At 32.7% G+C, this 115,343-nt stretch carries 108 protein-coding genes and 1 other RNA gene (2 of these 109 cut by a window edge); 79 read left to right on the top strand and 30 right to left on the bottom strand.

Annotated elements, in window-relative coordinates; all coding sequences use genetic code 11:
* The 28 genes from QGM60_RS08460 to QGM60_RS08325 form a co-directional block, all read left to right on the top strand.
* Positions 1-599, top strand: partial view of an AAA domain-containing protein gene (locus tag QGM60_RS08460; RefSeq protein WP_281139803.1) — the 3' portion only. Its footprint begins 3,652 nt before the window's first position; the window shows 599 of its 4,251 coding nt (coding positions 3,653-4,251); the start codon falls outside the window, past its left edge; its stop codon occupies positions 597-599.
* A complete protein-coding gene (locus QGM60_RS08455; RefSeq protein WP_281139802.1) occupies positions 586-1,917 on the top strand; it encodes a hypothetical protein in 1,332 nt (443 codons plus the stop codon). Before QGM60_RS08460 ends, QGM60_RS08455 begins: the two co-directional genes overlap by 14 nt.
* Positions 1,910-3,349, top strand: coding sequence for a phospholipase D-like domain-containing protein (locus tag QGM60_RS08450; RefSeq protein WP_281139801.1), 1,440 nt, complete (start codon positions 1,910-1,912; stop codon positions 3,347-3,349). Before QGM60_RS08455 ends, QGM60_RS08450 begins: the two co-directional genes overlap by 8 nt.
* Position 3,350: 1 nt before the next feature.
* Positions 3,351-3,929, top strand: a complete 579-nt coding sequence (locus QGM60_RS08445; protein ID WP_281139800.1) for a hypothetical protein — start codon at positions 3,351-3,353, stop codon at positions 3,927-3,929.
* On the top strand, positions 3,929-5,023 hold the full coding sequence (locus QGM60_RS08440) for a DUF1887 family CARF protein (RefSeq protein WP_281139799.1): 1,095 nt from the start codon (positions 3,929-3,931) through the stop codon (positions 5,021-5,023). Before QGM60_RS08445 ends, QGM60_RS08440 begins: the two co-directional genes overlap by 1 nt.
* 18 nt (positions 5,024-5,041) lie before the next feature.
* Complete coding sequence (locus QGM60_RS08435; protein WP_281139798.1) at positions 5,042-5,365, top strand: hypothetical protein; 324 nt, start codon at positions 5,042-5,044, stop codon at positions 5,363-5,365.
* 1,328 nt (positions 5,366-6,693) lie between these two features.
* Complete coding sequence (locus QGM60_RS08430) at positions 6,694-7,122, top strand: hypothetical protein (RefSeq protein ID WP_103052476.1); 429 nt, start codon at positions 6,694-6,696, stop codon at positions 7,120-7,122.
* 6 nt (positions 7,123-7,128) lie between these two features.
* A complete protein-coding gene (locus QGM60_RS08425; protein WP_281139797.1) occupies positions 7,129-8,187 on the top strand; it encodes a hypothetical protein in 1,059 nt (352 codons plus the stop codon).
* A 379-nt stretch (positions 8,188-8,566) separates the two neighbouring features.
* Complete coding sequence (locus tag QGM60_RS08420) at positions 8,567-9,208, top strand: DUF6266 family protein (RefSeq protein WP_103052474.1); 642 nt, start codon at positions 8,567-8,569, stop codon at positions 9,206-9,208.
* Positions 9,209-9,447: 239 nt separating this feature from the next.
* Positions 9,448-10,425 (top strand): AraC family transcriptional regulator ligand-binding domain-containing protein, encoded by a 978-nt coding sequence (locus QGM60_RS08415; RefSeq protein WP_281139796.1) that lies wholly within the window; start codon positions 9,448-9,450, stop codon positions 10,423-10,425.
* Between the two features lie 149 nt (positions 10,426-10,574).
* Positions 10,575-11,708 carry a type 1 glutamine amidotransferase domain-containing protein gene (locus QGM60_RS08410; protein WP_281139795.1) on the top strand — a complete coding sequence of 378 codons (1,134 nt, stop codon included), beginning with the start codon at positions 10,575-10,577 and terminating at the stop codon, positions 11,706-11,708.
* 88 nt (positions 11,709-11,796) lie between these two features.
* Complete coding sequence (locus QGM60_RS08405) at positions 11,797-12,522, top strand: DUF4386 domain-containing protein (RefSeq protein WP_281139794.1); 726 nt, start codon at positions 11,797-11,799, stop codon at positions 12,520-12,522.
* Complete coding sequence (locus QGM60_RS08400; RefSeq protein ID WP_281139793.1) at positions 12,519-13,742, top strand: alpha/beta hydrolase-fold protein; 1,224 nt, start codon at positions 12,519-12,521, stop codon at positions 13,740-13,742. The genes QGM60_RS08405 and QGM60_RS08400 overlap by 4 nt, the downstream gene beginning before the upstream one ends.
* Before the next feature lie 10 nt (positions 13,743-13,752).
* Positions 13,753-14,097, top strand: a complete 345-nt coding sequence (locus QGM60_RS08395; RefSeq protein ID WP_281139792.1) for a 5-carboxymethyl-2-hydroxymuconate Delta-isomerase — start codon at positions 13,753-13,755, stop codon at positions 14,095-14,097.
* Positions 14,098-14,126: 29 nt separating this feature from the next.
* Entirely contained in the window at positions 14,127-15,005 is an 879-nt protein-coding gene (locus tag QGM60_RS08390; protein ID WP_281139791.1) for an ABC transporter ATP-binding protein, read from the top strand.
* Complete coding sequence (locus QGM60_RS08385) at positions 15,002-18,169, top strand: M1 family aminopeptidase (protein ID WP_281139790.1); 3,168 nt, start codon at positions 15,002-15,004, stop codon at positions 18,167-18,169. Before QGM60_RS08390 ends, QGM60_RS08385 begins: the two co-directional genes overlap by 4 nt.
* 20 nt (positions 18,170-18,189) lie before the next feature.
* Positions 18,190-19,278, top strand: a complete 1,089-nt coding sequence (locus QGM60_RS08380) for an alpha/beta hydrolase (protein ID WP_281139789.1) — start codon at positions 18,190-18,192, stop codon at positions 19,276-19,278.
* Positions 19,279-19,417: 139 nt separating this feature from the next.
* Complete coding sequence (locus tag QGM60_RS08375) at positions 19,418-20,005, top strand: Crp/Fnr family transcriptional regulator (protein WP_281139788.1); 588 nt, start codon at positions 19,418-19,420, stop codon at positions 20,003-20,005.
* 53 nt (positions 20,006-20,058) lie between these two features.
* The gene (locus tag QGM60_RS08370) at positions 20,059-20,703 is read left to right on the top strand and encodes a hypothetical protein (RefSeq protein ID WP_281139787.1); all 645 of its coding nucleotides are present in this window, start codon (positions 20,059-20,061) and stop codon (positions 20,701-20,703) included.
* A 21-nt stretch (positions 20,704-20,724) separates the two neighbouring features.
* Positions 20,725-21,096, top strand: a complete 372-nt coding sequence (locus tag QGM60_RS08365; RefSeq protein WP_281139786.1) for a DoxX family protein — start codon at positions 20,725-20,727, stop codon at positions 21,094-21,096.
* A 177-nt stretch (positions 21,097-21,273) separates the two neighbouring features.
* Positions 21,274-21,807, top strand: a complete 534-nt coding sequence (locus QGM60_RS08360) for an NAD(P)H-dependent oxidoreductase (protein WP_281139785.1) — start codon at positions 21,274-21,276, stop codon at positions 21,805-21,807.
* Positions 21,808-22,006: 199 nt separating this feature from the next.
* Complete coding sequence (locus QGM60_RS08355; protein WP_281139784.1) at positions 22,007-22,804, top strand: sulfite exporter TauE/SafE family protein; 798 nt, start codon at positions 22,007-22,009, stop codon at positions 22,802-22,804.
* A gap of 64 nt (positions 22,805-22,868) precedes the next feature.
* A complete protein-coding gene (locus QGM60_RS08350) occupies positions 22,869-24,284 on the top strand; it encodes an MBL fold metallo-hydrolase (RefSeq protein ID WP_281139783.1) in 1,416 nt (471 codons plus the stop codon).
* A gap of 135 nt (positions 24,285-24,419) precedes the next feature.
* Positions 24,420-24,761: a rhodanese-like domain-containing protein gene (locus QGM60_RS08345; RefSeq protein WP_281139782.1), complete on the top strand. Its 342-nt coding sequence runs from the start codon at positions 24,420-24,422 to the stop codon at positions 24,759-24,761.
* A 6-nt stretch (positions 24,762-24,767) separates the two neighbouring features.
* Entirely contained in the window at positions 24,768-25,037 is a 270-nt protein-coding gene (locus QGM60_RS08340) for a heavy-metal-associated domain-containing protein (RefSeq protein ID WP_281139781.1), read from the top strand.
* Positions 25,037-26,065 (top strand): DUF3365 domain-containing protein, encoded by a 1,029-nt coding sequence (locus QGM60_RS08335; protein ID WP_281139780.1) that lies wholly within the window; start codon positions 25,037-25,039, stop codon positions 26,063-26,065. Before QGM60_RS08340 ends, QGM60_RS08335 begins: the two co-directional genes overlap by 1 nt.
* 7 nt (positions 26,066-26,072) lie before the next feature.
* Positions 26,073-26,369, top strand: a complete 297-nt coding sequence (trxA, locus tag QGM60_RS08330) for a thioredoxin (protein WP_281139779.1) — start codon at positions 26,073-26,075, stop codon at positions 26,367-26,369.
* 247 nt (positions 26,370-26,616) lie between these two features.
* The gene (locus QGM60_RS08325) at positions 26,617-26,760 is read left to right on the top strand and encodes a hypothetical protein (RefSeq protein ID WP_281139778.1); all 144 of its coding nucleotides are present in this window, start codon (positions 26,617-26,619) and stop codon (positions 26,758-26,760) included.
* A 66-nt stretch (positions 26,761-26,826) separates the two neighbouring features.
* Here the strand turns inward: QGM60_RS08325 and QGM60_RS08320 are convergent, their stop codons facing one another.
* Entirely contained in the window at positions 26,827-28,923 is a 2,097-nt protein-coding gene (locus tag QGM60_RS08320) for a TonB-dependent receptor (protein ID WP_281139777.1), read from the bottom strand.
* Between the two features lie 64 nt (positions 28,924-28,987).
* Complete coding sequence (locus QGM60_RS08315; RefSeq protein ID WP_281139776.1) at positions 28,988-29,365, bottom strand: hypothetical protein; 378 nt, start codon at positions 29,363-29,365, stop codon at positions 28,988-28,990.
* 167 nt (positions 29,366-29,532) lie between these two features.
* Between QGM60_RS08315 and QGM60_RS08310 the strand changes: the two genes are divergently transcribed.
* The 20 genes from QGM60_RS08310 to QGM60_RS08215 all read left to right on the top strand — a co-directional run bounded on the left by QGM60_RS08310 (position 29,533) and on the right by QGM60_RS08215 (position 55,420).
* A complete protein-coding gene (locus QGM60_RS08310) occupies positions 29,533-30,192 on the top strand; it encodes a peroxiredoxin (protein ID WP_281139775.1) in 660 nt (219 codons plus the stop codon).
* An 80-nt stretch (positions 30,193-30,272) separates the two neighbouring features.
* Complete coding sequence (locus tag QGM60_RS08305; RefSeq protein WP_281139774.1) at positions 30,273-31,613, top strand: rhodanese-like domain-containing protein; 1,341 nt, start codon at positions 30,273-30,275, stop codon at positions 31,611-31,613.
* An 80-nt stretch (positions 31,614-31,693) separates the two neighbouring features.
* Complete coding sequence (locus tag QGM60_RS08300; RefSeq protein WP_281139773.1) at positions 31,694-33,049, top strand: cytochrome ubiquinol oxidase subunit I; 1,356 nt, start codon at positions 31,694-31,696, stop codon at positions 33,047-33,049.
* Between the two features lie 10 nt (positions 33,050-33,059).
* Positions 33,060-34,097 (top strand): cytochrome d ubiquinol oxidase subunit II, encoded by a 1,038-nt coding sequence (gene cydB / locus QGM60_RS08295; protein ID WP_281139772.1) that lies wholly within the window; start codon positions 33,060-33,062, stop codon positions 34,095-34,097.
* 101 nt (positions 34,098-34,198) lie between these two features.
* Positions 34,199-35,674, top strand: coding sequence for an FAD-dependent oxidoreductase (locus QGM60_RS08290; protein WP_281139771.1), 1,476 nt, complete (start codon positions 34,199-34,201; stop codon positions 35,672-35,674).
* 45 nt (positions 35,675-35,719) lie between these two features.
* Complete coding sequence (locus tag QGM60_RS08285) at positions 35,720-35,857, top strand: hypothetical protein (protein WP_162835789.1); 138 nt, start codon at positions 35,720-35,722, stop codon at positions 35,855-35,857.
* 160 nt (positions 35,858-36,017) lie between these two features.
* The gene (locus QGM60_RS08280; protein WP_281139770.1) at positions 36,018-36,650 is read left to right on the top strand and encodes a DUF2202 domain-containing protein; all 633 of its coding nucleotides are present in this window, start codon (positions 36,018-36,020) and stop codon (positions 36,648-36,650) included.
* A gap of 122 nt (positions 36,651-36,772) precedes the next feature.
* A complete protein-coding gene (locus tag QGM60_RS08275; protein ID WP_281139769.1) occupies positions 36,773-38,074 on the top strand; it encodes a TolC family protein in 1,302 nt (433 codons plus the stop codon).
* A gap of 4 nt (positions 38,075-38,078) precedes the next feature.
* The gene (locus tag QGM60_RS08270) at positions 38,079-39,209 is read left to right on the top strand and encodes an efflux RND transporter periplasmic adaptor subunit (protein ID WP_281139768.1); all 1,131 of its coding nucleotides are present in this window, start codon (positions 38,079-38,081) and stop codon (positions 39,207-39,209) included.
* Positions 39,210-39,273: 64 nt separating this feature from the next.
* The gene (locus tag QGM60_RS08265; RefSeq protein ID WP_281139767.1) at positions 39,274-42,474 is read left to right on the top strand and encodes an efflux RND transporter permease subunit; all 3,201 of its coding nucleotides are present in this window, start codon (positions 39,274-39,276) and stop codon (positions 42,472-42,474) included.
* 12 nt (positions 42,475-42,486) lie between these two features.
* Positions 42,487-42,792, top strand: a complete 306-nt coding sequence (locus tag QGM60_RS08260; protein WP_281139766.1) for a hypothetical protein — start codon at positions 42,487-42,489, stop codon at positions 42,790-42,792.
* A gap of 12 nt (positions 42,793-42,804) precedes the next feature.
* Positions 42,805-43,008, top strand: a complete 204-nt coding sequence (locus QGM60_RS08255; RefSeq protein WP_281139765.1) for a DUF2892 domain-containing protein — start codon at positions 42,805-42,807, stop codon at positions 43,006-43,008.
* Positions 43,009-43,178: 170 nt separating this feature from the next.
* Positions 43,179-45,911 carry a pyruvate, phosphate dikinase gene (ppdK, locus tag QGM60_RS08250; protein ID WP_281139764.1) on the top strand — a complete coding sequence of 911 codons (2,733 nt, stop codon included), beginning with the start codon at positions 43,179-43,181 and terminating at the stop codon, positions 45,909-45,911.
* A gap of 114 nt (positions 45,912-46,025) precedes the next feature.
* Entirely contained in the window at positions 46,026-46,388 is a 363-nt protein-coding gene (locus QGM60_RS08245; protein ID WP_281139763.1) for a DUF4870 domain-containing protein, read from the top strand.
* A gap of 237 nt (positions 46,389-46,625) precedes the next feature.
* Positions 46,626-49,457 carry a histidine kinase gene (locus QGM60_RS08240; protein WP_281139762.1) on the top strand — a complete coding sequence of 944 codons (2,832 nt, stop codon included), beginning with the start codon at positions 46,626-46,628 and terminating at the stop codon, positions 49,455-49,457.
* Positions 49,458-49,460: 3 nt separating this feature from the next.
* Positions 49,461-50,213 carry a LytTR family DNA-binding domain-containing protein gene (locus QGM60_RS08235; RefSeq protein ID WP_281139761.1) on the top strand — a complete coding sequence of 251 codons (753 nt, stop codon included), beginning with the start codon at positions 49,461-49,463 and terminating at the stop codon, positions 50,211-50,213.
* Between the two features lie 140 nt (positions 50,214-50,353).
* On the top strand, positions 50,354-51,586 hold the full coding sequence (locus QGM60_RS08230) for a hypothetical protein (protein WP_281139760.1): 1,233 nt from the start codon (positions 50,354-50,356) through the stop codon (positions 51,584-51,586).
* Positions 51,587-51,619: 33 nt separating this feature from the next.
* Positions 51,620-52,126, top strand: a complete 507-nt coding sequence (locus QGM60_RS08225; RefSeq protein WP_281139759.1) for a hypothetical protein — start codon at positions 51,620-51,622, stop codon at positions 52,124-52,126.
* 163 nt (positions 52,127-52,289) lie between these two features.
* The gene (locus QGM60_RS08220; RefSeq protein WP_281139758.1) at positions 52,290-54,824 is read left to right on the top strand and encodes a T9SS type A sorting domain-containing protein; all 2,535 of its coding nucleotides are present in this window, start codon (positions 52,290-52,292) and stop codon (positions 54,822-54,824) included.
* Positions 54,825-54,880: 56 nt separating this feature from the next.
* The gene (locus tag QGM60_RS08215) at positions 54,881-55,420 is read left to right on the top strand and encodes a hypothetical protein (RefSeq protein WP_281139757.1); all 540 of its coding nucleotides are present in this window, start codon (positions 54,881-54,883) and stop codon (positions 55,418-55,420) included.
* 92 nt (positions 55,421-55,512) lie between these two features.
* Here the strand turns inward: QGM60_RS08215 and dnaN are convergent, their stop codons facing one another.
* The 6 genes from dnaN to QGM60_RS08185 all read right to left on the bottom strand — a co-directional run bounded on the left by dnaN (position 55,513) and on the right by QGM60_RS08185 (position 60,905).
* Positions 55,513-56,631 carry a DNA polymerase III subunit beta gene (gene dnaN, locus QGM60_RS08210; RefSeq protein WP_281139756.1) on the bottom strand — a complete coding sequence of 373 codons (1,119 nt, stop codon included), beginning with the start codon at positions 56,629-56,631 and terminating at the stop codon, positions 55,513-55,515.
* Positions 56,632-56,720: 89 nt separating this feature from the next.
* The gene (gldG, locus tag QGM60_RS08205; protein ID WP_281139755.1) at positions 56,721-58,388 is read right to left on the bottom strand and encodes a gliding motility-associated ABC transporter substrate-binding protein GldG; all 1,668 of its coding nucleotides are present in this window, start codon (positions 58,386-58,388) and stop codon (positions 56,721-56,723) included.
* Positions 58,375-58,875 carry a hypothetical protein gene (locus QGM60_RS08200; protein WP_281139754.1) on the bottom strand — a complete coding sequence of 167 codons (501 nt, stop codon included), beginning with the start codon at positions 58,873-58,875 and terminating at the stop codon, positions 58,375-58,377. Before QGM60_RS08200 ends, gldG begins: the two co-directional genes overlap by 14 nt.
* Positions 58,876-58,877: 2 nt before the next feature.
* Positions 58,878-59,600 (bottom strand): gliding motility-associated ABC transporter permease subunit GldF, encoded by a 723-nt coding sequence (gene gldF, locus QGM60_RS08195; RefSeq protein WP_281139753.1) that lies wholly within the window; start codon positions 59,598-59,600, stop codon positions 58,878-58,880.
* A gap of 122 nt (positions 59,601-59,722) precedes the next feature.
* Positions 59,723-60,019, bottom strand: coding sequence for an antibiotic biosynthesis monooxygenase family protein (locus QGM60_RS08190; RefSeq protein WP_281139752.1), 297 nt, complete (start codon positions 60,017-60,019; stop codon positions 59,723-59,725).
* Between the two features lie 19 nt (positions 60,020-60,038).
* Positions 60,039-60,905 carry an SAM-dependent chlorinase/fluorinase gene (locus QGM60_RS08185; RefSeq protein ID WP_281139751.1) on the bottom strand — a complete coding sequence of 289 codons (867 nt, stop codon included), beginning with the start codon at positions 60,903-60,905 and terminating at the stop codon, positions 60,039-60,041.
* 110 nt (positions 60,906-61,015) lie between these two features.
* Here QGM60_RS08185 and QGM60_RS08180 point away from each other — a divergent pair, with 110 nt between their 5' ends.
* Both QGM60_RS08180 and QGM60_RS08175 read left to right on the top strand, forming a co-directional pair.
* Complete coding sequence (locus tag QGM60_RS08180) at positions 61,016-61,969, top strand: PhoH family protein (RefSeq protein ID WP_281139750.1); 954 nt, start codon at positions 61,016-61,018, stop codon at positions 61,967-61,969.
* Between the two features lie 93 nt (positions 61,970-62,062).
* On the top strand, positions 62,063-63,016 hold the full coding sequence (locus QGM60_RS08175) for a phosphoribosylaminoimidazolesuccinocarboxamide synthase (protein ID WP_281139749.1): 954 nt from the start codon (positions 62,063-62,065) through the stop codon (positions 63,014-63,016).
* Here QGM60_RS08175 and QGM60_RS08170 read toward each other — a convergent pair whose 3' ends face one another.
* From QGM60_RS08170 to rlmD, 4 genes are all read right to left on the bottom strand, one after another.
* On the bottom strand, positions 63,017-63,844 hold the full coding sequence (locus QGM60_RS08170) for a hypothetical protein (RefSeq protein ID WP_281139748.1): 828 nt from the start codon (positions 63,842-63,844) through the stop codon (positions 63,017-63,019).
* A 210-nt stretch (positions 63,845-64,054) separates the two neighbouring features.
* The gene (locus tag QGM60_RS08165; RefSeq protein ID WP_281139747.1) at positions 64,055-64,816 is read right to left on the bottom strand and encodes a DUF6048 family protein; all 762 of its coding nucleotides are present in this window, start codon (positions 64,814-64,816) and stop codon (positions 64,055-64,057) included.
* Positions 64,782-65,327: a DUF6452 family protein gene (locus QGM60_RS08160; protein WP_281139746.1), complete on the bottom strand. Its 546-nt coding sequence runs from the start codon at positions 65,325-65,327 to the stop codon at positions 64,782-64,784. Before QGM60_RS08160 ends, QGM60_RS08165 begins: the two co-directional genes overlap by 35 nt.
* A gap of 3 nt (positions 65,328-65,330) precedes the next feature.
* Positions 65,331-66,782: a 23S rRNA (uracil(1939)-C(5))-methyltransferase RlmD gene (rlmD, locus tag QGM60_RS08155; RefSeq protein WP_281139745.1), complete on the bottom strand. Its 1,452-nt coding sequence runs from the start codon at positions 66,780-66,782 to the stop codon at positions 65,331-65,333.
* Positions 66,783-67,019: 237 nt separating this feature from the next.
* Between rlmD and rocD the strand changes: the two genes are divergently transcribed.
* A complete protein-coding gene (rocD, locus tag QGM60_RS08150; RefSeq protein WP_281139744.1) occupies positions 67,020-68,264 on the top strand; it encodes an ornithine--oxo-acid transaminase in 1,245 nt (414 codons plus the stop codon).
* Between the two features lie 70 nt (positions 68,265-68,334).
* On the opposite strand, the gene QGM60_RS08145 is transcribed toward rocD, so the two are convergent.
* Positions 68,335-68,667, bottom strand: a complete 333-nt coding sequence (locus QGM60_RS08145) for a CCC motif membrane protein (RefSeq protein ID WP_281139743.1) — start codon at positions 68,665-68,667, stop codon at positions 68,335-68,337.
* A gap of 16 nt (positions 68,668-68,683) precedes the next feature.
* Positions 68,684-68,932, bottom strand: a complete 249-nt coding sequence (locus QGM60_RS08140) for a DUF2752 domain-containing protein (RefSeq protein WP_348634901.1) — start codon at positions 68,930-68,932, stop codon at positions 68,684-68,686.
* Positions 68,933-69,077: 145 nt separating this feature from the next.
* On the opposite strand from QGM60_RS08140, the gene QGM60_RS08135 reads away from it, so the two are divergent.
* Together QGM60_RS08135 and QGM60_RS08130 are read left to right on the top strand one after the other, a co-directional pair.
* Positions 69,078-69,290: a hypothetical protein gene (locus tag QGM60_RS08135; protein WP_281139742.1), complete on the top strand. Its 213-nt coding sequence runs from the start codon at positions 69,078-69,080 to the stop codon at positions 69,288-69,290.
* Complete coding sequence (locus QGM60_RS08130; protein WP_281139741.1) at positions 69,280-69,837, top strand: Smr/MutS family protein; 558 nt, start codon at positions 69,280-69,282, stop codon at positions 69,835-69,837. Before QGM60_RS08135 ends, QGM60_RS08130 begins: the two co-directional genes overlap by 11 nt.
* Here QGM60_RS08130 and QGM60_RS08125 read toward each other — a convergent pair.
* The gene (locus QGM60_RS08125; RefSeq protein WP_281139740.1) at positions 69,834-70,841 is read right to left on the bottom strand and encodes a hypothetical protein; all 1,008 of its coding nucleotides are present in this window, start codon (positions 70,839-70,841) and stop codon (positions 69,834-69,836) included. The two genes, QGM60_RS08130 and QGM60_RS08125, sit on opposite strands and share 4 nt — an antisense overlap.
* A gap of 35 nt (positions 70,842-70,876) precedes the next feature.
* Here QGM60_RS08125 and QGM60_RS08120 point away from each other — a divergent pair, with 35 nt between their 5' ends.
* Positions 70,877-72,022, top strand: a complete 1,146-nt coding sequence (locus QGM60_RS08120; RefSeq protein ID WP_281139739.1) for a cysteine desulfurase family protein — start codon at positions 70,877-70,879, stop codon at positions 72,020-72,022.
* Here the strand turns inward: QGM60_RS08120 and QGM60_RS08115 are convergent.
* Positions 72,012-73,853 carry a T9SS type A sorting domain-containing protein gene (locus QGM60_RS08115; RefSeq protein WP_281139738.1) on the bottom strand — a complete coding sequence of 614 codons (1,842 nt, stop codon included), beginning with the start codon at positions 73,851-73,853 and terminating at the stop codon, positions 72,012-72,014. The two genes, QGM60_RS08120 and QGM60_RS08115, sit on opposite strands and share 11 nt — an antisense overlap.
* 228 nt (positions 73,854-74,081) lie before the next feature.
* Here QGM60_RS08115 and QGM60_RS08110 point away from each other — a divergent pair, with 228 nt between their 5' ends.
* On the top strand, positions 74,082-74,714 hold the full coding sequence (locus tag QGM60_RS08110) for a hypothetical protein (RefSeq protein WP_281139737.1): 633 nt from the start codon (positions 74,082-74,084) through the stop codon (positions 74,712-74,714).
* 10 nt (positions 74,715-74,724) lie between these two features.
* Here QGM60_RS08110 and QGM60_RS08105 read toward each other — a convergent pair whose 3' ends face one another.
* Entirely contained in the window at positions 74,725-77,190 is a 2,466-nt protein-coding gene (locus tag QGM60_RS08105) for a carboxypeptidase-like regulatory domain-containing protein (protein WP_281139736.1), read from the bottom strand.
* Positions 77,191-77,201: 11 nt separating this feature from the next.
* Positions 77,202-78,890, bottom strand: a complete 1,689-nt coding sequence (locus QGM60_RS08100; protein WP_281139735.1) for a M23 family metallopeptidase — start codon at positions 78,888-78,890, stop codon at positions 77,202-77,204.
* 180 nt (positions 78,891-79,070) lie between these two features.
* On the opposite strand from QGM60_RS08100, the gene QGM60_RS08095 reads away from it, so the two are divergent.
* The 4 genes from QGM60_RS08095 (at position 79,071) to rny (ending at position 81,478) form a co-directional block, all read left to right on the top strand.
* Positions 79,071-79,361 carry a hypothetical protein gene (locus QGM60_RS08095; protein WP_281139734.1) on the top strand — a complete coding sequence of 97 codons (291 nt, stop codon included), beginning with the start codon at positions 79,071-79,073 and terminating at the stop codon, positions 79,359-79,361.
* A gap of 24 nt (positions 79,362-79,385) precedes the next feature.
* Positions 79,386-79,673 carry a cell division protein ZapA gene (locus QGM60_RS08090; RefSeq protein ID WP_281139733.1) on the top strand — a complete coding sequence of 96 codons (288 nt, stop codon included), beginning with the start codon at positions 79,386-79,388 and terminating at the stop codon, positions 79,671-79,673.
* A 62-nt stretch (positions 79,674-79,735) separates the two neighbouring features.
* A non-coding RNA gene (gene ssrS, locus QGM60_RS08085) (6S RNA) lies at positions 79,736-79,843 on the top strand.
* A 57-nt stretch (positions 79,844-79,900) separates the two neighbouring features.
* On the top strand, positions 79,901-81,478 hold the full coding sequence (gene rny, locus QGM60_RS08080) for a ribonuclease Y (RefSeq protein ID WP_281139859.1): 1,578 nt from the start codon (positions 79,901-79,903) through the stop codon (positions 81,476-81,478).
* A 55-nt stretch (positions 81,479-81,533) separates the two neighbouring features.
* On the opposite strand, the gene xerA is transcribed toward rny, so the two are convergent.
* Positions 81,534-82,442: a site-specific tyrosine recombinase/integron integrase gene (xerA, locus tag QGM60_RS08075; protein WP_281139732.1), complete on the bottom strand. Its 909-nt coding sequence runs from the start codon at positions 82,440-82,442 to the stop codon at positions 81,534-81,536.
* Between the two features lie 71 nt (positions 82,443-82,513).
* Positions 82,514-82,861, bottom strand: coding sequence for a TM2 domain-containing protein (locus QGM60_RS08070; RefSeq protein WP_281139731.1), 348 nt, complete (start codon positions 82,859-82,861; stop codon positions 82,514-82,516).
* Between the two features lie 223 nt (positions 82,862-83,084).
* On the opposite strand from QGM60_RS08070, the gene QGM60_RS08065 reads away from it, so the two are divergent.
* The 4 genes from QGM60_RS08065 (at position 83,085) to QGM60_RS08050 (ending at position 86,013) form a co-directional block, all read left to right on the top strand.
* Complete coding sequence (locus QGM60_RS08065) at positions 83,085-83,855, top strand: hypothetical protein (RefSeq protein ID WP_281139730.1); 771 nt, start codon at positions 83,085-83,087, stop codon at positions 83,853-83,855.
* Between the two features lie 239 nt (positions 83,856-84,094).
* Positions 84,095-84,691 carry an outer membrane beta-barrel protein gene (locus QGM60_RS08060; RefSeq protein WP_281139729.1) on the top strand — a complete coding sequence of 199 codons (597 nt, stop codon included), beginning with the start codon at positions 84,095-84,097 and terminating at the stop codon, positions 84,689-84,691.
* A gap of 83 nt (positions 84,692-84,774) precedes the next feature.
* Positions 84,775-85,191: a type II 3-dehydroquinate dehydratase gene (aroQ, locus tag QGM60_RS08055; RefSeq protein WP_281139728.1), complete on the top strand. Its 417-nt coding sequence runs from the start codon at positions 84,775-84,777 to the stop codon at positions 85,189-85,191.
* A 183-nt stretch (positions 85,192-85,374) separates the two neighbouring features.
* Complete coding sequence (locus tag QGM60_RS08050; protein WP_281139727.1) at positions 85,375-86,013, top strand: porin family protein; 639 nt, start codon at positions 85,375-85,377, stop codon at positions 86,011-86,013.
* A gap of 77 nt (positions 86,014-86,090) precedes the next feature.
* Here the strand turns inward: QGM60_RS08050 and lpdA are convergent, their stop codons facing one another.
* The 3 genes from lpdA to msrB form a co-directional block, all read right to left on the bottom strand.
* Positions 86,091-87,467: a dihydrolipoyl dehydrogenase gene (gene lpdA / locus QGM60_RS08045; RefSeq protein WP_281139726.1), complete on the bottom strand. Its 1,377-nt coding sequence runs from the start codon at positions 87,465-87,467 to the stop codon at positions 86,091-86,093.
* Between the two features lie 126 nt (positions 87,468-87,593).
* Positions 87,594-88,145 carry a DUF1572 family protein gene (locus tag QGM60_RS08040; protein ID WP_281139725.1) on the bottom strand — a complete coding sequence of 184 codons (552 nt, stop codon included), beginning with the start codon at positions 88,143-88,145 and terminating at the stop codon, positions 87,594-87,596.
* The gene (gene msrB, locus QGM60_RS08035) at positions 88,142-88,627 is read right to left on the bottom strand and encodes a peptide-methionine (R)-S-oxide reductase MsrB (protein ID WP_281139724.1); all 486 of its coding nucleotides are present in this window, start codon (positions 88,625-88,627) and stop codon (positions 88,142-88,144) included. Before msrB ends, QGM60_RS08040 begins: the two co-directional genes overlap by 4 nt.
* A gap of 153 nt (positions 88,628-88,780) precedes the next feature.
* Here msrB and QGM60_RS08030 point away from each other — a divergent pair, with 153 nt between their 5' ends.
* From QGM60_RS08030 to speD, 8 genes are all read left to right on the top strand, one after another.
* Positions 88,781-90,187: a glycogen/starch synthase gene (locus tag QGM60_RS08030; protein ID WP_281139723.1), complete on the top strand. Its 1,407-nt coding sequence runs from the start codon at positions 88,781-88,783 to the stop codon at positions 90,185-90,187.
* An 8-nt stretch (positions 90,188-90,195) separates the two neighbouring features.
* Entirely contained in the window at positions 90,196-91,461 is a 1,266-nt protein-coding gene (locus QGM60_RS08025) for a glucose-1-phosphate adenylyltransferase (protein WP_281139722.1), read from the top strand.
* 3 nt (positions 91,462-91,464) lie between these two features.
* A complete protein-coding gene (gene glgB / locus QGM60_RS08020) occupies positions 91,465-93,375 on the top strand; it encodes a 1,4-alpha-glucan branching protein GlgB (RefSeq protein WP_281139721.1) in 1,911 nt (636 codons plus the stop codon).
* Positions 93,376-93,535: 160 nt separating this feature from the next.
* Positions 93,536-95,953, top strand: a complete 2,418-nt coding sequence (locus QGM60_RS08015) for a glycoside hydrolase family 31 protein (RefSeq protein ID WP_281139720.1) — start codon at positions 93,536-93,538, stop codon at positions 95,951-95,953.
* Between the two features lie 78 nt (positions 95,954-96,031).
* The gene (locus QGM60_RS08010) at positions 96,032-96,859 is read left to right on the top strand and encodes a M48 family metallopeptidase (RefSeq protein ID WP_281139719.1); all 828 of its coding nucleotides are present in this window, start codon (positions 96,032-96,034) and stop codon (positions 96,857-96,859) included.
* A gap of 70 nt (positions 96,860-96,929) precedes the next feature.
* Positions 96,930-98,225 (top strand): MFS transporter, encoded by a 1,296-nt coding sequence (locus QGM60_RS08005; protein WP_281139718.1) that lies wholly within the window; start codon positions 96,930-96,932, stop codon positions 98,223-98,225.
* Positions 98,226-98,294: 69 nt separating this feature from the next.
* Entirely contained in the window at positions 98,295-98,849 is a 555-nt protein-coding gene (locus tag QGM60_RS08000) for a hypothetical protein (protein ID WP_281139717.1), read from the top strand.
* An 18-nt stretch (positions 98,850-98,867) separates the two neighbouring features.
* Positions 98,868-99,242, top strand: a complete 375-nt coding sequence (gene speD, locus QGM60_RS07995) for an adenosylmethionine decarboxylase (RefSeq protein ID WP_281139716.1) — start codon at positions 98,868-98,870, stop codon at positions 99,240-99,242.
* On the opposite strand, the gene QGM60_RS07990 is transcribed toward speD, so the two are convergent.
* Both QGM60_RS07990 and QGM60_RS07985 read right to left on the bottom strand, forming a co-directional pair.
* Positions 99,235-100,416 carry a glutathionylspermidine synthase family protein gene (locus QGM60_RS07990; protein ID WP_281139715.1) on the bottom strand — a complete coding sequence of 394 codons (1,182 nt, stop codon included), beginning with the start codon at positions 100,414-100,416 and terminating at the stop codon, positions 99,235-99,237. The two genes, speD and QGM60_RS07990, sit on opposite strands and share 8 nt — an antisense overlap.
* Positions 100,379-100,939: a hypothetical protein gene (locus QGM60_RS07985; protein ID WP_281139714.1), complete on the bottom strand. Its 561-nt coding sequence runs from the start codon at positions 100,937-100,939 to the stop codon at positions 100,379-100,381. The genes QGM60_RS07990 and QGM60_RS07985 overlap by 38 nt, the downstream gene beginning before the upstream one ends.
* A 40-nt stretch (positions 100,940-100,979) precedes the next feature.
* Here QGM60_RS07985 and QGM60_RS07980 point away from each other — a divergent pair, with 40 nt between their 5' ends.
* Both QGM60_RS07980 and QGM60_RS07975 read left to right on the top strand, forming a co-directional pair.
* Positions 100,980-102,506 (top strand): polyamine aminopropyltransferase, encoded by a 1,527-nt coding sequence (locus tag QGM60_RS07980; protein WP_281139713.1) that lies wholly within the window; start codon positions 100,980-100,982, stop codon positions 102,504-102,506.
* A 91-nt stretch (positions 102,507-102,597) separates the two neighbouring features.
* The gene (locus QGM60_RS07975; protein ID WP_281139712.1) at positions 102,598-103,614 is read left to right on the top strand and encodes a hypothetical protein; all 1,017 of its coding nucleotides are present in this window, start codon (positions 102,598-102,600) and stop codon (positions 103,612-103,614) included.
* A gap of 76 nt (positions 103,615-103,690) precedes the next feature.
* Here the strand turns inward: QGM60_RS07975 and QGM60_RS07970 are convergent, their stop codons facing one another.
* From QGM60_RS07970 to QGM60_RS07955, 4 genes are all read right to left on the bottom strand, one after another.
* A complete protein-coding gene (locus tag QGM60_RS07970) occupies positions 103,691-104,416 on the bottom strand; it encodes a head GIN domain-containing protein (protein ID WP_281139711.1) in 726 nt (241 codons plus the stop codon).
* 67 nt (positions 104,417-104,483) lie between these two features.
* Positions 104,484-105,569, bottom strand: a complete 1,086-nt coding sequence (locus QGM60_RS07965; protein WP_281139710.1) for a hypothetical protein — start codon at positions 105,567-105,569, stop codon at positions 104,484-104,486.
* Entirely contained in the window at positions 105,547-106,107 is a 561-nt protein-coding gene (locus QGM60_RS07960) for a hypothetical protein (protein WP_281139709.1), read from the bottom strand. The genes QGM60_RS07965 and QGM60_RS07960 overlap by 23 nt, the downstream gene beginning before the upstream one ends.
* Positions 106,108-106,118: 11 nt before the next feature.
* Positions 106,119-106,670 (bottom strand): RNA polymerase sigma factor, encoded by a 552-nt coding sequence (locus tag QGM60_RS07955; RefSeq protein WP_281139708.1) that lies wholly within the window; start codon positions 106,668-106,670, stop codon positions 106,119-106,121.
* Between the two features lie 228 nt (positions 106,671-106,898).
* Here QGM60_RS07955 and lon point away from each other — a divergent pair, with 228 nt between their 5' ends.
* From lon to cmk, 4 genes are all read left to right on the top strand, one after another.
* A complete protein-coding gene (gene lon / locus QGM60_RS07950; RefSeq protein WP_281139707.1) occupies positions 106,899-109,352 on the top strand; it encodes an endopeptidase La in 2,454 nt (817 codons plus the stop codon).
* A complete protein-coding gene (locus tag QGM60_RS07945; protein WP_281139706.1) occupies positions 109,336-110,112 on the top strand; it encodes a LysM peptidoglycan-binding domain-containing protein in 777 nt (258 codons plus the stop codon). The genes lon and QGM60_RS07945 overlap by 17 nt, the downstream gene beginning before the upstream one ends.
* Positions 110,113-110,175: 63 nt before the next feature.
* Positions 110,176-111,195, top strand: coding sequence for a type IX secretion system protein PorQ (gene porQ, locus QGM60_RS07940; protein ID WP_281139705.1), 1,020 nt, complete (start codon positions 110,176-110,178; stop codon positions 111,193-111,195).
* Positions 111,196-111,885: a (d)CMP kinase gene (gene cmk / locus QGM60_RS07935; RefSeq protein ID WP_281139704.1), complete on the top strand. Its 690-nt coding sequence runs from the start codon at positions 111,196-111,198 to the stop codon at positions 111,883-111,885.
* Between the two features lie 52 nt (positions 111,886-111,937).
* Here cmk and QGM60_RS07930 read toward each other — a convergent pair whose 3' ends face one another.
* Positions 111,938-112,315, bottom strand: coding sequence for a LysM peptidoglycan-binding domain-containing protein (locus QGM60_RS07930; RefSeq protein ID WP_281139703.1), 378 nt, complete (start codon positions 112,313-112,315; stop codon positions 111,938-111,940).
* Between the two features lie 289 nt (positions 112,316-112,604).
* Between QGM60_RS07930 and rpsA the strand changes: the two genes are divergently transcribed.
* Both rpsA and QGM60_RS07920 read left to right on the top strand, forming a co-directional pair.
* A complete protein-coding gene (gene rpsA, locus QGM60_RS07925) occupies positions 112,605-114,437 on the top strand; it encodes a 30S ribosomal protein S1 (RefSeq protein ID WP_281139702.1) in 1,833 nt (610 codons plus the stop codon).
* A 353-nt stretch (positions 114,438-114,790) separates the two neighbouring features.
* A protein-coding gene (locus QGM60_RS07920) for a T9SS type A sorting domain-containing protein (RefSeq protein WP_281139701.1) crosses the window boundary here: on the top strand, positions 114,791-115,343 show its 5' portion. Its footprint extends 191 nt past the window's final position; 553 of the gene's 744 nt are visible here — the first part of the coding sequence; its start codon is at positions 114,791-114,793; its stop codon lies off the right edge, out of view.

Raw genomic sequence — 115,343 nt, 5'->3', positions numbered from 1 at the left:
ATGATAGTATTGGCAATTTTGTCAATCTCACAGACTTTAAAGACTTAAAATCTAATTTTCAATTGTTGGAATCAAAATTAAAAGTTGGAGTTCCTTATAATTGTAAGTTAAAGCTGTCTTTTGATAAGTTCAATTATACTGGACATATTTTTTATATAAATGAAGGATTAGAAGGGATGTTTAGAGATGATAACAAAAGTTTTGTATTTGATAAAGAAACTGAATATCCAATGTATATTTCAGCTATTGATCGTCAAAAAGAGCATATTTATCTTTCACCAAACAAACCATTATTTTCAAAGAAGAACAATTCTGATGATTCAAAAAGAGATGGTCAATACGAATTAAAGCTTAAAAAATTACAGTTTTTCAAATCTATAAGCTTGGGTGATATTATTGATGTAAAGTATAAAACAAAAATTGACATAGGTCATTTTTTTGAAATCGAAAAGGGGTTTGATGGTTTCTTATATGATCCAAAAATGAACTATAAAAAGTTTATAAAAGGACGTAATTATAAAATGATGATTTCCAAAATTCAGGTATCAAAAGGAAGAGTAAATTTATCAATTCCAAATAGAAAAAATGGCATTATTTAATTTAGATATAGAAAGGTATTATCAAGCCAAAAATGAAGAAGGATTTGAATTAAAATCAATTGCTTACTTACAATATCCAATCTATTGTATTCATGCAACAATACTGGATAGCACACCAGATCCATTAGAAAAATTAGATAAGGCTATTATTAAATGTATTCTTTTAAATAATGAAATGTCCATTCTTGATATAGCCCAATTTTTAAGTGTTCAAAAAAGAGGTGTTGAGTTGAGGGTTGAGCAAATGAAATCTGAAGGTTTGATTAAAGGTGAGAATCGTTTAAATGTTACAGAGCTTGGAAGGGATATATTAATTTTTTCCAAAGAAAAACGGCTTCAAAAGCGTCAACATAATTTTTACTTGGATGGGGTTGACTTTAAGCCATTAAGTAGCGAGCTATATTCTGCAAAATATCTTAAATCCTTTTTTAATGAAAATGAGTTTACATATTATACAAATTCAAGAGGGGTAACGAAATCATATAAACCGTTTAAACCAAATATTGTTCACGAACCTTTGATAAAAGAAAAAGTTCTTGAGAATATATTTAATATTCCCATAAATGAAAGAGAGTCTTGGGCAATACCATTAGGACTTGAAGAGATAGAAACGATTGACTTTACTAAAATGTCAATGCCTGTTTTAGTAGGGTTATTAAAGAAAGAGAATAAGCTATTTAGAGAGCTTTTGGATCCATTAAATGTTACCGGCGATTCCACTAAAATTAATTCAATTGAATCAAAAATCTATGACAAGATCCAGAAAATTGAATTGAGAATTAATACATGGATTTATGATGAAAAGGAAAACTTCTCATTTGCATCCAATTGGACTGAAATTGATAAAGAGATAGAAGGTGAGAGGCTGCAATTTGTTACAAATGAAGATTTAAAAAAAGCTTTAAAAGAAATTTATTTTATTGAAACATTATCAGATGTCAATATAATTAATACAGATTTTGAAATAGGATTAAATGTGACAGAAGAACTCATTCATAATATAAAATCTAATAGGAGAGAATTTCTTGGAAATTTATTGAGAACTAGGGATGCGTTTATTGATTTCTCAACTAGTCAAGGAATTTGGGTTGTTTTTATAAAATTCATTACTGAATCTGAATTTGTTAAAGCTTTAATGGAAATATTTTATGTATTAAAAACAGCAAAAACTAAAGGGTTGAAAGATGATGATGTTATTCAGAAATTATTGGGATATGACATTTACCGTAAAGCGCTTATTTTTTTAGAAGAGTTTGAACTACTTGAAAAAATCGATATCAAACAACACATGCACATAGAAGAATTGGTCAATGAATAATATAAATACGATAAATGATAAAGGGCACTTCAAAGGAGGTTACTTTGTTCTCAATGAAAACAGAAATAATAACCCTTGGTTAGAGCGAGATGATTTTTTTATCACCTTGCCTAATCAAAATTCAATAAAAAGGCAAGTCATTGAGTTAATAAGAAACTCAAAGTCTTCTATAAAACTATGTTCATTTATCATTACTGATAATGAAATTTATACAGAACTAGAAAATGTTTTAAAAAGAACTAATGTCGCTGTTTTTATTTTAACTCAATTAGATGAATCAAAGTTTTCTACATCATTACTATCAGAAGAGGAAATGATAGAAAATTTCAATCAAGTCCATCTTGACATAGTCAAAAAATTATACTCAAATGGTGCTCATGTAAGAGCTACAAGAACAGCTCATGCCAAGTTTTTGATTTCAGATAGGGAAAAAGGGTTGCTAACAAGTGCCAACATGACTACACCTTCCTTAACTAATAATCCAGAAACAGGAGTTTTCATTGAGAATACAAGTGCTTTAAGTCATTTAGATAACCTTTTTGATGAAATTTTTCAAAATGGTACTGAATACACAAGATTCATCACAGCTAATTCTAATAAACAATTTATTGTTTCCCGTAATCAAAATATTTCAGAAAAGGCAAAAGCATTAAAATCCGAAACAAAATTAAAATTTACCTTCGAAGACCATCAACAATCTTTATATGAGGAAATAGTCAAAATTATAGAAAATAGTTCTGGGGATGTTTATTTATCTACTTATAGTATTGTTGGACTCAATGTATTACCAGAATTCATAAATGCCGTTAAATCGATAATAAAAAAGGGAAATGTAGTTTATATTTTTTCAAGGGGAATGAATTATAGGTCAGATCATATAGAAGGATGTACATTGTTAGCGAATTTAGGCTGTAAAATTTATGGAGATGTGTATAACCATTCCAAAGGGATTCTTACACCAGAAAAGAGTATGATTTTTACAGCAAATATAGATGGTAAGCATGGTCTTAAAAATGGATTTGAAGTCGGTTTAGTTTTAGAGAAAAATCAAAAGGTAAATGTCCAGGCATTTATTGAATGGCAAATAGCTACTGCGCCTTATGTTTTCAATATATCGCCTCTTAAAAGTATGTACTTTGATTATTACGCATACCATTGTGAATTAAAAGAAATTAAGCCTAAACAATTACCAGAAGATATAACAATTAAGATACATAAATCAAATAGTGAACTAATAAATTTACTTAATGAATTACCTGCTTATTATAAGATAAAAAACAATAAGATTTCTCAAATTCAAGTTAGTAAATATTTTTATGAAGCTGATTTTGAGGGTAGTATTTTAACTATTGGTAATCAACTTAATAAGATGGAATATAATTTGGAATCATATCTTCTTAAATTTCGAAGCGCTAAAATAATATTAGAATAAAATGGAATCTAATTTAAAATATACAGATGAGTGGTTAGCTTTAGCTAAACATGGAAACTTTCAATTAGCTGAAAAGCTTTATTTTGATAAATTATTTCCAGAAATAATTAAGAATTTTCAAAATAAATATGAAGACCTATTCAATGAAGAAGAGGTTTTAATTTCTATGTTAGGCTTCTCACCAGAACCTATAATTCTTACAGCCAATACAATTCGGCCAATTAAACATTATGTTATTACAACAGAACACAAAGAAGAAGTAATTAATCGTGTTGAAGAGTTTGTAGAAAATGAATTTAATTTGATTACTATTTCGGATACAAGTTTTAATACGATATACAAATCCTTGAAAGAAATATTGTATGAAATTGAATCACAAAAAATTACAATTGATATTACAGGTGGAAAAAAATCAATGGTGGCAGCTGCATCTATTTTTGGTAAAGATTATAGATGTAAAATTACTTATGTTGATTTTGAGGGTTATATAAAGGAATTAAGAAAACCATTGCCTGGGACTGAAGTTTTAAATATTGTTTATAATCCAGATATTAACCAACCAGAATTATTTATAAAATAATGACACATCAAATAACGCTTTTAGGTGGTCAGATTTTACCTGTATACATAGGCGTATTGGAAAGAAATCCAGATACAGTCCATATTCTATATACAAAGGAATCGGTAAGATTAAAAAATAGATTAGAAAAAAACCTTTCCAGCTATAAATCCATTAGCTATCAAGTAGATCCATATAATTATAAATCAATTGAGGAAACTGTAACAAATATTATTTGCGACAATGAAGGTGCAACATTTGAGTTAAATTTAACAAGTGGTACAAAACTTATGGCTTTAGCTAGTCAAGAGGTTTTTAAAACTTTGGAGTGTTTTAGTTTTTATATTGATCAAAACCAAAACTTAATAGATATATCTAGTGGTACACAAACTAAATTACAAAAGAATATATCAACAAAAAATTTCCTTCAACTTTCAAATCATAATACATTTTCATCCATATCTTTAAAGGATTTCTCAAATGAAGATTTAAAATTAGCAAATCAAATATTAGAGTTAAGGAAAAGTAAGTCTGGTATTTCAGAATTATTTAAGCTATTGAGGGCACTAGATGTTAAAAGTGAGCGTAAAAGCTTTACTCATAAAAACAAAAAGTTTAGTATTGATTGGAACGGTATTCATCTAAAGGTTTCTGCACCTAAATTTAATATAGAATCGAAAGGTGCAAATGCCTTTAAAATATTATTATCAGGTCTTTGGTGGGAGCTAATTGTGGCATCTGCGATATCTTCATGGAAATCGGCAAGAGAGGTTCACATGAGTTTAGCAATTAAATCCAATGCTGATAGCAAGTTAGACAAGAATGAAATAGATATATTAATTAATACAGGTCAAAAAATCTTATTTATCGAATGTAAATCTGGTAAGGTCACACAATCTGATATTAATAAAATGAGAGCAATTGGTAAGTTTTATGGAGGAATAAGCTCTAAATCAATACTTGTATCATATTACAAACCTCAAGCGCATTTAATTGAGAAATGTCAAGACTTTGGAATTGAAGTTTTTTATTTAGAAGAATTCAATAAGAAACACGTTAAACTTAATTCAATTTCAAAAAAGTTAGATTACATGTTATCAAAATTGGAGATATAATAAACTAATTTAAACGTGTTGTATTCTAAAATAGTAATAAAAAGCTTAACGGTAGCTGTACTTCAAAACAAACCAAAAATCTTCCTATATCATTTATTAGCCAATAACATAGAGACAACCTTTCCTAATAAATTAAATTTTTATAAGTTCTTTACCCATATGCTTAAATGTGCTTATAAAACATCTAAAGGGAAGTTGCATTTAAAAATTGAAAATCCAGCATGGGAAGACGAGGGTTACAAGCATTACTGTTTCTACGATAATTATCATAAGTATAGCCGAATCTATATAAAAATAAAGGAATCAAATGGAAAGCTCTATTTTGATATGTTACCATTTTAATATTAGATAGATACAGTGAAAAGCAAAAGGAACTGGTAAGCCCACACTTCAAGCACTTGCACTCTCGTTTGTTCCGTTGCACTACACGCCCTCAAATACAAGAGCTTTACGTTCCCCGCAGTACAAGCTAAAATTTATCAATTTCAGCCTGTACTTTTTTGCCTTTGCGCTCAATCTCGTTAGAGCAGGTAATAAGGTGTTCGTCAGTTGTTCCATTTTGTTCCATAAAGCATAATCACAAATGCGTTGCATTGGTGTTTACCATACATAGTACTACTGCGGTGACACATCCTCGTTAGCACTATGTATTTGCTTTACTTCACACACTACACAACTTCCTCACCCGCAGCTACTCTTGCACCCTTACCAGCGAAAGCAGGTACCCAATATGGAGCCTGCATAAGCAGGCGAAATATTAAAAGGGTACAACCGCTGCTTCATAATTTGGCTCGCCTGCTGTTCGCTTCGGGCAAAACCCACAGGTGGTATGAGAGCGTCGTAATGAGCAATGTAAAACACAAAAAAATAAATCATATTGAAGTTTGAGCATAAAAAGACCGTATGTGATGACTTCAATATGAAGCGTAGCGTTTTATTTTGAAGTGGTTTCATTTCGGAATAGATGGGCTTATGCCACCTGTGGGTTCACGGGTGTCACAGTTTTTGAAGGCAGCCATTTTGCATATACAATAACCGCTTCAAGAAATTTGAAATTTCCAAATACTTATAAAACTGCTTTAATAACTGATTAAATAGTCTTTTAAATCCAAAAGCGGATTATTCTATATTGCAAACGCACAGCAAGAGTAACGCATTCAGTCAGCTATTTCAGCCAATACACAACCCATTTTTAAATTGGCAATTGCTCGTTAGAAAAAATCAAAATCCTCAATTTCCTTAATCTACTTAAGTCCTTATAAATTAAATATTGATAATCACTCACAATTGCTAAAATTTAAAAACGGTAGCCATCCTTCAATAGCTTCATTCAATTGTTACACTTGCTTTCCCACGCTACACCCAAGCTAAATCCAACGGCATCAAAAACCTGCGCCACCCTTGCGTTTTCAACGTAGGCGTGGTAGCCCTATCGGGCTATTTTCCCACACCACCCTTGCTCAACTCGCTGGCGGCTCGCTATTATGGCTATCGCCATACGCTGCGCGATTACCTGCTTATAAAAACCTGTAAATCAAAAACCTCTTAAGGAATTTATTTTTAAAATCCTTTACATTATTTAAAAAAAACGTTTTGATATAAATCAAGTTTTTTCTTAAAAAAGTTTGTTATACATTTAATTCAATCCGTTAAAAATCAATTCACTAATAATGAAAGTAAATAATCCTTCAAAGGCTTTTTTAGGCCATATTTTTGTTGAGTATACAGGAAATAATATTGTGCTTTTAAACTCTAATAATGACAAGTTTTTTCAAAATGTAAACATTTTTGATTACCTGACTGATAGAAGAGGAGGGCATATCAATAAGTGTTTTAAAGTAGAGGTGTTGGGAGCTAAATATATTGTAGAATTTGAGAATATGTCAGTCTATAAGTTTGATGAACAAGCAAATAATTACGCTATAGATGATTTGTCTTGTTTAATGGAATATACAACGTTTACCAACAGAAACGTATTTATGGTTTCAGGAAAATTACTCTTATACAATGAAATTAACGAGAATGATGGTAGAAATGAAACCTTTAGTTTCAACATCATATTAGATAACAAAGAAGAAATTACTAATCTATTTAAATGATATTTTATGATTTTAAGAAAAACTAATCCTGCCATGAACGAAAATGAATATTTAAATAGAATTTCAGATTCTAACGCTAACTTTTTAAATACCCTAATTGAAAACAATTTTGTTTTACCTAATGAAACCCCAGTTGAAATACATCCCTATAAAAATGATCTTCCTTTAGAAAATTTTGATAATTATATCATAGGAACATTTCCGCCAATTAGTTACTTGAATGATAATATCTTATTAAATAATGAAGGCCTAAACACATTACACTATCCCAATGGAAGACTATTGTCAGCACCAGGTATTCCATTTTATCATGGCAATACAAGAGATATAAGTCTTTGGCAATATATCCTGGATGAAAACTTGTTTAATCATGTCTTTGAAGAACTCAATAGGTTAGCTGCAAAAGATTTTCTAATAAACTATCTACAGGATAACCGTATAAACTATTCAGACATTATTTATTCAACCAAAAGAAAAAAATACTCACCAAGTGATTCATGTCTAGGAGATATTGTTATAAACGACGATTTGTTGAAGCACATTTTAACAAATAATAATGTTACTAGGCTATTGTTTAATACCGCAAGCGCATTTAGTAAATCCGGGATTAAAATACATCAGAATAATGGAGAGAGAAGTATTGTTGGAAGGGTAAACGTAAACAATACAGCCAACTCATTTGACCTATTTTTTAGAGCCTTACAGGATAGGAATTGTACAATTGAATTTAGAGTTGAAAATGATAATTGGATAGAGGTTAATGTTAATAATAGAGCTGAATTATCAAACACATTCTCATCTAAAATTATATTTAAAGCTAAAATAGTTATACCTGCACGTAATGATTTCTTTAATAATGAACAAGAAATCACAAAAGAGATTTATGTTGTAACCCCCTTTAGTCCAGCTGCTAGGGGAAGGGTGAATTCTAATCCAGTTATACAAAATTGGCGTCAACAAAATAATAATCAAGATAGAAGTGTACTTCTTAAATTAATTTACCAATCCTTTTTAAGGTTTAATCAAGAAGATCTAACATTCTTACATGGTTTAAATGTCGAATAAAAAAGATTGCAAAGATAGATGGCTTCCTTCATCCAACGCTTATCATACTATAAAGTTCAAGCCCTTCGGGTTTTGAAAAAAATCTTGCCCCTTTGGTCAGGCGCAAATTTCAAAACCCTTTCCATCAGCAATATTTTTTCCAAAAAACTTGACAGTATGTCAACGCCATCAAAGAAACGGCTTTCTTTTTTCTCTTTTTCTTTGTAAAAAAAATATTCATTTTTTTATTTCTGATGCAAAGGGAAGCAATCTAAAGCAACAAAATCCATATCTAATGAATAGCATAAAAGTTGCCATATATTTCAACGGAAGGTACAACTTCGTGTCAAGTCCGTACCAAGTCCGAAGAAAAGTAAGTTTCATTTAAATTATTTATGTTATGGGTAAAATTGCTCAAGGAATTTTAGGAGGGCTTTCCGGTAAGGTTGGAAACATTATCGGTGGAAGCTGGAAAGGAATTGACTACATCAGAATTAAACCTTCAAGTGTAGCCAATCCAAGAACTGTAGGTCAGGTAAACCAAAGAAACAAGTTTACTGTGACTTTAGAATTTATTCAAGCTGTTAAACCATTTATCCAAAAAGGGTATAAGTTTTTAGCAGTGAAGAAAACAGCATTTAATGCTGCGATGTCTTATGTGTTGAATAATGCCATCACAGGGGTCGAACCAGACTTTGAGGTGGATTATGCAACCGCATTAGTAAGTAGGGGAGGTTTATCAGCTGCTTTGAACCCTTCTACAGATCTTGCAACAGCTGGTGAGGTAACTTTTAACTGGGATGATAACTCTGCTGAAGGTAATGCCAACGCTACCGATAAAGCAATGTTATTGGTTTACAATCCATCAAAGAAAGAATCTATTTCTTTAACAGATGGAGCAGACAGAACAGTAGGGACCCAAATTGTTGCAATTCCAACAACCTACGCAGGAGATACTGTAGAGCTATTTATGGCATTTATAACTGCCGATGGTAGCCAAGTATCAAACAGTACTTATTTAGGCTCTGGGATAGCCAATTAATAGCTTGGTGCTTTTATTTGAAAACCGCTCAAATCGAGCGGTTTTTTTATGCTATATTCGTAAATAAATTTATTAATGACTGCTCTTGTTTTACTCTTTTTATGCATTTTTTGTATCCTATTTGTTGCCCAAATGCTGTAACTATAGTAAAATCAAGGATAATTACATATTGTATCGGAAAATAGATTTTAGGATATGACTGTATTAGTTTTTAATTTTAAAAAATTAATAAAAGAGTTATGCCATTTGTTTCTTCATCAATTTATATAAAAGCAATTGAATTAGCATTAAAGGAAGGATTGCCGTCAAAATTACTTGGACGTCATTATCCTTTAAATAAAGGTAATACATATGTGCCAATGGCTTCGCTTTTAGAAGTATATGAAATTGCTGAAGAACACTTATCACCAAATTTTGGGTTACGACAAGGAAAACAACTAAACTCTAATGATTATGGTACATTGGGTTTGTCTTGGAAAACCTGCTTAGAAGCTTCAGATGTATTACGAAATGTTAAACGTTATATGGTTTTAGTAACTAATGATGGAACTATTGATATACATGAGAATGCATCAACAATAACACTAACTTTAGACCGTGATATTTATAGAAAAGGCATTAAAACAACTATTGAAGCTCCTTTTGTAATGCTTCTTGAAGTTATTAAGGAAGTAACAGGAAGACAAGTAAAACCTATTAAGGTTTGTTTTAAACATAGCATTTCTGTCTTAGAAGATTTTACAGACTATTTTAGATGTCCTGTATATTCAAATGCTGAAGAAAATTCCATAACGTTTGATGCAGAAACACTTAAAATGACAACACTTAAAGCAGACCGATTTATCCATGATTTCTTAACTCAGCGAATGGATGAAGAAAAGAAAGAGTTGTCTCAAAAAGAAGATGAACTTACAGAAGAGATTAATAAAATTCTTAAGGAATCTATGGCTAGTGGTATTCCAAGTTTAACTCAAATAGGCGATTACTTAGGAATTAGTGGTCGAACACTAAGAAGAAGGCTTTCTGATCGGGATTTAACTTTTAGAGATTTAGTTCAAAAGAATCGAAAGGAAACAGCAATAAGTCTGTTGTCTAATTCCTCACAGTCCATTGGGGAAATAGCGTTTTTAACTGGTTTTTCTGAACAAAGTGCTTTCAATAGAGCGTTTAAAAAATGGACTGGTCAAACTCCCAATGACTACAGAAAATCCTTGTAGTAATCTACTGTCCTTATATGTCAAATCTATGGCGCAATAGGTCAAAATATCAAGAATATTACTTCTGATATTTGCCATAGATTAAAAACACTCACTGTAACAATAAGCTGTTTGATTCGTGTTTTTTATCTAAACATAAAACATCAATCATGAAAAACACAGTATTATTAATTTCACTATTATTCCCAGTTTTAATATTTGCACAAACAAGCAGTCAACAGAAAAAAGTCTTGATGGTAGTTAGTAGCTACGGAAAAGATAAGGGAGCTGAAAGACCAGGCTATGAATTTGACGAATTTTCACAAGCCTATTTAGTATTTAAAAACAATAATTTATTAGTAGATGTGGCTAGTCCTAAAGGCGGAAAAGTTGAGCCTGATCAATACAATAAAGAAAAACTTTACAACCAAAATCTTTTAGAAAATCAAGAAGCATTAGACCTATTGGATAACACAAGACCTACGGCTAGTATTAATGCAAATGAATACGATGCTATTTACATTGTAGGAGGAAAAGGTGCCATGTTTGATTTACCTTTTGACCCATCACTTCAAGATATTATATTAAATCTCTATAAAAGAGAAAACACAGTAATAGCTTCAGTTTGTCATGGACCAGCTGTATTTGCTAATGTTAAAAATAATGATGAGTACATTATTAACGGTATAGAGTTAACAGGTTTTAGTAATGTAGAAGAAGAACTTTTTGGTAAAAAGTGGGTTAAAGAGTTTCCATTTAGTTTAGAGACTAAATTAAAATCTAGAGGTGCTCAATTTCTTCAGACAGACTTTATGCTATCTAAAGTGGTTGTTTCTAAAAATTTTGTTACCGGACAAAATCCTTTTTCAACCGCAAAATCTGCAGAAGCAGTAGTACAATCTTTGGGCTTAAAACCTGTAGAGAGAGAATTGTATACCGATGAAAACAGTGTTCTTCTAATACAGGAAATTCTAGATGAAACTATCACTATTCAAAAAGCCGAAGACTTATTGGCTAAGGATACAAGTATTTACGACATGCCGCTAATGGCAGTATACGGATACTATAAAATTTTAGCGTCTAAGGATAATATGGATAGTTTGATAAAAGGTACAAAACTTATTGAGTTAACTTCACCTTACTTTTTTAATGAAAACCTTCAACTTTTACTGGCGAAGACTTACCTCTCTTTAGATGAAAAAGGAAAGGCAAGAGGTATTGCAAAGGATTTAATATCAAAAAAATTGCTTGTAGAACAATCTGAAGCTCTACTGAAAGAATTGAATTCTGGTATAGAAGATTAATGTCCTCAATTGTCAATTGTTTGGGATTTACAGTCAACAATTAGTACTCCCTGTTATAGAAATTTGTCTTATTAAAAAACCAAAAGTTATGGAAAGCAATCGTTCGTTTGCCAGTTTAAAGTTAATACGTATTATTGGTTTGTTTTACTTGTTTGTAATTATATGTGCAGGCTTTAGTCAAGGTTATGTTAGGGGCACTTTAGTTGTGCCGGGAGACGCCGTTGCAACTGCAGATAATATTTTGCAAAACAAAGCTCTATTTCAACTTGGCTTAACTACAGATCTTATTGCATTTCTTTTTGATTTAGTTATCTCTATATTATTATATAAAATTTTTAAACCTTTTCATAAAGGTCTGGCATTACTTAGTGCTGGTTTTAGACTGATAGCTCATCCAGCAATAGCAAGCATCAATCTGCTAAATCACTATATGGCAATGAAGGTATTAGATACTAATGCCTTTGCAGGTTCTTTTAGTATCGAGCAGGTTCAGGAAATGAGTAGTCTGTTAATGGAAGCTCATCATTATGGATACCTCATAGCAGGAGGTTTTTTTGGTGTCCACTGTATATTATTTGGTGTGCTTATTTATAAATCTAACGTTTTTCCAAAATTGTTTGGAGGTCTATTGTTAGGTTCAGGTGCAGGATATCTTATAGAAACATTCGGAAACTTTAATTTTCCCGGATACGAAAACCAAACAGCTCTAATTGTTGGTATAGCCGCAGCCATTGGCGAAATTGGAATTACAATTTATATGCTAACAAAAGGCGCAACTAGTTCTTATAAACGTTTAAAAGAGTTAACGCGATGAAGAAACTTATTTTAACAGTAGCGATCTTTTTGGTTTTAGGATTCTTGCAAGGTAGGTTATATGGACAGGTAGCTAATAAGATTGATTTAACTGAAGATGGTCAACTTTTGGGTTTGGGCACTCAGCATATTCTCAAATCAATCATTTTAGAAGAAGAACGACCAATTATTGTTTCATTACCAATTGGGTATAACAATTCTAAAGCTAATTACCCTGTGCTTTATGTATTAGATGGACTACAGAATATAAAACATACGGTTGGAACTGTAGAACTTTTAACGGAATCAGGACTAATTCCACCTTTAATTGTAGTAGGTATCGAAAGTTTAGATAGAACAAGGGATTTAACACCATCTAATGCTGGACAGAATGTTCATGGTGGTACAGGCAATTCTGGAATACCACAAAGTGGAGGAGCATCAAAATTTCTTGATTTTCTTAGAAATGAGCTGATTCCTTTTGTTGAGACCAATTATAGAACACATCCTTATCGAATATTGGAAGGACATTCACTAGGAGGTCTATTTGGTGTTTATGCACTTATGGAAAGCAAAGATCTTTTTGATGCGTTTATAGTTGAAGCACCAGCACTTTGGTGGAATAAGGAAGAAATGACGGAAAAAGCAAAAACCTTTTTTAAATCTCATGATACCCTAAATAAAACAGTCTACTTTGGAATTGGTGGAGGAGATGGTTGGGGAATGCGACAGGAGCTAAAGCGGTATGTTGATGTTGTAAAGCAACACAATCCAAAACAATTTAAATGTCTACATGAAGAGGTTGGAGATGAAGGTCACATGGCATCTCGACTGTTATTGAACTACAATGGTTTAAGGTTTTTATTCTCAGACATAAAAATAAATGAAGACTTGACTAATGATTTTAGTATCTCATCATTTTTAGAATCAGAGCAACGGTTAAAAAACAAATATGGAGAATTGGCACGACGACCAGCTGAAGAGTATTTCAATCTTGTTTCAATCTTGGTTGAAAAAGGCAACGAATTAGGTGCCATTTCGGTACTCAAAAGTGCTTCAGAAGCATATCCTATGTACATTGGGTTATTAACCTATTTGGCAAAGTTATATGAAAAGACAGATCAAAAGGATAAAGCAATTGATACCTATCTACTTGGAGTTGAAGTTTCAAAACAATATAAGCTTGGACAAGAAGATGATTTACTCAAAGCAGTAGACAATTTAAGAAAAACAAATAACTAAATATTAAGTAATGCCACATTTTATAATTGACTGTTCTGAGGGAATCTTAAAACAAAAGTCGCCAGAATATATTATGCAAGTAGTGTACGATACAGCAAAATTAACTAAGCTTTTTGCGCCTGAAGAAATTAAGGTGCGAATCAACCCTTTTCAGCATTACAATACAGGTAATAAGGATGAAGATTTTATCCACATTTTTGCCAATATCATGGAAGGAAGAAATACCAATCAAAAAGCGAATTTATCAAGACAAATTATAAAAGAACTAAAAACAATTTTTCCAGATGTTCTTGTAATTTCTATGAACATAAGGGATTTTGAGAAGGCTACATACTGCAATAAAGCTATGGTATAATTAACTGTCATCAATCAAAAACGAACGTTATGAATCATTTAAAAATTACAAACCTTAACCTTACATACAAGAATGGTTACAACGCTATTAATGGTATTTCATTAAACATTAAAAATGGGATGTTTGGTTTATTAGGACCAAATGGTGCTGGGAAATCATCATTAATGAAAACCATTGTAGGGTTACAAAAGCCATCTTCTGGAACTATAGAATTTAATGATATAGATATCGTTGCGCAAACGGATTATATTAAAAAGAATCTAGGGTTTTTGCCACAAGATTTTGGAGTGTATCCAAAAGTAAATGCTTATGATTTATTAAATCATATCGCCATTTTAAAAGGTATTAACAATAAAACAGAACGTCAAAACCAGATTCAATACTTATTGGAAAAGGTGAATCTATGGCATTTTAAAGATAAAGAGGTGCACACGTTTTCGGGTGGAATGAAACAGCGTTTTGGTGTGGCACAAGCTCTATTAGGTAATCCTAAAATTATCATCGTAGACGAACCAACGGCTGGATTAGACCCTGAAGAGCGTAACCGTTTCAACACACTGCTAAGCGATATCAGTAAAGAAGTTGTTGTGATTTTATCTACTCATTTGGTTGAAGATGTGAAAAACTTGTGTTCTGAAATGACTATAATGAATAGAGGTCGAATTCTTAAAACAGGAAAACCTAAAGAATTAATCAAAGAATTAGAAGGTAAAGTTTGGTCAAAATTTATTGAAAATGATGAATTAGAATGTTACCAAGCAAACCTGAAGGTTATTAGTCAACAACTTATAGAGCGTCAACTTCAAATTACAGTTTTTGCAGGTACTCAGCCTGAAGGGTTTTCAAAAGTTAATCCAATACTGGAGCATGTTTACTTTAACGTGCTTTCTCAAAACAGCTCATTATGAACGCCGTATTTCAGTTTCAACTAAAACATGGTAGTAACCGTTGGGTTTTAGGATTCACAGGTCTAATACTTTTGTTCATAGGATGGTTTTCAGGATACAAATTCAACTTAACTGCTGGCGAAGGAATTTATCTTAATTCACCTTATACCATAGGCTTTATGGTTGCGTTACTGAGCCTTTCAGTCATATTTTTAGCGACATTATTCGCACTAGAAATTCTGTACAAGGAATGGGATGCAAAATTTGATATCATATTGTTCTCTTACCCAATTTCCCTCAAGACGTATTTAATAGGAAAGTTTTCATTTTTTGCTACTAAAACACTATTGTGCTTTTTCCTATTGATGGTTGGTTTTGTAATTGGTCAAAATTTACGTACAGGCAGTGAAATACAACCAGGTTTCAACCTGTGGTCCTATGCGTATCCTTTCTTGATTTTTGGGGCATTGAATTGTTTTTTTGTATGTAGCTTCCTGTTTATGGTTGCCTATACTACGCGAAAAAAATTATTGGTCGTTATCGGTGGGTTATTGCTTTACGTACTATATATGGTGCTTTTAGTGTTTTCTAATTCCCCATTCATGGCTGGTAGCATGCCACAATCTATTGGGGTGCAACAATTATCATCAATTATAGACCCTTTTGGTGTATCTGCTTACTTTTTTGAAGCCAGACATTTTAGTGTATCAGATAAGAATCAGTTCGTTACGCCATTATTAGGATTTTTAGCTTTAAATAGAGCAGTTTATGTGTTGTTATCACTAGTCTTTTTGTGGATTTCTTATCGTTATTATGCGTTTACAAAAACAATAGGCAAAAAGGAATTTAAGCGGAAAAAAATAAAAACACCTGATAAAACTAACATACTACAGAACGTTAAAACACCATTCAATTTTAATAATGCATCAGAAGTCAAAGCCATTCTTTCCTTTGCAAAAGTAGATTTAATATACCTCTTTAAAAGTGTAACGATTGTAGCAGTCTCAATTTTGCTGGTGTTTTTTGTAGGAATGGAAATGTATGCAGAAATTGACAAAGGCATTCGTTTGCCTGAATACTATGCAAGTTCAGGACGTTTAGCCACGTCCATTTCTCAAAGTTTTCATTTGTTGGGAGCTTTAATACTAGTCTATTTTGTTAATGATTTGTACTGGAGAAGCTATGCTGCTAATTTTTACTTAATCGAACAGAGCACATTTTTTTCAAAGGTAAAATTAAAAGGACACCTGATTTCGGTAAGTGTATTAATCCTATTCCTTACAGTATTACTCGTATTATTGGCTTTGATATTTCAAGTAAGTTACGGCTATTTTCATATAGATTGGTTGGCTTATTTAGGTGTTGTTGTTTTCAACGCGATTCCTCTTATGTTATTGACTGCTTTTTTAATAATCATCAACAGCCTTCTAAAACATAAATATGCTGCGCTTGGAATCTCTATTTTGGCTGTAATCGTTCTTACTACACCATTAATAAAAATGGTGTTACCTTATCCTTTACTGCATATCTTTTCTGGATTTAAGGGAGTTTATAGTGATTTAAATGGTTATGGAGTTTACCTTTCAGCGTTTACCTACCGTTTATTTTTTGGAATAGGTTTATTGGGTCTTTTGTGGATGTTGCATTTCTATTTTAAAACAAGAACATGGACAAAATTAAAATTGGGTCTTGTGATTGTCTTTATTGGATTGGGAATTTTTAGTGGTTCTAAATTTATGAAAGGATATATTCCCAACGATGAAGAAACCATAACTACGGAAGCTGCTAGTTATGAAAAAAACTATCGCCATTATCAGAATATAGAGCAGCCAACCATTACTGATGTTGACACTAAAATAGATTTGTATCCCTATGAAAACGCCTATCAAATTGAAGGAACCTATATTCTGGAAAATTTAGCTGATGAACCCATAGAGAAAATATTGCTCAACTTTCATTCAGATTTAAGGATAGATGAAGCGACATTAAGTGTTCGCGGTGAAAAAATTTCAATTGATCAGTTAGTGTCAGAGATTAAGCTGAATAAGCCTTTAATGCCAGGTGAAACAGCGACTCTAGAGTTTAACTTATCGTATAAATGGTATGCTGTTAATGGACATGAATCTTTTAATGCCATCGTTGATAATGGTTCATTTATGAGGATTAGCAATTACTATCCAACTCTAGGTTATCAGTCTGATAAAGAGTTAGAAGACGCACAAAAACGCAAGGAATATGGTTTAGGAGATCCAACAGCATTAAAACCATTAGAGATGCCAGAAGTATTTAAACATGACTTTATTAATCTAAACTTGGTTGTGTCTACGGAAGTTGGACAAATGCCAATTGGTATAGGAAATCTAAAAAAGTCTTGGACAGAAAACGATAGGGCATACAGTCATTATAAAACTAATACCCTTCCATTCCGGTTTGCTGTAGCATCTTCAAAATATCAAAAGAAATCTATAACTCATAGAGGCATCAATATTGAAGTTTTATATGATGAAAAGCATCCAGAGAATGTAGATCGATTATTAAACAATGTGATGTTGAGTTTAGATTATTGTGTCGATAATTTTGGTGCTTACCCATTCGAAAAAATGAGCTTTGTTGAAGTTTCAGCTTTTACAAGTGGATTTGCGGCTACAGCGTATCCAGCCACCATTTTTATGACCGAAAACATGATCTTCCATACTAATATAGATAGTGACCCAAGCAAAGATGTTATAAATGAACTGGCAGGTCATGAACTGTCTCATATTTGGTGGGGAAATAGTTTAATTAATCCTGATGAAAGAGAAGGTGCGTCCATGCTTACGGAATCTTTGGCCATGTATACCGAAATGATGATTTATAAAAAGATGTATGGAACGGAACGTATGATGGAACGCGTTAAAATACACGAGCAGATTTATGATAATGAAAAAGGCCTTTATGGAAATTCACCGTTGTATAAAGTACCATATGGTGCAACACATATAGCTTACTCAAAAGGAGCTATTGCAATGGTAAAACTATCCGAATTAATAGGTGAAGACAAAGTAAATCAAGCACTAAGAGGTTTTTTAACCAATAACAAATACCCAAAAAAACCAACCTCTTTAGACTTACTTGAAGAATTTTACAATGTCGCACCAGATGAGGATACTAAGTCTGAAATCGTCAAACTGTTTAAGGCAATATGACAAAAACTTGATAATTAAAAATGAAAAAATTAGTAACTCTAGCAATAATTGGTTTACTGTGGAATCATAACATAATAGCTCAAAATATTGGTGATAATCATAAAGATTTAAAAGAGGTTGACTTAATATTACAAGCAGATAAAATTAAAATTGGCGGTACTCTGACTTTGCCCGCAACTTTTAATACATCATCTTTAGTCATTTTGAGTTCAGGTAGTGGGCCGCAAGATAGGGGCGAAACATTAGACGGATTCAAAATATTTAAAGTTATAGCAGACCATTTAGCTACAAAAGGAATAGCCTCTTTTCGTTATGATGACAGAGGTGTTGGAAGTAGTACTGGAGACTTTGTGAATAGCACAATCGAAGACCATTCGAAGGACTTGGAGCATATTATAAATTATTTTAAATTCTCTGAAGCACACCCATTCAATGAGTTTATACTATTTGGACATAGCCAAGGCGGTATACTTTCCGCTAAGGTTGCAGCCCAAAATGAATCCGTAAAAAAGCTGGTTTTAATGGCTGCACCAGCAGTACCTTTGATTGAAATTGTTACCTACCAAATTAGACAAGAATATAGTCAGACTAATATTTCCAAATCATTAATCGAAGCAGATGTATCGGCACACAATCGATTAATGAGAGCTATTGCAGATGATAAGACGATTGAAGAGGCGTATAAACTATTTCGTCAAACAACCGAAACTATTTTATATGAAATGAACTCAAAAAGCAAAACAGATTCGACAAAAATTAAGCAAAAAGCTATTACTAAAGCAGACGAATTTAAAATCATATATAAACTACCTTCGTTAACTTCATTTCTTTATTACGATCCTTTCGAAGATTTAGAAAATTTATCTATTCCTGTATTAAGTCTTTTTGGGGGATTAGATTTTCAAGTTCCTATTGAACTAAATAAGGACAGAATGGAAAATGCGCTTCTTAAATCGCGAACAAAATATGATTTTGTAACCTTTGATAAGGCTAATCATTATTTTCAAGAGGCTAAAACAGGTGAGCGAGAGGAATATGCTGCACTTGAAAAGAATTTTGTCCCTAATTTTTTAAATCAAATTTCAGAATGGATTCTTAAATCTAAATAGTTTCCAATCGTTTTACCCATGTTTTGATATATACTTCTTGAGATTAGACAAGCTTTTACATTTTAAGCGTTTAAGAAAACGCACAAAGCTTTTTCTAGGTAACGCACAAATGCTTAATTTTAAGAAAAGTATATAAGCATTGGAATATTTTCATCAACTCATTATTGATAATGTCAGCCGGTTTATTGATTTGACCGAGATTGAAAAACAGAAATACATTTCTCTTCTTACAAAAGTTAGCATTAAACGGAAAGCATTTTTGATGCAAGCTGGTGATATTGCCAAATACGAATACTTTATAACCAAGGGTTGTCTTAAAGTATACACCTTGGATGAAAATGGTGCACCTCATATATCTATGTTTGCTGTTGAGGATTATTGGACAGGAGATATGGCTAGTTTTATAACCAAAGAACCTTCAAGTTACTTCATTAAAGCTACCGAGGATTCAGAATTACTTGGAATATCTAGAACAAATTATGAATTGCTTTTCCAGGAGATACCCAAATTCGAAAGATTTTATCGTATTCTTTACCAAAGATCTCTTATAAGTTATATAAGACGCTCTAACCAGAGCATATCTTTAACTGCAGAAGAGCGTTACATAAAATTTAAAAAGAAATATCCTCACATTGTCAATAGAATAACCCAAAAAGATTTAGCTGCTTATATTGGTATTACGCCAGAGTTTATGAGCAAAATTGTTACTAAGGTCAACAGAATGTAAAAGTCTTAAACTAGTTCATTTTTTTTCATGTCTTCAAAAGGGAACTTTGAAACATGAAAAAATTAAGAATCATATCTCTCTTATTTACAATTGGTTTTACCAACTTAATGCAGGCGCAATTCACACAAATTGAATTGTTTTCAGGCTTTGAAAAAACTGATTTTACAGCATATTCAAGTTACTTTATTAATGATAGAAAATCACTAAGCATTAATACTTTGGCTTTCTTCCAAAAATATAACGAAGAAGAAAACCAAGGTTTCGATGAGGTAGGTGTTCAACCTACCTTATTCTGGAATATTACCAAACATATCTCAATTGGGTCATCTTTATACTACAATAGTATTGCTGGTTATTCACATCGTTTATCAGGAAAGTTCACACTAAAAAATTCACGAGTATTATTGGTCGTCATTCCTTCAATTGCACATTCTAAAAAAATGGATGCTGGCTATGCAGAGGCATTTGCACAATTTCAGTTCAATATACCATTGAATAATAAGATATCACTTTGGTTCAATGGACAGTTTTTAACCGTATGGGACAAATTCGATATGCATTCAAGAAGTTTTCAGCAATTACGTATGGGATTATCTATAAAAGTACACCAATTTGGAGTTGGTGCAGACTTTGACCAGTATGGACCCAACCCAATAGAAAAAACATCTTTCGGTGTGTATTACCGAAAAACTTTATAAACAATTTAAAAATTAAATATTATGAAAAATTTAGTACGAGTTTCACATTGGTTAGCATATGGATATTTAATCTATGCCTTTGGTTATGCAAGTCTTTTTAAAGTGTTCCAAAAACAAAGTATGGTGGAAAATATGAGCAATTTTGGTTTTGGAAAAATATGGACATTAGGTATTGGTTATGGCGAATTGCTGGGAGTAATTGGTTTGGTTGTTGGGTTTTGGATACATCAAGTTAAAAATCTGTCAACTTTATGGTTATTGCCATTCGCAATTGGCGCATTGATAACTCATTTTGCACATAATGACTATGAATACTTTTACACAGCTTTATACTGTTGTATTGCTGGCATGGTTCTACTTCTTACTGATAAAAATTTCAAAATTACAGTATAGGGTTCAATCTCCGAAGTTTTAAGAGAAGGTACGGTTATTAAGAGAGTTTCTTCAGGAACTAAGTGCATGAAGGTTTTAAATTTTTCCTTTTGGTAACTGGCCTTCCCTTAAACATAGAAGTAAATAGCGCAGAAAAATATTAAATAGATAATTAAATCTCTTAAAAAAACATAAATCATGAAAAAAATAATCACAATAGCAGCGAGTAACAGTCAAAAATCCATAAACAAAAGTCTAATCAATTATACGTCGAGTTTATTGGAAAATCTAGATATCATTTCAGTTGACTTAAACGATTATATATTGCCGATTTACGGTGTTGATTTTGAGACTGAAAATGGTATTCCAACAGCTGTTAAAAGATTATGTGAACTCTTTAATACAGCTGATGGATTTATTGTATCCTTGGCAGAGCATAACGGATCTTATTCTGCAGTGTTTAAAAACACGGTAGATTGGTTATCTCGAATGGAAATGAAAATTTGGAAGGAAAAACCAATGCTACTAATGGCAACATCACCAGGTGGTAGAGGCGGTACTACTGTATTGCAAGCTGCTAATTCGTATTTTCCATTTATGGGTGCCCATATTACAGATACGTTTTCCTTACCGTCATTCTATGATAATTTCAATAATGGAGAAATTAATAATGAAAACTTAAAAGATGATTTATATTTGAAGGTTAATAAATTTCAAACCATAATTGAATAAGATTGCTACAATGTTTTTGATATAGTTAGATTTTAGTTGTACCGATTTTGTACTGTGTATCAGTTATGATAATGAATAGAAGTAATGGTACTTTCTGCATCGCTAAATAATAATTCAGTTATTCATTAATCACTTATGTAACATTAGTTACTTACTTTGCATGATAAAGATTTTAGCTTTGAAATGTAAAAACTAATACATGACTACTGAAATTTTCGGTTATTTAGGAGCTCTAATTATAGGAATTGTTTTAGGGCTCATAGGTGGAGGCGGCTCCATTTTAACCGTTCCTATTTTGGTTTATTTACTTTTTGTCAATCCTGTCACAGCAACTGCATATTCTCTTTTTGTGGTTGGTGTCTCTTCATTAGTTGGTGCTATACGTAATATTCAGAAAGGGTTGGTGGACTTTAGAACAGCTATTGTTTTTGCCATTCCGGCTTTTATTGCGGTTTATGCAACACGACGCTATTTAGTACCTGCAATACCAGATGAGCTGTTTAGTATTAGTGACTTTCTAGTAACAAAGAATATTGGTATCATGATATTTTTTGCCATTATCATGTTAGTGGCTTCTATATCAATGATTAAAGAAAGAAAGGCTAAAGCCGTTGCAGATGCTGTTGTAGTTTTTAACTACCCGTTAATTGTTACTGAAGGTTTAATTGTTGGAGTGATAACAGGAATTGTTGGAGCCGGAGGCGGATTTTTAATTATCCCAGCACTAGTATTATTAGCAAAGCTGCCCATGAAAAAAGCTGTTGCAACATCGCTGCTCATCATCGCAATAAAATCATTGATTGGTTTTATAGGTGATGTTGAAAACCTTGATATTGATTGGACTTTCCTTTTAACATTTACTGGAATTTCGGTCGTTGGTATTTTTCTAGGTATTTATCTATCCAACTTCATAGAAGGTAAGAAGTTAAAAAAAGGTTTCGGTTGGTTTGTTCTAATTATGGCGGTTTACATCATTTATAAAGAACTAACAATGTAACTAAAGTTACGGCCATTAAATAAAATTGAATTATTTTAGAAGGCATTTTACTAAAGAATTAATTATGAAAGTAGAACAAATTTATACTGGTTGTTTAGCACACGCAGCCTATTATATTGAAAGTAAGGGTGAAGCAGCGATAATAGATCCACTACGTGAGGTACAACCTTATATTAAACGAGCAAAATTAGACGACGCAAAAATTAAATATATTTTCGAAACGCATTTTCACGCTGATTTTGTTTCAGGTCATTTAGACTTAAAAGAAAAAACAGGTGCAAAAATTGTGTTCGGTCCTACGGCAAAACCAAATTATGATGCAATTACAGCAGAAGATGGTCAGGTTTTTGAAGTTGGTGACTATAAAATAAAGGTCATTCACACACCAGGTCACACTATGGAAAGTACAACGTATTTGCTTATAGATGAGAATGGCAAAGAGCATGGTATTGTAACGGGTGACACGTTGTTTATTGGTGATGTTGGAAGACCAGATTTGGCGCAAAAAGTGGCTGCCGATTTAACACAAGAGAAGCTAGCAGGTTATTTATATGATTCTTTACGTAATAAGATTATGCCTTTAAGTGATGATCTTATTGTGTATCCTAACCATGGTGCTGGTTCTGCCTGTGGTAAAAATATGAGTAAAGAAACTACCGATACTTTAGGCAATCAGAAAAAGACAAATTATGCGCTTAGAGCAGACATGACTAAAGAGGAATTTATTGAAGAAGTGCTTGATGGTTTATCAGAACCACCTGGATATTTCCCACAAAATGTCATGATGAATATTAAAGGTTACGAGAGTTTTGATAAAGTAATGACAAAATCTCAAAAACCATTATCTCCAAAAGCTTTTGAAACAGCTGCAAATGAAACCGAAGCTATTGTTTTAGATGTGCGTCATCAATCAGATTTTGTAAAAGGTCATGTGCCACGTTCTATCTTTATTGGTATTGATGGAAGTTTTGCACCATGGGTAGGAGCTTTAATTGTAGATGTGAGTCAGCCAATTTTATTAGTTGCTCCAAAAGGAAGAGAAGAAGAAGTCATTACAAGACTATCTCGTGTTGGTTTTGATAATGTTATTGGTTATTTAGATGGAAGTTTTGATGCCTGGAAAGATGCCGGAATGGAGTTTGATACCATTACTTCAATTTCAGCTGAAGAGTTTGCAAAACATTACGATGAAGAGAAAGATAATATTTTTGATGTAAGAAAAGATGGAGAGTTTACTGCCGAGCATGTTGATGGTGCAAAACATACACCTTTAGATTATATCAATAATTATTTAAGTGAATTTCCAGAAGATAAAACATTCTATGTGCATTGTGCTGGTGGTTATCGTTCTGTAATAGCAGCTTCAATTTTAAAGAGTAGAGGTATACACAATTTGGTGGATGTTGCTGGTGGTTATGGAGCAATAAAAAATACTGATATTCCTAGGACAGATTTCGTTTGTCCTTCAACATTAAAGTAGATAAAAAAAGAATTTTTTTTGGTTAGTAAAAGCACGTCATGTCAATTGTGGTATGGCGTGCTTTTTTGTGTAACAAAGGTTACTAATTAAAATTGTAGAATGGCATATTTTTATTGTTAATAAACAAAATAAAATATGTCATTTTTTTCAGCATTATTCGGGTCTAAAACTTCACAAAGTAACGCGGTTACTAGGCTTAATCCAGAAGACTTTAAAAAACAAGTAGAAGGTAAAAAAGTTCAGCTTGTAGATGTAAGAACACCAAGTGAATTTAAATCTGGTCATATCAAAGGTGCTAAGAATATCGATTTTTTCTCGGGGAAATTTAATGTAGAACTTGATAAACTAGATAAGGAAAAACCTGTTTACGTTTATTGTAGAAGTGGTAATCGAAGCAGACAAAGTGCTAAGAAAATGGAAGCTATGGGCTTTGTGGTAATTTATGACCTCAAAGGTGGAATATTTAATTTAAGATAAAACATTATGAGAACTTCAGTAATAGTACAAAACTTAAAATGTGGTGGCTGCTCCAATACTATAAAAACTAAATTATCAGATATTGAGAATATCTCTGATGTTGCCGTTGAAGTAGAAGAAAATAAAGTATCATTTAATTTTCAAAATAAAAGCGATGCTATTATAGTTAAAGATAAACTTAGAACCTTAGGTTATCCTTCCATTGAAGAAGAAAATAGTTTGGGCTCAAAAGCTAAATCTTTTGTGAGTTGTGCAACTGGTAAATTTTCAAGCTGATGAAACCACTAATTTTAATTTTCACATTATCTGTTCTTATGTTTAGTTGTAAAGATGCTAAGGGTAAAGAACTTTCTGCTTTTGAAAAAAATATGCAGGCCAATAATCATCCAGGCAAAAAATTAATGGAAACCAATTGCTATGTATGTCATAGTCCAACAGCAAGTCATGAAGATAGAATTGGACCACCAATGGTTGCTATTAAGAAACATTACATAGATGAGAACACCACAAAGGAAGAGTTTATTGATGCTATGCAAGCGTGGATAAAAAATCCTAATAAGGAAGATGCCAAAATGTTTGGTGCTGTTAAGCGTTTTGGAGTAATGCCTAAGCAAGCCTTTTCAGAGGAAACTATAGAGCAGATTGCTGATTATATGTACGATTTTGATATTGACCAACCCGAATGGTTTGAAGAACATTTTAATGAGGAAAAAGGAAAGCATAAAGGTATGGGTAAAGGCAATGGAAATGGAAACGGAAACGGAATGAAAGGTAAAGGGGTGCACCAACAACAAGCGCAAACAAATTTTGAAGAATTACCCTATGGTGAACGAGGCTTAAAATATGCATTATCAACAAAAGCTATTTTAGGTAAAAACCTTATGGGAACTATCCAAAAAGAAGGAACTCTTGAGGCTCTTGAATTCTGTAATACAAAAGCTTATCCATTAACCGATAGCATGGCTACAGTTTATAATGCAAAAATTAAAAGAGTTAGTGATAAGCCTAGAAATAAAAAGAATACAGCAAACACAGAGGAAGTTGAATATATAAAAGCTTTTAAAACGCAATTAGCTAATAATGTAGAAATTGAGCCTTTGGTGAAAGAAGAGGGAGAGGAAGTTCATGTATATTCCCCAATTGTAACAAATACAATGTGTTTGCAATGTCACGGTAAACCAAATGAAAATATAAAGCCAGAAATTTTAAAAACACTAACTTTGTTATATCCAGATGATAAGGCTATTGGTTATTCCGAAAATCAAGTAAGAGGCATCTGGAATGTTTCTTTCAGTAAAAACTAGGTTAGGTATGAGCAAATTTTCAGATATCATAAATCAAGATAAACCAGTTTTGGTTGACTTTTATGCAGATTGGTGTGGCCCATGCAAAATGATGGCTCCAATTCTAAAACAAGTAAAAGATAATCTTGGTGACCGAGTTTCTATTATTAAAATTGATGTAGATAAAAATCAGGCTTTAGCTGCAAAATATCAGATTAGAGGAGTGCCTACATTGATTTTATTTAAAAACGGAACACAACTTTGGAGACAATCAGGTGTACTTCAAAAGAATGAGCTCATTAACGTTATTACTTCTAATGATTAATTTAATTGTAGGTTTAAAATTTTTAAGAAAATACAGATGATTGTTGATGCTCAAAAAAGTATAAATTATCATAACTATAGAGGAAAATAATAATGAAATTTAAAGAGGTGTAAAATCCTTAATTCTTGATTGATAGCTAAGCATCTTAAATATTTAAGATGCTTTTTTTCATTAACTGATAAATGTCATCTTTATTAAAGTTTTTACGTAGTATTTTAGCTTACATAAACGATAATATACTAATCAGATGAAGAATACTTTACTAATATATGACCATAGTAATGGTGTTGTAATGATAGCTGTATTCGCTCTTGTATGCCTAATTTTGGTAGGTGTGCTTATAAATTTTATGGCAGGAGGAAAAAAGGACAAAGACAACAACGAAAACTAACTAAGCTCAATTTTTCATTTTTTTGGAAATAAAAAGAGGACAGTAATAAACTGCCCTCTTTTTTTATTAAAATTTATATTGAATGAATGCTGAAAAATTTCTGCCAGGTTCGGTTATAGGAACTCTTCCAAAATCCGCTTGATTTGTGAAAGAGAAATTGAGATGATTGTTATAGGCTTCATCAAAAATATTTAATGCAGCAACACCTAGCGTTAGGTTTTTAAGAAACTTCATACCAAAACGTGCATCTAAAGTTTGGTAACCAGCAGTTCTTGTCTCTCCAAAACTTTCAGAGATATTATCTTGCTCGGATACTAAATTGTATTGAAGATTAGCCCAATAGTTTTCTTTGTTCAACCCCAGAGAAAAACGTGTGGTAAATGGCGGAGTCAATGGTAAAGATTCGTTTAAACCCTTATTCTTAGCATAGACATATGAGAATTCGCTCTTAAAGAAGAAGTCATTCAAAAAGTCTAATTCTACCATAATTTCGAAACCTGTTTTGTAAGCTTCGTCTAGGTTTCTGAAAACTTTTGCAAACTGAGGATCTGCCATCGGGTTGAATTTACGACTCACATTTTCGTCAACTATTCCAACAATGTAATTTTCAAAAAATGAATAATAAAAAGAGGTTTCATATTTAAAAGCATTAAAACCATTTTTCAAAGTTTCGTTGCCCTTAAAGCCTATTTCAAATTGATTGTTAACTTCAGCTTTTAGGTTTGGATTCCCAACATATTCATATGGATCTTGACCAACAGTAAAATGGTTGATAAAACGTTCAATCATATTGGCAGAGCGCACGCCACGACCATAAGCCGCTTCAATGGTAAAGTTATCCGAAACTACTTTCTTTACAGAAACTGTTGTGCTGATATTGTGCTCGGTACGTTTTTCCAAATCATACATAGCTTCAAAATCAGCTTCAGGATCCTGAATGTTTGATACAACATTGTCATATCTTATACCAGCAGTAAAAATTGTGTTTTTACCAAGACTGTATTTTGCTTCAGTAAAAATACCTAAGTCATTGATATAAGAATCTTGCCACACCTTATCATTAAAAAGCATTGGTTCAGGTAAAACATTACCGTTCATAACTTTTACCAATCGTGTTCTTCCACCATCTCTAGCCACATTAAAAACATCAATACCCGAAAATACATTCAGGTTTGTTAAGGGTTTCCAATGTAATTCTATTTTACCACCTAATGTTGTTGCATCAACATTTGAAGCCGCTTCCATTATGTTAAAAGTCGGTCGGTTAGCATTGGTCATTAGATGATCTACATAACTATAATAAGCCTTTGCTGTAATAGCCTTAGCGACTTTACCAATATTATCGAGTTTATAATCTAAAGAAATAATGCTGCTATTATCGTATTCGGTATCCATTGGTAAGGCTGCGTGAAGCACATCTCTTCCAAAAGATTGTCGCCAGTGTGCTTGTAATCTTTGGTTTTCTGAGAAATTATAGCCCATTTTAATACCATAATCTGTACTTCTGAAGGATGAAGGAATTTCAATACCATTACCATCTTCATAATTTCCAAAATCTCTATAGCCTGCGTTGGCAACAATATCATAATTGTCTTTTATGTATTGTAATTCAGCCATATTTACAAAAGAATTGCCATTGCTTTCATAACCTGCAGAAACTTTACCATGTATACCTTGGTCTTGGTAATTTGGTTTTTGGGTTACCATATTTATAATACCTCCAAAAGTGGCACCATACCTTACAGTATAAGGGCCTTTTATAATTTCAATTTTTGAAATTTCTTCAGGAATAATATGGGTAGTAATAGGATCCATACGGTTCGGACAAGCATGCATAGCTTTTGTACCTCCATCATATTGTATATTAAGCTGTTCGTATTGAGCAGCTCTGAACGAAGGATCTATAGCATAATTACCTCGTTTTATTGTTGAAAAGCCATTTATGTTACTGAATAAGTCGGCGACATTTTTAGGCTGAACAATGTTTTCAACATATTTATTAGACACGATAGTTAATACAGGATCAGTTTTAATATTTCCGGTAACTACGACCTCGTTTAGCTTTGTTGTTTTTTCTTTTATAGTATCCTTTTCGGTCTTTTTTTGAGCATAGGATACGTTTATCATAAGCGCGCATAACAACGCACTATAGAATGTTTTCATTTATAGTGAAATTAAAATTTTTAAAATAGTTTGTGTAGACAGTGCTACAATCTAGAAATGAAAACTATGCACGTGGTGGGTGAAAACAATCCATAACATTTATATAGGAATACAAATTTTGATATGGATTAGGACTTTGTTTTTTATAAGAAATTCTATAAAAAAGAGGTGTTTCTTCTTTAGGATTGGTAAATAAAATGAGCTCTTTAAAATCTACAATACTTTCAGGTGTTTTTTTGTTGCTGTCTTGAGATTCTGCCACTTTTTTAAGATGACATTTACCATTACAAGCTAACTCAGGCTTATCTTTATTTTCACACAAAGCTTCAATAAAACCTACAGTATCAAGTTCGAAATAGGCATAAGTTAAAGAGGCTCTAATACTATTCGAAAAGATAAGAGCAGTAAGAAAAATAGATAGAATGTAGTAGCCTATTTTCATTTTTGCAAATATAAGCAGGCATGCTAGTTTATGAGTTAATTTTCATCTTTAAATTTGTATATGAAATGTTAAATTTCTTCACAAAAATTTATAGAAATAGTAACATTTGTTACATAGTTTTTAGCTATTATTTTTTAAATTTGAATAAATTATGTAAATAAAATATTATGAGTGAAGAAACCACAGAAAAAGTATATGCAATGCCAAGAATAGGCGATCAAGCACCAGATTTTGAAGCAGTAACTACGAAAGGAAAAATTAAATTTTCAGATTTTGCTAAAGATAAATGGACAGTAATGTTTTCGCATCCAGCAGATTTTACTCCAGTTTGTACCACAGAAATGAGTGGGTTTGCAACAAGAAAAGGTGAATTTGATGCACTAAACACAGAACTTATTGGGTTAAGTATAGATAGTATTCATGCACATTTGGGCTGGGTACAAAACGTAAGAGAAAACACAGGAGTGTATTTCGATTTTCCTATCATTGCTGATTTAGACATGAAAGTGTCTAAGCTTTACGGCATGTTACAACCAAATGAAAGTGAAACTGCTGCAGTACGAGCTGTATTTTTTATAGATCCAAGTAAAAAGATTCGTTTAATTATGTATTACCCACTAAATGTTGGTCGTAATATGGACGAAATTTTAAGAGCTTTAGAAGCGCTTCAGACTTCTGATAAATATAAAGTATCAATGCCTTTAGATTGGAAAAAAGGTGATAAAGTAATTGTTGGTCCTCCAAAAACTTTAGATGAATTAAACGCAAGAATAAATGATGATTCTCTAGAAAAAGTAGATTGGTATTTAGCTAAGAAGAATTTATAAAATAGTCTTAAATAGTCGGTCTTTTCATCAAGTTAAGACCGATTTTTTTTATCTTAAAATCACAGTAAAAAGAAAGGAAAATGAATATAAAGCAATTTGAAGATAAACCATTAGCACATTATTCTTATGCTATTATTAGTGATGGTAAAATGGCTGTTGTAGATCCTTCAAGAGACCCAAAACCTTATTACGAATTGGCAGAAAAGGAAAATGCAAAAATTGTTGCGGTTTTTGAGACGCATCCGCATGCCGATTTTGTGAGTAGTCATTTGCAGATACATGAGGAAACTGGAGCAAATATTTACGTCAGTAAATTGGTCGGTGCCAATTATCCACATAAAACTTTTGACGATGGAGATAAATTTAAGTTGGGGAACGTTGAGTTCTCTGCTATAAACTCACCAGGCCACTCACCAGATAGTATCACAATAATAGCAAAAAACCATGCGGACTATGCTATGTTTTCAGGAGATACCTTGTTTATTGGTGATGTCGGTCGACCAGACTTACGCGAAAAAGCTGGCAATATGAAGGCTAAACGCGAAGAGTTGGCCAAAAGCATGTATGAAACTATGCAAACAAAATTTAACGATTTACCAGATAATACCATTGTTTATCCAGCGCATGGAGCCGGTTCGCTTTGTGGAAAAAACATGAGCAAAGATGCTTCAAGCACCTTGGGAAGAGAGCGAGAAGAAAATTGGGCTTTCAAAAAACTATCTGAAGAAGACTTTGTTAACCATATTTTAGCAGATCAGCCTTTTATTCCCTCTTATTTTGGTTTAAATGTAGATATCAATAAAACGGGAGCAGATAATTTTGAAACCAATGTCGCCAAACCGAAATTTCATTTTAAAGTTGAGTCATTCGATGATAAAGAAGCAGTGGTTGTAGATATACGACCTCAAGAAGACTTCAAAAAAAATCATATCAAAGGAAGTATTAATATTATGGCGCAGTCCGAAAATGATAAACTCGAAACTTGGTTGGGTTCTATAGTAGAGCCAGAAGAGCCTTTTTATGTGGTTTTGGATTCAGTGGACGATAAAGAAGATATTCTAAATAGAATTGCAAAAATTGGTTACGAAAAACAATTAGAAGCACTTTTAACTTTAGGAGACACCGATTTTGATAGTACAGAAAAAATCGATTTGCAAGATTTTAAAAATAACCTAGAAGACTATACGATTATTGATATTAGAAACAAAAGTGAAGTTGAAGAAGGTAAAATATTCGATTCGGCAATTTCAATTCCTTTGAATGAATTGAGAGATTCTGGTGATGATATTCCAACAGATAAACCTATCGTTGTGCATTGTGCTGGTGGTTACCGTAGCGCAGCAGGAAGTAGTATCGTTTCTAACTTAAAAAAAGGCGCAAAAGTCTACGATTTAAGTGACGCAGTCAAGGATTTTTATTAAGGTAAAAATTGGACTACATAAAGGTAACATTCGTTACTTAAGAACGGTATTTAACCCGTATCTTTGAAAAAACATTTCTTATGGATACCGAAATTCTCGCTAGAATCCAATTTGCCTTCACCGTTGCTTTCCATTATATCTATCCACCATTAAGTATTGGTATTGGACTAATCATGGTCATTTTTGAAGGTTTATACCTAAAGACAAGAAAAAAAGAATACGAAATTTTAACCCGTTTTTGGTTAAAGATTTTTGCTATAACCTTTGGTATTGGTGTAGCGACAGGAATCATCATGGAGTTTGAGTTTGGTACCAATTGGGCTGTATATTCTAAATATGTCGGTGATATATTTGGAAGTGCTTTAGCTGCAGAAGGTCTTTTTGCCTTCGGATTAGAAAGCACATTTTTAGGAATTCTAATTTTTGGTTGGAACCGTGTATCACCAAGAGTCCATTTTATTTCCACAATAGGAGTGTTTTTAGGTTCGATGTTCTCAGCAGTTTGGATTGTTGTGGCTAATAGCTGGCAACAAACTCCAGCTGGTTATCATATTGTTGGTGAAGGTATGGAAGCTAGAGCAGAAGTTACCGATTTTTGGGCTATGGTGTTCAATCCATCAAGTGTAGATAGAATTATTCACGTTTGGCAAGGTGCATTTTTAGCTGGCGCATTTATGGTATTGAGTGTTCATGCCTATTATTTACTAAAAGTTCGTTATACTGAAATTTCTAAAAAAGCTTTTAAAATTGCCTTATCTGTAGCAACTATTATCTCTTTAACGCAATTAGCTTCAGGACACAGTTCCGCAGAAGGAGTAGCAGAAAATCAACCTGCAAAATTAGCAGCTTTAGAAGGTCATTTTGAAGCTAATGAACCTGCAGATATGTATTTGTTTGGTTGGGTAGATAAAAAGAATCAAGAAGTTACTGGAGTTAAAATTCCTGGTGGATTATCATTTCTATTGGATTATGATTTTGATACACCTGTAAAAGGGCTTAATGCTTTTCCAAAAGATGAAATACCAACACAAATTAATGCTGTATTTCAATTTTATCATATCATGGTCTTTATCGGCATGTTTTTCATTGGTTTAACGCTTTATGCTAGTTATTTATGGTGGAAAGGCAAACTGTTTGAAAGAAAATGGTTACTCAGAATATTCGCATTCTCAGTGTTGTTACCTCAAATAGCAAATCAAGTAGGTTGGTTTGCTGCAGAGATGGGAAGACAGCCTTGGGTTGTTTACGGACATTTGAGAACAAATCAAGCATTTTCGCAAGAGGTGTCTTCAAATCAAATATTGTTCTCACTTATTCTATTCTTTGTGGTTTATGCAATTTTGTTTTTACTGTTTTTATATTCTGTAGATAAGAAAATAAAGCACGGTCCTTATGAAGAAGCACAGAATCCAGATGAATTTTTAAAATATACTTAATAGCAGGATTATGGAAACATTTTTAGGAATAGATTATCCAACATTGTGGTACTTAGTAGTAGGACTCTTGTTTTCAGGCTATGCTATTTTAGAAGGATTTGATTATGGTGCAGGAGCGTGGCACTTATTTTTAAGAAAAGATTTAAGCAGACGAATTGCTATAAACGCTATTGGGCCTCTTTGGGATGCCAACCAAGTATGGCTAATTATTGGTGGAGGTGCATTATTCGCTGGTTTTCCAGTTATGTATGCAACCATGTTATCGGCAATGTATATTCCATTTATGTTGTTTTTAATGTTACTTGTTTTACGATCGGCAGCTATAAAATTTAGAAGCGCAGAAGAAATGAAATGGTGGAGAAAAACTTGGGACATCATCTATTTTGTGTCTAACACCTTAATTGCTTTTTTACTTGGTGTAGTTTTAGGAAACGTTTTGCAAGGTTTTGAAATACACGACAATTTTGTTTACAAGGGAGGGATTTTCTTTTCGTTTTTGAATCCTTATGCATTGATGGTAGGGTTTACAACATTATCAATTTTCATGACACAAGGTGCTATCTTTTTAATGTTGAAAACAGAAGGTAGATTGCATGAAAGATTATCATTTTTATTAAAAAAAGGAATGATTTTCTTCATTATAAGTTTTGCGATTACTTCTTTATATACATTAACATTTTTACATGGTGTAACCGATAAGTTTAAGGAGCAACCTGTATTTTTTGTATTACCTGTTTTAGCATTTTTAGCTGTAGCCAACGTACCAAGATTGGTATCAAAAAAGAAATATATGTATGCGCTGGTATTTTCGTCATTAATAATGGCTTTTTTATTAATGCTAGTGGCATTTCAATTGTATCCCGTATTATTACCATCTACTATAAATCCAGAGTATAGTGTCACGATTTATAACGCAGCCTCTTCACAAAAATCTTTAGGTATTATGCTAACCATCGTTTTAATTGGTGCGCCATTATTAGCAGGCTATTTCTTGTTTTTATATAAAACATTCAATGGAAAAGTAGAATTAGATGATACTAGTTATTAAGGTATGAGCAATAGCTAGGTTAATGAAAAGAGCATCAATTTGATGCTCTTTTTTTGTGTAACATTTGTGACCATCAAAAAATATTAATCAAACTAACTTTGATGGAAACAAAAGGAAAAATGTCAAAAATAGTCATTTTAGGAGCTGGAATTTCCGGACACGTAGCTGCTTCGCATTTAAGACGAAAGCTATCTAAAGATCACGAAGTTGTTGTGATCTCTCCTAATAGTAATTACCAATGGATTCCGTCCAATATTTGGGTTGGAATTGGCAGGATGAAATCCAAAAAAATCTTATTCCCATTAGCGCCATTATATAAAAAGAAAGGCATTGGATACAAGCAAGCCAAAGCATTAACTTTTCATCCAGAAGGTGATAAAACAGAACAAAAACCTTATGTTTTAGCCGAATATGTTGCAGGTGAAAAGAAAGGAACTCAAGAAAAAATCACTTACGATTACTTGATAAATGCAACAGGGCCAAAGCTAAATTTTGAAGCAACAGAAGGCTTGGTTCCTGGTGAAAATAAAACGTATTCCGTTTGTACTTATACACATGCAGATCATGCTTGGCATGGTTTAAATGAAGTCATTCAGCAAATGAAAAACGGAAAAAAAGCCAAAATTTTAATAGGAACTGGTCATGCCAAATCAACCTGTCAAGGTGCAGCTTTTGAATATATTTTAAATGTAGAACAAGAGTTGCGAAGACATAATGTTCGTGATATGGCAGAAATCACTTGGATATCTAATGAATATCAATTAGGCGATTTTGGTATGGACGGCATGCTTATGAGTTACGGAAGTATGACCATGAAGTCTAGCGAAATGGTAGAGATGATCTTTGAAGATCGAGATATAAAATGGATTACAGGAGCAGGTGTAAATAAAATTGAAGAAGGAGTAGCACATTATGAAAATTTAGATGGCGAATACAAAACCGAAACTTATGATTTCGCAATGTTAATTCCAGCATTTTCAGGTCACGGTTTTAAAGCTTACGATAAAAATGATAATAACATAACAGAAAAGCTATTTAAAGGCTTTATGATTGTAGATGCTGATTATACACCAAAACCTTATGAGCAATGGAGTGTACAAGATTGGCCAGAAACGTATCAAAATCCAAGCTATAAAAATATTTTTGCACCAGGTATAGCATTTGCGCCACCACATACCATCTCAAAACCTAGAGAAAGTAAAAATGGTACAGCTATTTTTCCGTCTCCACCACGTACAGGTATGCCATCAGGTATTACAGCAAAATTAGTAGCAGATAACATTATTGATAGTATAAAATCAGGTAAAGAATCCTTACACCATAAAGGATCAATGGGAAATATGGGAGCAGCTTGTATTGCTTCTGCGGGTTATGGTATGACTCAAGGTAGCGGTGTAAGTATCACCACATACCCAATTGTACCAGATTATGAAAAATATCCAAAAACACAAGGTAGACAACTAGGAAAAACCTTTGGTGAAATAGGTTTAGCAGGACATTGGTTAAAACTAGCCTTACACTATGCCTTTATTTACAAAGCAAAAATGAAACCATTTTGGTGGTTTATTCCAGAATAAGAATCAAATCTAGAATGATTGATTACTGAATAAAAACTTAAGATTATGACACAAAGAATATCAAAATATCAACGTTTTAAAATGATGAATCCAATACTTCAATTTTTTAAATTCATCTATTTAAGTATTAAAATAATGATTGTTGTCGCTGGTGGACATGGCGGCACAAGAAAAGTAAACTGATGTGGTGATCAGTTTTTTTTGGTTGGTTAGTGTTAAGGTGATTTTGCCTTGATCAAAGAGAGAGCTTTCATTGAAAGCTCTCTTTTTTGTGTAACATAAGTAGCAGCCATTTTTGGTTTTATTTCAGAACTTTAAGTGTTAATTTCAAAATTAAAGAGAAATGAAAAAGTCATTGTCAACCCAGTTAACACTATTATTGGTGTTCGTGCTATCATTATCTTTTTTATCAGCATGTAGCGATGATGATGGAGATAATACTAATGGAAATGTTCTAAACCAAACCTTAACAGAGTCAGATATAAATGCTTTGTTGTTTATGTTGGAAGAAGAAAAACTCGCAAGAGATACTTACAGATATTTAAATAATGAGTGGTACCTAAATCAGTTTGCTAATATTAAAAATAGCGAACAAGCGCATATGGATGCTGTTGAAAATTTATTGATTCAATATGATATAGAATATACAATTTTACCAGAAGGTGTGTTTGCAAATCAAACGCTTCAAAACTACTATAATCAATTTATTTTGGATGGTTCTTTAAGTCAGGCAAACGCTCTTCAAATCGGAGCAACTATTGAAGATTTAGATATAGTTGATTTGAGAGATCACTTGGAGGCTACAACAAATTCAGATTTAATTTCAGTATTTAATAGTTTACAATGTGGTTCTAAAAACCACCTTAGAAGTTTTGTTTTTGGTATTGAAAATACTGGTAATACTTATTTACCTCAATTTTTATCATTAGAGGAATACAATGCTATTATAAATGGAAGTCATGAACAATGTTTTTAATAGATTCTAATTTTTATTGATAGATAAAGCATCCTAAACAAGGGTGCTTTTTTTCTTTAGTAACCTTTGTTACTAAGCAAAATGAAGTCCATATATACTTTTGTGTCAAATAATTTAAACTAATGAAACAAAAAGTAAATATTATTTTAATGATTCTGATTTTTGGGATTGGTCAAGCACAAGAGGTGACGTCCATTTCAAAATCAGAAGTGCTATCTAAAGTACAAGAGCATAACACATCAATTAAAATTTCTGAGGAGTCGTTTAATGAAGCAAAGGGAGATTTTAGACAGACCAATGCTATTTTTCTACCTAATATTTCGGTGTCTCATACTGGGATTTCAACTACAAACCCATTAATGGCTTTTGGTTCTAAACTCAATCAGGAAATTTTAACCCAAAACGATTTCAGTCCAGCATTGTTAAATGATCCAGATCAAACTCAAAACTTTGCGACACGTATTGCTGTACAGCAACCTCTAATAAACCTTGATGGGTTTTATCAAAGAAAAGCAGCAAATAGTAAGATGAAAGCAATGGAATTGCAATCTGAGCGCACAAAGGACTATATGAATTTTGAAGTCGAAAATGCCTATATGCAATTGCAGTTGGCGTACAAAGCAGTTGATGTTTTGGAAAAAGCATTATCGGCTGCTCAAGCTAATTTAGAACTGGCAAACAATAGTTTTAAACAAGGCTATTTACACAGGTCTGATGTATTGTCTGTAGAGGTTAGGGTAGGTGAGGTGAAAAACCAACTTCAAGTAGCAAAGAGCAATGTGAAAAATGCTTCTAATTATTTGTCGTTCCTTATGAATGAAAGTTCAGAAACGATTTACAGACCGTCTGATAGTCTTACCGTAAGTGTAATGAATTCAGAATTGGTTTCTGGTATAGAGAATAGAGCGGATGTTAAGGCTATGGAACTGGCTTCAGATGCCAGAGCATCTATGTATAAGGCGGATAAAATGACATTTTTACCAACGCTGAATGCTTTTGCAAGCTATGAACTTTATGACGATCAAATTTTTCAAGCAGATGCTAATGGTTATTTGTTTGGTGCCGAATTAAAATGGAATATCCTAGAAGGAACTAAACGTTTTGGTAAAGCTCAAAAAGCAAAAGCAACATACGAAAAATCAAAGTTGGAATACAATCAATATGTTTCTAAAAGTCAACTTGAAATTAGCAAAACCAAACGTGCTCTAGAGGATGCATATAACAAATTGGCATTAGCACAATTGGCTGTTGAGCAATCAAAGGAAGCTCTTAGAATTAGAACCAATCGTTTTGGTGAAGGCTTAGAAAAAACAACAGATCTGTTAATGGCAGAAACGATGTACGCCCAAAAACAATTAGAATACTACCAAACCATTTTTCAATATAACAGCACAAAGGCTTACTTACAATTCTTAACAAAATAATACTATGAAAACACTATATAAATCTTTATTACTTGGACTGATTATCGTTTTTAACTCTTGTGGAGAGAAAGAAAATACGGTTACAGTTGGTAATTCAAAACCTGTAAATGTTAAGGTGGCAACCGTTTCGCCCGATGATAATAACCCTTTTGTAACAGCAAGTGGTACAGTTGAAGCTGTAGATAATGCAAACCTAAGTACCAGAATGATGGGCTATGTAGAACGCATTTATGTAAAAGTAGGAGATAAAGTTAACAAGGGTCAATTATTACTGGCTATAAACAATTCAGACTTACAAGCTAAAAGGGCTCAAGTTAATGCGAGTATTACAGAGGCTAAAGCGGCTTTTGCAAATGCTGAGAAAGACTATAATCGTTATACCAACCTTTTCAAAGAAAATAGCGCTTCTCAAAAAGAGTTAGATGATATCACTGCTAATTATAATATGGCAAAGGCACGATTAGAAGGTGCAAAACAAATGAAGAATGAAGTTGAAGCACAGTTTGCCTATGCAAATATAAGAGCACCATTTAGTGGTGTGGTAACAGCAAAATTTGTTGAAGAAGGCACTATGGCAAATCCAGGAATGCCGTTACTATCTGTAGAATCTCCAAAACAATTTGAAGTTGTTGCTCGTGTAGCAGAAAATAGTATCAATCAACTAAAAACAGATATGGAAGTTGATGTTGTGATTTCGTCAATAAGTACTACTGTAAAAGGAAAGGTAACAGAAGTGAGTTCTTCATCGACTAATACAGGAGGTCAATATTTGGTTAAAGTCATTCTGGATGAGAAAAATGACAAGATTAAATCAGGTATGTTCGCTACGGTACAATTTCCACTAGAGAAGTCAGAAACTCAAAAATCAGATGCAAAAATTTTGGTTCCTCAAGACGCTCTTGTTTACAGAGGTCAATTAACCGGAATATATACAGTAAGTCAGCAAAATACAGCAGTATTAAGATGGTTGCGTACAGGTAGAACCTTTGGTAATCAAGTGGAGGTGTTGTCAGGTTTATCTACTGATGAATCTTACATAGTATCATCTGAAGGCAAACTATATAATGGAGCAAAGCTAAGCCCATCCTCAATCCTTCCCCAAGGGAAGGAAGTTACAGACGAAACCAATCAATAATTATTAACTAAAAAACTACCCAGTAGAATTTTTCCCTTTGGGGAAATTAAAAGGGGCAAATAAGATGAAAGAAGGATTAGCAGGAAAAATCGCCAAAGGCTTTATAAGCTCAAAGCTTACAGTGCTCTTGATGATTGTATTCATGGTTATTGGAGTTTACAGTTCATTTTTAATTCCAAGAGAAGAAGAACCACAAATTGACGTGCCAATGGCAGACATATTTGTCGGTTATCCAGGTGCAAGCCCAACAGAAGTAGAGTCTAGAGTTATAAAACCGCTTGAAAAGCTTATCTCTAATATAAAAGGTGTAGAGTATGTTTATTCTACGTCTATGCAAGAGCAAGGGATGGTTATTGTGCAGTTTTATGTTGGTGAAGATATTGAACGTTCATTTGTAAAACTCTACAACGAAATCAATAAGCACATGGATCAAATGCCACAAGGAGTAACTTTTCCTTTGGTGAAAACTCGTGCTATTGACGATGTGCCAATGCTAGGTTTAACACTTTGGAGCGAAACTTATGACGATTTTCAGATAAAGCAAATTGCACAAGAATTAACCGATGAAATAGAAAAAGTTAATGATGTTGCGGTAACTCATAAAATCGGTGGTAGAAATCGTGAGTTAAGAGTGGTGTTAGACAAAAGTAAAATGGCTTCTAGTGGTGTAGATTTTTTATCTATATCTGAAATGATAAAAGCCAACAATCAACAATTAAGCGCTGGTAGTTTTGATAATAATGATACTGAGTTTTTAGTAAAAACGGGTGAGTTTTTAAAAACAAAAGAAGATGTTGAAAACTTAGTTGTAGGTGTGCAACAAAATCAACCTGTATATCTTAAACAGGTAGCTTCCGTTGTTGATGGACCTGAGATTCCAGTGAATTATGTAAGTCTTGGTTTTGGTTCTGCAAGTTTGAAAAGAGATGATTTCAAATCGGAATATCCAGCTGTAACTATTTCCGTAGCGAAGCGCAAAGGTGCAGATGCTATGAAAATTTCTGATGTTATTATCGATAAGGTAGAACATTTAAGAACCACTTTAATTCCAGATGATGTTCATGTGGAAATTACTAGAAATTATGGTGAAACAGCTTCACAAAAGGTTTCGGAATTATTAATGCACCTCATTGGAGCTATCATTGCAGTAACCATTGTAGTGATGTTAGCAATGGGCTGGAGAGGTGGATTGGTCGTGTTTTTATCAGTGCCAATTACTTTCGCATTAACATTATTGAGTTATTATTTACTCGACTATACATTAAACCGAATTACACTTTTCGCATTAGTATTTGTAACAGGTATTGTGGTAGATGATTCTATTATTATTGCAGAAAATATGCATAGGCATTTCAAAATGAAACGTCTACCATTTAAACAAGCGGCTTTATATGCGATAAATGAAGTTGGTAACCCAACAATTTTGGCAACTTTTACAGTTATTGCTTCGGTATTACCAATGGCATTTGTATCTGGTTTAATGGGACCTTATATGAGTCCGATGCCAATAGGTGCTTCAATTGCAATGTTGTTATCACTGTTTGTGGCATTAACGATAACTCCGTATTTAGGATATATTTTCCTAAGAGAAAAAGATAAGAAGGCTGAAGCTATAGAAGATGATGAAACAGCAGGTCTCTCGGATTCCTTTATTTATAAGGTATATTCAAAATTTGAAACACCGTTAATTGAAAATAAACTGAAACGTTGGTTGTTCTTAGGTATTACTTTCGTTTTACTTCTAGGTTCTGTAGCATTATTCTTTACGAAATCAGTGGCTGTAAAAATGTTACCATTTGACAACAAGAATGAATTCCAAGTGGTGATTGACATGCCAGAAGGTACAACCTTAGAGCGTACAGCTCTAGTGGCAAAAGAAATAGGCCAATATCTAGCAACACGACCAGAAGTAGTGAATTATCAAAGCTATGTTGGTACATCAGCACCAATTACCTTTAATGGATTAGTTCGTCATTACGATTTAAGAGGCGGAAGCAATATGGCTGATATCCAAGTAAATCTTACTGATAAGCACGATAGATCTGCGCAAAGTCATGATATTGCAAAGTTGATGCGACCAGATATTCAAAAAATAGCTTTAAAATACAATGCGAATGTTAAGCTTGTTGAGGTGCCACCAGGACCACCAGTACTCTCTACAATTGTAGCTGAGGTTTACGGACCAGATTATAAAGAGCAAATCAGAGTAGCAGATTCTGTTCAATCTATTTTAAGAAGAACTGACGATGTGGTTGACATCGATTGGATGGTTGAAGCAGATCAGAAGGAATTCAACTTTGTTATAAATAAAGAAAAAGCAATGTTGTACGGTATAGCTCCACAGCAAATTGCTTATACCATGAATATGGCATTGTCTAATAGAGCTATAACTCAACTTTATGATGAAGATGCTTCAAATCAAGTAGGTTTGGTATTGTCACTAGCTGAAGAAGAAAAATCTACGATTAATGATATTACCAATTTGAAGATTAAATCTAAAATGGGACAGATTATTCCAGTAACAGATTTAATTACTGTAAAAGAAGATGCAAAACCTAAGAGTATTTACAGAAAAAATCAAAAGCGTGTAGTGTACGTTATGGCAGATATGGCAGGTGAATTAGAAAGTCCTGTTTATGCAATTCTTGGTATGTCAGATAAACTTCAAAATATCAATTTACCAGAAGGTTATACTATGGACGAACTGTACATAAAGCAACCAGAATTTGAAGATGACTACACTGTAAAATGGGATGGTGAATGGCAGATTACTCTGGAAGTATTTAGAGATTTAGGTATGGCATTTTTAGGTGTTATTATCATTATCTACATTTTGATTGTAGGTTGGTTCCAGAACTTTAAGGCTCCAGTGGTTATGATGGTGGCAATTCCATTATCGTTGGTTGGAATCGTTTTAGGACACTGGATGCTCGGCGCATTTTTTACAGCAACCTCTTTCATCGGAATGATAGCTTTAGCGGGAATTATGGTGCGTAATTCAGTTCTACTCATCGACTTTGTAAATCTTAGATTAGCAGAAGGTATCCCATTAAAACAAGCTGTTATTGAAGCAGGTGCGGTAAGAACAACACCAATTCTGTTAACAGCAGGAACTGTGGTTATAGGCGCATTCGTGATTCTTTTCGACCCAATTTTCCAAGGCCTGGCTATTTCATTAATGGGCGGAACCATAGTATCGACAGTATTAACACTTCTAGTGGTGCCATTAGTCTATTATATGATTGAAAGAAAAAATTATAAATAAAACTCAGAAGCTATGAAATTAGTCATTGTTACAACCGTAGAAGAATTTGAGAAAGATGTTCTAAAGCTTTTTAAACAAGCAGGTATAGAAAGTTTTAGTAGTTCAGAAATTGATGGTTACAAAAATGCTCCAACATTATTGGCAACTTCAAGTTGGTTCCCTAATGTTAAAGGAGGAAACGAGTCTAGAATGTTTTTTTCATTCACAGATGATAAGCATATAGATACATTATTTGAAATGATTTCAGAATTCAATAAAAATTTAGAAACAAATAACCCAATGAAAGCCGTTGTGCTTCCTATTGAAAAATACATTTAAAAATTTAAAATTATGATTAATAGATATATCAGAGCAATTGCAGGAACATTCGTGATTATTAGTGTCCTTTTAGGTATGTACGTTAATGAAAATTGGTTGTGGTTTACCATTTTCGTCGGTGTCAATTTATTACAATCATCCATCACTAAATGGTGTTTAATGGAAGATATTTTGAGAAAAGTAGGAATCAAAGATTCAAAAGAATCTTGTAATTGATTATTAGCAAACTGAGTGTTCTAAGAAAGTCCAGTACCTATTTTAGGTCTGGGCTTTTTTTTTGTTTATAAATATTTGAAATTGAGTTGGAAACATGATTTATATCATAATCTATGGACAGTTCTCTTTGTAACTTTAAGTGCATAAAGAGAAATTAAAATTTCATGATTATGGAACTTGCGAATAAAACAAAAACAAGAGTGTATACCTTCGGAAATAAGAAAGCCGATGGTAATAGCTCTATGCGGAATTTACTAGGAGGTAAAGGTGCCAACCTAGCAGAAATGAGCGCAATTGGTATTCCTGTGCCTCCAGGATTTACCATTACTACAGAGGTGTGTACAGAGTACAATCAGTTAGGAAAAGATGAAGTTATCAATCTTATTCAAAAAGATGTAGAATTGGCCGTGGCTAAGATTGAAAAAACTATGAATACCAAATTTGGTGATGCCAAAAATCCATTGTTATTATCAGTACGTTCTGGAGCCAGAGTTTCTATGCCAGGAATGATGGATACTGTATTAAATTTAGGCTTGAATGATGATGTCGTTGAAGGTCTTGCTAAGAAAACCAAAAACGAACGCTTCGCATGGGATTCTTACAGACGCTTTGTGCAAATGTATGGAGGTGTTGTTATGGGAGTTAAAGCCATAAATAAAGAAGATTTAGACCCTTTTGAAGAAATCATAGATAATTTAAAAGAAAAACGAGAAATCGCTCTAGATACTGAATTTACAGTTCAAGATTTAAAGGATTTAGTTTTCGATTTCAAAAAAGCGATTTACAGACGTATAGGAAAAGAATTCCCAACCAACCCATGGGATCAACTGTGGCTAGCTGTTATGGCAGTTTTTGATAGTTGGAACGGCAAACGTGCGGTTTATTATAGAAATATGCATGGTTATCCAGCAGATTGGGGAACAGCAGTGAATGTTCAAGCAATGGTATTTGGGAACATGGGTGAAAATTCAGGAACAGGTGTTTGCTTTACCCGCGATGCTGGCTCTGGCGAAAATTTATTTAATGGTGAATATTTAATCAATGCTCAAGGTGAAGATGTGGTTGCTGGTGTTCGTACTCCACAACAAATCACTAAAATTGGATCTCAACGTTGGGCGGAATTAGCACAAATTACAGAAAAGCAAAGAAAAAATTCCTATCCTTCGTTAGAAGAAGTAATGCCAGAAATATTCAAGGAATTAAATGGCTACCAACAAATTTTAGAAAACCATTATCGCGATATGCAGGATATGGAATTTACCATTCAAGAAGGTAAGTTGTGGATTCTTCAAACTCGTAACGGTAAGCGTACTGGTGCTGCCATGGTTAAGATCGCTATGGACTTATTAAAACAAGAAATAATCTCTGAAGAAGAAGCATTATTACGAATTGAACCAAATAAACTAGACGAATTATTACATCCTATTTTCGATCCTACAGCTTTAAAATCAGCGCATGTCATAGCTCAAGGTTTACCAGCTTCTCCTGGTGCTGCTACAGGTCAATTGGTATTCTTCGCTGAAGATGCGGATAAATTTAAAAACTCAATACTTACTAGAATTGAAACTTCTCCAGAAGATTTGGAAGGTATGAATTTAGCTAAAGGTATTCTTACCGCTCGTGGAGGTATGACATCACATGCTGCTGTTGTTGCTAGAGGTATGGGTAAATGTTGTGTGTCTGGTGCAGGTGCTTTAAAAATCAATTATAAAACAAAAACCATGTGGGTTGAAGGTAAAGAATATCACGAAGGTGATTGGATTTCTATCAACGGCTCTACAGGTAATATTATTGATGGAAAAGTGGCTACTGTAGAACCAGAATTAACTGGTGAGTTTGCTGAAATTATGAAGCTTTCTGACAAGTATAGTAGCATGAAAGTGCGTACCAATGCTGATACACCAGAAGATGCTAAAGTAGCACGTAATTTTGGTGCGACAGGTATTGGATTAACACGTACCGAACACATGTTCTTCGAAGTAGATCGTATCAAGGCGATGAGAGAAATGATCCTTTCTGACACAGTAAAAGGACGTAAGCAAGCTTTGGCTAAACTGCTTCCGATGCAGCGTGAAGATTTCGAAGGCATCTTTGAAGCTATGGAAGGTCTTCCTGTAACCATTCGTTTGTTGGACCCACCATTACATGAGTTTGTGCCTCACCAATTAGCCACTTTAAGAGAGTTGGCAGATGAGATGCATGTGTCTTTGGAGTCTGTTAAAATTAAAGTTGCAGATTTGGAAGAATTCAATCCAATGTTAGGACATCGTGGTTGCCGTTTAGGAAATACTTATCCTGAAATTACAGAAATGCAAACACGGGCTATCATTGAAGCAGCTTTAAACTTGAAGAAAAAAGGTATTGACACCAAACCAGAAATTATGGTGCCATTAGTTGGTACTTATGATGAGTTTGTGGCTCAAGAAACGATTATTAGAACTACAGCAGAAGCTATTTTTGCTGAAAGAAAAGATAAAGTGGATTATTTCGTAGGAACCATGATTGAGATTCCTCGTGCTGCACTCATGGCAGATAAGATTGCAAAACGAGCAGACTTTTTCTCTTTCGGTACTAACGATTTAACACAAATGACCTTTGGCTATTCTAGAGATGATGCTGGTAAATTCTTACCTATTTATCTAGAGCAAGGTATCCTAAAACATGATCCTTTTGAAGTATTGGATCAAGAAGGTGTTGGTCAATTAGTCACCTTAGGTACACAACGCGGACGTAGCACCAATCCAAGATTGAAAGTCGGAATTTGTGGAGAACATGGAGGGGAACCATCCTCTGTAGAATTCTGCTACAATAATGGCTTGGATTATGTAAGTTGCTCTCCTTATCGAGTTCCAATTGCGAGAGTTGCCTCTGCACAAGCAGCTATCAAAGCGGTATTTAACTAATACCTTCTTTACAGTGTTTTTTAACTTCCTGAGGTTTTTACCTCAGGAAGTTTTTTTATAAAAATATGTAACGTTTTAAACCTATCTGCGTCCTATAAGTGTAAATTAATAACTATGGAATCAAATTATCACACATTAAAAAGAACCGACAATCAATTGTTAATGATTACGCATTTGTCACAATTATTGACATATATAACAGGTTTTGGCGGATTAGTAGTTCCATTAATTTTGTGGGCTACTCAAAAAGAGGCTGTTGACGGTATGGATGCTCATGGAAAATCCATCTTAAATTTTCAATTAAGTATAATAGTCTATTGTATTATAAGCATACCACTAATTCTAGCTTTTGGGTTAGGAATTATAACACTGGTTTTAGTTGGAATTTTGGCTTTTATAATGCCAATAGTAAACGCTATAAAAGCTAGTAATGGGGAATTACCTAGCTATCCTTTATCTCTTAATTTTATTAGTTAGTTATCAGTTCTGAATTTATTCAAGACATAAGATGAAGGTAAAAACGCTCACAGAAATGTGGGCGTTTTTGTTTGTTCAGAAAAAAAACAGGCAATTACAGAAGAATCAAATTTAGATTAGGTAATTAAATATTATGTTTGTTTTTGCTTAGTTATGTTCAATAATTTCAAACATATATTATTTTTTCTGTTGTTCAGTCTTTCAGTGGTTTACTCTCAAGACCCTGTAGTTGAGCACATGTCTAAAATATCTAATTTACCTGATGTAGAATTTTATGATATTTTAGAGGATGATGACCATTATATCTGGCTTGCAGCAGATAAAGGCTTGTATAGGTATAACGGAAAAAACTACAAAAAGTTTACAAATCCAAACCAAAAAGTAAACTCATTATTTCAATTAAAATTAGATGAAAACGGTAGACTTTGGTGTATTAACCTTTACGGTCAACTGTTTTATGTCGAAAACAATACATTAACCCTTTTTTATGATGCTAATAAGCTAGTAAAAGGGCAATTATCACCTTTTGAAATTACAGACAAAGCCATACGTTTATTTACCGTAGACGGTATTTATGACATTAATTTTGAAGATAAAAGCGTTGTTAAGCTTTTTGAAGGTATGTCCGTTAGCGAGAGTTCTTATAATAAATTGTCTTATGTCATTAAGATGGATTCTGATGATAAACCTTCAAAAGAGAAGCAAAATTGGTATCAAATTAAGGATGATAAACTAAAACTACTAATAGAGCTGACTTCAAAGTTCAGAATGCAGTCACCAAAGGTATATGCTTTTAAAAATTCAGCACTTTTAAATTTTAAAGAACAAGGTAAAAATCAACTTTATTATTACAACACTCAAGCTGATAAAGTCAAGCAGCTAACAACACCAAAAAACCTTGAAGATGTAACTATTTACAACATTATATCTTTAAATAATGACTATTGGTTTTTAACAACTTCTGGTGTTTTTATATTTCAATTAAAACAAAATCAATTAATTTTTAAAGAACAATTATTTAGTAACGAATCTGTTACTGATGTGTTAGTAGATTTCAATAAAAATTATTGGTTCACTACCTTAGATAATGGTGTTTTTGTGTCATCTAATTTAAGCATAAGACGTCTTAATTTAGACCTTACAAAAGATAAAATCACAGCAGCTTGTGCGCTAAATAATAATCAATTTTTACTTGGTACCAATAGTGGTAAATTGTTATTTTATAACAATAAAGAAGTGTTTAAAACCCTAAAATTACCAGGCTCTAAGATTATTGGTAATTTGTTTTTTGATGCCTCACAAAACCATGTTATTGTTAGTATTAATGCTTCTGAATCTTATAGTGTAGACTTAAATACATTCACTTTAAAAGACCAAAAAAATAAATACTCTGTAGCCAAAACATTTTCTAAAATAAATGAAGAAAACCTTTTTTATGGTAGTTATAAGGAAGCTGTAGTTTACAATAAACCTTACACTTCAGATTCAATACGAATTATTAGAGAAAGCAGAGTGAAAACTTCTGAAGTCTTAGAAGAAAAAATTTTCGTTTCTTTCATTGATGGATTATATCAATTTGATGTAAAGAATTTTAATTCAAAAGAAATTAAATTAGACAATGAAAGCGTTTTAGTTAATTCAATAGCAAAAATTAATAATGAAGTTTGGCTTGCCACACAACACAATGGTTTGTTGTGTTTTAAGGACAATCAATTGATTTCAAAACAAGATATTTTACCAAAACAAGTTCAGATAAATACACTAAAATCTGATGGTGAATTTCTATGGATTTCAACAGATGAAGGTTTTTATAGATTTCAACCAAAAACCAAACAAATTAAGAGTTTAAATACGCAAGATGGATTGACTTTGTCGGTTGATAAATTCATCATTCTTCAAGATTATTTGGTCGCAACTTTCCCTAATTCATTTTATTTAATGCCTAAAAATGAAGCACTTTTTAAAGACTTTAAAACATCTAAAGTGTGGATGGAATCTGTAAAAATTAATGATAAAGATACCGTAGTTAATACCAATTATAATTTACCATATAATTTTAATAATTTAAGGTTTGATTTTAACTCTAATGGCTTTCAATCTAATAAGCACGTTGGTTACAAATACCGCATAAAACCTATTGATACCACATGGCGAGACGTTCCTTTAAATACACATTTTGTAGTGTTTAATAGTTTGTCTAGCGGTAAATATACTTTTGAGTTACAAGGTCAAAATATTGGTAGTAAAGATATACAATTTGCAAGTCCAATTACCTTTACCATCAACAAACCTTTTTGGGAAACATACTGGTTTTATGCGCTTGTTTTATTGGTCGTAGCTGGTTTAATATGGTTGTATTTTAGGTGGCGACTTAGACAAAAAGAAGCACAACGAATTGCCGAAATTGATAAGATATTAATCGACAAAAAAATCACTAATTTGAAGTTAGAAAACCTGCGATCTCAAATGAATCCGCACTTTATTTTCAATGCTTTAAATTCCATTCAAGATTATATTATTTCCAATGAAAAAGAGCTGGCAAGTTCATATTTAGTGAAGTTTAGCCGATTAATCAGAATGTATTTGGATTATAGTCAACAAAACGAAATTACTTTAGAAGAAGAACTAAATGCCTTAAAACTGTATTTAGAATTAGAAAAAGTTAGATTTGAAGACGAGCTGACGTATAGTTTAAATGTAGATGAAAAACTAAATGTTAGACAAATAAAAGTTCCGTCGTTATTCATTCAACCTTATGTGGAAAATGCATTAAAACATGGACTTTTACACAAATCTGGTGAACGATTATTAAAGATTGAAGCTAAAGCAACCAATGAAAATACGCTTGTAATTACAGTAGAAGATAACGGAATTGGAAGACAGCAATCTGAAGCCTTAAAACGAAGTGATAAACCACACAAACCCTTTGCTACCAAAGCAAACGAAGAACGTGTAAGGCTTTACAAAAACAAATTAAAACGAAATATTAATATAGAAATTATAGATTTATATAATTCTAACCAACAACCAACTGGTACAAAAGTGGTAATCACCATGCCAATACAATAAATTATGAAGGCTATAATCATTGACGACGAAAAGCGCGCAAGACATTTATTGTCTAATTTAATAACAGAACATTGCCCAAGCATAGAAGAAATTAATGAAGCTTCAGATTTAAAATCTGGTGTAGATTTAATTAAAACAGAGCATCCAGATATCGTATTTTTAGATATTGAAATGCCAAACCAATCAGGTTTAGATATTTTAGAATATTTCCCAAATCAGATAGATTTTAAAATCATTTTTGTTACAGCATATAACCAATATGCAATAGAAGCTTTTAAACTTTCGGCAGTAGATTACTTACTAAAACCTGTTGATATTACAGAACTTAAAGAAGCGGTTACAAAAGCAAAAGAAGCTATAGAAGCCAACAATTTAAGTGGTCAATTAAATAAGTTACGTGACTCTTTAAGGCAATTATCAATGGATAAAATTGCTTTAGAAATTCCTAAAGGCATTCTTTTTGCATCGCATAACGACATTGTTTATTTTGAGGCAGATGGTATGTATACTAATGTACAATTGGTAGAAGGAAAGCAAAAAACCATTTGCAAACCGTTAAAGCATTTTGTAGAGCAATTATCTAAAAACGCTATGTTTTTTAAGTGTCATCGTTCGTATTTAATCAACTTAAAATATGTTGAAGAATTAGTGAAAGACGATGGTGATTATCTATTGATGAGTAATCAAAAACGTATTCCTATTTCTAAGTCAAAACGCGATCAGTTTTTAGAAGTTGTAAAAGAAACTTTCTTATAGTTTTTTTGACTATTTTGTCATTCAGAGCGTAGCGAAGAATCTGTAAAACTCTTTCAGAAAAAAAATAACTGCTTTTAGAAAAAACTACTTTAATCTGCTAGTGTTTAGTTTTTTATTTGACAAAAACTAAAAATACTATCATGAAAAAAGTTGTCCTATTTATTGCTTTAGCGTTATGCTACGGTACATCTCAAGCTCAATTTGGTAAAATGTTAAAAAAGAAAGCCAAAGCAGCGGTAGAGAAGAAGTTAGATAAAAAAGAAGATACAAGCTCGTCTTCAAAAACTGAAAATTCTTCAGGAATGGTTGACAGTTCATCAACATCTAACCAAAATTCTTCAAAAATAGAATATACAGATGAAGAATTTAAAGCAGAATTAGCCAAAAAATATCCAAACGATCAAGCTAAACAAGATTTATATTACCAAAAATATCTTGAAAAAAAGCAACAACAAGCAGAAGCTAATAAACCAAAAGCAGCAGCAAAAATAGGAGACGAATTCTTATACATGTCTTATCCTTTTGCCATGACTAAAGGGATGAGCGCAGTTGGTGTAGACCGTGTAAAACTTAGACGTCAAATGACAGATATGGGCGATAATGTAGATCTATTACCATATCAAGATCCAGAATATGCTTGGTTACGTTTCTTAACTACACCAGAATTAGTAATGATGTCACCAGAAGGCTATATTGGTTACGAGTTAGTTTCTGGTATGTTTACAACAAAAATCGGTGCAGACAGATCTAGAACAATAGAGCTTGGTACAGGTATGCCAATACTTGTTAGAGGTATGCTTATAGCAGAAGATGTATTTGTTATTTACGCAGGTTCTCATCAAGGTGGGCACGCTTTTAATGTGCCATCATACATGCATCAAAACGATATTACAGTTTTAAATATCATAGGAAAAGGCGAGCAACAATTTCATCTAGATTGGTTAGAAAAAGCAAAGCCAATCGTACAAGAGTTTGAAGCCACGTTAAAAGCAAATTACGATGCAGCTGCAAAAGCAAAAACAGATGCTATAAAAATGCCAAAAGCAGGAGCAATGAACAGCAATACCTCTTTAGTCAACTTTGCTAAAGAAAAAGTATCTGCAACAATAGCAAAAGATGGCGCAAAACTTTTAAAGTTAAATATAGAATCTAACGACTGGAATATCGTTAAAAACAAATACACAGGACATATTATGTACCGTTGGATTAAAGGTGCATTTACAGAAAAAAATAAAAATAATGAGTGTTATCTGCAAGGATTTTTAATCAAACAACAATATAACGGAAGCGGTTACAGTAGTTCTGAGTTTGGTGGAATTATCCACGGACAAATGCCTTACGGACAAATCATGAGCTGTGAGAATGCTAATTAAAACGATAATAGAATAATTAATACATTTTAAAAGATGAAAAAGCTACTAATACTTTTAACTATAATATCCATAGGAGCAACACAGCCTACACATGCTCAATTCTTTAAAAAAATAAAAGAAAAATTAGATAAACCTCTTATTAAAAAGAAAGACAAAAAAATTAGTGAAGAGGAGTTAGAAAAAAGAAAAAACATTAAGCTTCCAGATGCAGGTGCTTTAGATAAAGATGAAGCGTTAAAGGCAATAGCTGTAAATGGTTTGAATAATTATTACGGTAAACTAAGCATGAGTAATACACATCAATATATAACATCAAACACTTGGTCTACTGTAAAGCATAAGGACACAGGATTACCTTTATACCAATGGGCTGTAGGAGCTGTTGTTCAGAAAAATTCAGACGGACAATGTATGCTTTATGAGTTTATTTTAAGAAGAGATTATACAGGTGGTGGTAACTATGGAGAAGCTTTTTTTAACGGTATAAATCGAGGAACAATCAAAGCGCCTTACGGTGATTACATAGCTTGTGTAGAATAATATCTATTATAAAAGTTCAACTAAAGTTTTTAAAAGAGTTTACAAGGTGTAGGCTCTTTTTTTGTTTAGAAAAAAATAGAGGAGTTTCAGAAAAACCCAAATTGAAAAACTAGGTAATACCAGTTGCTTTGTACTCGATTAATCATAAAAATTCTCAACTACAATGAAAAGAACATTACTATTATTAACAACCTACCTATGTTTGGGAGTATCTGCATTTTTTGCTCAAAATGTAAATATTCCAGACGCTAATTTTAAAGCATATCTCGTAGGAAATGCATCAATTAATACAAATAACGATGGTGAAATTTCTGTTGCTGAAGCACAAGCATTTTCAGGTCAATTATTGATAAATGGGTTATCAATTTCAGATTTAACAGGTATTGAAGCTTTTGTAAATATTACACGATTAGATTGTTATAGCAATAATTTAACGTCTTTAGATGTAAGTAATAACCTTGCATTAACACGTTTACATTGTGCTGCTAATCAAATCGAAACATTAGATATTAGTGCAAACACATTAATTACAGATATTCAATGCCATAACAATGGTGTGTTATATCAATTAAATATTGCAAATGGTAATAACGTTAACATCAATTGGATGAAAGCCTATGGTAATAGCTTATCATGCATTCAAATTGATGCCGGTATTATACCACCTGCAGAAGCTGGTCTTTATAGTCAAGGATGGACAAAAGGAAGTTCTGCATTTTATAGCGACGATTGTGCTGCGTTAAATCAAATTGTAAGTATTCCAGATACTAATTTTAAAAGTTTTTTAGTAAACGATAGCAGTATCAATTTAAATAACGATTCTGAAATTACAATGGCAGAAGCACAAGCTACTACCGAGTTAATTATGAATGGTATTGGTATTGCAGACTTAACAGGTATAGAAGCTTTTACCAATTTAACACGTTTAGATGTTCCAAATAACAGTATAGCCACAATTGATGTAAGCAACAACTTATCTCTAACACGTTTACATGTTGCTGAAAATAATCTAACAAGTCTTGATATTCGTTTAAATACAAGTATTAACGAAATTTTCTGTTATAATAATAGTCAGTTAGAGACTTTGCTGATTTCAAACGGAAATAATAGCAATTTCAACTATATGAAAGCTTACAGTAACCCAAGCTTATACTGTATTGAGGTTGATAACGGATTCTCGCCACCAGCAAACAGTGGTCAGTATGTAGCAGGTTGGACTAAAGATGGTCAAGCAAGCTATAGTATTAATTGTATTCCTTCGGTATTCTATGTAGATGCTACTGCAACAGGAGCAAATGATGGTAGCTCATGGGCAGATGCTTACACAAATTTAGGAGATGCTTTACCAAATACTAGTTTAAATGATATTATTTGGGTAGCAAAAGGAACCTATACTTTGGTTGATAAAAACACTCCATTAACTGTTAGTACAAATGAAGTTGATATTATTGGAGGTTTCTCTGGAACAGAGACAACTTTAGCAGATAGAGATTTAGCTTTAATACATACAACTAATGCAACCATTTTTACTGGAGATATTAATGGAGATGATATTGCTGGTGATTTCACTACTAATAAAACTGATAATGCAGAGCGTTTATTTGAAATTAGAGCTCACAATGTTACTTTTGATGGTATTGTGTTTGAAAATATTTACGACACATCGCAATCTGGTGGTGTAGAGGAAAATGGTATCATATTCATTCCGAATAGTTTAGGTATTACAAACTTAAAAATTAAAAATTCGCTAATTCAAAATAATTATTCAAACGGTTATTTGCTTAAAATGCGAAAGTTAAGCGGTGGTTTATATTTAGAGAATACAAAATTTATAAATAACACATCGGTTAATTTAGGGTTAGTTTACGTACAATCTGATAATACAAACGGTTATATTTTTACACGTTGGGCTAATGTATTGGTAGCTGATAACGATATTAATGTTGCGGCCTTAGATATTTACAGATCAGATTGGAATAACGGAAACACTTTAGATGTTGTAGTTACTAATAGCACGTTTGTTAATAACGACTATAATAGTACTCATGGTAATTCGATTATAGCATCAGGAAATGGAAGTGTTAATTTAAATGTTTATAATTCTATTTTTTGGCAGAATACCACTAGTGGTGTAGCAGCAACCAGAGATATTTCTAACGGAGCTGAAACTAATTATGATGTTGTTATAGCAAATACTGTTGCTAATGTATCATCAAACGCTGGAACTTACGGCTCATTCTCTGCAACAAACGTAACAACCTTAGATCCTGCAACAGATAATTTAAATTTAGATAGCGATTACAAACCTACATCAGCTTCAAATTATGTTATCGATTCAGGTGATAATGCATATTATGATAATGCTTTATACGGTGCTTTAGATTTAGCAGGTAATACAAGATTCTTTAACACTACAATAGATTTAGGAGCTTATGAATACAATTCTACATTAGGATTAGATGATGATATTAATATCTCAGAAGTAAGGTTATATCCTAATCCAGCTACTCATAGTTTATTTATAGAGTCTTCTCAAGCTATAGAGAAAATAAGCATTTATAACGTAAATGGTCAAGTAATAAAAGAGCTCAATTCTGTAAATAACAGTATAGATGTTTCTGAATTCCCTGTTGGCTTATATTTTCTTCGTATGAGTACGGAAGGAAAAACACTAACAAAGAAATTCCTTAAAAATTAATTAAATAAACTCCTTAAAAGCACCCTTTTTTTGGGTGCTTTATTAAATTTTTTTATATGAAAACTATAAAGTTCTTAGCAATTATATTATTGGTTTTGTCAACCGTATCATGCTCATCAGACGATGATACTAACACTAATGAAAATAATTATGTAAAAGTAGGTAACACAACTTTTGGTATGACCTCTGCCACTGTTGAAAGCTCGTTCAATAGAACATATATTGAACTAATCAACAAAACAGAAGCAGAAGTTTTAGCATCTATTAATAATGGTTTTAATCTGAATAGTTTAGACTATATGAGTATTACTATTAATGAAAACTCTATTGGCGAATTAACTTATGACTTTAATGATATATTAGATTATGAGTTTTTTGTTAATGGTAGTGTGGTCAATGGTGAGCTAGAAGTTGGTGTAATACAATTACAAGAAGGTGAATCAAATAATTTATATGCAGTATCTGGTAGTGTAACTATTACGTATTACTCTGTAGATAGAATTGCTTTCACTTTTAATTTTGAAAGAGAAGATGGTACAATAATTACTGGTTCTTTTGATGGTGGTTATATTTTTCTTGAGGATAGTTTAGATTAAGTTTCAAAAAAGAGAAGTAGTAGTAATCAAAAAAGCTCACCAAAACGGTGAGCTTTTTCTTTATCGTTGAGATAATTTTGCAAGAAATCCTTTTAATTGTTGAGCATCACAGGCATTACAAGCATAGTCACGTGCTCGCCTTCATCCAATCCATCGATAGGAGTAAGGATACCTGCTCTGTTTGGTAAACTCATTTCTAACTGTACGTTATCAGAGTTTAAATTGTTTATCATTTCTGTTAAGAAACGTGAGTTAAAGCCTATTTGCATATCGTCACCTTGGTAATCACAAGATAAACGCTCTTCAGCTTTATTACTGTAGTCTATATCTTCTGCTGAAATATTAAGTTCTGCACCAGCAATCTTTAAACGGATTTGATGTGTAGTCTTGTTAGAGAAAATACTAACACGGCGTACAGAGTTTAAAAATTGGGTTCTGTCTATAACTAATTTGTTAGGATTTTCCTTAGGTATTACAGCTTCGTAGTTAGGATATTTTCCATCAATCAATCGACAGATTAATACTGAATTTTCAAAAGTAAACTTAGCGTTAGAGTCGTTGTATTCAACTAAAACATCATCATCACTTCCTGCTAAAATCCCTTTTAATAAATTTAAGGGCTTTTTAGGCATTATAAATTCAGCTGTTTCAGATGCACTTACGTCATCTCTAGTATATTTTACCAATTTGTGTGCGTCAGTAGCAACAAAAGTTAAATTCTCTTGAGAAAACTGAAAGAAAACACCACTCATTACAGGTCTTAAATCATCATTACCTGCAGCAAAAATAGTTTTGCTAATTGCTGTAGCTAAAATGTCTCCCATTATGGTTGTTTTGCTAGCATCTTCTACAGAAACAGCATTTGGGAATTCAGCACCATCAGCATAAGCTAAAGCATATTTACCATGATTAGAACTGATTTCTACAGTATTGTTTTCTTCAACCACAAACGTTAATGGTTGCTCAGGAAATGTTTTTAAAGTATCTAATAATAACCTAGCTGGTAATGCAATACTACCTTCAGAATCACTTTCTACATCAATTGTAGAAGACATTGTAGTTTCTAAATCGCTAGCAGAAATTGTTAGTTTTGATTGGCTAAGTTCAAATAAGAAATTATCTAAAATTGGGAGTGTATTACTATTATTAATAACACCTCCTAAAACTTGAAGTTGTTTTAATAAATAAGTACTAGAAACAATAAATTTCATATTGAATATATAAGTTTTTAACTTTTAAATAGTGTCTTACAAATATATTTCAATAGATGGGTTTTATAAAACAAACTTATTAACAATAGTTAGGTGTATTTTCGTTTTCTGAAGTAATTAAAAGCAAAACCAAAAACAGCTAGCAAAGCCAATGGTAACGCTATATTAACGAGCTGCCAAGTACCTTTTGATTCCTTAATTTTCTCCGAATCTAGGAAAGCGATATTGATTTCCTTGGCTCTAATGTTTATAAGTCCGGTATCGTCTAATAAATAATTGACCGTATTTAGCAAAAATTCTTTGTTTCCAAATGCTTTTCCTGTGAGCTGATCAAAGCCTAGTTCTTGTGGTCTATTTCTAATGACTTCGTTTTTAATAACGTCTCCATCCGAAATAATGACCATTTTAGTAGGTGAGCTTTTAGATTTAAAATCTTTTATTTTGGTTGGTAAGATACGCTTGTCATAAACAGATGTAAACTCACCTTCTAATAAAACCGCTAAGTTTTGTGGTCCTTTATTGTAGCTTGCTTCATCTGGTGATTTTGTAACATCAGCAAGTGAAATGGTTTTTAAAGCACCTTCAAGCTTTGATTGTGGCGAACTTTGTAATAAAATAGTCTTCTTAACTCCGTTTTTCAGTGTGTCTATCGGACTTGCAAAATCATACTTTACTAAGTTGATGTTTTTTGTAATAGCGTTTTCAGAATTAGACTTTGCTAATGGAGAATATTGCCATTGTATAGGTTGCATTTGGGTTTGACTTCCTTCACCAATAGCCAGCATAATTGGTGCAGAATATAAATCCTTAACTAAACTAGGATTGATTCTAAATCCATATTTAAAAAAGAAATCTTTAAGGTTTAGATCTCTCATAATGGATACAGAAGAACCAGAATCATTATAAAGACTGTCTTTATCCATAATTACGGCTTCTGTTAGCCAAAGACTTTTTCCTCCATTCATAGTGTATTGATCCAGAACCAGTTTTTCATTTTCGGTAAATGCTTCACTCGGTTTTGCAGCAACAATAAGGTCGTAGCTTTCTAGATTTTTTAAGGTGCCTTCAAGGTTTGTTGCCACACTATCTAACGTAAAAGGAGCAAGGTTATAATAAGGTTGAACTGTTTTTAAGAAATCTTGAATATAAATATCACCTAGTTCACCGTTACCTTTTAAAATGGCAATTTTTTTAGACTTTTCTTTTACTAGTTTGTTAAAAGCATCGGCAAAAGCATATTCTAAAGACTGTACAGAATTATTGATTTGAGTTGGTAAATCTTCCGTAATGCTGCGCTTTAATAATGGAATTTTTACCGTTTGGTCTTTATAACTGGCAAATGCCCAAGGAAAGATGATTTCTTGCGTTACTTTTCCTGTACTATTATCTGTATTTATATAAGGCTCTAACCCAGATTTTGTTAACTCTTGAATGTTACGTTCTCTGATGGTTTCATCTTCGATAGGGTTAATATAATTGATGAAAATTTGATCGGATTGCAACTGAAATTCTTCAATAAGTTGTCTCACTTCAGTTCTAAGTAATCTAAATTCCGAAGGAAAATCACCTTCTAAAAACACATCAATAACCAGAGGTGCATCTAAATTTTCTACCAATGATTTTGATACTTTAGAAAGTGTGTAGCGTTTGTCTTTAGTTAAATCGAAACGCTTATATATGTTGCTAGAAATGACATTAACGATTATTAAACCAATAATGACAGCAAGTATGTATATTAAGGTTTTATTCTTCTTCATTTTTCTCAAAAGTTATGATTTCCTCATAAGGTCTCAATTCCGCAACCTTATTATCCTTAAAGATTATTTCTACACAATCTCTTTTGTCGTTAAATGCGCCAGGCTCTATGCCAAGTCCGTAGTTCCATTTATTGATATCATGATTTTTAATAGCATCGTTCCATGATAACCATTCTTCTTTACCAAGTAAATTTCTAACAGTTTCTTTTGAAGCTCCAATTAGTGTGTCTGATTCTATGGTATTATCAATCATTTCGTAACGTAGTGCTGGCTTTTCTATCCAAGCTTCACTATCGAAATATTTTTGATGATGGTGGTTGCTGATAATATTTATAAAAGGATAAAAAACATAAAAGTAAGCGAATGGCGTAAGCACCAAACTTATAATTGCGGTTAGCCATTTACGTTTATCTACTGTATTAAAAAACAAAAACAATAGTACGAATACTATAATCATGAAAATGACTAAAAAAGGCGTGATAATCATTGTTATTGTTTTTGAATTCTAAAAGTTGTGAAAAATAAAAACGCTAAAGCAATACTTATAAAATATACTAAGTCTCTAGAGTCAATCACACCACGGCTCATACTATTGTAATGTGCTGCCATACCAAGATTTTCAATGTAAACTAAATCTCCTAAAATATTGTAATTGGATAAACCTTCGAACCCGAAATAAAAGAAGAAGCAAATAAATACAGCAATTATAAATGCCACAATTTGATTATCTGAAAGTGTAGAAGCAAACACGCCGATGGCTGAGTAAGAAGCAATTAAAAATAACAATCCAAAATAAGAACCAAGTGTGCTTCCCATATCTAAATTGCCTTCAGGGCTACCAAGTTTAGAAACCGTGTAGACGTAAAGAAAAGTGGGAATCAATGCCAAAACAATCAATACTAAAGCACCAAAATACTTACCTAATACAATCTGAAAGTGAGAAATAGGTTTGGTAACCAAAAGCTCTAAAGTCCCTTGCTTTTTTTCATCACTAAAACTTCGCATCGTTACAGCAGGAACTAAGAAAATAAGAATCCAAGGTGCTAAAAGGAAAAAAGTAGATAAACTGGCTACACCAGTATCTAAAATATTGAAATCTCCTTTAAAAACCCAAAGAAAGAGTCCATTTAATAATAAAAACACACCAATTACCAAATAGCCGATAGGCGAGGCAAAAAATGTATTTATTTCTTTTTTTAAGATTGCTAGCATAAATTAGTATCAAGTAATTAGTACAAAGTATTAAGTACAGTGGTTATGTGTTTAATCATAATTTTTTTTCTTTGCGACTCTGCGACTCTGCGACTTTGCGAGCATTTTTAATTCGTAATTAATCAATCTAAAGTCGTCAATTTATCTACACTCCAAGCTTCAGGTTTAGCATTAAACAATGGTTTGGTTTTAGACCATACATTTTTAAATAATTCAGAATGTCTGTAATTGTTTAAATCCGCTTCAGAATCCCAATAGCTATACGTAAAAAAGATATTGGTATTGTTTTGGTCTCTATATAGTTCTAAAAAATTACAACCTTCAAAATGGCGTATCTTTTCTTTGTTAGCTTCAAAATTAGCTAAGAATTCTTCAATTTTAGAAGGATCAAAACTCATTTTTACAATTCTTACTAACATCTTTTTATCTTAATTTTATTTATAAACTGTTTTCTCTTTGTAAAGTGCTTGGTACAGGCAAAAAGTTAACAGTTACAGTGTCCATAGTTTTTAACCCCATCAATGTAGAAGCACTACCAACAGTTTTACAATTACTTTTATAAACAGCAATTTCTAAGTGCCCAGAAGAGTTAAAAACAACCATTCCTTTACCTTCATCATTACGTTTAGATTCCTCAATGTCAAAATTTACAATATCACTATATTTTTGATATATGGTTTTGAACTTATGGTTTCTTGCCGAAATTTCAAAGGCTCTAGTTTTTTGTACCGACTCAAAGAATTTTCGTTTAATATTGGTAACTACATTACCGTAATTATCTATGTAGATTACACTACCTATAATCTGATTATTATCGTCATTAACAAAAGGGTTTAAATTTTTAATAGGCTTAATAGTGTTAATAACTTTTCCGATAACCTCAAGTGTACCTCCTCTAGCAATATGGCAAGCCACTTTAACAAATACATCAAGTACAGGGAAGCTCGTTTCAATCTTATCGTGTATGTTAATCTCAACAATCTTCTCTGGTGCTATCTCAGTACAAATCATACTCATAATACCATTGTTAGCACATATAAAGTAATGGTCGTCTAAACTAACTGCAATATGTTTGTTTTCAGGGCTTAACTCGGAATCTATTCCTATAATATGAATCGTTCCTTTCGGGAAACTATTGTAGGCATTTAAAATTATATAAGCAGCTTCCGAAGTATCAAAAGGAGATATAGAATGTGAAATATCAACAATATTTATATCAGAAAGTTCACTATGAATAGCACCTTTTATGGCTCCGGCGAAGTGATCTTTTTCTCCAAAATCAGTCGTTAAAGTGATTATAGCCATAGATTGATTGTTGATATTTTTTTAATAATCGTGGTTGTAAAATTGTTAGATTTGTGTGTACACAAAACTAATAAAAGAAAACAGATTAACACACTAAATAGAGCACGCTTTTGAACGAACTTATCCTAGAACTTGAAGAGATAACACCAAAGGAATTCTTCGGTGCGCACAATGCTAATATTGAACTTTTAAAAAAGTACTTTCCTAAATTAAAAATTGTAGCTAGAGGTAATAAAATAAAAGCCTATGGTGATGAAGAGCTTTTAGAAGAGTTTGATACCCGAATGATGATGTTGATGAAGCATTTTGGTAAGTACAACAAACTTGATGAAAATGCTATAGAACGTGTTTTAACAAGCAATAGTAGTGAAGATTACAATACATCAGCTACAAGTGGCGAGGTTATAGTGCATGGTGTTGGTGGTAAGTTGATAAAGGCACAAACTGTTAACCAACGTAAGCTTGTAGAAAGTATTCGTAAAAACGATATGGTTTTTGCTATTGGTCCGGCTGGTACAGGTAAAACATATACAGGTGTGGCATTGGCTGTACAAGCTTTAAAGAATAAAGAGGTTAAGCGAATTATTCTAACACGTCCTGCGGTAGAAGCTGGTGAAAATTTAGGTTTTCTTCCTGGCGATTTAAAGGAAAAGCTAGATCCTTATATGCAACCACTTTACGATGCGTTAAGAGATATGATTCCTGCAGAAAAGTTAGAAAGTCATATTGAAAAAGGTATTATTCAAATAGCACCTTTGGCGTTTATGCGTGGTAGAACCTTAGATAATGCTTTTGTGATTTTGGATGAAGGTCAGAATACAACGCATGCACAGATGAAGATGTTTCTAACACGTATGGGTAAAAATGCCAAGTTTTTGTTGACTGGAGATCCTGGTCAGGTAGATTTGCCACGTCGTACAATTTCTGGACTAAAGGAAGCTTTATTAGTACTTAAAAATATCGAAGGCATCGGTATGATTTATTTAGATGATAAGGATGTTATCCGTCATAAACTCGTTAAGAAGGTTATTGACGCTTATAAAAGTATAGAGAATCGCGACTAGTTATCAGTCTTTACTGTGCAGTATTCAGTGAAAGTTCACAATACATTTTAATTAACTAACAAATAAATAATTAAACGCATAAACGTTTAAAAAATGAATAATACAATTACAGATACCAATTTCAACTTTCCAAATCAAAAAAGTGTTTATAAAGGAAAAGTAAGAGAGGTTTATAATATAAATGATGAGCAATTGGTAATGATTGCTACTGATAGACTAAGTGCTTTTGATGTTGTTATGCCAAAAGGAATTCCCTACAAAGGGCAAATCCTTAATCAGATTGCAACTAAAATGATGAAAGACACTGAAGATTTGGTACCAAACTGGTTGGTAGCAACTCCAGATCCTAATGTTGCTGTTGGACATTTATGTGAGCCTTTTAAGGTTGAAATGGTAATTCGTGGATATATGTCTGGTCATGCGGCACGCGAATATAAATCAGGTAAACGATTACTTTGTGGTGTCTCTATGCCAGAAGGCATGAAGGAAAATGATAAATTTTCAGAACCGATTATAACTCCAGCTACAAAAGCAGAAATGGGAGACCATGATGAGGATATTTCAAAAGAAGATATTCTTAAGCGTGATATTGTCTCAAAAGAAGACTACGAAGTTCTTGAAGATTATACCAGAAAGTTGTTTCAACGAGGCACTGAAATTGCCGCAGAACGAGGACTGATTTTAGTAGATACCAAATACGAATTTGGGAAAACTAAAGAAGGAAAAATTGTATTGATTGATGAAATCCATACACCAGATTCTTCACGTTATTTCTATGCAGATGGTTACCAAGAGCGTCAAGATAAAGGAGAAGCACAAAAACAATTATCTAAGGAGTTTGTACGTCAATGGTTAATTTCTAATGGTTTTCAAGGTAAAGAAGGTCAAGAAATCCCATTTATGAGTGATGAGTACATAGAAACTGTAAGCGAACGCTATATTGAATTATACGAAAACATTACAGGAGAAACTTTTGTAAAAGCTGATGTTTCTAATATTCAGAGTAGGATAGAGTCAAATGTTCTAGGGTATTTGAAAAGCTCTTAACTAATCAAGGCTTTTTTCTATAAGGTTTAGAGGGTATTTTTCTTTGATTGTTGTAAGCTCTTCTCTAGTTAAGCTATCTAAATCTTTCTTATAAAGTTTTAAGGCAAGCTTTTCTCGTAAGCTATTAATTGCATTTGTGATTTCATTTTGTAAAGCTATATATTTCGAAAAGCTGGTTCCACTATTGTAATTAAGAGTTACTATGGATTCTGAGGTGTTTTTTAAGTAATAATTTCTTACCGTTTCTCTAATTTCTTTTAGGCTAGATTTTTCATCATTGATAGAAATTGTATTCTTTTCATCAATATAAATAGATAAGGCATTAGATAAATCTTTCTCTTTTGTAGATTCATAGTTTGCCTTAGGTAAAGTTCTTAAAAGTCCTCTATCTATTATAAACAAGGATAAAATATTGAATGTTTGAAGTTTATAATAATGGTTTTCATAGTCATTCTCACTTAATATAGAATCCATACTTCGTAAAATGGAGTGTGGATTTATTTCTGAATAAGAAATTTGATTTTCTACTGTTTTTTTAAAGGCATTTAACTTAGTTAAATCATATACTGAAGAATCAATGAAAACTTTTTGACATTCAATTAGTTTGAGAATATTAGGTCGTACCTTGGTACTAACAAAAGTATTAAATGAAGTCGATGGTAAATATTCTAAATCTTTATTCTCGATTAACAAACCAATAGCTTCTTTATAATTTTTACCAGATTTGCCTTTTAAAAATTCTTGTTGAATCAGTAAGTTTTCGTAATCTAATATTGCTTGTTTGAATTCTACACCTTTATCTTCATATGATTCGTAAAGGCACTTCATTATAATATTTTCAGCTCTTTCTTTTTGGGAAGAACAAGAAGTAACTATTAAAAAACATATAATAAATGTGATTAAATTTAATTTAGGCATTAATAATTTTCTTTTATAATTAAAATCAAATGTTCAAGATGATGAATTATTTCAATTTCATTTTTATCAATAAAAGTTGAAAAAGATAAAGCTACTGTTAGTTATTTCTATAGCTTTTAATTACTCTTCAGCTTCCTTTTCCTGAAGAACAATTTTATCCTTTTTAAAAATAGGAACTAAATAGGATAGGTTAAACCCATAACCAGTTCCAAATCTTCCACTGTCATAAGTTCTATTAAAGCCTGGTATGTATAGATTTTCAAAGTTGCCTGGTGCTTTTTCAGAAACCAAGACTTTTAGTTGAGCATTAATTCCAGCAAAAAAGTTATTGAATAATTCGGCCTTAATCCCAATTTGAATTTCACCGAAGAGCGCTGTTAAACCACTGAATTCTCTATTTTCTCCAATAGTGATTTGTTCATCCCAATATTGATTATAAGCATTGTAAATACCGTAATTATTCAGAGTTTGGCTAAATGTACTTGCTCCAACTCTAAAACCAGCATAAATCATGTTCTCCATATCTAGCCAGTTTTTGTACATATTAAGATCTATACCAGCTTTAAAATAACTACCTTTTGTTGTGTTGTCTAGAGTTTCGTTAATAATGGTACGTTCTTCATTACCGATTTCACCAGCTAAATATACATTTTTAGTCAGACGGTAATCGCCCATTACCTCAAAGCCCGTGTAATCCTCTTCGAAGAATGTTCGCGCTATTTTACTAAGATCAACACCTAAGCGCAGTCCGTATTTTTGTTTATAGACCAAAGTATCCTTAACAGTTTCCTTTTTTTGCGCAAAGGTTACAGTAGAAAATAATAGTAATAGTAAAAGAATAAAACTTTTAGTGATAGATGTAGACATGTACGTTGTTTTCATTTTCTATTTCTGTAACTAAGGTTTCAATTGAGCTAATCCATGTATCACCATCAGCATTTCTACTGACATCTATGTCGTTGAAAACACTTTTATACCCACAAGCTCTAGATACATAAACATATTCTGAGGTATAACTTATTTCTAAGATGTCTTCGTTAGAATTTGTGTCAACATCATCGTCTAACCTTAAATGAGTGTCTTTTTCTAAAACAAACCTTATAGTCGTTTCAGATTCTTCTTCACCAATCAATAAAGGGAGAGCTATTGAGTTTGTATTATTATCATTATAAACCAAAGTTTCATCAACACTAGATGTTGGTGGTTCTGTTAGTAACCCTTCACCATAGACGGTTAATCTTGGCACGTTTTTTAAAACATCATTATTATCAACGTCATAAAACTCTATAATTAATCTAGGCGTTGTCGATGTAGTTTCTGCACAGATATCATCACGCTCACAACTTAGTAATATTAGTGTTATGGTAAGAACTAAAAACTTTAACTTTTTCATTAATTATTTTTCAAATAAAACCACAGTTTCTATGTGTGCTGTATGCGGAAATTGATCCACAAGACTTAGCTTTTTTATCTCATAGCCAGCCTGCATTAATTGTTCCGTATCTCTAGCTTGAGTGGCTGGGTTACAAGATACATAAACCAAACGTTCTGCGCTGAGGTTTATTATTTTATTTAATGTTTTTGGAGCAATACCTGCTCTTGCTGGATCTAAGATTATAGTTCTAATTTTATTTTTGAATTCTGGGTGTTCGGTTAAGAATTTTCCAACATCAGCAGCGTAAAACTCTAAACCTTCAATGTGATTGCGTTTTGCATTTTCTTTAGCATCAGCAATGGCTGAGGCTACAATATCTACTCCAACAATTTTAGCATTGTTAGATTTGCTAGCAACAATTTGACCTATGGTTCCTGTACCGCAAAATAAATCGAGCACAACAGTATTGTCTATAGCTTCCTTATTTTCTAGAGCATAGTCAACTACTTTAGAGTATAGTTTTTCGGCACATTTAGGATTGGTTTGAAAAAAGCTTTTCATGCTAATTTCAAAATTAAGTCCTAATAGTTCTTCAACGATTTTATCTTCACCATAAACTAAACTAATACTTCCTGTAGTAGCGATGGTTCTATCACCAATTTCGTCATTAATGGTATGTAGTAAGCCAGCGACTCTATTGCCAAATAATTCAACTAAGTAATTAGCAAATGCATCTAAATCAAACTGATCCAAATCATGAGATGTAGTCACTAAATTGAAAAGCAATTGATTGGTTTTATAAGATTTTCTAACTACAAAATAACGAAAGAAGCCTTCTTTCTTTGGAGCATGCCAAGGAGCTAACCCAATATTTTCACAATAGGTTCTTATGTCTTTAAGATAGTTCTCTAACTCGGCATCAAACAAACCAGAATCACTATTCAGGTTATCTCCACACCACCAAAGGCCTCGACGTTTAAAACCTAAGGTAAACTCATCAACATCTGTATTGGTATTTCTATCAAAGCCAATAGCAGAAAAGCCATATTCCATTTTATTACGATAATGAAATGTGTTTGGGGAACTTACAAATTCATCAAATTTGGATTCTATATCTTTTACTTTACCAATACGTTTAAAGAGTTCTAAAGTACTCTGTTTCTTATAATCATGTTGCTTATCAATCGGTAATTGAATATACGGAGCACCAGGAATGTCTTGATAAGGCATTTCTATCTCATCTTCGGAAGGTTTTAATACATCAAGTAATTTACATTCAGCATACTTTTTACTCGATTTCTTAACCTGAGCTTTTACTAGTTGTCCAGGTAAGGTATTTGGTACAAAAACAACAAACTCTCCATGTTCATTTCTAATTCTGCCGATACCCTTTCCACCAAAAGCATAATCTTCAATTAAGATCTCAATGATTTCTCCTCGTTTTACAAATTTATTGCGTTCTCGTCTTGGCATTTACTATTAATTTGGCTGCAAAGATAGTTGCATTTTATAAATGATGCTACTGAAAAACATAAAGCATCATTTAAAAATTATCTAGAAATTATTAAATTTACAACCTCTAGGGATGATTTCTCTCCCACGCTGCTTTTTCAAAGCTTCACCATAACTTCATAAATGGTTGCGCTAAGCTTTTGAAGGAATAAAGGTAGAGCAGGAATGGTTGTTTTATTCACAATTAAATTATTTAAAATGGCTGTTTTAGACCAATTAACATCGCAACAAGCGATAGATTTAGAAAACAAGTATGGTGCACATAATTACCATCCATTACCAGTTGTACTTAGTAAAGGTGAAGGTGTGTATGTTTGGGATGTAGAAGGAAAGAAATATTATGATTTTCTTTCTGCATATTCTGCAGTAAACCAAGGACATTGTCATCCTAAAATTGTAGGAGCAATGACAAGTCAGGCACAAACTTTAACCTTGACTTCTCGTGCTTTTTATAACGATATGCTAGGGAAGTACGAAAAGTTTGCCACTGAGTATTTTGGTTTCGATAAATTATTACCAATGAATACTGGTGCTGAGGCTGTGGAAACTGCTTTAAAACTTTGTAGAAAATGGGCATATGAAGTTAAAGGTATCGATGAAAATGAAGCTGAGATTATAGTTTGTGAAAACAATTTTCATGGACGTACCACAACAATCATTTCATTTAGTAATGATCCTATTGCACGTAAAAACTTCGGTCCTTATACAAAAGGTTTTATTAAAATTGAGTACGATAATTTAGAAGCTTTAGAGGATGCTCTAAAAAATAATAAAAATGTTGCTGGGTTTTTAGTAGAACCAATCCAAGGTGAAGCTGGTGTTTATGTGCCAAGCGAAGGTTACCTAACAAAGGCAAAAGACTTATGCGAAAAGTACGGAGTTTTATTTATAGCAGACGAAGTACAAACGGGAATCGCTAGAACAGGAAAATTATTAGCTGTTCAACACGAAAACGTAAAACCAGATGTTTTAATTTTAGGGAAAGCGTTGTCTGGTGGTGTTTATCCTGTTTCTGCTGTTTTAGCGAACGACAGTATAATGAATGTCATCAAGCCAGGTAACCATGGTAGTACGTTTGGAGGTAACCCAGTGGCTGCTGCTGTAGCAATTGCAGCTTTAGAAGTTATAAATGATGAAAGTTTGGCTGAAAATGCCGAACAACTTGGACAACTATTCAGATCTGAATTGAATAAATATATTGAGAAGAGTTCTATCGTTAATCTTGTTAGAGGTAAAGGATTGCTAAATGCTATTGTTATCAATGATGACGAAGATAGTGATACCGCTTGGAATATTTGTTTGAAGTTGAGAGATAACGGATTATTAGCAAAACCAACTCATGGAAATATTATAAGGTTTGCGCCACCACTGGTGATGAATGAAGAGCAATTATTAGATTGTGTATCTATCATCACTAATACATTAAAAGAATTTGAAGTTTAATGTTTTTTGTCAATAAATAAAAAAGCGACCATTTGGTCGCTTTTTTTATTTTAAGAGTAAGTAAACCACCTTACTGATTTTGCATTTCCTCCATTCTTTTCATTAGTTGTTCAGGATCTTGTAAAGCCTCCCAACCAACTTGACCAATAAACCAAGCCATGTAAGCAGCAAATAATACACTTAGTATTAATCCAATAATACCCATTATTTTACCTGCTTTTACATTACCGTAGCCTGAATAGCTTTCAGGATCTTGTTTATAGAGCTTTTCAGCTTTTAGAGAAATAATTATAGCGACAATACCAAAAATGACTCCTGGCACACCATAACAGCAACAGCCAACAATAGATAAAATTCCCATTACTAGAGCCAAAGTTGCATTTGGTAACATTTGTTTTTCCATATCGAATAAATTTTGATTAAAAGGTTTTGATTAAATAACTAATTACAATAATACTAATATTTAATATAAACAGGCCTAAAATAATTTTATGGCCAATTTTAAATTGAAATTTTAAGTGAAGTAAAAAAAACGCAAACATACCTATTAGAGTATAAATTGCAGGATACATATAGAAAGCCGAAACAAATTCACCTTTCGTAATTAAGGCTATTGATCGTTGTATACCACAGCCCATACACTCAACATTGAATGTTTTTTTCCACATGCATGGCAGCATGTAATCTTCAAGTCCTTTGGAAATTAAAAACATAGCATTAAACATAAGGCTAAATTAATAATTAGATAAATACTTTTAGTAAAAGAACTAATAATTATTGTAAACTGTATTTTTGTATCAAAATTTGAATTGTATGAATTTTTCCAGATTAATAAATTTCATTTGTGTTGTTGCTGGCGGAATTATAGCCTTATATGCACAAGCTCAAGAAAAACAAAACCTATATTTGTTACTAGGTGGTATTGTTTTATTGATGTTTGGTATTTATAGAACTTCAAGAAATATTCCGAGCAAGTTTGATAAAAAGGAAGAAGAAACTTTTGTAAAGTCTGAAGATGAAGATTAAAATAGGAGATAGAGTAGAAGCGATAGATGATGCTATTTCAGGAATTGTAACCAAAATTTCAGGACATACTATTTTTATTGAAGACAATGATGGTTTCGAATTTCAATTTGAAGCTCATGAACTTATGGCAGAAAGTAATGAAGCTACTTTAGATAACGCTGTGTACAATTCAGATTTAGATGCTGTAAAACAAGAAAAAGAATCTAAAAAGCGGAGGTCTGCAGCTAAAGTGAAACCTAAAGAAAGACACATTCCAAAATTTGAGGTGGATTTACATATTCATCATTTAACCGAATCCACCAAAGGCATGACCAATTTTGATATGCTTAATCTACAATTAGATACAGCAAGAAGTCAATTGGAGTTTGCTATTCGAAAACGTATCCCAAAAATGGTGTTTATCCATGGAGTGGGAGAAGGAGTTTTACGTCAAGAACTAGAAACAATGCTTGGGCGCTATAATAACGTACAGTTTTATGATGCAGATTACAAAACCTATGGTTTAGGAGCTACAGAGGTTAGAATTTTTCAGAATATTGAGCCTTAGTCTTCTTCTGGTTCATTTGTTATTATGAACGAATTTTCGTAAGTCCCTAAATCAATGTAAGTAGAATTAATAATTTCTAGGTTTACGTCAAAGATTTCAAAACGTATTATTGCTGCTCTAGTATATTCGTTATAAATAAAACCAGAATCTTCAAAAGCTTCAGAAGCACCTTCTTCATTAGATAAATAGCGATAAGTTGTGTTTCCGCCAATAACAGTTGTATATTCGTTTGCAGAGTCTCTAGGATTCTGACCGTCCTCACTCATATCTTCAAGTCTTGTTAAGATGCCATCACCATCATCATCATCATCTAAATAATCTGGGGTTCCATTACCATCTGTGTCTAAAGGATTTGTTTCCGGATTATCATCATCGTCATCACTATTGAGTTCGTTTCTTGTAGGTACATTATCATTGTCATCATCTTCATCAATATAATCTGGTATGCCATCTCCATCCGAATCTTGAGGGTTTTCTATACCTCCAGGTCCATATTCAAACTCACTTGGTATGCCGTCATTGTCGTCATCAATAAAAGTAAACGTTACTTCCACTGTGCCAGAATCAGCTATGTATTCGTTTACAACAGATAAATTATTAGGTGGTAAAATGGCACATATATCATTTAAAGATATATTTCTATTATAAGTTCTATAAATAAACTGAACATCTGAGCTTGGGTTTATAGTAAAGTTGTAAGTTACACTATTGCTGTCTAATTCACTTCTAGAAGTGCTGTTTGTAAAATATTCTTCAGTAGTAGCATTTTTAGGAATGATTAAAATCAGAGCTTCACTAGGATCGTCTTTGGTATCAAAAATAATATAGGAATCTTCAAAATTATCACAACGTTGAAGCTCTTGGTCAAAGTCTAATTGAACTGTTAAAATATCGCCATCATCACAGGCAACCAAAAAAACTAAACAGAAAAGGATATAAAAACGACGAATCATAGCTTCAATTTTCAACAAAAATAATGGATTTGTAAAATTATAACGCTTCATTATCTAAATAATTTTATTTGCGATATTTTTGCAGAATGAAGTCCGTTTATTTAGATAATGCTGCTACAACAGCATTAAGGCCAGAAGTTATTGAAAGCATGACGCACGTCCTGAAGGATAGTTATGGAAATGCGTCCTCTACCCATAGTTTTGGGAGATCCTCGAAAGCTCTATTGGAGCAATGCCGTAAAAATATAGCGTCTTATTTTAATGTGTCAGCTGCTGAAATTATTTTTACTTCAGGCGGAACAGAGGCTGATAATTTAGCATTACGAAGTGCTGTAAGGGATTTGGGGGTTACAAAAATAATTACATCTAAGATTGAGCATCATGCTGTTTTGCATACTGTTGAACAATTGCAGAAGGAATATGGTGTTGAAATTGATTTTGTAAATCTTGATCATTGTGGACATATAGATTATAAACACTTAGAAGGCTTATTGTCTGTATCAAACAAGACTTTAGTAAGTTTAATGCATGTTAATAATGAAATAGGTAATGTTTTAGATATAGAACGTATCGCAAAACTTTGCAAAGAAAACAATGCTCTGTTTCATTCTGATAGTGTACAATCTATTGGTCATTATAAAATTGATTTGAGCCAAATCCCTATCGACTTTCTAGCTGCTAGTGCACATAAATTCCACGGACCAAAGGGTGTAGGCTTTTGTTTTGTAAGGAAAGAATCTGGTTTAAAACCCCTAATCTTTGGTGGTGAACAAGAACGCGGTTATAGAGCAGGCACAGAATCTATCCATAATATTGTTGGTATGGCTGAAGCTTTAAAACTCGCTTATACCAATATTGAAATAGAAAAGGCTTATGTGTTAGATTTAAAAACTTACTTTATTGAAGAATTAAAAACTTATTTACCTAATGTAACTTTCAATGGAGGTTGTGAAGATCCTACGCAAAGTACATTTACATTATTAAATCTATGTTTACCATTTGCTCCAGAAAAAGCAGCTATGCTTCAATTTCAACTAGACCTTAAAGGTATAGCTTGCTCAAGAGGTAGTGCATGTCAAAGCGGAAGTAGTCAGCAATCACATGTGCTTACAGCAATTTTGGATGATGAAAAACTAAAACAACCATCAGTACGTTTTTCCTTTAGTATTTATAATACAAAAGAAGAAATTGATTATGTTGTTCAAGTACTAAAAGACTTTGCTAGTTCTTAACAATTACCTTTTGTGATTTTAATGCATTGTTGTTATTTGAAATCACATTAACAACATATACACCCTCACTCAAGTTTGCTGTTGAAATTTCGTAACGATCAGCGACGCTTTTCGTGTTAAATTGAATAACTCTTTTACCAGAAACATCATAAACTTCAACTTTTTTGATGTCTAGATTGTTTGGATTACTAACCAATAACTGACTAAGATTGTTATTTTGATTGATACTTAAAGTAGAAGCTTCAATATCATTAACATTCAAAGATTGGTTAGGTTGAAAAACAATCTCAAAACGATTGGTATAATTTCCTGGGGCAACGTTTAACTCATAGTCTAACTCTCTAAGGTTAACATAAACATCTGTTGCTGTATCATGAATATATATGCCTTGAGTATCTTCAAAATTTTGAATATCAAATATTCTAAAACGTAATGGTTGTTGTTCTTCGATATCCACTATTAATGGAATTACTAAGGTCTCTTCAAAAGGATAAGCCAGACCAGAGAAAGATTTATCGTTATAAGAGAAATAAGCATCAGTAGGATGGTTGCTAGATCTTGCAAGTTCTAAACCGTAATCAAAACCAGCAGTTGCTGTATCATGAAAGTTTAATAAGACTTGTCTTGTGTATTGATCGTTACCTACTGTAAAATCTACGTTAATTCTAAATCTTTTAAAGTCAGAAGGAACTATTGGTAAGCCATTATCTTGATATTGAATACCGTCATTAGAAACTTCATCTGAATTCGTTTGTTGCGTTGGTGTAGAGCTTCTAAAGAAGTAACTGTTAGTACCTTCTTTTTCATACACACGATGAGCATTTTTCACAGTAACATCACCTGTTGTACCAGTACTACCTTCAACCATAAATCCTTGTCCTATAGGTATATAACGTCTAGCTGTTTTAGAGCCACCTGCAGGAGGTCCTGGAGGCAAAGAATAGGTGTTGTCTTGTGCGTCGTAAGTATAAAATGTGGCGGGTGTATTAGAGATTATTGTACCAGCAGCATTTATAGTAAATTCAGAATAACCACCAACAATTTCTACAAGTACGTGAGATGGAATATCTCCATATTGTTCCCAATAAAATAAAGTACCTGTTATATCAGGTGCATTATCTGTATCATGAACAAAAGCAGCAGAGTCTATAGCACTTGGGTAAGGGTTGCCTACCAGCGTAAACTGTCCTGTAGCAACAGGGTTGGTGATATCACCATTGTTAGGTTTACCTCTAAAATCATAAGTTTGGTTTCCTGTAGTTCCGGTTCCCATACCTTTCATTGTGAAGCCTAATCCAGGATTAATATCGTCTGTGGCACCACCTACATAAGTCCATTCACTATATTCGTCAGAACTTACAAAAGTATAAGTCCAATAGGTGGATAGTGTAATAGGTGTAGTACTTGGATTTCCATTATAAATGAAAGAAAAAACAGGGTCACTGCTATCAATTAAATCAGTAGTAGTATCTAGCCTAGGATCATCAATCAATCTATATCTAAAAGGATTATTGATGGAATTATTTGTAGCATTATTACCAACAGGTGAACACCAATAATTATAAGACCATTGGTTGGTAGTACCTTCTTGGTATACACTTAGTTCTCCGACTCCTGAATTACCTGTTGTTCCGTCTCCTTGAATAAGTTGAGACTCTTCTCGTAAGTAAATTTTAGAATCAGATTCTGTAAGGTTAACATTGTCCTTTACATAAAGGAGTTGATCCTTTACATAGACATATGCGTCATTTCTTACAGTTAATTGGGCAAAAATTTGTAGGGAAAAAAACAAACTAAAAACTATAGTTAATGTTTTAGAAATCAAATTCATACCTTTTTGGTGTTAAGATTTATAAAGTGCAAATGTAATTTTTTTTATTTATAATTTTGGATTTTTCCTTTAAAATACAGTAATTTCGGATGTATTTCATTAATTAAATCCCCAAATTATTATGAAATTTCGTTCCCTTATAACCTTATTTTTTTATTCACTTTTTTAGTTTCTTTTTCTCAAGTTGGTATCGGTACCAGTAATCCTGATAGTTCTGCTATTTTAGAAGTGGAATCTGATTCTCAAGGTATGTTAACACCAAGAATGACCACAGCTCAGCGTAATGCTATTGCAAATCCAGCAGATGGTTTGTTGGTTTATGATACTGATGAAAGTGCCTTCTATTTTTATAAAAATAGTAGCTGGTCTAAACTAGAAAGTGAAAATAGCGCCAGTGATTATACGGGCTGGGCTGATTATACAGATGGCACATATACTTCTGCAAGTCCATTTGTTGTAGGCACAACTAAAGTAACCTTGCCAAATGATGCTGCTACTGTAAGGGATAGTCAGAAACCGGTTGATGTTACAACATTTTATGATTCAACAAATTCTACTATTACAGGAAGAGATGGTGATGGTATCAACATTGTTATAGAATTTAAAGCTAGGCCTAATACAGCTTCAACCACACGACTAACGGTGGCTATTGATATAGGTGGAGTTGTAGGTGAAATATATATTAGAGATTTTGTCTTAGCAAAAGGAAATGGAGTTGAACACTATTATTTAAGTTCATTTAATGCCTATACATTGAATACTTGGGAAGCTAATGGTGGAACGGTAAAAATTGTTTCAACAGCATCAGCAGATATATACGATATACGTTACGTTGTGACAAGAACTCACAAAGCTCGATAAGTCTCCGAATTTAAAATCTTGCCGATAACCTTAAGTTAAAAACACGAGGCGTTAAGTAATTAGGAATAGCAAATTGTCTCTTAGAATACACATCTCTTACCCAAGTATTGGTAATTGAATTTTGGTTGTTGAACATATTGTAGATTTCAAAACCTAAAGACAATTCTTTGAATGCTTTTTTCCATTTAGCTGTATAATTTTTTTCAGGATTCACAAGTTCTAGAGAAATACCTAAATCTGCGCGTCTGTAATCTCTTAGTCTTATTTGATAGTTATAAGGATCAGCATAACTTGGTGAACCACCAGGAACACCTGTGTTGTATACTAAATTAAGATACATTTTTAAGTGTGGCATATTAGGAACATAATCTTGAAAAAGTGCTCCAAATTTTAAGCGCTGGTCGGTTGGTCTAGCAATATAGCCTCTATAATCAATATTTTCTTCGGTTTTTAAATACCCGAAACTAAACCAAGACTCTGTACCAGGAACAAATTCTCCATTCAGTCGCATATCTAAACCATAAGCATAAGCTTCGGCATTATTCTTTGCTCTGTAACGAATCCTTACATTTTCGAGAGTATAGGCATTAACATCTGATAGACCTTTGTAGTAGGCTTCAGTTACAAGTTTGAAAGGTCTATCCCACATTTCAAAACTATATTCATTTCCTAATACAATATGAAAAGATTGTTGAGCTTTAACTTTTGGTTGAACAACTCCAGAAGAATCTCTCAACTCTCTGTAAAAAGGTGGTTGGTAATACAAACCTCCTGCAACCCTAAAAAGCATATCTTTTTCCCAATCTGGCTTTATGGCAAATTGAGCTCTTGGACTAAAAACAGTTTGTGATGTGCTTTCTACTCTATCTCCACTTACAGCCCAACTATGAGAACGTACACCAACATTATAGAAAACCTCGTCATTTCCCCAATTTGTACGTTTACTATATTGCGCAAAAGCTTGTAAGCGATTAATCTGAACATTGTTTAAAGCTCTTATATTTTCAAAAGCTGTTAAAGGACCAGAAAAAGGAGTGTAAGGCTGTAAGTTTGGGTTACTAAATCTCGGAGGACGAATAGAAAAACCTGCAGAATCTATCATTTCCCATTCTACAAGACGGTCTCTAATATCCTCATGCGTATATTTTACAGACCATTCCACGGTAGATTCTTCATCAATTTTATAATCACCTCTGTGTTCAGCATTAACAATAAAAGCATCTAAGTCATTTCTAGCATGTGTTAATTGCGAACCAATACCTTCACTAAACTCAACTTCACCTAAGTTTTCATCTCCAATACTGGTGTTAACTTCACCAAGACGGTATTGTGCCAAAATATCAAAATACTCTTGCTCTACAGTATGATAAGCAGAAGCAATCAATTTTAAGGTTAAATCATCATTTACAAAATAATTAGCTTTAAAAGCCCCAAAATAGGTTTCGTATTCATCTTTTTCCTGACCTTCATAAAACACTAAAAGCGCTACAGGATCGTCTATGGTACCAAAGTTGGTTTGTCTATTTTCTGGTTGAAAGTGGTATCTGTTTAATGAAATGTTACCAAGAAAATTTAAATGAAATTTATCTGAAAAACGGTAGGTTAAATAAGTTTGAGCATCAGCAAAAACAGGTTCAACATTACCAGAAGTTTCAAGATTGTTTAAGATTAAACTATTGTCACGATAGCGTAATCCGGCTATTCCAGAGAACTTTCCGTTTTTAGAAACCGTTTCAGCAGCAATACTTCCGCCTAATAAACTAAGGTCTGTTCTAATGCCAAAATCTACAGGATTTCTATAAGTGATATCTAATACTGAAGACATTTTATCACCATACTTAGCTTGAAAACCACCAGCTGAGAAATCAACATTCTGAACCAAATCCGTATTAACAAAACTTAAACCTTCCTGATTTCCAGAACGGATTAAAAAGGGTCTGTAAACTTCTATTTCATTGACATAAACTAGGTTTTCATCAAAATTTCCACCACGTACGGAATATTGAGTACTTAGTTCGTTGGAGATATTAACTCCGGGTAATGTTTTTAAAATATTTTCTACACCAGGTTGCGCTCCTTTTATAGTTCTTATAACTTCGGGTTGAATGGTTGTAACGCCATCTACTTTTTGTCTGGTATTAGTATTAATAACAACGGTTGCAATCTGTTCTATGTTGATATTCATCACAGGGTTAAACTCTAATTCCTGCCCATTTTTCAAATTAAAAGGTACTTCAACACGTTTATAATTAACATGAGAAAAAACTATGGTTACGTCTACATCTGATGGAATTTTTAGCTCATAAAATCCATTTTCGTTTGTAGCTGTGCCTTCACCAGTACTAGCCTTAATATTAACGCCATTAACAGGTTGGTTGGTTTCATCTAAAATAACACCTCTAAGAATTGCGGATTGTGAGAAGGAAAGCAGACTGAAAAGTGAGCTTAGCAGAACTATAAAATGTAAGCGTTTCAAGTAGTTTAGTTTTATTTTCTGAAAAATGTTGCCTCAAATGTAGAACTATTTCCAACATTATCTGTAACAATTATCTTTAATTCGTTCTTGGTATCTTTAACGACATTATCATTAAAATCGTGTACAAGTGTATTGGTTTTATAATCGTACTCCATTAAGATCCATTTTCCATTTACGGTAGCTCTATATTTACTAATCCCAGAAAGTTCATCATCAATTTTTAATTTTAGATAACGGTATTTGCTCAACCACTTTTTGTCTTGAAAATTTATAGGCTGAATTGTTGGTGGCTCGGTATCCATAGCTAAGGCATAAGTTCCAAAGGTTTTGGTTCCTGCGCTTAGAGTGTTGCCTTTTCGTTTGGTATTTACGTAATAAGGCTTTTTGTAATAACCATATAGGTGTGCAATGTATACTTTATCTAAATGTTCAGATTTATAGTTGCTAAGATCGTAATTGATGTAATAATTTTTCTGGAGTGGTATGGTATCTTCATGCAGATAGAGCGTATCAGAACTAACTTTGTAATCTACATGCACATCATCATAAACTGTATTGGCATAAAAATTAACAGTAATGTTTCCTGAATTTAAAGTTGTTGGTTTATCACTATAAATTAAGGTTTTATTGGATAAATCTTCTTTTTTAGGTTTTGTTAAAATATCATTTTTACCTTCGATAGGTATGGTTATCCAAGCCTCATTTTGATTAAAGTCTAGAATTCTGATTTTATAAACCGAAGAGGTGCTGTCTTCAACCATAATATAACCTTTGTCGTAGGCATCTTTGTAAAGACTCAAAGGATTGTTGGGCTCTACAAACAATTTTTGGATCCTAGTTTTTTTTGTTTTGTAGTATTCGTAATCAATAAGTCGTTTAATGTGTTTGCTCTCATCAAAACTGAAGCGTTTAAAATCTATTTCTAAACTTTTATTTCCATTATAAAACGTCTGAATATTACTAACACCATTTTTATTAGGTGCACCATCTAGCCTGTCGTGTGTAGATACACCAAAACCAATATTTCCTAAGGCGGTAACTTTTTCGACTATAAAATCACCGTTGTTTTGAGGAATCAACCGAAGAGGGACGCGCTCGTTTTTACCATTAATCAAGGCATTTTCATCTTTAGGGTAAGCAAAGACGCCTAATACGCTTGGAGTTGTGGTATCTTTTGCAGTAATACCAAAAAGCATAGGATTCATTGGTCGTTCTTGGTTGTCTCTTATTTCAAAATGCAAATGTGGCCCACCAGAACCGCCAGTATTTCCAGAAAAAGCAATAACCTCGTCAGCTTCAACTATTAATTCTTCGGAATTTGGAAATACTTCAACCTCAAAACTTTCCTTATCATACTGGCAAGTTTTAATGTATTTCTCTAAACGGTCCGAAAATTTTTGAAGATGACCATAAACAGTCGTGTAACCATTAGGATGCGTAATGTATATAGCTTTGCCATAGCCGTAATGAGAAACTTTTATTCTACTGATGTAACCAGGAGCTGCAGTATACACTCTTAAGCCTTCTTTTCCTTGGGTTTTTATATCTAAACCACCATGAAAATGAGAAGGTCTAAGTTCTGCAAATGTACCAGCAAGGATTATGGGTATATCTAAAGGTTTTCTAAAATAATCTTGAGGGTATTCTGATTGGGAATAAGCAGAGCAGGTAATAAAAAGGATAATTAAAAATTGTCTCATATAGGCTTTCTGTTGTCGCTAAAATATTAATTTGAATACGATATTCAAACCTTCTAACTTTATATTTTAATCTTAACGGTTTAGTTTTATTGATGTTATTTCAATTAAAAATAATTGTAAAAGAATTGTGTTTTTTCAATTGGTATGTTAACTTTGTTAAAATAGTATTGAATTACTTTAATGAGTAAAATAGAAGACATTGTTGATGCATTAGAGAATAAAATCAGTAAGATTTTACACAAGCAAGAGGTTTTAAAACAGACCAATGCAAAGCTCTCTGAACAATTGGAAAAGCAACAACAAAAGCTACTAGAGCAACAAGAGGAAATAGCTTCTTGGGCAGAAAAGTATGATACACTCAAAATAGCAAATTCAATGCTTGGTAGTGACGAAAATAAACGAGAAACAAAGCTCAAAATAAATGCACTGATTAGAGATATTGACCATTGTATAAGTCAATTATCAGAATAAAAAGTGTAAAACTTAAAGACTTTTATGTCAGAACAATTAAAAATTAAACTTTCAATTGCCAATAGAGTTTATCCATTAACAATAAATCCTAAGCAAGAAGAAGGTTTACGTGCGGCCACAAAGAAGATTGAGGCTATGATTGGTCAGTTTGAGCAAAATTACTCTGTTAGAGATAAGCAAGATGTATTAGCGATGTGCGCATTGCAATTTGCATCTCAAGTAGAGCAAAAGTCAATAGAAAAAGAGTATGTAAATGAAGAAGTTCAAGAAAAGTTAGAAGCTTTAAATGAACTTTTGAGTAAGCATATCTAGTACTCGTACGTTCTTTAAAATACATAAAGGTTACTGCCTACATTAGTTATATTTTTTGATAAACTCAACGTTAATTCTTTAAAAAGGGTGAGTTTAAATTGTAAAAGCAAGCCGTCTTAGAACGGATCCTTGATCAGTTTGTTAGCCCTAAACTTGTTTTTAAGGAGTTTATACAAAATCCAAAACTGATGTAGGCTTTTTTTATATACTAAACTAAATAATTAATGATGGACACTAATACAATTATATATATAGTTGGCGGAGTAGTATTAGGAGTAATACTAGGATATATTATAGCAAAATCTTTAGAGAAAGGTAAAGCATCAAAGCTTATAGCAAATGCAGAAAAAGAATCAGGTTCTATTTTAAAGCAAGCAAAAGCAGATGCAGAATCCTTAAAAAAGGATAAAATACTTCAAGCAAAAGAAAAGTTTATTGAGCTAAAAGCAGAGCATGAGAAAGTTATCCTTTCGCGTGACAAAAAAATGGCCGAAGCCGAAAAACGTATCAGGGATAAAGAATCTCAAGTATCTAATGAGCTTTCTAAAGCAAAAAAATCTAACCAATCTTTAAGTGATAAAATTAAAGATTACGACTTTAGACTTGAGTTTCTAGACAAGAAAAAAGAAGAAATAGAAAAGGCACACAAAAGCCAAATCAAACAACTCGAAGTCATTTCACAGCTTTCAGCAGAAGAAGCTAAAGAACAATTGATTGAATCTCTTAAAGAAGAAGCTAAGACAGATGCAATGGCTTTTATTCAAGACCATGTTGAAGAAGCTAAATTAACTGCGCAACAAGAAGCTAAAAAGATTATTATAAACACCATTCAACGTATAGGAACTGAGGAGGCTGTTGATAACTGTGTTTCTGTATTTAATATTGAATCTGATGATGTTAAGGGTAGAATCATTGGTAGAGAAGGTAGAAACATTAGAGCGATTGAAGCAGCTACAGGAGTAGAAATTATTGTAGACGATACTCCAGAAGCAATTATTTTGTCTTGTTTTGACTCTGTAAGACGTGAAATAGCACGTCTATCACTTCATAAATTAGTGACTGACGGTAGAATTCACCCAGCAAGAATTGAAGAAGTTGTAAGAAAGACTGAAAAACAAATAGAACAAGAAATTATTGAAGTTGGTAAGCGTACAGTTATTGATTTGGGTATTCATGGATTAAATCCTGAATTAATAAAAATGGTTGGTCGTATGAAGTACCGTTCTTCATATGGACAAAACTTACTACAGCACTCGCGCGAAGTTGCTAAACTTTGCGGTGTAATGGCTGCAGAATTAGGATTGAATCCAAAATTAGCAAAACGTGCAGGTTTACTTCACGATATAGGTAAAGTACCATCTTCAGAAGCAGATATAGAAACACCTCACGCTATTTTAGGTATGCAGTGGGCAGAGAAGTATGGTGAAAAACCAGAAGTTTGTAATGCTATTGGTGCTCACCATGATGAAATAGAAATGAATACCTTATTATCTCCAATAATTCAGGTTTGTGATGCCATTTCAGGTGCAAGACCAGGCGCAAGACGTCAAGTTTTGGATTCTTATATTCAACGTTTGAAAGATTTGGAAGATGTAGCTTTTGGCTTTACAGGAGTTAAGAAAGCTTACGCCATCCAAGCTGGTAGAGAGTTACGTGTTATTGTAGAAAGTGAAAAAGTATCGGATGATAGAGCTTCAAGTTTATCGTTTGAAATTTCACAGAAAATTCAAACAGATATGACGTATCCTGGGCAAGTTAAGGTTACTGTAATTAGAGAAACAAGAGCAGTAAATATTGCTAAATAAATTTTGACTAACTCAAGTATTGAAAGAGGTATTCTATTAGTTTAGAATGCCTTTTTTATTTTCTAGGGTGAAATTTATTGAGAACATCACTTAAATGTGAGCGATCTACATGCATGTAGATTTCTGTAGTGGTAATACTTTCATGACCCAACATCATTTGTATTGCTCTAAGATCAGCACCATTTTCTAAAAGATGAGTAGCGAATGAATGTCTGAAAGTATGCGGCGAAACCGTTTTGTTTAGCCCAATTTTTTCTACCAGATTTTTTATAATGGTAAAAATCATGGCGCGTGTAAGTTTCTTCCCTTTATAATTAAGGAATAAAATGTCTTTTGAATTTGCTTGTACATCAATGTGGTTTCTAATGCCTTTCCAAATACTGATATATTTTTGAGTAGTTTCACCAATAGGAACAAAGCGTTGTTTGTCTCCTTTTCCGGTAACTTTTATAAACCCTTCATCAAAAAATAAATCTGATATTTTGAGTTCCGTAAGTTCGCTAACACGTAAGCCACAACTGTAGAGCGTTTCTAAAATGGCTCTGTTGCGTTCACCTAAATTCACACCTTTGTATTGATAACTCAAGTCAATGGCGTTTATAAGATTGTCTATGTCGGTAACGGAGAGTGTGTCAGGAAGTTTTCTGCCAATTCTAGGAGATTCAATTAAATCTAAAGGATTAGTGTCTCTATAATTTTCAAAAACCAAGTAATCAAAGAAATTCCGTAAACCTGAAATAAGTCTTGCTTGAGATCTTGGATTAGCTGTTTTAGAAATCTCGTAAATAAATTGCTTTATAGTTTCGTTACTGATTTTAACAGGTGAAATGGAAAGATTATGTTCTTCAAGATACGATATCAGTTTTTTTATGTCATAAGTATAGTTTTTTATGGAATTTTCAGAAAGCCCACGTTCAAGTTTTAAAAAAATTGTATAGTCTGTAATTAAATTATCCCACTTCATTTTCTCAAAATAAAAAAATCGCTTGAAGATAATTGTTCAAGCGATTTTATTAGACTTTTTAGGAACTCATTTTAAAGGCCGTCCCAATTATCTGTAAGAATGTTTATGATATCAACAATTGCCCAAACACCAATACCAGCAAAAGTGATGATGAAAAGTACGTTCCAATACCATGGGCTACCAAGGTACCATCTATGGGCAGCAAAAGGCCAACCAAGTACAAACCATAAAGCAGCAGCAACCCATTTGTCTTTTCCTGATGAAGCTGCAGGAATAGCTTCTAAAACGTCTTCTTGTGAAATGTCAGTTGTAATTGTGTTCTCTGTAGTTACAGAAGCTCTCTTTACTGGGAATGAAGCATAAGCAGCAGTCATTGTCATAAAAATTGCAATAGCTGAAAGTAATAGTTTAATTTTCATATAAATTGATTTAAGTTTGTCCGAAAATAACACAAAAAAATGAAATGTCAAGTTTTTTTTCTTGATAGTCAGCAAACTGATGTTATATTACACCCTCAAAATAAATAAAATTACACAAATGAAATTTTTAAAAATTCTTATAGTTTCAATAATTTTTTGCCAAATTATTTATAGTCAAAATGAAAATAAATATGTCGGTTTAATAAAAATAAAAGATACCTTAATGATTAAGTACAGAGTTGAGTTTGATGAATCTGACGGTGTTATTTCGGGATTTAGTATATCAGACTTAGGAGGTGAGCATGAAACTAAATCTAAAATCTCTGGATTTTATGACGAAGAAAAAAAAGAACTTTCATTTAAAGAGGTCGAAATCATTTATACCAAATCACCAGTGTCATTAGATGACTTTGATTTTTGTAATGTCCATTTAGAGCCTTCAAAATTTAAATTAGGTTCAGATAAACTTATGGGTAACTTTAAGGGGAAGTTTAGTGATGGTGTAGAATGTGTTAATGGTGAATTGGTTATGAGTTCAGTAGAAAAAATAGCTAAGCGCGTAAGTAAGTTTAGTAAAAAAGTTCAAAAATCAAGAAAAATAGAAGATAGTATAAAGGATAGATTAAAGGGAGTTAAGGTTTTAGATACACTCAACCTTAACGTTCTTAAAAAAGATGAAGTAACATCAGTGTTTACTAAATCTAAACTTATGAAGTTTTACATTTATGACGGAGGCCAAATAGATAACGATGAAGTTACTGTACTCCAAGATGGAAAAATTATTTTATTAAATTATAAGATTTCTGAAAAAAAGAAATTATTAGAAGTTCCTGTAGCCAACAAGAAAACTACAATTACCATTATTGCAAACTCTGTTGGTGATATCGGAACAAATACAACAGTAATAGAAGTAGTAGATGGAAATAATACAATAAAAACACTTACTAATTTAAATAAAGACGAGAAAACCAAAATAGATATTCTTAAGCATTAGTACTTATCCTTCTAATGGTTGTGTTTTTTAATTCTATTATGTATGAGTTTTTTTAGTTAATATCACGTGAATGTTATTTGGAGTTACCCTAAATTATTCTCAAGGTTATAGATTACAAGTTTTTTATTTGCTTTTTTTAATATCGATGAAATACTTAAACTGTTAACATTTTTTTACAAATTGGTTGTGGCTAACCACTTACATTTGCCGTCCAAATTAATTTAAACAAAATTCAAATCATGAAAAAATTATTATTTATGGCTGCTGTTGCAGTTTTTGGACTTACTAGTGTGAATGCTCAAGAAGAAGCTTCAACTTCTGGATTCGCTCAAGGAGATGTTTTTGCTACTGGAACTATCGCTTTTGTAAGTGAAAGTACTGGTGATGTTAAAGATAACGGTTTTACTTTTTCTCCTAAAGCAGGATACTTCGTTTCTGAAAACATAGCAGTAGGTGTAGCATTAGGTTATACAACAACTAAAAGTGAAGTACCAAATGTAGAAGATTATAAAACTAATATGTTTGAAGCAGGTGTATTTGGTCGTTATTATTTTACACCAGCGAGCCAATTCTCATTTTTTGGTGAATTAGGAGTAAATTATGAGTCTTCAAAAGAAGAGCAAGGAAACGCAGAAGCAAAAGCTAACGGGTTTAATGTTGGTTTAGCTCCTGGTATTAGCTACTTTGTTTCTAACAGTTTAGCTTTAGAAGCTAGCTTCGGAGTTTTAGGTTACAGAACTAATGAGCCAGATGTAGATAACGCAGAATCAACTGATACTTTTGCTGTTGGTTTAAATTTGTCAGATATCAACTTTGGTATTACTTACAAATTCTAATATTTTAGAATAATAAAATATCTAATAAAAAACCGAAGCAACTGCTTCGGTTTTTTTATGCGCTTATTTCATATATTTACTTTATGAAAAAACTAATTATTATAAACGGTCCTAACCTGAATTTATTAGGAAAGCGTGAAACTAACATTTATGGCAATCTTACTTTTAATGAGTTTTTTGAAACAATACTTAAAAAGTATCCTAATGTTGAGTTAGAGCATTTTCAATCTAATATAGAAGGTGAGTTAATTGATAAAATTCAGGAAGTTGGCTTTTCTTATGATGGTGTTATTTTAAACGCTGCAGCTTATACACATACGTCTGTGGGTATTGGTGATGCCGTTAAAGCTATAAAAACTCCTGTTGTTGAAGTTCATATTTCCAATACATTTGCCCGTGAAGAATTTAGACATCAGTCTTATATTTCGCCAAATGCTAGAGGTGTTATTTTAGGATTTGGGCTTCAAAGTTACGAATTAGCCATTCAGAGTTTTATATAATTTTTAACACAATTTTTCTTATCGGATAAGTCTTTTAAGCAAACGAGCAAAACTCGTCTATTTGTAATTATTATTAAATTTTACTGCTTTTCAAATTTTTGTTAAACCAGCGTTAATCTAGCTTGGAGGGGCAATTTCAACTCCTAATTTTAAGGTATTAACCCAAATAAAAAAGACAAAAAAATGAAAAAATTATTTCTTTCCGCAGTAGTATTATTTACTACTACAGCAATTGCAAATGCCCAATCAGATTCAACAACTCCACAATTAGGTATTAAAGGTGGACTCAACTCTTCGTCAATTACAAGTGATGATTTTGGTGATACCAAATCTAGAACAAGCTTTAATATAGGTTTATTGGCTGAAATTCCATTATCAGAACGTATTTCTATTCAACCAGAGCTATTGTATTCAGGTCAAGGATTTGATATTGAAGAGCGCGATCAAGATAATATCTTTGATACAGATGAAAATATAGAATATCAATTAGATTATATTCAAGTGCCAGTTTTACTAAAGTTGTACTTAGTAAAAGGACTTAGTGTAGAGGCAGGACCGCAGTTCGGATTTAAAATACATGAAGAAATCGATTATCAACCAAATGCTGATGGAGGAGATGTAGAGATTAGCGAAGATGATTCTTATGTAAAGGATGTAGATACAGGAGTAGCGCTAGGTGCTTCGTATAAGTTTGATAGTGGATTTTTTATTAACGGACGTTATACTATTGGTTTAACCGATATATATAAAGACGATACTATTTTTCAAAATGTAGATGCAAAAAATAAAGTGTGGCAAGTTGGTTTAGGGTTTATGTTTTAGTTAAACCCTAGAGTTTTAAAAACGAAAAAGATCCAGATTATTCTGGATCTTTTTTACTTTATATATGTTTTGTAGTTTTACAAATGAATAACTTCATCATAAGCTGCTGCTACAGCTTCCATAACAGCTTCACTCATTGTTGGGTGAGGGTGAACTGCTTTTAAAACTTCATGACCTGTAGTTTCAAGCTTTCTTCCTAATACAGCTTCAGCAATCATGTCGGTTACACCAGCACCAATCATGTGGCAGCCTAACCATTCACCATATTTGGCATCAAAAATAACTTTTACAAAGCCATCTTTGTTTCCACCTGCACTAGCTTTACCAGATGCAGAGAATGGGAATTTTCCAACTTTAATATCGTATCCTTTTTCTTTAGCTTGTGCTTCAGTTAAACCAACACTAGCAACTTCAGGAGTACAATAAGTACATCCAGGAATATTGCCGTAGTCTAAAGCTTCTACATGCATTCCTGCTATTTTTTCAACACAAAGAATACCTTCAGCAGAAGCTACGTGAGCTAATGCTTGTCCTGGAGTAACATCTCCAATAGCATAATATCCAGGTATATTGGTTTGATAATAATCGTTAACCAAAATCTTATCTCTATCTACAGCAATACCTACGTCTTCAAGACCAATATTTTCTATGTTAGATTTAATACCAACAGCAGAAAGAACAATATCAGCTTCTAATGTTTCTTCTCCTTTTTTAGTTTTTACAGTAGCTTTTACACCATCTCCTGAGGTGTCTACAGAAGTCACTTCAGAAGAAGTCATTATTTTGATACCAGATTTTTTAAAGCTACGTTCTAATTGTTTAGAAACTTCATCATCTTCAACAGGAACAATTTTGTCCATATATTCTACGATAGTCACTTCAGTTCCCATAGAGTTATAGAAGTAAGCAAACTCCACACCTATAGCACCAGAACCAACAACAATCATTTTCTTTGGTTGCTTTTCTAAAGTCATAGCTTGTCTGTAGCCAATTACTTTTTTACCATCTTGAGGTAAACTTGGCAACTCGCGAGAACGTGCACCAGTAGCCACTATAATATGGTCAGCAGAATATTCAGTACCATCAACATCAATTTTCTTTCCGGCTTTAAGTTTACCAAAACCTTCAATAACATCAATCTTGTTTTTCTTCATTAAGAATTTAACACCGTTACTCATACCTTCGGCAACACCACGACTACGTTTTACAACAGCATCAAAATCGTGTTCAGCATCCTTAACTTTTAATCCATAATCTTCTGCATGCTTTAAATATTCAAATACTTGAGCAGATTTTAAAAGGGCTTTTGTTGGGATACAGCCCCAATTTAAACATACACCACCAAGACTTTCTTTTTCTACTATGGCAGTTTTAAACCCTAATTGAGATGCTCTAATCGCAGTTACGTAGCCACCAGGACCACTTCCTAAAACTATAATATCATATTTACTCATGCGTAAGTTTTTTAGTTGAATTTTCGAAGTTACAAAAGTAAGAAATTCTGAAACTATATTCTAAAAACCAAAAGCAAAATGCCTAACTAAAATGTCATCAAAGAATTAAATGCTTAATGAACTGAATTATACATCATCAGTAAAATGCTTTCGACTTTTTTCTTTACTAAACTTATCTTTATTGTAAGCTTTTGATTTTCCTTTTGGTATAGATAAAGATACCCAATCGCTACCTTTGGTAAGTTTTCCTAAAAGTACAATTTGTCCAACGTGATAGGCATAGTGCATCATTTGTCTATTAATGGCTTCGGTAATACTATGACCTTGATTTCTGATATAGATAACACGTTCTAAGTCGTCTTTTTGTAAAGGTTTAATGGCATTGAAGAGACAATTCCACCCTTTTTCCCAATCTTCAAGAAATTGAGCTTTGTTTTTAAAACTGTCTATAAATTCCTCATCGCGTTTTCTCCATTCTTTTTCACCGTCTTCGGTTAAAAAGTTGGTCCAACGGCTAAGCATGTTACCAACCATATGCTTAACGATTATAGTTATGGAATTAGAGTCTTCTTCAAATTCTCTTTGAAGTTCATTAAAGGAGAGTTGTTCAAAGGTTTTGTCTCCAAGACTTTTGTAATACTCAAACTGTTTTATGGAGCTAGATAAGTAACTTTTCATTCTTCCGAAGGTACAAATTTTAGAGCAACACCGTTTATGCAATGACGTTTTCCTGTAGTTGCTTTTGGACCATCATTAAAAACATGTCCCAAGTGGCCACCACATGTGGCACAATGTTCTTCGTCTCTAACATAGCCAAGTTTACTATCTGTTCCGTAAGCTACGTTACCTTCAATAGTTCTATCAAAACTTGGCCAACCAGTACCAGAATCAAATTTATGTTCACTTTTGAATAAAGGTGTATTACAAGCGGCACAGTGGTAAATGCCTTTTTCATAATTTTTGTTCAGTGGACTAGAGAACGGACGCTCAGTACCTTCTTCAAAAAGAACATAATACTGCTCTTTGGTAAGTTCTTTTTTCCATTCGGCATCGGTTTTAGAAACTTTATAATCCTCTGTTTCTTTCTTTTCCTTTTTTTGAGCATTACCATTACAATTAAGTAACGTCATGGCAATTACTAATAGAAGTGTCTTTTTCATATACTTATTTTTTATTTAGAATCAGGATTTTTAAGTCGTAGCAATTCTAAAATTATTACATAATTTAAGAAAAATTAAACTAAGTATAACTTATGAAGTTGTTAACTTAACCTTATATTTAGTAAATTTATAATCGATACTTAAGACTATTAAATGAGAATCATTCATGTCAGTGCAGAATGCTACCCAGTGGCTAAAGTTGGTGGGCTTGCAGATGTAGTTGGGGCTTTGCCAAAATATCAAAATCGATTAGGTGCTAATAGTAGTGTTATTATGCCTTTTTATAATAATAGCTTTACAAGCGAGCACCAATTCGAAGTAATTTATACTTCAAGTTTAACGCTTAGAAATTCAGAATATCCTTTTGATGTACTTAAATTAAAGGATGATAAACAGGATTTTGATATATATTTTGTAGACGAAAAACAGCATATTTATAAAGACTATGTGTATTCATCTGATGACACAGATCGTTTTTTAATTTTTCAAATTGCTGTTATGGATTGGCTTTTGACTTTAAAGACTAAGCCAAATTACATTCATTGTCATGATCATCATACGGGTTTAATTCCATTTATGGCGCAAGAGAGTTTTAAGTATGAAAAGCTCAATAAAATACCAGTTATAACAACCATTCATAATGCGCAATATCAGGGTTGGTTTGGATATGAGAATTTAGATAAAATTCCGCAATTCAATCTTCAGAATATCGGACTTTTAGATTGGAATGGTATCATAAATTCACTTGCAGCTGCTATAAAATGTGCTTGGCGTGTCACTACAGTTTCGCCTAATTACATGGAGGAATTAAAAGAAAATGCTAATGGACTTGAAAATCTTTTAAGGTATGAAAGCGGAAAATGTGTGGGAGTTTTAAATGGTATTGATGCTGAAGTTTGGAATACCGAAACTGACAGTTTTCTTATTGAAAACTACACAAAAGCAAAAGTTCAGTCTGGCAAAAAAGCCAATAAAGAATGGATTTGTAAAGAATTTAATTTAGATAAAAGTAAACCACTATTTGTGTTTATTGGAAGATTGGTAGGAGAAAAGGGAGCAGAGTTACTTCCTCAGGTTTTTTATGAATCCTTAAAAGAGAGGGCAATATCCATTTTGCTTTTAGGATCTGGTTTTAAAGAAATTGAAGAAGGGTTAGACAATCTAAAAACTATATATCCTAGCAACTATAATGCTTACATAGGCTATAACGAAAAATTATCTCACATACTTTATGCTGGTGCAGATTTTTTATTGATGCCGTCTCGCGTAGAACCATGTGGATTAAACCAAATGTATGCTTTGCGTTATGGAACCGTTCCAATTGTAAGGTCAACCGGAGGTTTAAAAGATACGGTTACTGATATTAAAGAAGGTGGTTTTGGATTTTGCCATAACCATGTTTCTGTTGAAGATGTCGTAGAAGCTATAAATAGAGCTAAAGACTATTATAATGAAAAGCCCTCAGATTTTAGAAAAAACAGGAAGACGATTATGAATATAGATCATTCATGGGAAGCTTCAGCAAAAACCTATATCGAACTTTATAAAACTATAAAATAAATAACATTATGATTAATGATAAGGTATTATCTATAATTCTAGGCGGAGGACAGGGTTCAAGATTGTATCCGCTTACCGAAAAGCGTTCAAAGCCAGCAGTACCAATTGCAGGAAAGTATAGGTTGGTAGACATTCCAATTTCAAATTGTATAAATTCAGAGATCAAACGTATGTATGTGTTAACTCAGTTTAATTCCGCATCGTTAAATAGACATATAAAGAATACCTATCATTTCAGTTTTTTTAGTCATGCTTTCGTTGATGTGTTAGCAGCAGAACAAACCATAAAAAGTGATAAGTGGTTTCAAGGAACTGCAGATGCTGTAAGACAGAGTATGCATCACTTTTTGCAACATGAGTTTGAATATGCTTTAATTCTTTCGGGTGATCAATTATATCAAATGGATTATAACGAAATGATTGATGCTCACATAAACTCAAAAGCTGATATTTCAGTGGCAACCTATCCTGTAAATGCTAAGGATGCTACGTCTTTTGGAATTTTAAAAACAGATGAGGATAACAGAATTACATCATTTATAGAAAAACCATCTTCAGATTTATTAGGAGATTGGAAATCTGATGTTAGTGATGAAATGAAAAGTCAAGGTAGAGAATGGTTAGGGTCTACAGGGATTTACATATTCAATAGAGAACTACTTATTCAGTTAATGGATGATGAAAGTACGGTAGATTTTGGTAAGGAAATTATACCCCAAAATATAGATAAGTATAAAACCATGAGTTATCCTTTTGAGGGTTACTGGACAGATATAGGAAATATAGATTCTTTCTTCGAAGCTAACCTTGGATTGACAGATAGTATTCCAGAATTCAATCTATTTGATTCCAAACAACGTGTCTATACTAATGCTAGAATTTTGCCAACGTCAAAATTATCTGGTACAACTTTAGATAGAGCAGTTATAGCAGAAGGTTGTATTGTAAGCGCAGCAAAAATCGAAAAATCAGTAATTGGTATTCGATCTCGAATAGGTAAGGATTCAACTATAATCAATACTTACATGATGGGTAGTGATGATTATGAATCTTTAGAAAGCATCAATAAAAATCATACCGAAATTTTAATGGGAATAGGTGAGCGATGCTACATTAAAAACACTATTATAGATAAAAATGTAAGAATAGGTGATGATGTTAGGATTAATGGAGGTAATCATCTAGAGGATGCAGAAACAGAAAATTATGTAATAAAGGATGGTATTGTGGTTATAAGAAAAGGTGCAGTTATTCCTAAAGGATTTGTACTTTAATATATGGCTGAAGTATTAGTTTATAGTCGTTTTACAGAGTTTGATATTAATTTATTCAAAGCAGGAAAGCATTATCGTCTTTATGAAAAATTTGGTTCTCACATTACAACCGTAGATGGTGTTGAGGGAGTCTATTTTTCGGTTTGGGCTCCAAGTGCAAAAATGGTTTCTGTAGTTGGTGATTTTAACTTTTGGACCGAAGGAGAGCATCAGCTTAATGTACGTTGGGATTCGAGCGGTATTTGGGAAGGTTTTATTCCAGGAGTTGGTAAAGGTACTAAGTATAAGTACAAGATACAGAGTAATCATAATGATATAAAAACCGAAAAGGCCGATCCTTATGCCAGGCGTGCAGAGCATAATCCTAGAACGGCTTCAATAGTTTGGGACGAGCCCTACACATGGAAAGATAAAAAATGGATGTCTAAACGAAAAAAGCATAATGCTTTGGATGCTCCGTTTTCGGTATATGAAGTTCATCTTGGATCTTGGAAAAAGCAGATTGAAGAAAATAGGTATTTGTCTTATTTTGAAATGGCAGACGATCTTGTTACCTATGTTAAGGAAATGGGATTTACGCATGTAGAGCTAATGCCTGTCATGGAGTTTCCTTATGATCCATCTTGGGGTTATCAAATTACAGGATACTTTGCACCAACGTCTCGTTACGGCTATCCAGAAGAGTTTAAATTATTGGTAGATAAACTACATCAAAACGATATAGGAATTATACTAGATTGGGTACCTTCTCATTTTCCAGAAGATGCTCACGGACTTGGTTTTTTTGACGGTTCTGCGTTATATGAACATCCAGATCCTAGAAAAGGCTATCATAAAGATTGGAAAAGCTTAATCTTTAATTATGGCAGAAATGAAGTAAAGTCCTTTTTAATTAGCAATGCTATTTTTTGGTTAGATCAATTTCATGTTGATGGTTTAAGGGTAGACGCAGTAGCTTCAATGCTTTTTTTAGATTATAGTAGGGAAGATGGTGAGTGGGAACCAAATATGTTTGGTGGTAGAGAAAACCTAGAAGCTATGTCGTTTTTAAGGGAAATGAATGAAGCTGTTTATGAGTCGTTTCCAGATGTGCAAACTATAGCTGAAGAATCCACGGCATTTCCAATGGTATCTAAGCCTACATTTATAGGTGGTTTAGGTTTTGGAATGAAATGGATGATGGGTTGGATGCATGATACTCTACAGTACTTTTCTAAAGAACCGATTTACCGAAGATATCATCAAAACGATTTAACGTTCTCAATGACTTATGCTTTTACGGAAAACTTTATGTTGCCATTAAGTCATGATGAAGTGGTTTATGGAAAGCGATCTATACTAGGTAGAATGCCTGGTGATGAATGGCAGCGATTTGCCAACCTAAGATTGCTTTACAGTTATATGTTTACACACCCTGGAACAAATCTATTATTTCAAGGAGCTGAAATCGGACAATACGATGAGTGGGATTTTCAAGGAAGTATTGATTGGCATTTGTTACAATATGAGCCACATAAAGGCGTACAAGAACTTTTGAAAGACTTGAATGCGTTATACAAAAATGAACCAGCACTTTATGAAAAACAGTTTTCTTCCGAAGGCTTCGAGTGGATAGATTATAACGATCATGAAAATTCTGTATTGGTTTATATAAGAAAGGGAAATGAACCCAAAGACAACCTAATTATAGCTTGTAATATGACTCCTGTTCCTAAGGAAAAATATAAAATAGGAATTTCTGTAAAGGGAAAATTAAAAGAAGTCTTTAATAGTGATTTAAAAAAGTACTATGGAAGTGGTGAGTATAAAAACAATGTGAAAATCACAAAGGAAAAACCGTGGCATTTTAGAGATCACTCAATCGAAATAGATATTCCACCTTTGGGAATGGTGGCGTTTAAGTACTCTAGTTAATTTATTAATTCAACCAAATTTATAGATAAAATTGTTTTTTTAATAAAAACTAATGTCTAAAACGTTATAGTTGCTAAATCCTTATAAATAGAGGTTTAAACTCTTTTAATAATTCTATTTTTTCCGTTTTTTTACAGACATTTTTACAAAATGCGATTATATGATTGTAAATACAGAATTAGAGCATAAAGGAAATTTATTTCCTTCCAAAATAATAGACTTCAAAAAAGATGTAGATAAGCTTTACTTTTCTACAGATAATGATGTCATTTTAGAACTAACAGTTGTAAGAGATAGTGTTTTAAGATTTAGATATACTACAGTAGGAAATTTTAATAACGACTTTTCGTATGCTATAACTAAATACGCAAGTATAGGTTATAATAAGCTAGAGATTGAAGAGAAGGAAAGTAGTTATGAGGTTTTAACGAGTAAGCTTCGTTGCGAAATTTCTAAAGAAACTCTCAAAATCTCAATATACGATGCTGTTGATGGTACACTCATCAACCAAGATGAGAATGGTTTTCATTGGGAAGAGAGTTACGAGTTTGGTGGTAACATCGTAAAAATGAGTAAAATCTCTAACGATGGAGAGAGTTATTATGGGTTGGGAGATAAGCCAAACCATTTAAATCTCAAAGGAAAACGATACACAAATTGGGTGACAGATTCTTATGCTTATGGTAAGGATACAGACCCTATTTACAAAACTATTCCTTTCTACACAGGACTTCATCATGGAAAGGCTTATGGTATTTTCTTTGATAATACATTTCAATCTTCATTCGACTTTTCATACGAGCGAAGAAATGTAACAAGTTTTTGGGCACAAGGAGGTGAGATGAATTATTATTTCTTCTACGGGCCAAAAATGGGAGATGTAGTAGAGAGTTACACAGATTTAACAGGGAAACCACATCATTTGCCGCCACTTTGGGCTTTAGGTTTTCATCAGTGTAAATGGAGCTACTACCCAGAAAGTAAGGTTAAAGAAATTACATCTACATTTAGAAAATTACAAATTCCTTGTGACGCTATCTATTTAGATATAGATTACATGGATGGTTTCCGTTGCTTTACATGGAATAAAGATTATTTTCCAGATCCAAAACGTATGGTTAAGGAATTGGCAGAAGACGGTTTTAAAACCGTAGCAATCATAGATCCAGGAATCAAAATAGATAAAGATTATTGGGTGTTTAATGAAGCTTTAGAAAATGATTATTTCTGTAAGCGTGCCGATGGTGATTACATGAAAGGTAAAGTTTGGCCAGGAGAATGTTACTTCCCAGATTTTACAAATCCTGAAGTTAGAGATTGGTGGTCTGGTTTATTCCAAGAATTAATTGAAGACATAGGAATTAAAGGAGTTTGGAATGATATGAACGAACCTGCAGTTATGGAAGTTCCTAATAAAACATTCCCTGACGATGTTCGTCACGATTATGATGGTAACCCTTGCAGTCATAGAAAAGCGCATAACATTTACGGTATGCAAATGGCTAGGGCTACGTATCAAGGTTTAAAGAAATATTCTCATCCAAAACGTCCTTTTGTTATTACACGCTCAGCATATTCAGGGACGCAACGTTACACATCAACTTGGACAGGAGATAATGTGGCAACTTGGGAGCATTTATGGATTGCAAACTTACAAGTGCAGCGTATGGCTATGTCTGGCTTTTCTTTTGCAGGAAGCGATATTGGTGGTTTTGCAGAGCAGCCACATAGTGAATTGTTTACGCGTTGGGTACAGTTAGGAGTTTTCCATCCTTTCTTTAGAGTACATTCTTCAGGAGACCATGGAGATCAAGAACCTTGGACTTTTGATGAAGATGTTACAGATATCGTTAGAAAGTTTATTGAGATTAGATACCAGTTGTTACCGTATTTATACACAGCATTTTGGAAATATACAGACCTAGGAACTCCATTATTAAAATCTTTAGTGTTGTATGATCAAGAAGATGTTCAGACGCATTATAGAACTGATGAATTTATTTTTGGCGAACAGATTTTAGTATGTCCTGTTTTAGAGCCAAATGCCAAAGGAAGACGTATGTATATTCCTAGAGGAAAATGGTACAATTTCTGGAATGATGAGATTGTAAAAGGTGGTAAAGAAACTTGGGTTGATGCAGATATAGATAGTATGCCAATCTATGTTAAAGAAGGTGCTATAATTCCTAAATTTCCAGTACAACAATATGTTGGTGAAAAGGAAATTGAAGAAATTACTTTAGATGTATACTATAAAAAAGGTAAAGAGGAAAGTGAGTTCTTTAGCGATGCTAACGATGGTTTCGATTATACTAAAGGAAGATATAGTCTTAGAAACTTCAGCCTTACAGGTAGATCTGATGAATTGATTATAAATCAATACAAAGAAGGTAAATATATAACAGAGTATAAAACCTTTAAAATTCAATTCCACGGGTTACCTTTTGAAATTCTTGAAGTACAAATAGACAATAAAACTATTGATTATGATACAATAAAAATCAATGGAATAGACTCTATTAGAGTAGATAAGAATTTTTCTGAGTTACATATTAAAGGAAAACAGCTAAATGCTTAGTGACTTATTGACTATTTTCGTTTCAAATAAATATAAAACGATTTTGTATTTTAGTATTAAACTTAAAAACCATCAGAAATGAAAATAAATAAAACCATATTCAGCTTTGCTATCTTGTTTATAGTATTGTCTTGTGCAACAAATCCATTTACAGGAAAGAAAACAATGGCTTTTGTATCTAATGATCAACTTTTTCCTTCCTCTTTCGCTCAATATAATCAAGTTCTAAATGAAAGCAAGGTTATTACAGGTATAAACGATGCGGAAATGATAAAAAGAGTAGGGCAACGTATTGCAACTGCGGCTGAAAGATATTTAGATGCAAATGGATTTCAAGGTTATTTAGACGAATATAAATGGGAATATAATCTTATTCAATCAGAGCAAGTTAATGCTTGGTGTATGCCTGGAGGTAAAATAGCTTTTTATACTGGTATTTTGCCAATTGCAAAAAATGAAACAGGTGTTGCTGCTATTATGGGACATGAGGTAGCTCATGCCTTAGCAAATCATGGGCAACAGCGTATGAGTGCGGCATACATTCAACAAGGTCTGGCAGTAGCAGGTAATGTAGCTTTAGCAAATGATGAACAAAAACTAGGTATCTTCAATCAGTCTTTTGGTGTGGTTTCTAATGTAGCTGGAATGTTACCATTTAGTAGAAGTCATGAAACAGAAGCAGATGAAATAGGAATTTACCTTATGGCTATTGCAGGTTATAATCCTGATGAAGCTGCACAATTATGGGAGCGTATGAAAGCAAATAGTGGAGGTCAAGCTCCACCAGAGTTTTTAAGTACACACCCAAGTAATGACTCTAGAATTGCCAATTTAAAATCATTAGCTCCAAAGGCAAAAGCTGAAGCAAAGAAATTTGGTGTAACATCATTTAGACCGATAAATTAATATTAGGTTAATAATATTTACCTATTTTAGAAGCTGCTCAAAAAGAGCAGCTTTTTTATTACTATAATTTATGAGCGAACTTAAAAAAGGAAGCAAAAAACTTTTAAATGCTTGGGCGTTTTACGATTGGGCAAATTCTGTATATACCTTAACTATTGCGTCTTCAATATTTCCAATATTTTATTCAGCATTATTTGTGTCAGAAGTCAAGAAAATTTTGGCTTTCGGATATGAATTTAAAAGCACAGCATTAATCACTTTTGTTACAGCTTTTACTTTTATGGTGGTTGCAGTTATGTCACCAATTTTATCTGGTATTGCCGATTATATTGGTAATAAGAAAAATTTCATGAAATTCTTTTGCTATGTAGGTTCAGCTGGCTGTATTGGCTTATATTGGTTTAGTTTGGATAGAATTCACCTAAGCTTATTGTTCTATTTTATGGGACTCATTGGGTATTGGGGAAGTTTAGTATACTACAATTCATATTTACCAGATATCGCTTTTGAAGAACAGCAAGATAGTATAAGTGCCAAAGGATTTTCATTAGGATATATTGGTAGTGTATTGTTGTTAATTGTTAACCTTGCAATGGTGATGAGTCAAGAGGATGGTACGGATAAGATGCAAATGATGCGCTATTCTTTTATAACTGTTGGAATTTGGTGGGCTGGATTTAGTCAATATACTTTCTATATTTTACCAAAAGGAGTTTCTTCAGGTCATAAAGTGACAAAAGATGTTGTGTTAAATGGTTTTAAAGAACTAAAAGGGGTTTGGAAGCAATTAAAAGGCAACTTAAGGTTGAAACGTTACCTAAATGCATTTTTTGTATTTAGTATGGCGGTACAAACTATAATGTTAGTAGCGGTTTATTTTGGTGAAGAAGAAATTGATTGGGGAAGTGATGAAGCTAAAACAACAGGTTTAATAGTCAGTATTTTAGTTATACAATTGGTTGCCATATTAGGAGCTTTTTTAACTTCGAGAGCATCCTCAAAATTTGGAAATATTCCTACGTTAATAGCTGTTAACTTTATATGGATGGGCTTGTGTTTTTATGCTTATTTTATGGAAACACCAATTCAGTTTTATATAGCGGCATCTTTGGTAGGTTTGGTTATGGGAGGCATTCAATCCTTGGCGCGTTCAACATACTCTAAATTTCTACCTGAAACCGAAGATACCACATCTTACTTCAGCTTTTTTGATGTGGCAGAAAAAATAGGAATCGTAATAGGTATGCTTATTTATGGGTTTATAGATCAAATTACGGGTAGTATGCGTAACTCAATTCTCTTCTTATTTGTATTCTTTTTATTAGGTATTATTTTATTGTTTAGAGTACCAAAACAAGAATCGTAAAAATTAAATTCATCACTAAATACATAGTTGACAAATATTATTATATTGCAACGAACTAAATAACCTATAATGAAAAAATATCTTGTATTATTAGCTCTACCTGCATTGTTATTATCATCATGTAGTCAAACTGTTGATTTAGCAATTGATAATCCTACAAAATTTGACCTTGAAATCATGGTGGATACCTTAAGAGTTAGTGTACCGCCAAAAGAAGTAGTTTGGGTAGAAATGGGACCAGGTGAGCATAAGCTTACACTTGAAAATGATAGTGTAATCAAATACAATTTTACAGAGCCTGTATACATGATTAACGCTTCATTATCAGAATATTTAGTTACTGATGAATATTATGGGCCTCCAATGTATGAGGACAGTTATGTTTCTACATTACCTAATAAGGAAATAACATATTTAGGAATTCCGATGGAAGGAAATTTTGATGTGGTTAGAGATGTTATTAATAAAGTAACTTGGGATTATGGACCAAGAGAAGACTTACCAGGAATGGTTGAGGTAGATGCTGACGAATCTTACACAACTCTAGTTAAAGTTTATGATCCTAGAGAGTTTATGGATTTAATGCAAAATGCTTACGATAATTATTCTGAAGACGAAGAATAATAACCTGAATTCAGAATTTTGAAAAACTCATTAGGAACTCATATTACTTGGGATGTCTACAATTGTAATCCAGACAGTATTTCTTTCGTGCCAGAAATCAAACAGGTTTTAAACGATATTGTAAAAGAATTAAAACTGTCTAAAGTCAACGAATCCTTTAAACAATTTGAACCTATTGGTGCTACCGGATTTATTTTATTAGAAGAAAGTCATGTAAGCATTCATACTTGGCCAGAGCATCAGTTTGCAGCTGTAGATATTTTTTCTTGTAGAGCTTTTGATGCCAATAAAATTCAGAAGTTGTTAATGCAGTCTTTTGAATCTAATAATGTTGTTATCAAACAAATTGAAAGGGGAGAAGCTATCTCAATTATTTCCCCAGATCTTATATAATATAATGAGACATAAACTCACAATCATCGGTTATAATAGATGATTCTTGAGCTCTTAAGTTAATAGCAGAAGCTTTTGATGTGTAAAACATGCCTATTTGGTAAGAATAGGCTTCCAAATCTAAGTCTAAAGGGTAATATTTTTGATAGATCATATCCTGATTACCAAAATCTCCCTGTGATTCTAATCTTGCCTTAGATGTCGTTTCAACTGTAATATTTTCGCCCAAACGACCATAAGCAGGTTTTTTTACGTAATCTCCTAAATACGGTTGTTGTGTGATATAAGTTTCTGCCAAAACAGAATTAGGAAAGTTTTTAGTGATATAAGCCAAAAACTTTTTATTCTGCCAAACAGCTGTATAAGGTGGGTTTAATACTACTACTTTTTCGTTTATAATTAAATCAGATAGTGTTTTGGCAAGTTCAGGTTCGTCATTAAAAATCCAATCCCAAGGAATCATTTTAAATAAAACATCTACATCTTCATATTCATTACCAACCTGATGAAAAACTCCTTCATCAGAAAAAATAACATTTTCAAGATTTGTATAAAAAGGTTTGTATCCAGATTGATATGCTATGTCTATTATGCAGTTTACATTTTCAACATCTTCAATGTATCCAAAAGAAGTCCCTAGAAATACAGGTTTATCTTTTCCTAGATAAGATTTTAGAGTGGAAAGTGTAGCGGTAATATCGTCTTTAAGCGAATTAAAACTTTGAGGTGTTCCTTTTAATTGTTGAAGTTGAAGTGGTTGCCATAAAAGCGTTTCTGGTAGTGTGCTACACGTATCTGCATTAAATTCTATAATACGACTACGATCAGATTTTAAGCCTCCATTAATATCAAAACGTCCATAAAGAAACGGATGTTTGTTTTTATTTTTCCAACTGTGAATAATACATTGATGAAATGATTGCGGAATACCAAGTTCACTAAGCTTATTTTCTGAAATAATTTTATCCGTCGCACGCTGAAATAAATAAAAAGCTTCATCAGAAACACGACGAAATTGCTCAACTTCTGAACGGTAAATACCTAGAAGCTCTTCAGAAAAATAATCTTCCTCTAAAAACCAATGTAATCTGTGTGGTGTATGTTTTTTTTTGAGGCGTTTAATTTCTTTAAATCGACTATCCGCCAAACGACCTAAACGATTTTCCACTGCCATATCCTCTAGATGATGTTCCTGGTACGCTAACTCTACGAGATGTAGCTGTACTTCTTAAATCGTTTTTAAGTCCTGTAGACTTGTTGTAAGCCGAAGCGTTTTTATAGTTACTTTGGTTTGGCGTTACATTACTGAGTCTTCTATTAAAATAAGAGGCTGCTAATGAGTAATAAAGGATACTTCTTAATCCTGAATGGCGAGTGTAAGATGAATTGTCTTCTTTCATTTTTCTTAATGAAAGTGTGTCTACATTACCTTCAAGTGTATGAACAATGGCAATAGACTTATCTTTTTCATCAATAATACGCTCGTCTATAATTTTGTAGTCATTTCCTGGTTCAACTTCTTCTACTTCGGTAATAACACCTTTTGTAGATTCATAAATGGTTTCTTGCTGTGCGTCCTTAATTCTTGGACTTGCATCTGCCTCACCACAACTCTGAAGGATTACCGAAGCAGAAATTGCCGTAGCTAAAGTTATTTTTTTAGTTAAAGAAAGACCTGTTATAATTTTTTTATTCATCTTTGACCAGTTATTTGTCCTCAAACATAGTTAAATTTTAATGAATAAAAAAGCCTTAATTCCATTTGCAGTTTTTATTGCAGGATTGTGTTCCATTATCTATGAATTACTGATTAGTACTACAGCAACGTATTTTTTAGGTGATGGTGTTAGACAATTTTCTATAATCATTGGTGTTTACCTGTTTTCAATGGGTATTGGTGCGTTTCTGTCAAAATTTTTCAAAGACAAACCATTGCAGTTTTTTATTAATGTAGAATATGCTTTAGGATTAATAGGAGGTATTTCTGTACCGTTATTATATATGTTGTTTGTATATGTCTCGCCAACTATTCTGCAGATATGTTGCTTGGTATTAATTTTTGTAATAGGTCTATTAACAGGAATGGAAGTGCCTTTGTTGACCTTTGCCCTCGAAGAAAGTAATATTAAAAACAATCTATCTAATGTACTGTCTTTAGATTATATAGGAGGACTTATAGCAACGTTAATTTTTCCATTTATAATTCTGCCTTTTGTAGGGCTCTATTATTCATCTTTAATTTTTGGTATTGTAAATATTCTTTTAGGCATTGCTTTAAATTATACTGTACTAAAGCATAAAAAAAGAAACAGTATTTACGGGTTTTTAATAATTATTGCACTTTTGGTTTTAGTTGTTTTTGGAGGAAGATTATTAAAAGTTTGGGATCAAAAAATTTATAAGCGTCCCATAGTTTTAAATGAGCAAACACCTTATCAAAAAATAGTGATGACAAAGAACAATGATGATGTAAGGTTGTATCTAAATCGAGTAATACAGTTTTCGTCAGCAGATGAGCATCGTTATCATGAATCTTTGGTGCATGTTCCGCTAAGTATGCATACTAATGCTAAACGTGTTTTAATTTTAGGTGGAGGAGAAAATTTAGCAAGCAGAGAAGTTTTAAAACATGAAACTGTAGAGCGAATTGATGTTGTAGATATTGATAGTACTATGTTTTATCTGGCAAAAGAAAACAATTATTTAAAGACTATAAATAATAATGCTGCGACTAACAAAAAAGTAAATTTAATAACAGAAGATGCCTTTACATTTTTGTTTAATAATGAGGAACCTTATGATATTATAATCGCAGATTTACCAGATCCAACAAATCAAGCTATTGCGAGATTATATAGTAAGCAGTTTTTTTTAATGGCTAAACGAAATCTAAAAAAAGAAGGAGTTTTTGTGACGCAGTCTGGTGAAATATATTTTAGTAATACAGTTTTTAGCTGTATAAAAAATACACTTAGTTCAGTTTTTGAGATTGTAGAACCTTATCACACCTATATTCCGTCTTTTGGAGATTGGGGATTTATTATTGCTAAGTACAAAGACAATGATGAGGTTATAGATGTGAGTTCTCTACCCAAAGATTTAAAGTACCTTAATGCAAACCAGGTTGAACAGTCGTTTATTTTTCCTAAGGATATTACCATAGCAGAAACAAAGCTGAATACTTTGGATAACCCTATAATTTTAAATTATTTTCTTGATGATTGGGAAAAGTGGAAAGTTGATTTTGAAGCTGGTACTAAATAATAGATGAAAGTTTACAGGACTATAAATCTTAATTTTATTTTCCTAAATTGCCGAAGAAGAAAAATAATAAAACATTTAACCTATCGTATCAATGAAAAAAATAAGCATACTATTTACTCTTTTTATATTGCTTACTGCATTTACTTGTGAAGATGAACCAATAGATCAAGATCTTTTAGATAATCAAGAAACAGATTTGTCCTGTCAAGAAGCATCTTTAAATACAGCAGATGCAGCATTAGCATTTATTAACAATATGGCTTCAGGCGGAAACTACACTGAGCTTTGTAGTGCTTACAAAGAAGCTCTTGAGAATCAAATTTTAGCTTGTGGTGACCCTGATGGTTCCATACAGCAATCCATAACTGCTTTAGGTGATTGTATAGATCCAAATGATTTTACAGACTGCCAAGCAGCTGAGAACGCAGTGAATTTGGCTCAGATAAATTTTGAAAATGCCTCAGATGAAAACTATGAAGACCTTTGTGTAGTTTATAAAACAGCTTTAGAAAATCAGATAGCAGAGTGTGGTGATGATGGGAGTTTACAAGCAGCAATAAATGCATTAGGTAATTGTGTGTCTGAATCTGTTGGCTCATTTGCTTTAATGACAGCAAATTTAGATGGTGTTCAATACAATGATATGAAACCGAATGGATACAATATATTTAATAGTGCCATTAGTATAGTTACCTTTTCTTATGCCAACGACTATGATTATATATCTATTGACGGAAACAGTACTTATCAAGAAATAATACCAGACGTTACATCTACTAAAGAAATCAAATTATATATTCCTGAAAATACGTGGGAAGAAGGAACATATGTTTTACAAACAGATCCAGTGTATGATAATGATGGAGAAGAAGTAGTTCCTCATTTTGATATCAACTTCTTTTATGTGAATAACGCATTGGGTTACCCTGATTATGACAATCCAGGTACAATAACTATAACCAATTTCGATTTAGAAGATAGAGTTATTTCAGGAACATTTGAATTTGAATATCGGATTGTTGATAATAGTAATAACGAAGAAACAGGGCCTTTTCAATGCATAGATGGGACATTTAATTATTCCTTAGATGATGAATATTTTAATTAATTTTTAACCATAAAAGAAACATAAAACAGTAAGGGTAGCCTTGCTCCTTTATGTTTCTTTTATGGTTGATTAAGCTCTAGTTATGTACACTTCCAGAGCCTGTTACTTTAGTATCTCTGTTTGTTGGATTTCCTGAGTACCTCAGGTCTCCAGAGCCTGTAATTCTTACTTTTAATTCTCCATTGCAAACTACATTTGCACCACCAGAGCCTGTAATTTTTGCTGTAACATTAGTGCTGTCTAAGTCACTACCATCAAAATCACCAGATCCTGTGATTTTTGTTGTCAAATCTTTTGTAGAACCATTTAATTCAATGTCACCAGACCCAGCAATACTACTCTCAACAGAATTACTGCTAATTTTTAAATCAATATCTCCAGAGCCTGCCAAGGATACATCAAAATGATTAGCTTTAATAGTTCCTGAGTTTTTAATGTCTCCAGACCCAGCTAAAGATACTGAGTTGATAGATTGGTAAGGGACTGTTACAACAATAGTCTTTGTTGGTCTAAGGTTAATGCCATTCTCAACTTTCACAATAAGTTTACCTCCTTCAACTTTGGTAATAATATATTGAATAAGGTTTGCGTCACCTTCAATGGTAATATTTCCTTCTTTACCTTCGACCAACTTAAAGTTCATTGGTCCAGATGATTTTAAGCCATCATAATCACCAGTAGATCGGTTTTCTGTAGTAATGTTTCCATCTCCTTTAACTCTTTTAGATTTTCCCCATTGTGCACAAGATGTTGTAACACTAAATAGAAATACAACTAACGTGATTGATTTTAATAATTTCATTTTTTCTAATTGATTAGTTACTGTTCGTTTTGATTGTTCACCATAACTTTTAGTAAGGGTGAATTGATTATAATTGTTTAAAGCTTACACTTCCGTACTCTGATTTTATTCTTACATAATTACCAGATCCTTTTGAATTATAGTAGCCTCTATACTTTTTACCTGTATGGTTAATATCTTTTACAGTGAAATTAAATCCGTCAGATTCTCTTAAAGAAGCATAATCTAGATCGATGTCAAAATCAAAATTAAAGTTGGCATCATGTCCGATTGTTATACCTGTATAATCTGAGTTAATATCCAAATTATTAGCTTTAGAAGCAATGCGGTCAATTTTTATAGATCCAAAATTTGCCTTTATAGAGGCACTTTTATAAACATTTCCTAAACGGAGAGATAGATAGTCGCCATTACCGTCAAGGTTGTTAATGTTTTCCACTTTCAAAGAGCCATAATCACAGTTGTATCTTACATTTTCTGAAATTTCTATAATGGATTTTGTATAATCTGCGTTAATATCTAGGTTTTTAGTTTTTGCCACTGTAAAACCACTATAGTCAGCATTTATTTTACCACTATTAATGTATTCAAAATAGCAGTTGTTACTGTAATCAAACTTTATGTAGTTATTTTCAGCCATCAGTTCTTTTGTGGTGATTTTTCCATAATCACAATTAATTTTAGCGAGACCTTCAAGTCGGTCTAGATTAATAGATCCATAATCATTGTTTAGGTCAACACTATTGGTGATTGGCATTTTTACGCGGTAGTTAACTTCAATTTTAAGATTGTTATTGTTTCCCCAACTCCACCAAGATTTTTTGCTTTTACTGAATTTTGTTACTGCAGAAACTATATTACCTTCATTAGAAAACGCTACATCGATGTCTTCAAGTTTGTCATTAACTTTATCTGAATTTCCACCAGTTACTTTTATTGTAATGTCAAATTCTACGCGGTTTTCGTTCCAGGTAACAATATCTAAATTGCCATAGCTATTATTAATTTTTACAGTTCCGTTAGAGGAGGTGTTAAATGATTTTTTAATATTTTTTTCCTTGGTTGTTTTAAGTGTGATGTCATTATTTGCAATTAGCAAAGTAGGCATCAATAAGAGCAAAAGCCCTAATCTAAATTGTATTTTTAGTTTCATCGGTGTTGATTTTTAGATTTTTAACATCTTCTATTTGTTCCAAGACAGTATTTAAAATATCTATCCTGGTTTGAAAGTTTGAAATCATAGCATAAATAACACGCTGATCTTTTCCACTTTCGGTTAAATCTGTTTTTAATTTTTGGTATTCATTTTCTAATAATTGAATCTGTTCTAAAGCATCATTGATGATAGCTTCCGTTAACGGTGAACGCTCTTTGTTGAGTTTTTTTAGTTCGTCTTCAATTGTAACAGTAAAGAAATCTTGAGTCTCGGACATTTCAGGTGAAACACTTGCTAAATCCAAAGTTTTAGGTTGGTTTTGAGCTGTAATAAAAACACTAAAACAAATGACTAATGAAGCCGCAACAGCTAATAAAGGCTTCCAGTTAAATCTCGATTTTTCGATATCATTGATAACAGCTTTATCAGCATTCAATTTTTCTAAAAATCGGTTTTCATGCCCACTTTTAGGTACGTTGATATCAAATTCATCTTTAAGTTCTTCAAATAAATTGTCTATAGTATCTTTTTTCATACATCAATAATTTAGACTGTTAGCTCTAATTTCTTTCTTAAACTTTCTTTAGCTCTAGAGATCATTGTTCTGCAATTAGCATAAGAAATATCCATAATTTCACAGATTTCCTCATAATCATAACCTTCTATAAGATGTAGTGTTAAACCTAAGCTATAGTTGGTTTTTAAACTTTTCATAGCCTTAAGTATTTGCTTCACTTTTTCAGAGTTATGACTTTGTTCTTCAATACCGTTGTCATTTTCAACTTTGTACATTACATGTTCTAGAGGTACTTCATTTTGCTTTACGGTTTTGTTGTAATGAGCTATACTGTTGTTTACAACAATGCGCTTTAACCATGCACCAAATAATTTAGTGTCCTCTAACGTTTTTAACTTTGTAAACGCGGTTAAAAAAGACTCTTGCATTATGTCTTCAGCCTTAAAGGAATCTTTTACAATCCTTAGGGCTGTGTTATACATTGCTTTGTTGTACCTGTTGTATATTTCCAACTGCGCACGTTGGTTCCCAGAGCCACAAAGCAAAACTAACTGTTCGATATCTTGATTGGTTGATGTCAAAAAAACAATTGCTTTGGTATAAAGATGAAGCGTTTCATAAACTGTTACACTTTTAGAGAAAAAAGTTTTAGTGGTTATAAAGGTAATGGCATAACAATTGAAAATATACTAGTGTGAATAACTTTGAATATCTTATAAGTTGTTGATATTCAATATAAAGTTAAATATTAATACATTTAAACAAACGCTAATGTGCTCATATGAGTGACATAATGGCTTAAAAATATTATGAAGAAATCAAATTTTATGAACCTTGACAGTTTGTCATTACAGGATTTTGACGAGAATTCAGAGTTAATTCCTCTAATGACGCCTGAGGATGAGGAACAAATAAATAATGAAGTTTTACCCGAATCTTTACCAATTTTACCTTTAAGAAACACAGTATTGTTTCCAGGTGTTGTTATTCCTATTACTGCTGGTAGAGACGCATCTATTAAGTTGATAAATGATGCTAATAATGGAGGTAAAGTAATTGGTGTGGTAGCGCAGAAAGATGAATATGTTGAAAATCCGACAGAAAAAGATATCTACAAAACGGGTACGGTTGCTAGAATTCTGAAAGTATTAAAAATGCCTGATGGCAATACTACAGTGATTATTCAAGGTAAAAAGCGTTTTCAAATCAATGATATAATTTCTCAAAAGCCTTACCTAACGGCAACAATATCAGATATTCCAGAGGCTAAACCAGCTGCGGATAATGAAGAGTTTAAAGCAATCATAGATTCTATTAAGGATCTATCTTTAGATATTATTAAGGAAAGTCCAAACATTCCGACAGAAGCTTCTTTCGCGATTAAGAATATTGAGAGTAACTCATTCTTGGTAAATTTTGTGTCTTCAAACATGAATTTAAAAGTTGAAGAAAAGCAAGAATTATTAAAAATTAATGATCTTAAGGATCGTGCACTTCAGACTTTAAAATACATGAATATCGAATATCAAAAGCTAGAGCTTAAAAATGATATTCAAAATAAGGTTCAAAGTGATATGAACCAACAACAGCGTGAGTATTTCTTACATCAACAGATGAAAACTATCCAAGAAGAATTAGGAGGTGGTGTTTCTTCTGGTGAAGAAATTGAAGATATGAAAGCGCGTGCCAAAGAAAAGAATTGGGATGAAAAGGTAAAAACCCATTTTGAAAAGGAATTGGCCAAAATGCAACGTATGAATCCTCAAGTTGCTGAATATTCTATTCAGAGAAACTATTTGGATTTGTTTTTAGATCTACCATGGAATGAATTTAGTGAAGATAAATTCGACCTAAAACGTGCTAAGAAAATTCTAGATCGTGATCATTTTGGTTTAGATGATGTAAAAAAACGCATTATTGAATATTTGGCTGTTTTAAAACTTCGTAATGATATGAAGTCGCCAATCCTTTGTTTATACGGACCTCCAGGTGTTGGTAAAACCTCATTAGGAAAGTCTATAGCTGAAGCTTTGGGAAGAGAATATGTAAGAATCTCACTTGGTGGTTTACGTGATGAAGCCGAAATCCGAGGACACAGAAAAACCTACATTGGTGCTATGCCAGGTAGGATCATTCAAAGTTTGAAAAAAGTTGGTACATCTAATCCGGTTTTTGTTTTGGATGAAATAGACAAGTTATCAGCAGGTCACCAAGGAGACCCTTCATCAGCGATGTTAGAGGTGCTAGATCCAGAGCAAAATAATGAGTTCTATGACAACTTCCTAGAGATGGGTTACGACCTTTCTAAGGTGATGTTTATAGCGACTTCTAATAGTCTCAATACAATTCAGCCAGCATTGAGAGATCGTATGGAAATCATCAATGTAACAGGTTATACAATTGAGGAGAAGGTTGAAATCGCTAAACGCCATTTGCTACCAAAACAGTTAACAGAGCATGGTTTGGATGAAAAAGCTTTAAAGATAGGTAAACCACAATTAGAAAAAATTGTTGAAGGTTATACACGCGAATCTGGTGTTAGAGGTTTAGAGAAGCAAATCGCAAAAATGGTGCGTTATGCAGCTAAGAACATAGCGATGGAAGAGGAGTACAATATTAAAGTAACCAATGAAGATGTTGTTGAAATTTTAGGAAGCCCAAGATTAGAACGCGATAAATACGAAAACAATAACGTAGCTGGTGTTGTAACAGGTTTAGCATGGACTAGAGTAGGAGGTGATATTCTGTTTATTGAATCTATTTTGTCAAAAGGAAAAGGCAATCTTAGTATTACCGGTAACTTAGGAAAAGTAATGCGAGAGTCTGCAACAATTGCTATGGAGTATATTAAGGCAAACGCAGATAAGTTTGAAATTAATCCTGAAGTCTTTGATAAGTATAACGTGCATATTCACGTTCCAGAAGGTGCAACACCAAAGGACGGCCCAAGTGCAGGTGTAACTATGCTAACATCTTTAGTATCTTTATTCACACAACGTAAAGTGAAAAAGAGTATTGCTATGACGGGTGAGATTACGCTACGTGGTAAAGTATTGCCAGTTGGTGGTATAAAAGAAAAGATTTTAGCTGCGAAGCGTGCTAGAATAAAAGAAATATTACTTTGTGAAGATAACAAAAGAGATATTGATGAAATTAAACCAGAATATCTTAAAGGTTTAAAATTTCATTATGTTAAAGATATGAGTGATGTGCTAGATATAGCCATTACAAATCAAAAAGTAAAAGATGCTAAAAAGCTGTAAAACCATACTAGGATTACTATTTCTATTAACGTTAAATCATTTTGCTTTCGGGCAAGCTGATGGAAAATATAGAGATGTAATCCTAGATGGCAAACCAGCTAAGCTGAATATTGTTACTGGTGAAATTACTCTGATGAAATCTGAAGCTACTAAAGCTGAAGAGAATAAGGATAATACATCGCCTGATCCAATTTTAGTTACAGACAATACAGTAATTACGTCTTCTGTAAAAAGTCAAGATAATATTCCTATATATCATATTGTAAAGCCAGACGAAACATTACTTGATGTCTCCAGAAAATATAATGTTACCCTTGCAGAATTAAAGCAAGCCAATAATTTACAAACTACTTTGGTGGACGAAGGTCAAAAGCTTTTGGTTAAAAACTTTGATTTGGTAGATAAAAATAGTTCTAATTTAGATGCTGATTCAAAGGAGACAGCTTCTAATTATCATGTGGTTGTTAAAGGAGAAACCTTATATAGTTTGGCTAAACGTTATAATTTAAGCTTAGAAGAGTTAAAACAGCAAAATAATTTAAGTTCTAATCTTATAAAAGTTGGACAAAAACTTAAGGTTAGAAATTTTGATGACTCCAATAGTGAGAAATTATACCATTATACAGTCGCTAAAGGTGATACTTTATATAGCATAGCCAATAAAAATGGAGTTACTGTAGAGGCTCTAAAAGAATTAAATAGACTATCGAGTAACCTTATTAAAGTAGGTCAAAAACTTCAATTAAGGAGTAAAGAATAGCCTTTAAAAAAATAAAAAAATCATATCACCGTTTTAAGATAGATTTAGTTATTTTGCAAATCTATGATTAAGAGGATTCTTACCTTACATTTTCTACTATTAGCCGTGCCTTTATTCGCTCAATTAGGAGGTGAATCTACTTATCAATTTCTCAACTTAGTATCCTCACCAAGACAGGCTGCTTTAGGAGGAAAAATTATCACAAATTTCGATCATGATGTAACGGAAGGCCTTTACAACCCAGCTTCAATTAATTACGAAATGGGTAATCAGCTTGCTGTAAATGTTTCAAATTATTTAGGGGGAATAACTTACGGAACTGCAGCTTATGCCTACACTTGGGATAGACACGTACAGACCTTCCATTTTGGTGTCACTTATATAAATTACGGTTCTTTTGATGGTTATGATGTTAATGGTGTGTCCACAGGAACATTTACTGGAAATGAAGCAGCTATTTCATTCGGTTATAACTATAATATCCCTTTTACCGATTTTTATGTTGGAGCAAATGTAAAAATCATAACCTCTTTATTAGAACAATACAATTCCGTTGGAGGAGCTGTAGATATTGGTGCTATGTATATTAATGAAAAGTTAGATTTTCATGCGGCTTTAACCATTAGAAATATTGGAACACAATTTTCAACTTACGCAGGACAAAACGAACCATTGCCTCTCGAAGTTAATTTTGGAATGTCTCAAACTTTAGAAAATGTACCTTTACGCTGGCATTTAACCTTAGAAAATTTACAACGTTGGCCAATTTCGGTGGCTAATCCTGCGAGAGCAACAACGGACTTGGATGGAAACCAAACTCAAGAAAAAGTTAGCTTTTTCAATAAAGGATTAAGGCATCTTATTCTAGGAGCAGAACTCTTTCCTGAAGGAGGTTTCAATATAAGATTGGGTTATAATTTTAGAAGAGCCGAAGAACTTAGGATTGTAGATCAAAGAAATTTTTCTGGACTTTCAGTTGGTGTGGGAATAAAACTAAACAAGATGCGCTTTAGTTATACACATGCCAGATATACTAGCGCTTCTAACACAAGCTTTTTTGGGCTACAAATAGATTTAAGATAAATGAAGAAAATAGTTATTGCTATTGACGGATTTTCCTCTACAGGAAAAAGTACTATTGCTAAGCAATTGGCAAAGACCTTAAACTATGTTTATGTAGATACTGGTGCCATGTATAGAGCTGTAACGTATTATGCTCTAAAAAACGATTTTATAGGAGATGGCTTTTTTCATGAAGAGCAATTAATTGAAAATCTTGATGATGTAAATATTACATTTAAGTTTAATGAAACTTTAGGTTTTGCTGAAGTGTATTTGAATGGAGAAAATATTGAAAAAGACATTAGAACCATGGAGGTTTCAAGTTTTGTGAGTCCTGTTGCTACATTGTCTGAAGTACGACGAAAACTTGTAGAGCAGCAACAACTCATGGGAAAAGAGAAGGGCATCGTTATGGATGGAAGAGACATTGGAACCGTTGTTTTTCCTGATGCAGAATTAAAAATTTTCATGACAGCATCTGCAGAAACAAGAGCAGAAAGACGTTATAAAGAACTTTTAGAACGCGGACAAAAGTTGAGTTATGAAGAAGTTCTTGAAAATGTAACAACAAGAGATTATATAGATTCCACTCGAGAAGATTCTCCTTTAGTAAAAGCTGATGATGCTATAGAAATTGATAATTCAGGTTTAACTATTGAAGCACAAGTTCAAAGTATTCTTAACTTAATTAATCAAATGATAGAAAAATAAAAAGCGACCTAAAATAAATTAGACCGCTTTGTATAAAGATTTTCTTTCTTAATTAAATATTAGGAATCACTAATTCTTGATCAGGATAAATTAAATCCGGACTTTTTAGAATATCTGTATTAGCCTGGTAAATCTTTTGGTATTTTGAAGGATCACCATAATATTGCTTAGCAATTTTCCCTAAAGTTTCGCCAGAACTAACCGTATGTCTTGCATAAACTGATTCGTCTGCAACCTTAATATCAGCCATTATATCAGAAGGATTTTCACCACCAATACGTTTTATTTCGTCCCAAAGTAAGTTTTTTTCATATTGTGTAGCGGCTGTTCCCCAAACTTTTAGTTTTCCGTCAGTTTCTTCTACTTTACCGTTTTGGATGTTCAATTTTTCTCCTAAATCAAGAACATCTTGATATTTTGCTTTAACCATGATTTTATAGTTTTTAGTTTGTTTATATGTTACTCGTAAATATACCAATTTTAGCAGTATTTTTTAATCTACTCAACATCAAATTGATAATGTAACATTAAGACACCTAAAAAATGTTGAAGTCACAATATTTAATGTTTGGTTTTCAGTAAAATATATACTACTTTTGCACTCCTTTTTTAGCGGACTAGAGAAAGTGGAAAAGGAAACACATTTTTTAATTAATAACTTCTGTAAAGTTTTCCGTTAATCTTTCAAACAATACAGAATACAAATTTTTATTCAGCGCATGTCTGAAAAAGAAACAAAACAAGCTGAAGTTGAAGCAACTGAAGCAAAAGTAGCAGAGGCTCCAGTAGTATCTGAAGCTCAAGCAAATCCAGAAAAATTCTTAAAAGAATTCGATTGGCACAATTACGAAGAAGGAATTGAGCAAGTTGAAGACAAAAAATTAGAAGAATTTGAAAAGTTAGTATCTGAAAATTTCGTAGACACTTTAGATGATGAAGTTGTAGAAGGTGAAGTTATTCATATTACGGATAGAGATGCTATTATTGACATTAACGCTAAGTCTGAAGGTGTAATTTCTCTTAACGAGTTCCGTTACAATCCAGATTTAAAAGTTGGTGATAAAGTAGAGGTGTTAATTGACGTACGTGAAGACGCTACAGGTCAGTTAGTATTATCTCACAGAAAAGCTCGTGTAATTAAAGCATGGGATAGAGTAAACAAAGCTCACGAAACTGGTGAAATCGTAAATGGTTTCGTAAAGTGTAGAACTAAAGGTGGTATGATCGTTGACGTTTTCGGAATCGAAGCATTCTTACCAGGTTCTCAAATCGATGTGAAGCCAATTAGAGATTACGATCAGTACGTAAATAAAACTATGGAATTTAAAGTTGTGAAAATCAACCACGAATTCAAAAACATAGTAGTTTCTCACAAAGCGCTTATCGAAGCTGATATCGAAGAGCAAAAGAAAGAAATCATTGGTCAGTTAGAAAAAGGACAAGTATTAGAAGGTGTTGTAAAAAATATTACTTCTTATGGTGTGTTTATCGATCTAGGTGGTGTAGATGGTTTAGTTCATATTACAGACTTATCTTGGTCTCGTATCAACCATCCAAATGAGATTGTTGAGTTAGATCAAAAACTTAACGTTGTAATCCTTGATTTTGATGAAAACAAATCAAGAATTCAATTAGGTCTTAAGCAATTATCTAAGCATCCTTGGGAAGCTTTATCAGAAGAGGTTAAAGTTGGAGATAAAGTAAAAGGTAAAGTTGTAGTTATTGCTGATTACGGTGCATTTATTGAAGTTGCTGATGGTGTAGAAGGTTTAGTACACGTTAGTGAAATGTCATGGTCTACACATTTACGTTCTGCTCAAGATTTCGTATCTGTAGGTGATGAAATCGAAGCAGTTATTTTAACATTAGATAGAGAAGATCGTAAGATGTCTCTAGGTATTAAGCAATTAACACCAGATCCATGGACAGACATTACAACTAAATACCCTGTAGGTTCTAAGCACACAGGTATTGTACGTAACTTTACAAACTTTGGTGTGTTTGTAGAATTAGAAGAAGGTATTGATGGATTAATTTATATCTCTGATTTATCTTGGACTAAGAAAATTAAGCATCCATCTGAGTTCTGTAACGTAGGTGACAAGTTAGATGTTGTTGTATTAGAGTTAGATGTAGAAGGTCGTAAGTTATCTCTAGGTCATAAACAAACTGAGGAAAACCCTTGGGATAAATATGAAACTGAGTTTGCTGTAGGTACTTCTCATACTGCTGCTATTACAGAAATGGTAGATAAAGGAGCAACAATAGAATTTAATGAGGATATTGTAGCATTTGTACCAGCACGTCATTTAGAAAAAGAAGATGGTTCTAAACTTAAAAAAGGTGAAGAAGCAGAATTCAAAATCATTGAGTTCAACAAAGAATTCAAGCGTGTTGTAGCATCTCATACTGCTGTATTTAGAGAAGAAGAAGCAAATATCGTTAAGCAAGCTGTTAAGAAAGCTGAAGCACAAGCTGCTGAAGCTAAACCAACATTAGGTGATGCAAACGATGCTTTACAAGCTCTTAAAGATAAAATGGATGGAAAATAAAATCAGCTTATAGGCTGAATTTTCAACCTAAAATGATTAAAGCCTTTCAGAAATGAAAGGCTTTTTTTTGTAACAAACTGTTATTCAGAAGACTATATTTGTAGTACAATTCGTAAAATTGAGTTTGAAATGTTAAAAAAAAGTGTATTTCAGCCAAATAATTAGTATTTCATTAAAAATAAGTGTTAAATTTAAGTGAATACCAATAACCCAAAATATAATTTTAGAAATATGAACTAAAGCATCTATAACCCAAAATTTCAATAATATAAACCCTAAGATTTAACTAATAAGGCTCATTTTAACCCTAGTCTTAATAACAGTATAACCCAATAACCCAAAATCTTTATATTATGAAAAAAACTTTACTCTGTGTCGGGTTGTTTGTTGCTTTTGCAATAAATGCCCAAGATGGTAACACTATTGAAAATGCCATCGAAATTAATGGAACCAGTGTTTCTGTTAATATTCTAAATTACAATTCTGCCACAAATTCAGGTTTAACACCTGCTTGTGATACATCTGAAGATGTTTTTTATAAACATGTTGTTAGTCCTGGTGATAACAAAGTTCAGATAGGCATGGCAAGCCTTGGTCTTACATTAGTGGCAAATATTGATTATCAGATTTTCTTAGCTCCTAGTGATGATTTAGGGCAATTGCAAGAATTAGAATGTGATTCTTACAATATTGTTGCCTTAGTTGGAGGTAGCTTTGAGGTTGTTTTAGACAATGTTACTCCTTCTGATGCTTATTACCTAAGGGTTTATAAGAATAATCAAGCGCTTATTAATTTATCATCCTTATTAAGTGGTACATCAATTACTATGAATAGTGTATTTGATGCAACGCTTTCAAGTGTAGATGTTGAAGAGAATAATGTAAAAGTATTAGTTAGTCAAGATC

The organism is Winogradskyella sp. SYSU M77433, assembly GCF_029911945.1.
GTDB lineage: Bacteria > Bacteroidota > Bacteroidia > Flavobacteriales > Flavobacteriaceae > Winogradskyella.
The sequence above is the reverse complement of the archived record's forward strand: the minus strand, read 5'-3'. Positions and strand labels throughout refer to the sequence as shown.

Excerpts from the sequence above, each read along its gene's own strand:
- rpsA (WP_281139702.1), top strand. The coding sequence starts at position 112,605 with ATGTCTGAAAAAGAAACAAAACAAGCTGAAGTTGAAGCAACTGAAGCA.
- lpdA (WP_281139726.1), bottom strand. The coding sequence starts at position 87,467 with ATGAGTAAATATGATATTATAGTTTTAGGAAGTGGTCCTGGTGGCTAC.
- QGM60_RS08385 (WP_281139790.1), top strand. The coding sequence starts at position 15,002 with ATGAACGCCGTATTTCAGTTTCAACTAAAACATGGTAGTAACCGTTGG.
- QGM60_RS08235 (WP_281139761.1), top strand. The coding sequence starts at position 49,461 with ATGAAGGCTATAATCATTGACGACGAAAAGCGCGCAAGACATTTATTG.
- QGM60_RS08030 (WP_281139723.1), top strand. The coding sequence starts at position 88,781 with ATGAGAATCATTCATGTCAGTGCAGAATGCTACCCAGTGGCTAAAGTT.
- QGM60_RS08425 (WP_281139797.1), top strand. The coding sequence starts at position 7,129 with ATGATTTTAAGAAAAACTAATCCTGCCATGAACGAAAATGAATATTTA.
- QGM60_RS08130 (WP_281139741.1), top strand. The coding sequence starts at position 69,280 with ATGAAGATTAAAATAGGAGATAGAGTAGAAGCGATAGATGATGCTATT.
- QGM60_RS07930 (WP_281139703.1), bottom strand. The coding sequence starts at position 112,315 with ATGGTTAAAGCAAAATATCAAGATGTTCTTGATTTAGGAGAAAAATTG.
- QGM60_RS08260 (WP_281139766.1), top strand. The coding sequence starts at position 42,487 with ATGAAATTAGTCATTGTTACAACCGTAGAAGAATTTGAGAAAGATGTT.
- QGM60_RS08240 (WP_281139762.1), top strand. The coding sequence starts at position 46,626 with ATGTCTAAAATATCTAATTTACCTGATGTAGAATTTTATGATATTTTA.
- cydB (WP_281139772.1), top strand. The coding sequence starts at position 33,060 with ATGGAAACATTTTTAGGAATAGATTATCCAACATTGTGGTACTTAGTA.
- QGM60_RS08270 (WP_281139768.1), top strand. The coding sequence starts at position 38,079 with ATGAAAACACTATATAAATCTTTATTACTTGGACTGATTATCGTTTTT.
- QGM60_RS08315 (WP_281139776.1), bottom strand. The coding sequence starts at position 29,365 with ATGAAAATAGGCTACTACATTCTATCTATTTTTCTTACTGCTCTTATC.
- QGM60_RS08040 (WP_281139725.1), bottom strand. The coding sequence starts at position 88,145 with ATGAAAAGTTACTTATCTAGCTCCATAAAACAGTTTGAGTATTACAAA.
- rocD (WP_281139744.1), top strand. The coding sequence starts at position 67,020 with ATGGCTGTTTTAGACCAATTAACATCGCAACAAGCGATAGATTTAGAA.
- QGM60_RS08160 (WP_281139746.1), bottom strand. The coding sequence starts at position 65,327 with ATGAAAAAGTTAAAGTTTTTAGTTCTTACCATAACACTAATATTACTA.
- glgB (WP_281139721.1), top strand. The coding sequence starts at position 91,465 with ATGGCTGAAGTATTAGTTTATAGTCGTTTTACAGAGTTTGATATTAAT.
- QGM60_RS07945 (WP_281139706.1), top strand. The coding sequence starts at position 109,336 with ATGCTAAAAAGCTGTAAAACCATACTAGGATTACTATTTCTATTAACG.
- QGM60_RS08145 (WP_281139743.1), bottom strand. The coding sequence starts at position 68,667 with ATGGAAAAACAAATGTTACCAAATGCAACTTTGGCTCTAGTAATGGGA.
- QGM60_RS08420 (WP_103052474.1), top strand. The coding sequence starts at position 8,567 with ATGGGTAAAATTGCTCAAGGAATTTTAGGAGGGCTTTCCGGTAAGGTT.
- QGM60_RS08325 (WP_281139778.1), top strand. The coding sequence starts at position 26,617 with ATGAAGAATACTTTACTAATATATGACCATAGTAATGGTGTTGTAATG.
- ppdK (WP_281139764.1), top strand. The coding sequence starts at position 43,179 with ATGGAACTTGCGAATAAAACAAAAACAAGAGTGTATACCTTCGGAAAT.
- QGM60_RS08200 (WP_281139754.1), bottom strand. The coding sequence starts at position 58,875 with ATGATTATCACGCCTTTTTTAGTCATTTTCATGATTATAGTATTCGTA.
- QGM60_RS08365 (WP_281139786.1), top strand. The coding sequence starts at position 20,725 with ATGAAAAATTTAGTACGAGTTTCACATTGGTTAGCATATGGATATTTA.
- QGM60_RS08215 (WP_281139757.1), top strand. The coding sequence starts at position 54,881 with ATGAAAACTATAAAGTTCTTAGCAATTATATTATTGGTTTTGTCAACC.
- QGM60_RS08380 (WP_281139789.1), top strand. The coding sequence starts at position 18,190 with ATGAAAAAATTAGTAACTCTAGCAATAATTGGTTTACTGTGGAATCAT.
- QGM60_RS08310 (WP_281139775.1), top strand. The coding sequence starts at position 29,533 with ATGAGTGAAGAAACCACAGAAAAAGTATATGCAATGCCAAGAATAGGC.
- QGM60_RS08255 (WP_281139765.1), top strand. The coding sequence starts at position 42,805 with ATGATTAATAGATATATCAGAGCAATTGCAGGAACATTCGTGATTATT.
- QGM60_RS08275 (WP_281139769.1), top strand. The coding sequence starts at position 36,773 with ATGAAACAAAAAGTAAATATTATTTTAATGATTCTGATTTTTGGGATT.
- QGM60_RS08185 (WP_281139751.1), bottom strand. The coding sequence starts at position 60,905 with ATGGCTATAATCACTTTAACGACTGATTTTGGAGAAAAAGATCACTTC.
- gldG (WP_281139755.1), bottom strand. The coding sequence starts at position 58,388 with ATGAAGAAGAATAAAACCTTAATATACATACTTGCTGTCATTATTGGT.
- QGM60_RS08245 (WP_281139763.1), top strand. The coding sequence starts at position 46,026 with ATGGAATCAAATTATCACACATTAAAAAGAACCGACAATCAATTGTTA.
- QGM60_RS07960 (WP_281139709.1), bottom strand. The coding sequence starts at position 106,107 with ATGAAAAAAGATACTATAGACAATTTATTTGAAGAACTTAAAGATGAA.
- QGM60_RS08170 (WP_281139748.1), bottom strand. The coding sequence starts at position 63,844 with ATGAAGTGCCTTTACGAATCATATGAAGATAAAGGTGTAGAATTCAAA.
- aroQ (WP_281139728.1), top strand. The coding sequence starts at position 84,775 with ATGAAAAAACTAATTATTATAAACGGTCCTAACCTGAATTTATTAGGA.
- QGM60_RS07975 (WP_281139712.1), top strand. The coding sequence starts at position 102,598 with ATGAAAAAAATAAGCATACTATTTACTCTTTTTATATTGCTTACTGCA.
- QGM60_RS08370 (WP_281139787.1), top strand. The coding sequence starts at position 20,059 with ATGAAAAAATTAAGAATCATATCTCTCTTATTTACAATTGGTTTTACC.
- QGM60_RS08025 (WP_281139722.1), top strand. The coding sequence starts at position 90,196 with ATGATTAATGATAAGGTATTATCTATAATTCTAGGCGGAGGACAGGGT.
- QGM60_RS08095 (WP_281139734.1), top strand. The coding sequence starts at position 79,071 with ATGAGTAAAATAGAAGACATTGTTGATGCATTAGAGAATAAAATCAGT.
- QGM60_RS08400 (WP_281139793.1), top strand. The coding sequence starts at position 12,519 with ATGAAGAAACTTATTTTAACAGTAGCGATCTTTTTGGTTTTAGGATTC.
- QGM60_RS08065 (WP_281139730.1), top strand. The coding sequence starts at position 83,085 with ATGATTAAGTACAGAGTTGAGTTTGATGAATCTGACGGTGTTATTTCG.
- QGM60_RS08415 (WP_281139796.1), top strand. The coding sequence starts at position 9,448 with ATGCCATTTGTTTCTTCATCAATTTATATAAAAGCAATTGAATTAGCA.
- QGM60_RS08050 (WP_281139727.1), top strand. The coding sequence starts at position 85,375 with ATGAAAAAATTATTTCTTTCCGCAGTAGTATTATTTACTACTACAGCA.
- rny (WP_281139859.1), top strand. The coding sequence starts at position 79,901 with ATGGACACTAATACAATTATATATATAGTTGGCGGAGTAGTATTAGGA.
- QGM60_RS08015 (WP_281139720.1), top strand. The coding sequence starts at position 93,536 with ATGATTGTAAATACAGAATTAGAGCATAAAGGAAATTTATTTCCTTCC.
- QGM60_RS08265 (WP_281139767.1), top strand. The coding sequence starts at position 39,274 with ATGAAAGAAGGATTAGCAGGAAAAATCGCCAAAGGCTTTATAAGCTCA.
- QGM60_RS08450 (WP_281139801.1), top strand. The coding sequence starts at position 1,910 with ATGAATAATATAAATACGATAAATGATAAAGGGCACTTCAAAGGAGGT.
- cmk (WP_281139704.1), top strand. The coding sequence starts at position 111,196 with ATGAAGAAAATAGTTATTGCTATTGACGGATTTTCCTCTACAGGAAAA.
- QGM60_RS08335 (WP_281139780.1), top strand. The coding sequence starts at position 25,037 with ATGAAACCACTAATTTTAATTTTCACATTATCTGTTCTTATGTTTAGT.
- gldF (WP_281139753.1), bottom strand. The coding sequence starts at position 59,600 with ATGCTAGCAATCTTAAAAAAAGAAATAAATACATTTTTTGCCTCGCCT.
- QGM60_RS08000 (WP_281139717.1), top strand. The coding sequence starts at position 98,295 with ATGAAAAAATATCTTGTATTATTAGCTCTACCTGCATTGTTATTATCA.
- QGM60_RS08010 (WP_281139719.1), top strand. The coding sequence starts at position 96,032 with ATGAAAATAAATAAAACCATATTCAGCTTTGCTATCTTGTTTATAGTA.
- QGM60_RS08090 (WP_281139733.1), top strand. The coding sequence starts at position 79,386 with ATGTCAGAACAATTAAAAATTAAACTTTCAATTGCCAATAGAGTTTAT.
- QGM60_RS08355 (WP_281139784.1), top strand. The coding sequence starts at position 22,007 with ATGACTACTGAAATTTTCGGTTATTTAGGAGCTCTAATTATAGGAATT.
- QGM60_RS08395 (WP_281139792.1), top strand. The coding sequence starts at position 13,753 with ATGCCACATTTTATAATTGACTGTTCTGAGGGAATCTTAAAACAAAAG.
- QGM60_RS08230 (WP_281139760.1), top strand. The coding sequence starts at position 50,354 with ATGAAAAAAGTTGTCCTATTTATTGCTTTAGCGTTATGCTACGGTACA.
- QGM60_RS08340 (WP_281139781.1), top strand. The coding sequence starts at position 24,768 with ATGAGAACTTCAGTAATAGTACAAAACTTAAAATGTGGTGGCTGCTCC.
- QGM60_RS08455 (WP_281139802.1), top strand. The coding sequence starts at position 586 with ATGGCATTATTTAATTTAGATATAGAAAGGTATTATCAAGCCAAAAAT.
- QGM60_RS08350 (WP_281139783.1), top strand. The coding sequence starts at position 22,869 with ATGAAAGTAGAACAAATTTATACTGGTTGTTTAGCACACGCAGCCTAT.
- QGM60_RS08165 (WP_281139747.1), bottom strand. The coding sequence starts at position 64,816 with ATGAAAACAACGTACATGTCTACATCTATCACTAAAAGTTTTATTCTT.
- QGM60_RS08280 (WP_281139770.1), top strand. The coding sequence starts at position 36,018 with ATGAAAAAGTCATTGTCAACCCAGTTAACACTATTATTGGTGTTCGTG.
- dnaN (WP_281139756.1), bottom strand. The coding sequence starts at position 56,631 with ATGAAATTTATTGTTTCTAGTACTTATTTATTAAAACAACTTCAAGTT.
- QGM60_RS08290 (WP_281139771.1), top strand. The coding sequence starts at position 34,199 with ATGGAAACAAAAGGAAAAATGTCAAAAATAGTCATTTTAGGAGCTGGA.
- QGM60_RS07990 (WP_281139715.1), bottom strand. The coding sequence starts at position 100,416 with ATGGCAGTGGAAAATCGTTTAGGTCGTTTGGCGGATAGTCGATTTAAA.
- QGM60_RS08305 (WP_281139774.1), top strand. The coding sequence starts at position 30,273 with ATGAATATAAAGCAATTTGAAGATAAACCATTAGCACATTATTCTTAT.
- QGM60_RS08390 (WP_281139791.1), top strand. The coding sequence starts at position 14,127 with ATGAATCATTTAAAAATTACAAACCTTAACCTTACATACAAGAATGGT.
- QGM60_RS08445 (WP_281139800.1), top strand. The coding sequence starts at position 3,351 with ATGGAATCTAATTTAAAATATACAGATGAGTGGTTAGCTTTAGCTAAA.
- QGM60_RS07970 (WP_281139711.1), bottom strand. The coding sequence starts at position 104,416 with ATGAAATTATTAAAATCAATCACGTTAGTTGTATTTCTATTTAGTGTT.
- QGM60_RS08225 (WP_281139759.1), top strand. The coding sequence starts at position 51,620 with ATGAAAAAGCTACTAATACTTTTAACTATAATATCCATAGGAGCAACA.
- QGM60_RS08070 (WP_281139731.1), bottom strand. The coding sequence starts at position 82,861 with ATGAAAATTAAACTATTACTTTCAGCTATTGCAATTTTTATGACAATG.
- QGM60_RS08190 (WP_281139752.1), bottom strand. The coding sequence starts at position 60,019 with ATGTTAGTAAGAATTGTAAAAATGAGTTTTGATCCTTCTAAAATTGAA.
- QGM60_RS08125 (WP_281139740.1), bottom strand. The coding sequence starts at position 70,841 with ATGAAGCGTTATAATTTTACAAATCCATTATTTTTGTTGAAAATTGAA.
- QGM60_RS08345 (WP_281139782.1), top strand. The coding sequence starts at position 24,420 with ATGTCATTTTTTTCAGCATTATTCGGGTCTAAAACTTCACAAAGTAAC.
- QGM60_RS07980 (WP_281139713.1), top strand. The coding sequence starts at position 100,980 with ATGAATAAAAAAGCCTTAATTCCATTTGCAGTTTTTATTGCAGGATTG.
- QGM60_RS08360 (WP_281139785.1), top strand. The coding sequence starts at position 21,274 with ATGAAAAAAATAATCACAATAGCAGCGAGTAACAGTCAAAAATCCATA.
- QGM60_RS08100 (WP_281139735.1), bottom strand. The coding sequence starts at position 78,890 with ATGAGACAATTTTTAATTATCCTTTTTATTACCTGCTCTGCTTATTCC.
- xerA (WP_281139732.1), bottom strand. The coding sequence starts at position 82,442 with ATGAAGTGGGATAATTTAATTACAGACTATACAATTTTTTTAAAACTT.
- QGM60_RS08135 (WP_281139742.1), top strand. The coding sequence starts at position 69,078 with ATGAATTTTTCCAGATTAATAAATTTCATTTGTGTTGTTGCTGGCGGA.
- msrB (WP_281139724.1), bottom strand. The coding sequence starts at position 88,627 with ATGAAAAAGACACTTCTATTAGTAATTGCCATGACGTTACTTAATTGT.
- QGM60_RS08300 (WP_281139773.1), top strand. The coding sequence starts at position 31,694 with ATGGATACCGAAATTCTCGCTAGAATCCAATTTGCCTTCACCGTTGCT.
- QGM60_RS08175 (WP_281139749.1), top strand. The coding sequence starts at position 62,063 with ATGAATAATACAATTACAGATACCAATTTCAACTTTCCAAATCAAAAA.
- QGM60_RS08060 (WP_281139729.1), top strand. The coding sequence starts at position 84,095 with ATGAAAAAATTATTATTTATGGCTGCTGTTGCAGTTTTTGGACTTACT.
- QGM60_RS08405 (WP_281139794.1), top strand. The coding sequence starts at position 11,797 with ATGGAAAGCAATCGTTCGTTTGCCAGTTTAAAGTTAATACGTATTATT.
- QGM60_RS08440 (WP_281139799.1), top strand. The coding sequence starts at position 3,929 with ATGACACATCAAATAACGCTTTTAGGTGGTCAGATTTTACCTGTATAC.
- QGM60_RS07965 (WP_281139710.1), bottom strand. The coding sequence starts at position 105,569 with ATGAAACTAAAAATACAATTTAGATTAGGGCTTTTGCTCTTATTGATG.
- QGM60_RS08320 (WP_281139777.1), bottom strand. The coding sequence starts at position 28,923 with ATGAAAACATTCTATAGTGCGTTGTTATGCGCGCTTATGATAAACGTA.
- QGM60_RS08140 (WP_348634901.1), bottom strand. The coding sequence starts at position 68,932 with ATGTGGAAAAAAACATTCAATGTTGAGTGTATGGGCTGTGGTATACAA.
- QGM60_RS08115 (WP_281139738.1), bottom strand. The coding sequence starts at position 73,853 with ATGAATTTGATTTCTAAAACATTAACTATAGTTTTTAGTTTGTTTTTT.
- QGM60_RS08005 (WP_281139718.1), top strand. The coding sequence starts at position 96,930 with ATGAGCGAACTTAAAAAAGGAAGCAAAAAACTTTTAAATGCTTGGGCG.
- QGM60_RS08410 (WP_281139795.1), top strand. The coding sequence starts at position 10,575 with ATGAAAAACACAGTATTATTAATTTCACTATTATTCCCAGTTTTAATA.
- QGM60_RS08120 (WP_281139739.1), top strand. The coding sequence starts at position 70,877 with ATGAAGTCCGTTTATTTAGATAATGCTGCTACAACAGCATTAAGGCCA.
- QGM60_RS08220 (WP_281139758.1), top strand. The coding sequence starts at position 52,290 with ATGAAAAGAACATTACTATTATTAACAACCTACCTATGTTTGGGAGTA.
- porQ (WP_281139705.1), top strand. The coding sequence starts at position 110,176 with ATGATTAAGAGGATTCTTACCTTACATTTTCTACTATTAGCCGTGCCT.
- QGM60_RS08430 (WP_103052476.1), top strand. The coding sequence starts at position 6,694 with ATGAAAGTAAATAATCCTTCAAAGGCTTTTTTAGGCCATATTTTTGTT.
- QGM60_RS07985 (WP_281139714.1), bottom strand. The coding sequence starts at position 100,939 with ATGAATAAAAAAATTATAACAGGTCTTTCTTTAACTAAAAAAATAACT.
- trxA (WP_281139779.1), top strand. The coding sequence starts at position 26,073 with ATGAGCAAATTTTCAGATATCATAAATCAAGATAAACCAGTTTTGGTT.
- rlmD (WP_281139745.1), bottom strand. The coding sequence starts at position 66,782 with ATGCCAAGACGAGAACGCAATAAATTTGTAAAACGAGGAGAAATCATT.
- lon (WP_281139707.1), top strand. The coding sequence starts at position 106,899 with ATGAAGAAATCAAATTTTATGAACCTTGACAGTTTGTCATTACAGGAT.
- QGM60_RS08285 (WP_162835789.1), top strand. The coding sequence starts at position 35,720 with ATGACACAAAGAATATCAAAATATCAACGTTTTAAAATGATGAATCCA.